Here is a 114,424-nt window from a genome sequence, read left to right as displayed (position 1 = left end):
ACACTCGCCGCCGCGAACAAGCTTCCCGAGCTCTTTGACACCGACGCCACCCCGTTCGCCCAGCAGCTGGCCAAACAGGGCAAGATGGTGGACGCCGAAAAACTCCTCAAAACCCTCAACGTCTACGACAACTACCGGCCCGCCGCTCTGGACTACCAGCGCTTCGACGACCGCTCGCTCTACATGATCCCGTTCCAGTTCGAGCTCGAATTCATCTGGTACAACAAGGCGTTGCTGCAGAAGGCAGGGGTGTCCGCTCCGAAGTCCCTGGATGACATCCCCGCCATGTGCACGTCGCTGCGCAAGGCCGGCATCACCCCGATCGCCATCGATGGGCAGGACCAGTGGCCGCTGGAACGCTACGTGGCCTACCAGCCCTTCCGCGAGGCGGGACCGGACTTCATCCAGAAGCTGAAGAAGGGCGAGGCCAAGTTCTCCGATCCGGCAGGCCAGAAGACCGTTGAATGGCTGGCCGCACTGGGCAAGGCCAAGTGCTTCCAGGACGGTTTCTCGTCGCAGGGCTACTCCGATGCGCAGAACCAGTTCACCTCCGGCAAGGCGGCCATGTACAACATCGGCACCTGGGAACTGCCCAGCCTGGCCACGGACAAGCTGAACCCGGCAGTGCGGAATGACATCGACTTCATCACCCTTCCGACGACCGAAGGCTCGGCCACCGCCGCCAACGAATTCGTATCCCCGTCCGGCATCGGCATGGCAGTGAACGCCAAGACGTATGACCCGCTGGTGAGTGACTTCCTCAAGTTCGCCCTGGAGAAGTACCCCGCCGAATACGCGGCCACCGGCGCCCTTTCCCCGACGACGAACGTCAAGACGGCCATCCCCGCCAACGCCACCCCGCTGTACACGAAGGCTGTCCAGAAGGCGGACGGTCTGGGGGACCAGCAGGCCATGCCGTGGGACACCCAGCTTGATCCCACCACCAACGGCAGGCTGCAGCAGGAGCTGGTGCTCCTGGTCCAGGGCGACATCACGCCCGAGCAGTTCACCAGCACGATGGACAGCACAGTCGCGCAGAATGCCCCGAAGTTCTTCAAGTAACCCCTAAGCGGCGGGGGACCCCCGGGTCCCCCGCCCGAAAGGCCCCGCCATGCTTCCCAACCGGTCCCGGCTTTCAGTCCTGGTCTTCCTGCTCCCGCCGCTGCTCCTCTACGGTGCAGCCGTGCTGTTCCCCATCCTCCAGTCCCTGTTCCTGAGCTTCTTCTCCTGGAACGGCATCAGCGATATGGAATTCGTGGGGCTGGCCAACTACGTCCGGATGTTCACCGCCGACGACGTCTTTTGGCGCTCGTTCTTCAACGCCCTCGGATACCTGGCCATCTGCCTGGTCCTGCAGCTGGGCGGCGCACTGCTGGTGGCCAGCCTGCTGACCTCGCTGCGGCGCGGCCGCGAACTCATCAAAACCCTTTACCTCCTGCCGGCCGTCATCTCCACGGTGGCGATCGCCTTCCTGTTCGTCCGCATCTACTCCATCGACCCCGTGGGCCTGCTCAACCAGCTCCTGAACTGGATAGGCCTCGGCAGCCTGGAACGCGCCTGGCTCTCCGACGTCAACACCGTCCTTGCCGCCGTCTCCGCCCCTGAGGGATGGCGGTTCACCGGACTGTACATGCTGATCATCTACGCGGCGCTGATCTCCGTCCCGAAGGAGCTGGAGGAGGCAGCCGTCCTCGACGGCGCCTCCCGCTGGACCCTGTTCACCAAGATCCGCTTCCCGCACATCCGCCCGGTCTGGATCACGACGACGATCATGGCCACCACCTATGGCCTCCGTGGCTTCGACATCCCCTACCTCATGACCAACGGCGGCCCCGGCCAGTCCTCGGAGCTCCTCACCACCTACATGTACAAGACAGCATTCACCAGTACCGACTTCGGGTACGCCAGCACCATCTCCGTGTTCATCGTGATCGAGTGCCTCGTCGCCGTCGGCCTCATCCTCTTCATGCTCAAGCGGAAGGCAGAGTCATGATCACCCAGACAGCCCCCGCCGCACCCAAAGCGCCGGCGCCGCTGGCCGCCCGAGCCGCGCGCCGCCGTCGGCCCCGTCCCAGCGTGTTCCGGACTTTCTCCCGGGTGCTGATTGCCCTCATCGTCATCGTCCAGGTCTACCCGCTGGCCTGGCTGTTCGTGACAAGCCTGCGCAGCGAACACGACTTCGCCACCGGGGACCCGTTCGCCCTCCCGAAGGCGCTCACCCTGGAGAACTACGCCCGGGCCTTTGAAACCGGGGACCTTGGGAAAAACATCCTGAACAGCTTCATCGTCACCATGGGCGCCAACGTCCTGATCGTGCTGCTGGGCATGATGGCCGCCTACGCCATCCAGGTCCTCGGCTTCCGCCTCAGCCGCCTGGTGCGCGGGCTGTTCCTGGTGGGCATCATCGTCCCCGTCCAGATCGCGCTGGTCCCGCTGTTCATCGACTACTCCACGGTGAACCTGCTCGACACCTACCAGTCGATGATCATTCCGCTGGCGGGGTTCTCCCTGCCCATGTCCGTCTACCTGTTCTCCTCGTTCTTCGAATACATCCCGCGCGAAACCTACGAGGCGGCGTCCCTGGACGGCGCCGGACCGTACCGGATCTTCGGGCTGATCACCCTCCCGCTGTCCCTGAACACCGTGGTGACCGTGGTGCTGGTCAACAGCATCTTCATCTGGAACGACTTCATTTTCGCCAACACCTTCGTCCTGTCGGAGGAACTGAAAACCATCCCGCTGGGCCTGCAGAACTACATCGGAGCGATGGGCAAGGTGGACTGGACCGCAACGTTCGCGGCCGTGTGCGTCACCATCACGCCGCTACTGCTGGTTTTCCTGGTCCTCAACAAGGCCATGATCCAGGGCCTGGAAAGCGGGGCGACCAAGGGATGACGGCAACGGCGGATGGATATACTCCTGAAGGAGGGCAGATGGTTTCAAAGGAGAAAAGTGCGGGCAGGCCGGCGTCTGCGGCCCGTGCACCCAGGACGCCCGGGCGTGCCCACCCCGTGACCCTCCGCGAAGTGGCCGAAGCAGCCGGGGTCTCCACTGCCACCGTGTCCCTGGTGATCAACAAGAAGAAGAACGCGCGCATCGCCGAGGAGACACGCCAGCGCGTCAACGATGCCATCCGGCAGCTCGGCTACCGCCCCAACGCCATGGCCCAGACCCTGGTCAGCGGCACCTCGAAGTTCATCGGGCTCGTCGCTGACGGCGTGGCCACCACCCCGTTCGCGGGGCAGATCATCCACGGGGCGCAGGACGAGGCCTGGAAGCACGGGTACGCGCTGCTGATCGCCAACACCGAGGGGAACCAGGACCTCGAAAAGGACGCGATCGCCATGATGCTGGAATACAAGGTGCGCGGCATCCTGTACTCCACGTGGTTCCACCGTTCCACTGCCGTCCCGGAAACACTGCGCGAGGCGGACTTCGTCCTGGTCAACTGCTTCTCCCCGGAGCCGGGCGCGGCCCGCGCCGTGGTACCCGACGAAGAGCAGGGCGGGCGGTCCGCGACGGAAATCCTGCTCCGCAGCGGCCACCGGCGCATTGCCTTCATCAACGCGACGACGCCGGCCCCGGCCCGGGACGGCCGGCTTTTCGGGTACACGGAAGCGCTGAAGGCAGCCGGCATTCCCTTCGACCCGCACCTGGTCATGGAGGCCTATCCGGACCAGGAGGGCGGATACGGGGCTACTGAAGAGCTGCTCAAGCGCGACGTCACGGCCGTGTACTGCTACAACGACCGGATGGCCATGGGGCTTTACGACGGACTGCGGGAAGCCGGGCTCTCCATCCCGGACGACATTGCCGTGGTGGGCTTCGACAACCAGGAGGTCATCGCCGCCCACCTCCGGCCTCCGCTCTCCACAGTGTCGCTGCCGCACTACGAGCTCGGGGCAGCCGGGGTGCGCATGCTGCTGGGCCTGGACGAAGCACCCGGCGACGCATCACTGAAGATCGCATGCCCCACCGTTGAGCGCGCGTCCGTGTCCGAGCACTGACCCGGACGGCGACGAACTCTACCTGGCTGAGGAACCCGCCGAAGCCTGAAACGACTTGTCGCGTCCTCATGGTGCCAGCGTCGTAGCCGGGCCCGGATGCACGGAAAGATGCCTGCCGGGCCCGGCAATCTGAAGCGAGAGGTTCGCGGCAACCTCTGCGGCTTCAGCGACATGACCAGAGTGCACCCCCGACGCTACGAAATGCGGGTGCTGGCGGGAGGGCCCCGGCTCAAATCGTCCCCCGCAAACGAGGGGGACAGCGGTGCGGCCTCAAGAACCCCACAAGCTCATCCGCCGCTCCGGCCGCTGCTTCTTCCCCCTTGCCACGCCGGCACGTCAGGGCAGGTGGAGGGCGATGATGGAGGCGATGAGGATCCGGGCCGCGTCTATCTGCAGCTGGCAACCGGGGCGTCACATGATCGCAGGTGGCCGCGCCGACGGACCCCGGCCGGCAGGACTGCTGGGTTTCTGCAGGGTTCCTCTAGGGCCATGAAAATACGCTCTTCCGGGAGCCGGGACGCAGCGGGCGTCCCCAAGGGACGGAGAATTTCATGAGCAGAATCATCAGATCCCCTTACGCCGTCGTCTTATTCATGGCCTTCATCCTGGCCAGTCTGCTTTACGACGGCGCGGTCGAACCGGCGTCGGCTGCCGGCGTCACCTACTTCCTCAGCGCTGCCGGCAGCGACACGAACTCCGGCACGTCCAGCGCAACGCCGTGGAAGACACTCAGCAAACTCAATACCGCTGTTCTCCAGCCCGGGGACACGGTCAGCCTCCGCAAGGGGGACACCTTCACCGGCGGCCTGATCACGGGCCAGAGCGGGACCACCACCGCGCCGATCACCGTGAACGGCTACGGCACAGGCGCCGCCCCCATCATCACCGGCGGCAAGTCCGGGAACTGCGTCCGGGTCAACGGCAACTTCACCGTCGTCGACGGCCTCCGCGCCGTCTCGTGCGGCTACGCGGGGTTCAGCATCACCGGTGACAGGAACACCGTGCAGAACTCGAGCGCGTCCAATAATGCCGCAGGCATCAAAATCGGCACGGGATCCGATTTCGGCAAATACGCCGGCAACACCCTGACGGACAACAACATCGAGAACGTGAACACGCAGGGAACCAACTGCGGAACCGCCCAGGCCGTCAATTGCAGCGACGATTCCGGCGCCTTCGGCATCCTCATCAACGGCAACGACAACGAGGTCACCGCCAACACCATCTCCGGCTCGGCTGCCGCATCGTTCGACTTCGTCGTGGACGGCGGGGCCATCGAAGTCTTCAACGGCAACCGGAACAGCGTCCACCACAACATCGCACTGGACAACAACAGCTTCTCCGAACTGGGACGCTCATCCGGCACGGCCGACGGGAACACCTACCGTTACAACCTCGTCCGTTCAACGTGCGGCACCCTCTGCGCCCAGGCCAAAGGCTTTATCGCCCGGGGGCCCAGCACCAGCTTCGGACCGACCAACAGCACCGTCTTCGAATTCAACACCGTCTATCTGACCGGTCCCAATTCGCAGGCCATCGTCTGCCACGCCCAATGCCCCTCCACGACCGTCATCAGGGGGAACATCCTGGCGGGCGTCAAGAACTCTCTCTGGATCAACGGCTCAGGCTGGACCGAGAAAGAAAATGTCTTCACGGGTCCGATCAACGTCACCCCGAGCACGACGTCGCGCCGGGTACCCACAGTGGGCTTCGTGACCACCGGAACCGATTTCCACCTCACAGCCACCAGCGCCGCCGTCGACCTCACCTCCTCCACCAGCTCCGCCGTTGACCTGGATGGCCGGCCCGTGCCGCAGGACGGCAACTGCAACGGAACGGCCACAGCGGATGCCGGGGCCTACGAATACGACTCACCGAACTGCTGAACCCGGCGCTTGGCGGCTAGGAGACCCAAAAACAGGTAATCGGTCCACCCTTCAACGAGCTCCCCGCCGGATGCGTGTGATTTCGCCCCAAAACCAAGTGGCGGGGATCAAGATTTCGGGTAGTAATTACTGGTGCCGTGGTCCGGTTCCGTTCCTTAGGGTGAATGGCACGAGGATGCTCTTCCGGGGAGGGTGAGCACCTCGGTAGTCCCTTCAACGCTGCCATCACATGGAACGGTCTCCCATGCCCACTTCGATGGACTCTGTCCTGTCCACGCTCGGTCCAATATTGTTCGTCGGTGTCTCGATCATCGGCGTCCGCATGGCCCTGTACTGGTGGAGTTTTCTGTTCCGCTGGGAGCGCTACCGGCGCCGCACCGCGGTCTCCAACAGGGATCTCCGCGCCGTTGACGTCCCGTTCGTAAAGATCCAGATCACCACGCGGGGGTCCGCGGGCAGCACGGAAGTCATCACCCGCGGAATCCGCAACGCCGTTGGCCTGGCCGGTGAGGATCCGGAGTTCTACAGCCGGTTTCTGTCCGTGGAGGTTGTGACCGAATCCGCGGAGCAGTCGAACGCTCTCCGGAATGCCTTCCGGAGCTCGCCCATCCCGGTGGACACGCTCGTGATCCCCGAGGACTACGAGACCCCGAACGGCACCAGGCTCAAGGCCCGCGGACTGCATTACATCGTCGAGCAGCGGCGAGAGGCGTGGAACAGCAAACCGGGACGCACCTTCATCGTGCATTACGACGAGGAAAGCGTCATGGTCCCGGGCGAGCTGCGCAAACTCATCCATTGCCTGGCCACAACCGACAAGAAGATCCTCGAAGGTCCCATCTACTACCCGCTCGAGTACCTGAATGCCAGCCCCCTCTGCCGGGGCATGGAAGCCAACCGCCCGATCGGCTGCTACGAATGCCGCCACGTCATGGAAACCGGGGTCCCGCTGCACCTGCACGGTTCCAACCTCGTCATCGACGAATCGCTGGAGAACGATATCGGCTGGGACATCGGATGCCTCGAGGGGCAGCCCTTCATCGCCGAGGACTACGTGTTCGGCATGAAGGCCCTCACCGCCTGCGGCAAGGAGGTGTTCGGATGGCACGGGTGCGTCATGCTCGAGCAGCCGCCCTTTTCCGTCCGGAGCGCGTTCAAACAGCGCTACCGCTGGATCTTCGGTGTCCTGCAGGGCATGAAGTCCATGACCGGGAATCCGCTGTTCCTCTCCCTGCCCTGGGTTACCAGGTTCAGCCTGGTCTGGGGCACCCGCTACCGGGTCGGCACCTTCGCCCTGGGGGCCGTCGTCGGACTTCTCTCCGCCATGGTCTTCCCCGCATTCATCATCCGGGCCCTGGAGTCGCTGCTATCGAACGGTGAGCCCCCGCTGCCGGCGCCGGGCAGTGCGTGGCTGGCCCTGGTCGGTGTCATGTGGATGGGGTCGGTCTTTATCGGAGCCTGGCACAACGTGGCCGATTCAGGCATGGACAGGTGGGCCCGTGCCGGCGAAATATCGCTGGCTGTCCTGCTGGCGCCTGTTGCCGGCCTCATCGAAAGCTCGGCGGCACTCTGGGCGGTCCTCCAATGGGCCGCGGGCAAACGGGGCGTCCACTGGGTACCCACCCCCAAGACCAAGAACGCGGACCTTCAGAGCATCAGGAGCGGTGAGTAACCCATGGAACAAGCCTCAGCAGCAGCGGTCCACGCCGGCCAGGCGATCGTGGAGGACGCCGGCAGCCACGTCCGGCCACCCCTGGTGGTCGCCAACCTGGTCATCCATGCGGCCCGGCGGCGGGCCCTCCGGATGGCCCAGGCCAGGTGTGCCGCCTTCATGTTCGCCGCCCTGGTCACAGTGACGGCGTACATTGTGGTCCCCCTTGCGCTGGCCCTGCATGCAGCGGTCCAGCCGGTCCCGGTGGTACTGGTGATCTCCGCTGCGGTCCTGGCCGAACTGGCCCTGGCAGTGGCGATCATCATTCTGAAAACCGAAGGAACCCGGGATGCGGCAACCGAGGATTTTTAGGAACCTGGCTTTCCTGATGGTGGCTGTTGCCCTGACGGCGGGTGGCATCACGGCGGCCCGTCTCACCGCAGACCCGCAGCGGTTCCCGGTGCCCTCTGACGGCAAAACATACTTCGGAGTCCAGCTTGACTCCGAATTCGATACGGTGGGCGGCTACGCCTCCCGCCTCGGTTCAACCCCGGCCGTGTACGGGCGCTATGTCGATTTTCCCTTGGGCGCAGCGGACGAAGGGCTGGTCAGCGAAGAGGTGCAGAAACTGGCTGACCACCATTCGTCCTTCATGCTCACCCTTGAACCGAGAAAGGGCCTTGCCGCCGTCTCGCCCGAGGCCCTGACGGCACTGACCCGCATGCTGACAGCGTGGAACCAGAAGGGCGTGCCGGTCATGGTCCGTTTCGGGCATGAAATGAACGGTGCGTGGTATTCATGGGGCCAGCAGCCTGCAGCCTACATTGCAAAGTTCCGTGAGGTTGCGGCCGCTGTCCACAAGGCCCCGTCGTCGGCGATGCTCTGGTCTCCCAACGAGGGCGCCGGCTATCCCTATGCAGGAGGGCCGTATGAGGCCCACCCCGGCAGCGCCGACTTCCAGGCACTGGACACCAACCACGACGGCGAACTCACCATGGAGGACGACCCGTACGCACCGTACTGGCCGGGAGATGATGCCGTGGACTGGGTTGGAATTACCCTTTACCACTTCGGCAAGGCCTACCCCTGGGGAGAGAACACCGTCCCGGAGCGGGGAAAACTGGCCGCCAAGATCACGGGAACCTTCCACAGCGCCTACACCGACGACACTGCCGTCCCCGACTTCTACAAAGAATATGCGGACGGGCACAACAAGCCGTTTGCGATCTCGGAAACGGGAGCCTTCTACAACACCTCCCGCAGCGATGGGGCCACGGAACTGGCGATCAAGGAGGCCTGGTGGAACCAGCTCTTTGACCCCGGGCTGCAGAAACAGTTCCCGAGGCTCAAAATGGCGCTCTGGTTCGAGTACTCCAAAACCGAGAACCAGCCCGGAAAGCCTGTTGTTGACTGGCGCACCACGGTGGCTCCCGGAATCAGGGAGCCTTTTACCCGTGCGATTCCGGACCGGTTCCTCATGGCACCGGTGGGATGAGGCGCCAATCGGTTCCGGGTCAGAAGTACGCGTCCCTCACAGCGTTGAAGACAGGGATGGCGACATCCACGATGACGAACCAAAAGGATGCGACGACGACGGCCAGGATGGCGACCATCAGGATCCAGAAGAACACGGCCGATTCCGGCCGCCTTAACTTTTCAAGCATGGCATTCCTGCCGGTTTCTCTCATACTGCTGCTTCGAGGGCTTGGGCCCCCATCCGTGGTGCTGTGCAGATCCGTGGACTCGCGGCATTACCCGGAAAAAGCCACAACGAGGATCCAGACGGCAAATGCAGCGAGGACGAGCGCTGATCCGTATTTGATATACGGCAACCAACGGCGCCCCGTCCCCGGGTTGACGATGTGTTTGCCCGACATGGTTCAGTCTTACTGCCGTGAACTGAAAGCAGTCTTGGAGCGGGCCATGAGATTGCCTTGAGCTACTAAATCTGCGCCCTGGCCGTTGCCGTCAAAACGCACGACGGCGGTGCCCGCCGCGGGCGGGCAGTGGAGGCCTTGGTGCTGTGGCTGGCTGGCCACTGGGAAGCTGTATCTACTTGAGGGCAAGCGCTTCGGACAGCACGGGCCTCAGTGACTTTGAATAGGCTGCCGTGAGGTGGACCCCGTCTGCGAACATGGGTGACGTTCCGGCGAAGGCGGGGCAGTGCCCGGCTACGCAGAACCATCCGGTGGTATTCACGTAGTGGACGTTCGCCTGCCCGGCGGGGTCAAGGGCCGCTCTGCCGGCGGCCGTCATGTCCAGTGAGAGCTGCTGCACCTTTGACGCACAGTCCGCAGGCGTGCTGATCTTCGTGGCGCATTCAGCGAACTTGCGGCCGCGCGGAGGCGGGTCAAGCACGAAAACCTGCTTGGCCGAGGCAGAGAGTTCTGTATACAGCTTCTTGGACGCCTCGGTCCACTCGCTGGCCGCGGCACGCCCCGATGCGCCACTGGAAAGGCGCACCAGCGTTCCCGCTGAGCTGGAACTGATCACCATGTCAGGCTTCATGGAGGCGATCTGCTGAAGGGCCCACGTCCGGAAAGGGGCGCACTTGGGGTGCGCGGATTTGGAAGCCTTGACCACATCAACCCCCGCAGCCGGGCACTGCTGCATGGCGTAAACATGGATCTTGTATCCCTGCGACTCGAGTGCGGCGCGTATGCCTGGAACGTAGCTGATGCCCACCGAGTCACCGAGAACCACTGCCGTCTTCTTGGCCGCCGGGTCACCGTAAACGCAGCGGGCTGCATTTTCTGCAGGGTCATCCAGTGCGCCCCGCTCGTCGGCCAGGCACCCGTCCTCCACCCATTCAGGCGCTTTCGCTTCGTCGCCGAGTGTGTCGATCGCAGGCGTAAGCTCTGGCCACTCAGTCGCCGAGAGGGCAAGGGTGAGTTCCTGGCTCAGCTTTCCTGAGGGGGTGTTTGCAGCAGCAGCGGAGGAAGCACCCGCCGGCACCGCCGGGCCCGCAACAGCCGCATCCGGGGCGGCCTTCGCCAGGGTGAAGCTCACGACGACGGCGGCAACCAGGGCAAGAGTGGTGAGCGCTCCGAAGGCCAGCCGGGTCGGGGCCACCTGCGGCGCCTTGACAGGTTTGGCTGCCCTGGCTGCCTTGGGTTCAAGCCACTGCGAGCGCCTGACCGGCTCTTCAACGAAGCGGTAGGACCATGCTGACAACGCCAGGGTGAGGCCTGCAGCACCGGCGTAGTCCACGATGCCATTCAACGGCCGGAGCGCCTCGAGAAGGATGATGACCGGGAAGTGCCACAGGTACAGGGAGTAGGAGATATCGCCCAGGTAGCGGGAGGCGCGGTTCGTCAGCGGGGCCAGCAGCCGTTGCTCCCCTCCGGTCCCTGCGGCGATGACGGCCATGGTTGCAAGGACCGGCACCGCTGCCCATGGACCCGGAAAGGTCAGTTCCGGCGTCATGGCGAAGGCGCCGGCCACGATTCCTGCGAGGCCGAGGTAGGCCAAGGCGGGCCTGACGCGGTCCGGGATGCGCAGCAGGACCGGCGCGAGGACGGCCAGCAGGCCGCCGCAGCCGAGCTCCCAGGCCCGGGAAAACGTGGAGAAGTATGCGACCGTGGGTGCAGCGGAGCTTTCCCACAGGGCGAAGGCAAACGATGCTCCGGCCACGGCAAACAACGCCAGGCCCAGTGAGCGCCGGGCCCCGGAAGACGAACGGCCCAGCCTGGAAGCTCCCCAGCCGAGCATGAGCACCATCAGCCATGGCCAAACAATGTAGAACTGTTCCTCGACGGCCAGGGACCAGAAGTGCTGCAGCGGGGACACCGCCCCTCCGGCCTGCATGTAGTCAGTGCCGGTCATGGCCAGACGCCAGTTGGCCGCAGACAGGAACGCCCACAGGCCGTCCTGGGCAATGCCCGCGAAGCGCGCGGTGGAGAACACGGCCCATGATCCGATGAGCGACAGGACGATGACCAGCGATGCCAGCGGCAGGATGCGCCGCGCCCGGCGCCGGTAGAAGTCCACGAGGGAGAGCCTGCCGGTCCTGCCGTGCTCCCGGATCAGGCTGGCAGTGATCACGAATCCGGAGATCACAAAGAAGACGTCGACGCCGATGAAGCCGCCGGTGGGGTAGGCCAGCAGGTGGTCCGCAATAACCAGGACAACTGCCAGTGCGCGGAGGCCCTGGATGTCATGGCGCTTTGTACCGGGGTGGTCCGTCCTCACCGCCGGGAAATTTGCTTTGCGTTGGGCGGCCCGGCCTGCTGGCATGCCGGCATGAGTCGTGGACAAGAGAATTCCCCCAAATGAGACCGGTGTTGGTCATATTTTACCGGCCAAGCACGGGCAACGCGCGCGTGCTCGCATCACATGGGGTCCGGCCAGTTGCCGATAGCGGTCATGGTCCGATGCTTTCGTTCCGTGTTTGTATCCCCTTTCCAGCCATCTTCCATCATGCGCCCGGGCTCCTGAGAGGAGACTGAGACCGTCACGGCTTCCATTGCTTCCATTGCGCCGTGACGGTCCAGCCTGAATCCTTGGATCATGGACCAAAAGGATCCGCCGTCCACTGCCGCGCTCCCGGTCCAGGCAACAGGGCAAACCCGGCAAGGGCGCTGGATGTCCCTGCGCCGTGGACTCCGCTGGCAGTCCACCTGGGCTGCTGTCGCCGTCGTCGCCGTCGCCCTCCTGACCGGCGGAATGCTGCTGCTGCAGACCCTGGAATCCGCGCTGGTTGCCGGCACGGACGGTTTCCTGCGGACCAAGGTCCAGGACGTTGCTGCCCTGATCAAGAGCCAGGACGCCGAGGAAGCCAGTCTCGCGGTCGCAGGAACCGCGAACAAGGACCCCCTGGTGCAGATCATCGACGCCGGCGGGAGGGTCATCGGGGCCTCCGAGCCCAGGCTTTTGCAGGCTCCGCTCACTTCGCAGAGGCCGGCTGCGGGTCAGGCCGGCACCGACAAGGTGCACGCGCCCGGCCTCCTGGGGGACGGCGACGAGCGCTATCTGGTGGTGCTCGGCGTCGATGATGAGGGCAGCGCGTACTGGGTTCTTGCCGGCCGGACCATTCAGCCGCAGTCGGACACGGTCCGGATCGTCACCTGGTACCTGCTGGTTGCCATGCCCTTGCTGCTGGGCCTGGTGGCGTGGTCGGTGCATTTCCTTGTCGGGCGGTCACTGCGGCTGGTGGACACCATCCGGACCCAGGTCAGCCATATCGGCGCCGGAAGGCTGAGTGAGCGTGTGGACGTCCCGGCCACGGGCGACGAGCTGCAGGCCCTGGCCGCCACCATGAATTCCATGCTTGACCGGATCGAGGCGGCCGATCAAAGACAGCGGCAGTTCGTCTCCGACGCGAGCCACGAACTGCGCGGCCCCATCACCACTCTCCGCACCGGCCTGGACATCTCCGCCGCCGACCCCACCGGCGAAACGTGGCAGGGGATGCAGCCCGTCCTTGCCGAAGAGACGCAGCGGCTGCAGGTTCTCGTGGAGGACCTCCTGACATTGTCCAAGGCCGACGACGAGGGGGCCGCCGTCCGCCGGGAGGATGTCGACCTCGACGATGTTCTGGCCACTGAATTGCGCAGGATCAAAGCCACGAGCACGCACCGGATCGTCGCTGACCTCGTGCCGGCCAGGGTGGTGGGGGACCCGGTCCGCCTGGGGCAGGCCTTCCGGAATGTGCTGGACAACGCCGACCGCCATGCGTCAGGGACCATTGCCGTGAAGCTGTCGGTGACGGTTCAGGCGGTGCTGGTAATCATCGACGACGACGGGCCACCGGTTCCGGTGGCCGACCGGGAAAGGATCTTCGGCCGTTTCGTCCGGCTGGATGAGAGCCGGTCACGCGGGCAGGGCGGAAGCGGCCTGGGTCTCGCGATCACCCGGGGCGTCATCGAGGCCCACGGCGGCCGCGTTACAGCCGCCGAAACGCCGCAGGGGTGGTGCCGATTTGAAATCAGTCTGCCGCCCAAGGCCCGGCAGCCGGCCGACCGCACCGCCGATATGCGCCACAAGCGCTAGTCGGTGCTGAGCCTGTATCCCATGCCCCGCACCGTCCTGAGGGTGTTGAGGCCAAACGGCTCGTCGATTTTCCTGCGCAGGTACCCGATGTACACCTCCACCACGTTGTCGCCGCCCCGGAAGTCCGGGTCCCAGACGTTGTCGAGGATCTGGGCCTTGGACAGGACCTCGTCCGGCCTGCGCATCAGGTAGTCCAGCAGGCCGAACTCCCGGGCGGTCAGGGTGATGGCCTGCCCGTTGCGTGTCACCTGCCGGGTTGCCGGGTCCAGCCGCAGTGAACCGACAGCCAGAATGACGGGCCGTTCCGGGGCGCCGCGGCGGATGAGTGCCCGCAGCCGCGCCACCAGCACCGGGAAGCTGAACGGCTTGGTCAGGTAGTCGTCCGCCCCCAGATCGAAGGCATCGGTCTGGTCGTATTCACCGTCCTTGGCCGTCAGCATGATCACCGGCACCCAATTGCGCCGCTCCCGCATCTGTTTAAGGACCGAGTAACCGTGCATGCCCGGGAGCATCACGTCCAGCACCACGACGTCGTACAGGTTCTCCGTGGCGGCCCACAGCCCATCAACACCGTTATGGGCAACGTCCACGACGAAACCCGCGGCTTTCAGCCCCTGCCGGATCGTCTCAGCCAGCAGGACCTCGTCTTCCACAAGCAGGACCCGCACAGTCGACATCGTCTCACGGGCGACAGGCAACAGCGCCGATCAGCCTGGAAAAGCCCCAGCAGCGCCAGCGGAACTGCCGCCGTTGCTTGACGCCCTTCGCCGCTTCCGCATATCCTGAACGAACGGTCGGTAAATAATCTTTCCGGTACAGACAGAGATCCAGTACGGACGTGAATGCATAGGAGCAACCATGGCAGCGCAGAACCTGCAGTCAGTGCCTGACCAGCCGGCAGCCCCCGGCGCGGCGGCGCAAAACACAGAAGGCGCTGACAACGGCCAGGCCCAGCTGGAGGCCGAGGGCCAGGCGTATTTTGACCGCGTGATCTCCCAGGACTCCCGGATCGAGCCGCGCGACTGGATGCCCGCCGCCTACCGCAAGACCCTCCTGCGCCAGATCTCGCAGCACGCGCACTCGGAGATCATCGGCATGCAGCCGGAGGCCAACTGGATCACCCGCGCCCCCAGCCTGAAGCGCAAGGCCATCCTCATGGCCAAGGTCCAGGACGAGGCCGGCCACGGGCTCTACCTCTACTCCGCCGCCGAAACCCTTGGCCAGTCACGGGACCAGATGATGGACGACCTCATCGCCGGCAAGGCCCGCTACTCCTCGATCTTCAACTACCCGGCCCTCACCTGGGCGGACATGGGTGCCATCGGCTGGCTCGTGGACGGCGCGGCCATCTGCAACCAGGTGCCGCTGTGCCGCGCGTCGTACGGCCCGTACGGCCGGGCCATGGTCCGCATCTGCAAGGAAGAATCATTCCACCAGCGCCAGGGCTTCGAGATCCTGCTGGAACTCTCCAACGGAACGCCCGCGCAGAAGCAGATGGCGCAGGACGCCGTGAACCGCTGGTACGCCCCGGCCCTGATGATGTTCGGCCCGCCGGACGACGATTCGCCCAACTCCAAGCAGTCCATGGCCTGGAACATCAAGCGCTTCAGCAACGACGAGCTGCGCTCGCGGTTCGTCGGCATGATGGTGGAGCAGGTGAGGGTCTTGGGCCTTACCCTCCCGGACAGCGAGGTCCGCTTCAACGAGGACACCAAGAAGTGGGAACACGGCCCGCTGGACTGGAACGAATTCAAGGAAGTTTTGGCCGGACGCGGCCCCTGTAACTCGCAGCGGCTTGAGCGCCGCCGGCAGGCGCACGACGACGGCGCCTGGGTCCGCGAGGCAGCCGCCGCCTACGCGTCCAAGCAGGTTAACAAGCAGAAGGAACACGCAGCATGAGCGACGCATCAAAGGTCCCGGCTTCGGCCCCAGAGACCGAAACTCCGCACCGCAGCGTCTGGCCCCTCTGGGAGGTCTTCGTCCGGTCCAGCCGCGGCCTGTCCCACGTGCACGCAGGCAGCCTGCACGCACCCGATGCGGCGATGGCCCTGCGCAATGCCCGCGACCTCTACACCCGCCGCAACGAGGGCGTGTCCATCTGGGTGGTCCCGGCCGACGCCATCGCCAGCAGCGACCCGGACGCCAAGGGCTCGTTCTTCGAGTCGCCGCAGGGCAAGGACTACCGGCATGCCACGTACTACACCAAGAGCGAAGGCGTGAAGCACCTGTGAACCCGGAGACACAAGAAACAACAGGCCACGGCGACATCTCCGTCGGCGTCGCCGGGGCAGGCGCCAGCGGCGATGGAAGCGCCAGCGCCACCCGCATCACCCCGGGCAACGCGCTCCGCCCGGAAGACATCGCGCTCGAGGTCCGCACAGGCCTGGCCAGGCCCACCGAGGACGTGGCCCAGTACGCGCTGCGCCTGGGTGACGACGCCCTGGTCCTCGCCCAGCGCCTGGGCCACTGGATCTCCCGCGCCCCCGAACTGGAGGAGGACGTGGCCCTGGGCAACATCGCCCTGGACCAGCTGGGCCACGCCCGGAGCTTCCTCAGCTACGCCGGGGGAGCCTGGGAGAAGTCCGAGGATGACCTCGCCTACTTCCGCCGCGAGCACGAGTTCCGCTCCGCGCACCTGTTTGAGCAGCCCAACGGGGACTTCGCCGTCACCATCGCCCGGCAGTTCGTGGTGAGCTACTACCAGTTCGAGCTCTACCGCCGGCTGACCGAATCCACCGACGCCACGCTGGCCGCCATCGCCGCCAAGGCCGTGAAGGAAGTGGACTACCACCGCGACCACAGCACCCAGTGGGTCCTCCGCCTGGCCGGGGGCACGGACGAGTCCCGCCGCCGCATGGTCCAGGGCCTGAAGCTGATCTGGCCGTACGTCGGCGAGCTCTTCGTGGACGATGAGCTGACGCACCGGCTCGCGGAGGCGGGTGCCGCCGTCGAGCCTTCCAGCCTGAAGGCGGACTTTGACCGCCTCACCGGCGAGGTCCTGAAGGAAGCCGAGCTGGACGTCCCCGACGTCCCGGCAGCGCCGGGCGGCGGCCGCCGCGGCCAGCACTCGGAACACCTGGGCTACGTGCTCGCCGAGATGCAGGTGCTGGCCCGCGAGCATCCCGGAGCAAGCTGGTGACTGCCGTGTACATGCAGGACTCCGAGACGAGGACCGCGGAAAGCGCAGAGCAGAAGGCCTGGGCCGTCGCCGCCACAGTGTGCGATCCGGAGATCCCGGTGCTCAACATCGAGGACCTCGGCATCCTGAGAAGCGTCAGGCTGTTCGACGACGGCGGGCCGGTGCCCGCTGTCCAGGTCACCATCACGCCCACGTACTCGGGCTGCCCGGCGATGGACGCCATCCGGGACGACCTGAAGGCCGCCTTCCACAAGGAGGGCTACCCCAGCGTGCACGTGGAGCTGGTGCTCGCCCCGGCATGGACCACGGACTGGATGACCGAGTCCGGCAAGGCCAAGCTGCGGGAGTATGGCATCGCCCCGCCCACCGGCCGCGCGGCCCTGGGCCACAACGGGCCGGTCAGGCTGAGCCTGGCCGTGAAGTGCCCGCAGTGCTCGTCGCTGAACACCAAGGAACTCACCCGCTTCGGTTCCACCTCCTGCAAGGCGCTGTACGTGTGCCAGGACTGCAAGGAACCGTTCGACTACTTCAAAGTCCTGTAAGGAAAAAGCCCATGCCCGTTGTCCGCCAGACCGCAGCCGAATCGGCGGAGGCCACCGGCCGCCGTCGTCCGTCCTTTCATTCCCTCACCGTCGCGGAGGTGCGCCGCCTGACGGAGGACGCCATCGAGGTGACCTTCGCGGTGCCGGCAGAACTGGCCGGGCAGTTCGACTATCTGCCGGGCCAGTACGTGGCCCTGCGCACCACGCTGCCGGACGAGTCCGGCGAGCCGAAGGAGATCCGCCGCAGCTACTCCATCTGCGCCGAGCCGCGCAGCTTCGCGGACGGCAGCAGCGAGATCCGGGTGGCCGTCAAGAAGGATCTGGGCGGGCTGTTCTCCACGTGGGCCAACGCCGCGCTGAAGGCCGGGGACACGCTGGACGTGATGAGCCCCATGGGTGCGTTCGTCTCCAAGCACGGCCGGGACGGCAACACCGTGGAGCAGAACGTCATGAACTCCATGAACCACCCGGAGGAGCTGGCGGGGGAGGCTGCTTCTAATGGGGCGGGCAACTTCGTGGCGATCGCCGCGGGCTCGGGCATCACCCCGGTGATCGCCATCGCGCGGACGCTGCTGGCCGCCAACCCGGACACCCGGTTCGACCTGATCTACGCCAACAAGGCCGCCATGGACGTGATGTTCCTGGAGGAGTTGGCGGACCTGAAGGACAAGTACCCGCAGCGGCTGGCGCTGCACCACGTGCTGTCCCGCGAGCAGCGGATCGCGCCGCTGCTGAGCGGCCGGATCGACGCCGAGAAGCTGCAGAAGCTGCTGGGCATGGCCATCCACGCGGACGACGTGGACGAGTGGTTCCTGTGCGGGCCTTTCGAGCTCGTCCAGCTGTGCCGTGACACCTTGGCCGAGCGCGGCGTGAAGCCGGAGCACGTCCGGTTCGAGCTGTTCACCTCCGGCAAACCGGACCGGCCGGAGGGCAACGCAGGCCGTCCCGTCATCGCGGACGAGTCCCAGGAGACCTACAAGATCACCTTCAAGCTGGACGGCCTGCAGGGCGACGTCGCCAGCCCCACGCACGCCCGCGAGTCCATCCTCAACGCCGCGCTGCGGGTGCGCCCGGACGTGCCGTTCGCGTGCGCCGGGGGAGTGTGCGGCACCTGCCGCGCCAAGGTGGTCACCGGCACCGTGACCATGGACGAAAACTACGCGCTGGAGCAGGATGAGCTGGACAAGGGCTACGTCCTGACCTGCCAGTCCCACCCAACCAGCAAAGAGGTAACCGTCGACTTCGACGTGTAGCTCCATCTGCATATCCGGTCTCAACCCTAGGAGCCCCCATGATCTCCCTCTCCATTGCCGACGGCGTCGCCGAAGTGGTCCTCAACGCCCCGCAGAAGCTGAACTCGCTGGACGAGCAGGCGCTGGCGGAGCTGTCTAAGGCGTACGACGACGCCGCTGCTGCCGCCTCGCGCGGTGAGGTGCGGGCGCTGCTGCTCAGGGGCGAGGGGCGTGCCTTCTGCGCGGGCCGGGACATTGCCGGCGTTACGCCGGAGAACGACGACGCCGAGGCGTACCTGGGCGGGCTGGTGCAGCCGCTGCTGCAGAAGATGAGCAGCTTCCCGGCGCCCACGTTCGCGGCCGCGCAGGGCGCGTGCCTGGGGGTGGGCCTCGGTCTGCTGCTGGCCACGGACGTGGTGTACGTGGCGGAGAACGCGAAGTTCGGCTCGCCGTTCGCTAAGCTCGGCGCCACGCTGGACTCGGGCGGGCACTGGTACTTCACGGAACGGCTGGGCATGCACCGGACGCTGGACCTGATCTACACGGCGGAGCTGATCTCCGGCGCTGAGGCAGTTGCGCAGGGGATGTTCAGCCGTGCTCTGCCGGATGAGGAACTGCTCGAGTCAACCCGTGCCATCGTGGCGAAAGTCGCCACCGGAGCGACCGGCGCATTCAAGGCCAGCAAGGAGCTCGTGGCGCATATCCGCGACCAGCGCCTGGGCCTGTGGAAGTCCATGCAGGAGGAGAACGCCGAGCAGGCGCGCCTCTGCAAGAGCGAGGACTACGCGGAAGGTTTCAGGGCGTTCCAGGAGAAGAGGGAGCCCAACTTCAGGGGCTAGCCGATCTTCGGAGGCCGGGCTGGTTTAGGCGGCAGCGCTGGCTGAGCTTGTCGAAACCACTCCTCCACCACGCCCAGCACCCAAACCGCCAGCATCGCCCCGGCCGTATTGGCCACGATGTCCATGGCGCTGGGAAACCGGTCGTGCAGGAACAGCTTCTGTCCCAGTTCAATGCAGCAAGACGCCAGGAATGCGCTCAGCACGATCCGTCCCCGGTGAAACGCCGGAAACGCGAGGGCGGTGAGCATGCCAATCGGTGTGAACATCAGGATGTTGGACGCGAATTCCACGAAGCTGTAGTTGATCAGCTCAGGTACCCCCGAGTGGTGGAGGGCGAAGAGTACCGCCTGCAGCCGTCCGGCTACAGGACGGTCAACCGGGGTCGGCCAGAACGCCACGAACGCAAGGGCTGCCAGATACAGACCCAGCAGGGTGCGCGCATAGCCAGTGACGTCGGCCCGGCTCCATTTCCCCATACGGAAAACGCTACGGGAGCCTCTTCCCATCCCGAAATCTGGCCCTGGAAATTTCTCTTTGCGCAAGTCAATTTGTAAGGTTCGATCATGACCATGGGGAAATCAGTACGTAAAGCAGTTATTCCGGCGGCCGGACTGGGCACACGCTTCCTGCCCGCCACCAAGGCGATGCCGAAGGAAATGCTGCCGGTGGTGGATGCGCCGGCCATCCAGTATGTGGTCGAGGAAGCTGTCAGCGCAGGCCTGAGTGACGTGCTGATGATTACCGGCCGCAGCAAGCGGGCGCTGGAGGACCACTTTGATAGTGCGCCGGCTTTGGAGCGCACACTCGAACTCAAGGGCGACCAGGCGCGCCTGGATTCAGTCCAGCACGCGTCGGGTCTGGGGCCCATCCACTACGTCCGGCAGGGCGAGCCCAAAGGCCTCGGCCATGCCGTGCTGTGCGGCCGTCAGCACGTCGGTGACGAGCCTTTTGCGGTCCTGCTGGGCGATGACCTCATCGATGAGCGGGACGAGCTTCTGACCACGATGATCGAGGTCCAGGCCAAGACCGGTGGTTCTGTGATCGCCCTCATTGAGGTGGAGCCTTCCCAGATCAGCGCTTACGGCTGCGCTGATATCTCGGCCGTCGATGGCGAAGGCTACGTTCGGGTGAACAGCCTGGTGGAGAAGCCGTCGGTGGACGAGGCACCGTCAAACCTTGCGGTCATCGGCCGGTACGTGCTGCACCCGGCGGTGTTCGATGTCCTTGAGAAGACTGAGCCCGGCCGCGGCGGCGAGATCCAGCTGACCGACGCACTTCAGACCCTCGCGGCCGCAGAAGGCGAGGGCTCCGGGGTTTACGGTGTCGTCTTCCGCGGCCGCCGTTACGATACAGGCGACAAGCTGAGCTACCTGAAGGCTGTGATCACACTGGCGTCGGAGCGCGCCGAGTTTGGCGAAGACCTGAAGGCCTGGATGAAGGAATTCATCGGATAGCCCCGCTGCAAGCCAAGACGTGGAAAGCCCCGACTTCGGTCGGGGCTTTTCCTATCTGCTCTTTTCCTTCCGAAAACAAGAAAGCGGGCCGGACCCGGAAACCGGATCTGGCCCGCTTCATTGAAGCGTTAGCTTGGTGCTTAGGCAGATGCCTCAGCGTTAGCACGGCGGCGAACGACGACCACTGATGCAGCACCGGCAGCCAGTGCACCGGCACCGACGAGGGACCACAGGACCAGGCTGGAGTCAGCACCGGTGTTGGCCAGACCAGCGCCGCTACCGCCAGTGTTGGCCAAGCCGCTGCCGGTTCCCGCGCCGGTTCCAGCAGCTGCGGCCACTGTGACGCTCTGAGATACGGACTTGCCGGAAGTGTTGCCCACAGCGGTCAGCGTGTAGGTGCCCGGCTCGCTGAGGCTGAGCGGGAACGCGAAGGATCCGTCAGCAGCTGCGGTTGTAGTGAAGGTCTGCGGAGCAGCCAGAACGTTGATCTTCGACGGAACCGACATAGCGGCACCGCCCGAGAAGCCGCCACCCAGCGCCTGCGGAGCGACGGTGAGAGTGACGGTGATGGTGATGGTTTCGCCAGCCAGGAATCCCGTTCCGGAGAAGGTGAACACCTCACCCGGCGTGACGGTGCCGTCGGAAACGGCGCCCGTTGCCGGCGTTGCCGGGTAGTTGGCAGCCATGGCCGGCACAGCTCCAGTCAGTGCAATGGTTCCTGCAAGCGCGAGCGCAGCAATAGACTTCTTCAATTTGTCCCCCCTGAGACCTTTTCAACACGGATGTCACATATTTGTGGAGATTCTCCATCCCCATGTGACCGTGGGGCGAATCTCGTGGTTAGCTCAAGGAGAGATTAGCATCCCAACCGCGGTCGCTCCAAAGTGAATCCAAACACTTTACATACTGTTAATGACTTGGCTACGCAGCCGGATCGCAAGCGGCGGTGCGTGTCGCCAAAACCACTTCGTTTTGACTTTGAATCGTGGGCGTAACCGACAACTGAGGCAGAGTGTGCTGAACGATCTTGCCAAATGTAAATTCGACGGTGCTGCTCTCGCCGGGTTCAAGCCTCACAGTCAGTGCGCCCACAGGTCGACCTCCATGGCCATAGGATGCAAAGCCAGTCTTCTTGCCATCCACCGATGCCGTCTCGATGTTTGACTGCACGGGTCCGTACGCTGTCACGTTCGTCTGGACGCTCCCCGCGGGTACTCCGAATACGCCCCCTCCAGTAACGTAATCCGGCAGTGACTCCGCCGCATCCTTGGGGGCCGCGTTTGTGCTGGTCACCAGTACTTTCACTTCGGAGTACCCATTCGCAGGACACTCCTCGACGAGTTGCACGGTCCTCTTGACGTAGTAATCCATCTTTGCGCCCGTGCCGTCGTTGAAGTACACACCGAACTGTGCCGGCGAGATGCTTGACCCGGTCACAGACCCGCCTAATGGATACTGGGAAATTACTGCCTGTTCATCGGCCCTGGTTGACCAAACTTGTATCCTATGTTCTGCCGCACCTCGAGTGATCCCCTCGATCAATTTTGCTGTGTCGCCGGTACCTGCGGACAGCTTCGCAAATACTTCCTTTGCGACGCCGGCGAAATACACGTCTTGCAGAGACGGCTCGCTGATTCTCTTGTAGACGTCCGAAAGCAGAGTTGGGACGACGTTTTTGGCTGTTAGTTCGAGTGGCAGGCCGCTGGGAGTGGCTTGGACGAGCAGCGGATCGGTGATTCGAACCGGACCGGTGCCTGCTAGGAGGTAGCCCAGAGCGACCGGGTCCATCGAAAGGACGCCGTCCAATTCCTCGCCTGTCCGCGTTTTCCACATCCGTTGTGCGGTTTGTGCGGCTGTGGGGAAGTCTGGGGTGAGATTGACATCCTGCATAAATTTCCCGAGGCGTGCGGAATAGATTGCTGTCTGATCTGGATCTACAGTCACTGCCGGACTGAACACTCCCATGGCGCTGGCACTAGTTTGCGAACCCAGGAAAAGTTTCCCCTTTTCGACGGTGAGGACTGCCAGTGCACCAGGAATCCCGCCGGTAGAACGAGATTCTGCATTGTTCTGGATTAGCAAAAGGTAACGTCGCGGGGAAGAGTCTCCGGACATGGCCGGCAATAGGTTTGCCGCGTCAGCCGCCGAGTTAAGTCCTTTCCGGAGTGAACTAAGTTCCTCTCGGACGCGAACGAGTGGGCCCGAAACTTGTGGTAACAGGTCTTCGGTGTTGATGCCGTTCAACCGGTCAGACGATTGGCTCACTGCATGAGCCGCGGTGACCAGCTTTGGCTCTGCGGCAGACAACGGTTTCAGATTGAGTCCTTGATCGCCCGTCACTAACGATTCCCAGTCAAGCGTCTGGAAGATGCTAACCAGTGGCGCCGCCCCAAGCTGAGCGACGTCGTCAGCGGAGGTAGCGACCTGGCTAACGGCTTGGAAGTTTGCGCCTAACCAAGGCATCGACGCCGACATCGTCCACAATGGGTCGCTGGCAGCGTCTCGCGCCCTTGACGTGTGTTCTTTCAAATTGGCAACGGTCACTGTAGCAGCTTGTGCATCATCCTTAAGAATGTCGTCCCTCAGTTGGGAAACCAAAGTGTTCGCGGCATTCAATTCCGTATTGATAGTGGAGGCCCTATAGCCAAGCCAGGCGACGCCCGCCAGTATCAGCACAAAAAAAGCGCCGCACCATGCACTGGTGAAGATGAGCCGTCGTCGTCGCCGCGTCTGGGAAATTGAGCGACCAGTCCTCTCGGCGCCAGGCACCTTACACGCGTCCTAACCCACGGTAGGTCCAACCCGCCGCTCGCCATTTTTCGGCGTCCAGGACGTTGCGCCCGTCAAGAATTCGGGCAGACTCCACACGACTCAGCAAGGCATATGGATCCATAGTCCTATACTTTTCCCATTCGGTCAGAAGAAGCAAAGCGTCAGCCCTTGAAATAGCATCATGCATGTCTGGCTCAAACTGCAGCTCAGGGAACCGCTTCGCCGCATTCTCCAGCGCCTTAGGGTCCGTTACGGTAACGACCGCTCCCTGAAGCTGAAGCTGGGCAGCGATACTGAGTGCTGGCGAATCCCGGACATCGTCGCTGTCAGGCTTGAAGGCCGCACCGAGGACTGTGATCCGCTTGCCGAGCAATGTGCCCCCACAAAGCTCACGGGTAAGTTCTACTACTCTCGTTCGGCGGCGCATGTTTATCGCGTCCACTTCCCGTAGGAAGGTCAGAGCTTGATCTGCCCCCAACTCACCAGCGCGTGCCATGAACGCCCGGATGTCTTTGGGAAGACATCCGCCTCCAAACCCGATTCCTGCGTGAAGGAACTTTCTCCCGATGCGGTCATCCATTCCGATCGCGTCGGCCAGTTGGGTGACGTCCGCTCCGGAGGCCTCGCATACTTCTGCCATTGCGTTTATGAAGGAGATCTTTGTGGCCAGAAAGGAGTTGGCCGCAGCCTTGACGAGTTCTGCGGTCGGGTGATCCGTGACCAGTCGCGGCGCGCCGGCGGCCAAAGGCGCTTCATAGACCTCATCGAGAATTGCAACGGCCGGGTGGTCCTCGGACCCGTTGGAGACACCGAAAACGAGCCGATCAGGGTGCAATGTGTCAGAGACTGCGTGCCCCTCGCGGAGGAACTCAGGATTCCAAACCACTTCTGCAGCCGGTTCGCTGCTCTTCACAAGTTGAGCCAAACGAGCAGCCGTGCCTACGGGGACTGTAGATTTCCCGACGACGAGGTCACCGGGCGCAAGGTGAGGCAACAGTGCAGTCGCCGCCGCGTCAACATACGTCATGTCGGCGCCGTTCTCACCCTTCTTTTGCGGTGTTCCTACACAAATGAAGTGAACGAGGCTCCCTGCCGCTGCCGATATATCGGTTGTGAAAGCTAGCCGGCCCGTAGCTTGAACCTCTTGAAGCAGTTCGACCAGCCCAGGCTCGAAAAATGGTGCCCGTGCCGACGAGAGTTCGGAGATCTTAACTTCGTCCACATCGATGCCAACGACGTCATGTCCGAGTTTTGCCATGCATGCAGCATGGACGGCACCGAGATATCCACAACCGATCACAGAAATGCGCATAATAGATTTCCTTCCCCCAGAGGGACTTTGTCCGATAGGAGCGCTAGTAGGCGCCTGTACTGTGAAACACAGCCCGGACAGTTCGGAGAATGATAATTAGGTCGCCCGCCAACGACCAATTTTCTACGTAGTAGAGGTCCAATCGGACTGAGTCCTGCCACGAAAGGTTTGAACGGCCGCTTACTTGCCACAACCCCGTCAAACCTGGCTTGACTAGGAGTCTTCGGCGCACGTCGTGTTCGTAAGCCTCAACCTCACTAGGTAGAGGGGGCCTGGGACCCACGAGGCTCATGGAACCGGCGATAACGTTGAACAGTTGCGGTAGCTCGTCCAAGCTGTACTTGCGGAGGAAGTGACCCACTCTAGTAACCCTCGGGTCGTCCCTCATCTTGAAAAGAACTCCGCTACCTTCATTCCGGGCGGTCAGGTCAGCGAGTTTTTGTTCGGCGTCGACCACCATTGAGCGAAACTTCAGCATCCGGAACTGGGAGCCCTCGATCCCCACTCGAACCTGCCTGAACAGGATTGGGCCGTGACTATCAGCCAGGACTAGAACCGCAATGAAAATCATCAACGGGGCAGTCAAAGCAACTAGAGTGGCAGACGCCGCAACGTCAAAAAGCCGCTTCGCCACTCGCTGGCCGCCTTCTAAACTTGGCGTGGTGACGTGGATGAGCGGAAGCCCTGCCACCTGTTGTGTGTGGATGCGAGGTCCTGCAATATCAGTCAACGCCGGCGCCATTATGAGGGCAATATTTCGCGAGGCGAGCTCCCAGCCAAGGTGGCGCAACGTTTGTGGGTGTAATTGGACGCCAGCCGAAACGGCGACCGCATCCGCGCCACACGCTTCAATGGCGCTGATTATTGAAGGAGCGTCGGGTCTGTACCCTAAAACGGGCAAGCCTGACTCCGGTTCGGTTGTGAGGCCCTCATGTGCGCTGGGAACGTAGGCTGCGATAGGAAGATAGCCGGCGTGCTTTACTCTCTCAAGTGAGGCTGCAAGATGCGCGACAGCGCTAGGTCCTCCTAGGAGCAATAGTCGGGACATGCTGTCCCCACGTCGCCGATTAATGTTGAGATGCTGCCTGATGAGCCAACGGCCCATCAGGAGCCCAAGCAGGCCAACGGGCAACGCAACTCCGACGTAGCCCCTTGCAGTGTCGACCCGAAGTACATAAGACACGATGGCGACGAGTCCGAACAACCACAGCGATGCAGCTGCGACGCGCTTATATTCATCCGGTCCCGCTCCGAGAATTCGGCTCTGTCTACTGTTCCAGGCGCCGAGCATGATCCACCAGACCGCAGCCAAAGCGATGGAGAGCCAGGCATAGGTAAACTCCTGACCTGCCACCATAAAGTCCGGCTCGATACCGAACCGGATTATGAAAGCTCCGACCACGGCCCAAACGACGACAAATGCGTCCACAAAGCCCAGTAGGCGGGAAGATTGTTTGCGCCAATCAGTGCCCGCTGGCATCAAGATCCCCCACTTCACGAATAACAGTTGTCAACTAAATCCTGCGCGCCTAGCTTCGCAGCGTTGCCAGATTCTCTCGATACCACTCGACTGTTGATCGAATACCATCTTCAATTCCGATGGACGCGGACCAGCCAGCCGCTCTGAGCTTGGACACGTCAAGAAGCTTGCGGGGCGTGCCGTCGGGCTTCGTAGCATCCCATGCAATTTGACCTCGATAACCGACCGCGCTTGCTATCACTGACGCCAATTCCTTGATGGTTACGTCGGTGCCAGTTCCTACGTTGACCTGGGAAGGGCCATCATAATTTTCTAACAAGTGGAGACATGCGGATGCCATGTCATCAACATGCAGGAATTCTCGTTTTGGAGAGCCCGTCCCCCAATTCGTTACGGACTCAACACCAGAACGGGCGGCCTCGTCGAAACGGCGGATCAGCGCTGGGAGGACATGTGAACCCTCGGGCGAGAAGTTGTCCCCTGGACCGTACAGGTTCGTGGGCATAGCAGAAATCCATGGAAGTCCGTACTGTCGACGAACAGCCTGGATTTGCGTGATGCCAGCGATCTTGGCGATGGCATATGCATCGTTTGTCGGTTCGAGGTGGCCGGTGAGCAGCGAATCCTCACGGATTGGTTGTTCCGCAAATTTCGGATAAATGCAGGACGAACCTAGGAACAGCAGCCGTTCGACGCCGTGCTCCCGGGCGGCGTCAAGAACGTTCACCTGAATGCGAAGGTTGTCGCTTAGAAAATCAACGGGATACGTATTGTTCGCAAGAATGCCGCCCACCTTAGCCGCGGCCAACACAACGTAGCGTGGTTTGTTTGTGGCAAAGAAGGAGAAAACGTCCGTACGATTTTTCAGATCTAGTTCTTCGGATGTGCGTCCCAAAAGATTGCTGAAACCGGCTCCCTGAAGGTTGCGCCATATGGCCGAACCAACAAGACCTCGGTGGCCGGCAACATAGAATGTGGCACTTCGATCAAGTGGCCCGGGGGCGAAATCCACCGCGGTCATTAGTTCTTCCAGCTGTCGAGCTGAACGGTGTCGATCCAGTGGTTGCCGGCGTGCTTCAAGGCTTCGATGTCGGCGTCGACCATGATTCGCGCAAGTTCGGGCGTATGAACAGATGCCTTCCAGCCCAGCTTCTCTTGGGCCTTAGACGCGTCGCCGACAAGAGCATCGACCTCAGTTGGCCGGAGGTATCGTTCGTCGAAGCGAACGTGGTTTTCCCAGTTCAGTCCAGCATGTTCGAACGAAATCTGGAGGAAATCACGTACGGTGTAGTTGCCACCAGTTGCCAGAACAAAGTCTTCAGGCTCGTCGGCCTGGAGCATTCGCCACATACCCTCTACATACTCCGCCGCGTAGCCCCAGTCACGAACGGCATCCAAATTGCCCATATACAAGAGCTCCTGCTTGCCCGCTTTGATCGCCGCGACTGCTCGCGTGATCTTGCGGGTCACGAAGGTCTCGCCACGGCGCGGTGACTCGTGGTTGAACAAGATGCCGTTAACGGCGAACATGCCGTACGCCTCACGGTAATTCTTGGTGATCCAGTAGCTGTAGACCTTGGCCGCTCCGTACGGTGAGCGCGGATAAAATGGAGTCTCTTCATTCTGCGGCGGCGGCGTGGCGCCGAACATTTCGGAGGAAGACGCCTGGTAAAACTTTGTCTCAATGCCCGACATACGCACAGCTTCCAACAAGCGAATGGTTCCGACACCCGTCGTGTCGCCAGTATGTTCCGGTTCGTCAAAGGAGACTCGAACGTGCGACTGCGCCGCAAGGTTATAGACCTCGTCAGGCTTGATTTCTGCGAGCAACGTCACGAGGCGGGCCCCGTCGCTCAGATCTCCGTAATGAAGGAAAAGCTTGGCTTTGGGATCGTGAGGGTCTACGTACAAGTGGTCCACACGGGCCGTATTGAATGTAGAAGCCCTGCGAATTAGACCGTGTACCTCGTAGCCTTTGCGCAGTAGCAGTTCCGCCAAGTAGGAACCATCTTGTCCGGTGATACCGGTGATTAAAGCGCGCTTAGTCATAGTGCCCCCATAGTGCAAGATTTCTGGAATGAATCCTTGGTTAGCTCGCGTCATCCAGCCTCAGCTGCGCGAAACTGCCAAGTGTGTCAGGAACTCATCATACTTCGTCAGTGCCGCTGCCTCAGACAATGTTTCATGCCTGAAACGAAGCCCATTGCGGCCAAGTGTCTTGGCCGCAACTGGGTCCATGCCGAGGGATTCCACCACCTCGAGCAGGCCCTGAGGATCACCTGCATCCACGCGCAGCCCCCCTCCGGAAGCTGCAATTTCCGAGGCCGTCACGCTGCCTGCGTCGGTCGCCGCGACAACCGGAATTCCCGAGTTGAAATACGATGTCAATTTGCTTGGTACAGCCATCTCCTTTACACCCGCCAACTCGTTTACGAGCAACACGTCAGCTGATGCCAAGGCCAACTGGAATTCTTGGTCCGGCAGCGGATCCAGGAACTGGATCCGCTCTACGCCAGCAGCTAGTTCTTCTAATCGGCTCCTTTGATTACCGTCTCCCATAAGAACGACGCGGACACGGCTTCCCTTCGTCTGGGCCAACCGCGCAGTCTCGACAGCGTTTTCGAGGCCCTGCTTTTTCCCCATATTGCCCGCGTGGAGCAGTACAATATCATCCGCGCTCCAGCCAAGTCGTTCCCGCAGTTCAGTAGAGGCAACCGCTTCTTTTTGCGAAAGGTGCGTCCAGTTTCGAATCACCGCGATGTTCCTAGGCAAGACTTTCAAATGCGTGCTCATGTGCTGTTTGAATCGGTCATGTATGGCCACCACGCCATGCGCTGAACGAAAAATTCCCGACTCTAAGTAGGACATAGCCCCAGCCAGATGACTGCTTCCGCTGCCGGTTTCGGCCACGCCCCGACCGTAGATGTCCTGAACCCATAACGCTATGGCCGGCCTTCGTAGACCTAAGCGGGCTCGCAATATTGCAACACCGGAGGAGAACAACGCGGGACTGACGGTCAACACGACGTCCGGCCTGTTCCAACGCGCGAACAGCAGTCTGGCGCCAAAACTAAACTCCATAAGCAAGCGCTGAAGGGCGTTAGGCCTCCGAGGCACATGGTGCCTCAACCGCGTCACTCCGACCTTGTTGATGGTTTCGTGCGTCGTCCACTGTTCGTACCCCTCGGCGATTTTCCATTCCGGATAATGGGGAACCCCCGTAACAACGTGCACTTCGTGGCCCGCTGCAGCAAGACCCTCAGCCAGGCTGGATGTGTAAGGGGCGTTGCCGGTGGGCTCGGGTGCGTAGTTGATACCCACAATGGTTATGCGCAATCTCGCTTGGTTCACAGATGCAACAATAGTGGTTGCCAGCATCAATCTCGTTCTATTGGGGGACACCTTGAACGCTCCGGTCGGAGACCAGCCAAATGTCGTTCCGGTCATTGACCTGTCGAAGGCACCCGGCGAGCGGGGCGCATGGGATCGGCCATCTGCAGTTGTCTACCTTTGGGCGGCCGTCGAGCTTGTTCTAGTGTCAAATCCCCTGCAAATTAGCTCTTCTTTAAGGGTGGCGGCCTTGCGGGTGTTCGGCGCAAAGATCGGACGGGGCGTGATCTTCCGGCCTCGTACTCGTGTCAAGTTCCCTTGGAAACTTGAGGTTGGCGATAGGTCTTGGATCGGCGAGGGTGTCTGGATACACAACCAAGATCACGTGACCATAGGCGCGGACGTCGTTCTGTCGCAGGACGTTTTTGTTACGACCGGGAGTCATGCTCACCGACGAGACATGGCTCTCATCACGAAGCCTGTTTCGATCCGCGACGGTGCTTGGGTGACTTCGCGCGCTATCGTTCTTGGGGGAACTACAATCGGCAGGTCATCCTTGGTCACTCCTGCGAGCGTGGTTTCCGGAACGGTTCCAGACAATGTTCTCGTTCGAGGAAATCCCGCCGTCGAGATCGGCCAGCGACATCCTAGGACAGGTCTAGCGTGAGAATTACACATGTTGTCGCCTACGTTTCAAAGGATGGCGCCTTCGGGGGACCCACAGCTGTTGCCGTAGCGCAATTGGAGGATCTGGCCGCACAAGGTGCAAATGTCCGGCTTGTGGCGGGGTCTGACGGTCGATCCGACCTCAGGACAAGTGTGCCCCGCCGGTTCTATCCGGTACTAAAGTTTGGCGGGGGGTTTCGAGCAATTTTCTCCCCCGGGCTGTATCGGCACATGATGGGGTCGTGGCACCAAGACGATATATTGCACATACATTTAGGCCGAGATTTTGTAACAATGGGAGTTGCGATGATCGCCAGGCTACGAAGGATTCCTTTCGTAGTTCAGACGCACGGAATGATAATGCCCAGACATTCGGTGACCTTTAGGGTATTCGATTTTCTAACCACCATACCTGTGCTATGCGCCGCTCGAAGAGTTTATGTGCTCACGAACCGCGAGAAAGACGCCATAGAGGAGATTTCAGGTGGCCGCGCAAATATCGAAATGCTTCCAAACGGCATCCCACAGAGTGTTCTCGGTGAGGGCGCACACCGAGAAGCCAACCTTGTTGTGTTCCTGGCAAGACTGCATCCACGCAAGCGCGTGCTGACATTCGTCAAAATGTGTGACATCTTGCGCCAGAGAGGTATCGACTTTAGGGCGGAGATCTTTGGTCCTGACGAAGGTGATCTGGCGCCCATGCTTGCCTCTATTGGTGAGAAAAGACTTGAGCAGTTGGTGTCCTATTCTGGGCCGGTAGAGCAGGGCGCAGGAATCGACGTCCTTTCTCGTGCAGCCGTCTACGTACTTCCGAGTGTTGGCGAGGTGTATCCGATGACCGTCCTGGAGGCGTTGACGTCGCGCACCGCCGTAGTAACTACTCGTGATTCGGGGCTGGCCAAGCTGCTCACAGAGTTGGATGCAGCACTTGTAACCGACGGAAGCCCGGAACAGCTAGCGAATGCTGTGGAGCTGGTTCTCGAAGACGAATCCAGGCGAGCGGACCTAATAAGGAACGGCTTTGCTGCCGTCAAGAATAATTTCAGCATCCGAGCGATCACCAGCAAGCTTTCTGAAGAATACAAGATCGCCGCTTCCTATAAATAGCTGTTGTCACTATTATCATTCGCGTTTGAAAAAGGGGAAAAATGAAGTCATTGATAACCGGTGTGGCGGGATTTATTGGCTCGAAGCTTGCGTCAAAGCTGCTAGAAGCTGGCCATGAAGTCATAGGGCTTGATAGCTTCAGCGACTACTACGACGAGCGTCTGAAAAGGCAAAACCTTGCTAATATTTCTGACTCTGACAAGTTCTCCTTTGTCTCCGGCGACCTGTTGAATGTCGACCTCAATGAACTGCTCCGGGACGTGGAATACATTTTCCACCAAGCCGGACAGCCTGGTGTTCGCAAGTCCTGGGGCGATGAGTTCCGGATTTACTCTGAGGCGAACATTCTTGCAACGCAACGGCTTCTTGAGGCAGCGAAGGCCTCAGGTGATCTAAAGAGATTTGTCTATGCTTCGTCGTCATCAATTTATGGAGATGCCGAAACTTTTCCCACTCTTGAATCTGCCTTGCCAAACCCAATTAGCCCCTATGGCGTTTCAAAGTTGGCAGCTGAGCATCTGGTTACACTTTACGGGAGAAACTTCGATGTTCCCACAACGTCGCTTCGGTACTTTACGGTATATGGACCGGGGCAGCGTCCTGATATGGCATTTACACGGTTTTTGACCGCCGCGCTTGCCGGCTCAGAAATTCGTGTGTTCGGTGATGGGAATCAAGTTCGCGATTTCACTTTTGTTGACGACATCGTGTCCGCAAATATCGCAGCCGCTTCGGCTGATTCTCAGTATGGCGCAATCTACAACGTCGCCGGAGGTAGCAGTGTCACGGTAAATGAGGTGCTCGGAACGATAGAGCGAATCCACGGGAATTCACTCAATGTTGTTCACCTGCCGGTCATAGCCGGTGATGTGTTTAGAACTGGGGGATCGACCGAATTGGCCGGCCAGGACCTGGGGTGGAAGAGCACCACAGATTTGGAAACAGGTCTCCGTCTTCAATATGAATGGGCCAAACTGAACCACGAAATTTTGACCGAGGCTACGGCGAAATAGGACCAACCGTCCGGAAAGGTCCTTAAATGCCGAGATATACGGTGGTGATGCCTGCGAAGAACTGTGCCCCAACAGTGGAGGTTGCCCTTCGGTCCGTTCTGCGAGGGTTACCTTCGGACGCAGAGGTCGTGGTGTGGGATGATGGGAGCACGGATGAGACGTCGGAGATCGTTCAAAGTGTAAGCGACTCACGAATCAAGCTCATGCAGTCAGATGAGAGCATCGGTGGGGGCTTAGCAAGACAGAAGGTCTTGGCTACCACTGACAGTGAGTTCGTTGTCAATATGGACGCCGACGATGTGAGCCTACCTTGGCGCTTCAGACTCCAGCTTGCTGAGATGGACAATTCAGACTTCTGTTTCGCAGCAACCCTAAGGTTCGGAGCCGGAAAGTTTGCGCGGCCAACACTTCCTCTCGGATATTCCGATGTGGAAACGCGGGCCTCGCTAGCCTTTCACAATGGACTGAGTCATCCGACGATGGTGGCGAGACGAGCGACGCTCGATCGCGTCGGTGGTTACAGTTCCTCGCCAGTGGCCCAAGACTACGAGCTATGGCTTCGTGCTGCCTCCCAGAAGGCAAGGTTTCGGCGGATCGGCGCGCCTTGCCTCGCATATCGGATAAGTCCCAACCAAGTTTCCAACCAGGCAAACTACATTCAACGAATTCTGGCGCGGCCGGAGATCTTCCAATCTTATTTGGCCCTCGTGGAGAGTCTACTTCCGGGCAACCCTCAGTCTATTCGTGAGGCTCGTGGCATAGCCGAACAACTCGATACGGTTAAAGCCAATTTGCCGCGCTTAATCAGCCTTTTTGGAAGTCGCCTTAGACCCTACTACAGGCAGATCCTGCGGAACGAGCCGACGGGTCCCTTTGCGCTGCTACGGGCTCACGGGGGGAGTTGATTTTGCGCCAATCACTTGTTTCTGCTTGGAGAGGCGTCGACCTCGATCAGCAGCTAATGAAGACGATCAATCCATCGGGATTCAAAGTAAATCCGAAGGTATTGGCACTTCTTGCTAACCCCTCCTTGCAGTTTACGTTTGTCATGCGAATAGCTCGGGGCGGCGGTCTAATAGGGAAGTTCGCGCGAAGCGTTCTCTTGAGTAGTTTCTCTAGTGATGTTACTCCCGGACCACTTTTTTCTCACGGCATCTATGCTCCGCATCCTATCGGTATTGTTATCGGCCAAGGAGCTGTTTTTGAGGGTGTGATTAGCATCTACCAAGGTGTGACCATTGGTTCAGATAAGCGGGGGGCCTATCCCACGCTAGGCCCAGGTTGCAAGCTCTTTCCACACTGCATTGTTGTCGGCGGAATTATCGTCGGCGCCGGATGTACTATCGGCGCCGGGGTTTTCGTGGACCGCTGCGTTGAATCGGGCGGCGTTGTCCGAAGAGCTAACTACTAGCGTGAACTTCGATTTCGCCAGATGACAGGTCTGATCCGTTCACTGTGGTCGCTTATGGAGCGACTCGTGCCCCGAGCCTCATCCTCACTGTTGATGCTATTGCTTGCCTGGCGCACTTCTCCTGAGATCGTCGGACTCTACGTTTGGGGCGTTCTCGCTTATACCTTTGTTGGTTCGCTGACGGATGCCACTATGCGCCAACTGGTAGTGTCCGCCTTGCGCTCGGATAAGGGTGTCGAACTGATCCGTGCGTACCGCCGGTTGGTTGTCGTTCTAGGACCACTAGTCCTTCTGCTCTTTTTTCTTGTCCTGTGGCTGGTGTCTGGTCCGGATCATAAGAGTGCGGTATTGACTCTCCTGCCGCTCGCGTTGGGACCGGCCTTCATGGCTGTGAACATATTCAACATTGGAAGGCTGCAAGGGCAACATGAATGGCGTGCCTTGGCGACCGGGCAATTGGTGGCATCCTTAGCCGCCATGACAGTCGGGGTACCCCTTGTCCTGCTTCTTACAAACCCTTCCGGCGCAGCCATTGGCACGGTCTTAGGGGAGCTTGTAATGATGCTGTGGTGCTGGAACGCGACCCGTCGACTAGAACCGTATACGCCAGTGAAGATAAGATCCCGTAGGCTGTTGAGAGAATACCGATCGATGGCCGCCTATTCGGGATTGGCGTGGGGCCAGGGGCAGACGGACCGCGTGTTCGTGGGGGCTGTGGCCGGCGGCCACACACTCGGCGTACTTTCCCTCGGTATCTCCCTCGCGAGAGCTTTGGGCGATGCAGTCGCTGCGTCGAGTGCGAACTTGCTTCGAGCTGAGCTTGCCTCCGCCGACACCGCTGAGAGGGCCGCGGTTGGGCGTGCCGTATTGCGTCGAGGAATGTTCTTGGCCGCCGCAACCGCCTTCTTGACTGCGGCAGTCGCGAAATGGATCCTGTCGCCGATACTAGGCGAAGAATGGTCGCCGGCTCTTGAGATCGTGCCGATTCTATCCTTATGCGTGATTCCCTCCGTCTTGTCCTGGAGCGCCGCAATTTATCACGTGGATGCTGCGACAGGGAAGAAAGCGCTCATTGGGCCGATTGCGAGCATATTCATTGCTCTGCCGGTCGCAACGTTGTCTTTTTGGTCGTTGCCCGCGCTTGCCGTCGGCGTCGTGCTAAGGGAATTCACGCTGGTGACCGTGGCCTATTTTGCACTTGGACCGACCGCTCCCTGGCGATCACTCGGCCAAGCTGTATTGCTGACTTCGGGCCTCTTCGTAGTTGTTTTAGTCGTGAGCGTCGCCGGGTAGAAAATGTTAGCAATTCCTTGTGGTTATTTGGTGTTTGCCAAGAGCGGGCCCAAGCGTTTTCCGTCTCGCTGCGTGAGTCGGAAAGGGCTTTTTGTAGGATTAGAGTTCAGCGCGGAGAATGATGAGTCTGGTGACTAGAGAAACCGTTCTAATGCCAATTTTTGCCCTTGCCTTGACGGGGATCGGGGGTGCATTTTTGGCCGTTTACATCGGCAAGAGATTGGGTCGCTTCCTAAACTTTCGATCACTCTTGATTTTGAACTACATCCTGGTCAGTAATGTTTCCGGTATCGTCCACCTTATGGAACCTGGCGGGGCATCGCGTGGATACTTCGACGTGCTATCGGCGAGAAGCAGTGACGTCGTGGAATCGGCGACCATCAGTTCCTTATTGGGTTTGGCCGCGGTTTGTGTAGGTTGCATGAGCGGTATTACAACAGTCTCGTCCCTCGTTCCGCAGTCGAGACCGGGCGAATGGCTGCTCTCGAGCGAGAGAAAGTCGTTGTGGCTTCTCGTAGCTGTGCTCTTGCCTTTGTCAGTTTTTTCCATAATCCAGATACAACAGTACGTTCAAAGTCTGGACGCCAGTCGCATAATCCAAGTCGCTGATGGATACGCCCGATACAGCTTTATGTCGGGATGGTTTGTATGGGCGGCGACGTTCACAGCTATTTGCCTTGTATCGGGAAGGCTTGGCACAAACCGGCTCTTTGTTCTATGTGTTTCGTCCGGCGCTTTGATCGCCATCGTCGCGTCCCTTGCTTGGAGCGGGGGCAGGTCCGTGATTGTTGTCATGACGTTCCCATTGGCCTTGGTACTGCTACCGAAGCTGCGCGGGGTGCGTTGGCTTGCGATTCCAGCTGCAACTGCGGCCGCGGCATCCTACATAATTGCCGTAACTGAGACACGTACGGTGGGTGCTGCCTCCCAACTGTGGACGTGGCTAGATTGGGAATGGGGGCGCTTTTCGATGCTTGGATTTGCAGATCAGTATGCCGAGGAGCACGGCTTCCTTTGGGGAGAAACGTTTGTGGCGGGGGTTACGAACATTCTTTTCGGGAGCTTGAGGCTCATAGGAATCGGTATTTCCAACCCTCCTTTGCGATCTTCCATGAATATTACGGGGGAAGAGCTTTTAAATTCGTCGACGGCCATATATATTGTCCCTGGGCTCGGCGCCGAACTTTTTATGAGCTTTGGTGTTCTTGGAGTTGTTCTAGGCTTTTACTTGCTGGGCCGATTGGTTTCCTTTGTTGACCGAAAGTATATTGAAACTAGTGGTGCCATACCGCGGATTCTTTGGGCGTACATCGGAACCCTGTTAGTGTTCCGAACGATTGCAGCCGATTCCGGCTCAATATATAGTTATGTATTATACACTGGCTTTCCGCTACTAATCATTGCGGTGTTCTCCTCTCGAATAAGATCTCGTGAATCAATACCACGGATAGTCTAAGTCTCAATATTTAGTTGTTAGCCTGCGGTATGGGATGTTTGCCGATTTCCCGCATATAGTCACGCTAATCGAAGAGGTTGAATGTGGGTAACTTAAAACAAGAGCGCCCTGAGAAGGTCGTCTTTTTCTATGAAAATGCCGGGGACGGAAACGATGCTGTAGCGGTAGCGATCAGGGAACTGTGTTCGGGGCTAGTGGCCGCAGGAGTTGATGCTGAGACGGCTTTTCCCACGTCGAGACGCCGAAACTCCGCTTCTGCCAAGGTCAAGCTTCTTTTCCAAGTGATTTATCTGCTTCGCGCTGCTCAGGTTCTCTTCCGGCGCAGTCGTCGCCAGCGGGTGGTGATCACGCTGGATGTCCCAACGGGGCTGCGATCTCTTGCGAACCTGGCTTCGTCCACGGGAATTTTCAGAATTACTCACGTCTCGTGGGTAATGGATCTCTATCGATTCACGGACGACGGCGACGCTTCTCATGCTGGACTGATTACGCGCCTTCAGAAAATGCTGGATCAAGTGGGCCTTGCGCATTCCCCGCATACTGTAGTGCTTGGCCAGTGTATGCGCGATTTCCTGAAGTCACTCGGAGGCGTAGAACCCGCAGTAATACCTATCTGGCAGGACCCCGAAAAGTTTCCCAAGATCCTAGACACTGATCTTGTGGCTCTTCGCCGGAGACTGTCGCTTGAAGGGAAGTTTGTTGTTCTGTACAGCGGATCTGCACGGACGATGCATCCTCTGCAAGGACTGGTTGATGCTGCGAGACTTCTAAGGGATGCAACGGATATCGTATTCTTGATAGTCGGCCGTGGAAGTGAAATTGATGGCGTTAGGCGACACGTCAAGGACCTCGGGCTCGAGAATACTCGGGTGATGGACTTTCGCCCTGCTGATGAGGTGCCTTTATTTGCAGCTTTAGCTGATCTCCACGTGGTCTCGCTGTCCCCAGATGCAACGGGCACCTGTGTCCCTTCGAAAGCGTATTCGGCAATGGCGGCTGAACGTCCTCTGTTGTATCTGGGATCTGATGACGCACAGGTGGCGCTCGACGTAATTGAAAGTCAGAGCGGTGTTGTGGTGCAACCCAACGATTCTGCCGCGATCGCTAAGTTCGTCGTTGGTTTAGCCAAGAACCCTCAAACAGGCAAGCTCATGGGGGCGAAGGCCCGGGCGTATTTTTTGCAGAACCGGGCGCTACAAAATGGAGTACTGTCTTGGCGGAACCTGATTCAAAGTCTCTAAATGTGCGGTTGCATAGGCTTGTGTTGACCGCTTCGGACGGGGTCCTAGCCTTTTCCGCTAGTATTTGCGCGTTTCGGGTGCGGGAATGCTGGCAGAAGCCCAGGGCAGCGACCCCCTAAACGAGCCGCAATCGCGGTTGACGTCGGTTGCACGAGCTGCCGGTGGTAGGAAGTCCGCTCGACTCCTTGGCTCTCGAGAGGGTGGAACCTTATCAGCGGTCATGGGGAATTGCCCGTCTACGGCCCAGATGATTGCCCGGCAATATCCGTGGTGGGCATGCCGGCATCGGTCAGCACGACCGCGTCGGCCAGGTTGGTCTGAAACTGCTGGATGTTGGGTCGATGGTGCCCACCAGGGATGCCGCCCCGTTACCAACACACGTCGCTGGTACGTCCTGCAGTCCCGGTCATAGCCCATCACCGGGTCGCCGGCGGCAGCATGAATCGGCGTACTCGCCGTGCTGCAGCTTCAGCGTCACCGCGCCCCGGGAACAGCCCGGGCACACACCTCGCCGTCCGAGCTGCCGGCGATGTCGTTCCAAACCACGCCGGCCGCGTCGGCAGCCTCCAGCACCGTCGTGATACTTTTCCGCGACGTTCCCGGCGATGCCGCGATCGCCGCCCGGACAGGCCCTCGGCGCGCAACTGCAACACGAGCTCCGCTCTGAACTTCCGCGCCGTTGACGATTACTCCTTCCGCGGTGCGCCCTATACATACGACGGAAGGAGCCTAAGTCGGGGTGGCCCGCAAGAACGCCGATACCGGCACCCACGACCGCTACTGCGCTTAGCCCTCCGGCCGCAAACACACGACGGATGGTCCCCAATAGCGGCCCGTACCCCGCGCTTCGTCAAGGCCGCCGGCGGCAACGCAGCCTCGACGAGGCATCACAGACACGCGGCCGGCAACTGGCCCGCCTGCAGTGCTACGTCACGAGTCTCCGTGCATCGGTCATGGCGGCAACGGAACGGAAATCATCGGCTCCTACCACGTCGAGCAGTCCTTCCGGATGAGCAACATAGATCTGCGGGCCGGACCCATGTTCCACGGCACCCGCGACGCCATGGAGGCACACCTGACGATCGTATTCACCGCGTTTGTTATCTCCCGCACCGTCCGGAACAGGACGGGGAGCGCGGTCACCAACGTCGTCAAACAAGAACTCCGACCATTTCGCACAGCGACGATCGCCATCAACGGCACGCCTCAAGGTTCGCCCCGACATCAGCGCCGAGCAGAAGGCCATCCTCGAGGCGATCCAAGACCCGAAACTTCACGCATCGAAGGAAATTAGCCAAGTCAGGTCAAACAGGCAGCCGCCCAGCAGGAACCAGCAGGCCTTTCACCGTAGGCGTGAGTTCGATACCGGGCTCGGGGACGCCCTGGGTTGGAGCGTCCGGCCCGGGCGCTGGGAGGAGTCCACTAGTTTGGCCTCCGTCGGCGCCGAGTCTAGCTGCTCCACATTTGGATAAGCGTAAGCCAGCGAAGCCTTCGAAGCGCCGTTAGCTTAGTTTGCTTTTACAGTAGCGACTCTGCGCCTTGGGAGCCTAGAACTCGGGGGGTCCTGTGGTGGTTCATTGCCGGTGCCGTAGTAGGTGTAGGCATAGGCGTCAGGACCTTTCGAAGGGAGTCTGTTGAGCACTACTCCAAGCACATTTGCACCGACCAAATTGAGAGCACTGAGTGACTTCTCAAGATCGTGGGCTCTAGCTGTATGTGATCCGACCACGACAACGATCCCGCCGACATGCTGGGACAGAACTGCGGCGTCTGTGACAGGCAAGAGAGGCGGAGCATCGATGATCACGATGTCGAAAGCCTGCTCCAAACGTGACAGCAGATTCTGCATACCCTCCGAGCCGAGAAGTTCACTGGGGTTTGGCGGGATCCGACCGGAAGTCAAGACGTAGAGGTTATCTTCGCCCCAGGGTTGCAGTAGGTCATTAACATCTGCCTGTCCCACGAGCGCCGTGGTCAACCCTGCGTTTCGATCCAAACCGAGATACTCGCTAATCATGGGCCTACGCAGGTCTGCATCCACTAGACAGACGGTCTGCCCGGCTTGAGCGAGCGCAATTGCCAAATTAGTTGCGGTAGTGCTTTTGCCTTCGCCTGGGAGGGACGACGTGAGAAGGACAGTGCTGGCGTTGCCTGTCACGTTAGCGAACTGAAGATTGGTGCGTAGCTGCCGGAAGGACTCCGCTCGTGGGCTCTGCGGAGCGGTTTGGGTCAAGAGCGGCTTACCTACTGCGCTTTGATCAAAGGTTATGCCTCCGAGGAGCGGTGCGTCCGTGACACGGCGAAGATCAGCTTCACCCCTCACCCTGTTGTCTAGAGTCGTTCGTAGAGTGGTGAATCCCACTCCCAGACCGAGGCCGATGATTAGTCCCAGCAGCAGGTTTAGACGTGTATTCGGCGCTGAGGGCAGTTCTGGAGCTTTGGCCGGTTTCGTGATGGATAGGCTGACGGGAGACGAGCCCCCGTTTTTGGGTCGTTCCAGTTTATCGACAGTGGCCACCAAGCTGTCGGCTATGCCTTGGGCGGTGCTGGCGGCTTGCACCGCGGACTGATCACTGACCGAAATATTGATGAGAACGGTGTTTGGGTCGGTACTGGCCCGAACCCGCGTCGCTAACTCTTCGGCGGAGGTCGTCAGGCCGAGGGAGTCAATGGCGGGTTGAAGCACGATTGGAGAAGTTACCGTCCGAACATAGGACTGCACTCGTGCCTGACTGAACGTATTGCCTTGCTGGAGTTCTTGAGCGGTGCCGGAGTTTGAGATCGCCACAAACAACTGGGTTTCGGCCGTAAAGGTTGGCTTTGTAAGTATTGTGACAGCTCCTCCAATGAGGAGCCCGCCTAATGTCGAAGCGACTATGAGAATCCAGTTGCGACGGAATATCCGAAGGTAGTCGCGTAAATGCAAGCCGGGTCCCCCTGTTTAGTTGCTTAGGCGTTCTGTATGCGCCGAGCGGATGGCATAGTCGTGTGTTTCCTGCAATTGTACCCGTCAACGAGTATCTACATCCTCAAACACCAAGAACGTCTGCGTATCCTGCACCCCCGGCATTGACTGCAGTTGATCGAAGATCACTCGCCTCAGGTGGACGTTGTCCATAGCTCTCACTAACAGGATGACATCGAAGTCGCCGCCCACGAGGGCGATGTGGTGCACCTCGGGAATCGCCCGAAGCTGCTCCCGTAGCTCCCGCCACGAATGCTGCTGCACCTTCAGCGTCACGTAGGCCGAGGACTTCAGGCCCGCCTTGATGGGATCCACTAGCGCTGTGAACTTGGTCAGCACACCTTGGCCCGTCAGCCGCGCAATCCGCGTGTAGGCGTGTGCCCTGGATATATGTACGTTTTCGGCCACTTGGGTCACTGACATCCGGCCGTCCCGCGTCAGCTCGGCGATGATATTGCGGTCCACATCGTCGAGCGGCACCGCTGCCTGGTCCTCGTCCGCCCCTGCCATTCGTCCAGAACTCCTGCCCGTTACGCAGATCACATTTGCAATCTGTCTTTCAGAATAGTGGTTCCCGGCGTACTTCTCCACGATTCGTGATGGCACTGGATACGAAACATCGTCCGGGACCATACTGAAGGTGAATAGTGGCTAAAGAAGGACGGACCAATGACGATCTCCGCAGACCACACCGCGCCCGGCGCGGCCCGGCAGGGCCAGCTTGCCCCGGAGCCGGCCGAGGACACCTACCTGCCCGGCGCAGCCGCCGAGGCCGTGCGCAAATTCGGCATCACCGCCGAGGACTACATGCTGCCGGCCCGCCATCAGATCCAGATGGTGGACCAAGATGGCAATCTGAAGCACCATTCAGAACAGGGCGCTGAACCGGGCCACGAGTATCCGCTCCCCGACGACGGCGAACTCCTGACTGCGTACGAACAGCTCGTCGTCGGCCGGCGGGTCAATGATCAGAACTCCGCGCTGGTCCGCCAGGGCCGCATGGCTGTCTACCCGTCCAGCCACGGCCAGGAGGCCTGTCAGGTAGCCGCGGCCCTCTGTTTGGCAGAAGGTGACTGGATGTTCCCCACCTACCGCGACGCTGTTGCCGTCATGGCCCGCGGTGTCGACCCGATCGAAGCCATGACCATCTTCCGGGGGGACTGGCACGGCGGCTATGACCCCTTGAAACACAAAGTCGGCATCCAGTGCACCCCCCTCACCACCCAGCTGCTCCACGCCGTAGGCGTCGCACACGCCGCCAAGCTGCGTGGAGAGAACATTGTGGTGCTGGCCATGTGCGGCGACGGCGCTACCAGCGAAGGCGACTTTCACGAGGCCCTGAACTTCGCCGCAGTCTTCCACCTGCCCGTGATCTTCTTCGTACAGAACAACCAGTACGCCATTTCCGTGCCCCTCGCGCACCAGTCGGTCGCCCCGTCGCTCGCCCACAAGGCCGTGGGCTACGGCATGGCCGGCGAGCGGGTGGACGGCAACGACGTCGTCGCCCTTCTCGCCGTGCTGGACCGCGCCGTCAAGCTCGCCCGCGAAGGCTCGGGTCCGCTCCTGGTCGAAGCCCACACCTACCGGATGCAGGCCCACACTAATGCGGACGATGCCACCCGCTACCGCCAGGACAGCGAGGTGGCCCAATGGGTTGCCAGGGATCCGCTCACACGCATGCGCAAGTACCTCACGGACAGGGGGTTGCTGGACGACGGCGGGGACGCCCGGATCACTGAGAAGGCGGAGGCGGTTGCCACCCAGCTCCGCGCCGGTCTCGGTGAAGAGGTGCCCGTCGATCCCCAGAACCTGTTCAAGTACGTCTTCGCAAACCAGACCACGCAGCTTAAAGAACAGTCTGCTCTCCTCGCCAACGAGCTCGCCCGCGACGCCGCCGGAGCTGCACCCGAAACGGAGGACACCAAGTGAGCCCCACCATCACCACTTCCTCCGAGGCCAACGGCAACGTCAGCTCAGCGACCGCACGTGCCGCTGCGTCGGCCGCCGCCACTGCCGAGGCCACGGGGCCCCAGCCGGTCACCATGGCCAAAGCGCTCAACACCGCCATGGCGCATGCGATGAGAGCAGACGACTCGGTGCTGGTCTTCGGTGAGGATGTCGGCAAACTCGGCGGCGTCTTCCGCATCACCGACGGTCTCATGGCCGCCTTCGGTGAGCAGCGCTGCTTTGACACACCCCTGGCCGAGTCCGGCATCGTCGGCATGGCAGTGGGCATGGCCATCAACGGCATGCGTCCCGTCATCGAGATGCAGTTCGACGCTTTCGCTTACCCGGCCTTCGAGCAGATCGTCAGCCACGTGGCCAAGATGCGCAACCGCACCAAGGGCCGGGTGAAGCTGCCCATGGTCATCCGGGTTCCCTACGCCGGCGGCATCGGGGGAGTGGAGCACCACTGCGATTCCTCCGAGTCCTACTACGCCCACACTGCTGGGCTCAAGGTCTACACCCCGGCCACGGTGGCCGACGCCTACCGCATGCTGCGGGAAGCCATCGACTCGGATGACCCCATCATGTTCATGGAACCCAAGAAGCTTTACTGGTCCAAGGATCTGGTGGACCTTGAGCTGCTTCGTGAGGAGTACGAAGGGAAGAACGACGGCGGGCGGATCATCGAGGGCAGCGCCGTCGTGGCCCGTTCCGGCACTGACGCCACGCTCATTGCCTACGGGCCGTCCGTTCCCACGGCGCTGGCGGCGGCCGCCGCGGCTGCCGAAGAGGGGCGTTCGCTCGAAGTCATCGACATCCGCACCATCGTGCCGTTTGACGACGAGACCGTCTCGGCCAGCGTCCGGAAGACCGGGCGGGCGGTGGTGATCGCCGAGGCGCACGGATTCGCCTCCGTGTCTTCGGAAATCGTTGCCCGGGTCCAGGAACGCTGCTTCCACCACCTTGCCGCTCCGATCCGACGCGTCACCGGCTTCGACGTTCCGTACCCCGCGCCGAAACTCGAGCACTACTACCTGCCCGGCGTTGACCGCATCCTCGACGCCGTAGACGACCTCCAGTGGGAAGACTGATCAGATGACCGAAACGAAAGTGTTCCTCCTGCCCGACCTCGGCGAAGGCCTGACCGAAGCCGAACTCCTGAACTGGCTCGTGGCGGTCGGTGACGAGATCCGAGTGGACCAGCCCATAGCGGAGGTGGAGACAGCAAAGTCAGTAGTAGAGGTTCCGTCCCCGTATGCCGGCACTGTCGCCGAGCTGCATGGCGAGCCCGGGCAGACCCTGGACGTCGGCAAACCCCTGATCTCGGTGACCCCGCTAGTTGAGCTCGTCGAATCCATGCCTGCCGAAACTCCAGTGGTCGAATCAGTGGAAACCAAGGAAACCGCAGCAGCCGAAACCTACCGCACAGAAGAACGAGCAGGTTCCGGCAACGTCCTCATCGGTTACGGAACACCAGGCGGCACCGCGACCGTCCGCAGAACGCGCCCGCCGCGCACTACTTCACTGGTCGAGCCTGCCGAGACCAAGCCAGAGGGAGCGGAAGCCAAACTCACGACGCCTGCCGACGATGCAATACTTCTGCGGACCCGCGTCCCCGGAAAATTAGGGGCCGTCATCTCACCGCTGGTCCGCCGCATGGCCAAGGAACATGGCGTAGACCTCGGCCACATGCAGGGCTCCGGGGAGAGCGGCCTGATCATGCGCCGGGATGTTGAAGCAGCAATTTCCAAGCCGCTGGTGGTGGAGCCGGAAAACAAGCAAGCGGAAACCCCGCTGGTTGAGCCTGTCGAAAACAAGGCGCTCGAAACCAGGCCCGTCGGAGCCAGCAGTCACCCTACTGATCCGCGGACCGGTCTCGGAATCGCCAGCCGCACCCCTGTTCGTGGCGTCCGCAAAGCCGTCGCCACAAACATGGCCCGCAGCCGCACCGAGATCCCTGAAGCAACCGTTTGGGTCGATGTTGACGCAACCGCCCTTGTGGAGCTGCGTGCAGGGCTCAAGAAAGGGAACCCTCACAATGCCCCCGGGCTGCTCGCCTTCATCGCCCGCTTCGTTACGGCAGGATTGAAGAAATATCCCGAGCTGAACACCCGTTTTGTGAGCGCAGAGGACACATCCGGCGGGGAGTCCCAGGAGATTCTGTCATTCGACGGCGTCAACCTCGGCTTTGCAGCACAAACCGAGCGCGGGCTGGTGGTCCCGTCGATCCGCAAAGCGGACAAGCTCACCGCCCGGGAACTGGACACAGAGATCAAGCGGCTGACCGCCGTTGCGCGGGATGGGAAGGCGACGCCGGCTGAACTCGGCAGCGGAACCTTCACGCTGAACAACTATGGCGTGTTCGGCGTTGATGGGTCAGCCGCGATCATCAACTACCCCGAAGTGGCGATTCTCGGCGTCGGACGGATCATTGACAAGCCGTGGGTGGTCGATGGCGAACTTGCCGTTCGCAAGATCACTGAACTGACACTTACTTTCGACCACCGCGTGTGTGACGGCGGAACAGCCGCCGGGTTCCTGCGTTACGTCGCGGATGCTATCGAGAACCCCGGGGCTGCGCTCGCCGACCTGTGAGGCGCTGCCGGTACCTACGCGGCAACGTCCGAATGTTCGGAGCAGCTGACGGTGGCCACCAAGCTGGTTCCGTCAGTTCGGTACGACGTGACGTGGTTGGTGATTTCCTTGCACTCCTCGCAGAAGTGCCTGTGTTGTTTAGTCCCCATAGGCAGATCTTACCCAGAGGTTCATTTCGCCTGAGTAAAACATGGTCCCGTGCAGTTGTCTTGGCGGGAGGACGGCCGCTGCTTCCCGGATAATCCCCAGCTTGATGGGTAGAATCTAGGCCAGACCAACGGTAACGCTCCCGAACGTACGGAGAAGAAATGTCACGATGGCTCGACGTCGGTGCGGACAACTATGTCTTGGTAACAGAAGGCTCCAAGCTCAACACCGGGCTGATTGTGGGAACCGAGCGGGCCATGGTGATCGACACCGGATGCGGTCCACGCCAGGGCAAGGAAATCCTGGATGCCGTCCGGGAGAAAACCCCGCTGCCCCTGGTTGTCGTAAACACTCATGCCCACTACGACCACTTCTTCGGGAACGCCATCTTTGCCGACGCCGGAGTCGAGGAATTCTGGGCTCACGAAAACTGTGCCGAGGAGATCGGCGAAAACGGCGATGCGCAGCGCAGCGAGGTCACGGAGTCCGAGCCGGAGATGGCTGCGGGGGAGGGCCAGGACGTGGAGTTGGTGGTTCCCAACGCCATCGTCCGTGACCAGCCTGTGCTTGTGGACCTTGGCGGGCAAACAGTCACCCTGTTCTATCTGGGCCGCGGGCATACGGACGGTGACCTTCTGGTGGGAACCACCACCACCTTGTTCGCTGGAGACCTTGTGGAGCAGGGCGCCCATCCGTCCTTCGAGGACTCCTACCCGGAAGAGTGGGCAGATGCCCTGCGGCATCTCTCTGCCCTCCGCCATCGCTACGAGTTCCTTGTGCCCGGGCATGGCGAGCCGTGCAGCGACCGGTTCGTCAAGACCATGGCTGACACCATGACCACGGCCGTCCGGCAGGCGCGGCAGTCCATCCGTGACACGCCTGCGGACGCCACTAAGGCCATACCCGTGCTGCCGTATGGGCCAGAGCAATCTCGCTGGTTCATCAAGCGGTTGCAGGAAACCCGCTCCCAGCACTGAAGCGCGTACTCTGTTCACTCCGAGTAGCCAGCATCCGCAAAGACAGGTAATGACTACGCTGGGGACCCCTGGCAAACGTCCCTAGGTTTGGGACATGAAGACCGGAATCAGCGTAGCCATCCGCCGCTTCATCGAGCAGCACATTGTCGCCGATGACCCGTTGCCTCAGCGGTCCTGGCTTGACCAGCAGGACATGCCTCGCGTCCAGGCTGTCGCCAGGGCAGCCATTGCCGGACTTCCCGTGGATCCGTTGCCTCCGCTTCCCGGCCGCCGTGCCGGGCACGGTCGGCACCCGCAGCGCCTCCGCCGGATGGTTCGCGGTCACAGCCGCGCCGACGGCAGCTAGTTTGCGTGAAGCCAATCGCCCGTTCCTCTTGAGCATTTCTTGAGGAACTCCTGAGCTTTCCTTGAGTTTGCATGCATAGCATCTCCCGCGTGAGGACTTATGGGGGAGCCCGCTATGGCCGCGCTAGTCGGCGGGAGATGCGCATTCGACATGTCCGTGTCCTTTCTTACTTGGGGCTCGCTGCACTGGCAGTGACGACCGCAGTGATAGTGGTTCTGGCTCTTCGACGGTAGAGCTGCGTGCAGCGCAACAACTGAACATTTGAGTGGCTTGTTATCTGGGCGTGTCCAATTGGACAGCGCCCTTAACTGCTAAGTAGGCTGGCCACTGATCCAGATTATGGGGGATCCCACTTCCAGCCACTGATCGCGCCCGGAGCAATGCTGCTTTCGGGCGTCGAAGGTGCTGCCGCTTCCGGAGGTCTCGACCGTGGCTTTCACCGATTATGTTCTTGCACTGTCTGGCCTCCTTGGCAGCCTGCTGCTTCCCTTTGCCGGGCTGTACTGGATGTTGAGGCTCAAGCGCCGCGCTGTCGCCCCCGTGGCGGCTTCGGGCCGGGTGAAGTAGGCGTGCCGTACGTCGACATCAACCCACACCGAAACCGGCCTAAATGGTGGGGCTACGTGGCACTTGGCATCCTTCTGGTGGTGACAATCGCTGTCGTAGCCACAGCCCTCACACACCATTGATAAGGCAGGCTCCGGGTTCCTCGAATTGCGATAGCAAGGCTGCTGGCCATTCTGTGATCCGGCAGCACCTAGAATGGCTATTTGAACCACACTGATTGACAACCACAGCGGGACGCCGCTGCAAGTCCCGGGGGGACCGAACATGCCCGAGCCAGCGGATAACCGATTAGCCGACGCCGTGACCGAGGAGGAGCAGCCTGAGCTGCGCCGCCGCCGCTACCGCCGCCGCAACGACGACGGCTCCGACGCCTGGACAGGAACCTTCCCCGCCGTGACACCTGAACCCACCGCACCGCCCCTTCCCGTCCGAAGTTCGTCCTGGGCGGAGGCTGCGGCCGTCGCCGACGCACTTTCCGATGCTCCGCCGTCGCCGGCAAGCCCGCCCGCCGCGCCGACCCGGAGACCTGCGGCATCGCCGCCGTCTGGCATTCCCGAAAGTCTCCCGGAACCCGAGGCGCCGGAGGCAGACGCCACCGCGCTGCCGACGTCCTTTGTACGTGAGCAGAAGCCGCGCCCGAAGAAGGGCTTCCGGGGCTTCCTGTACCGGGCAACCGGCGGCGCCTGGAACCTGGGTCCCAGCGCGCAGGAGCGCGAGGAGGACGAACTGGCCCGCCGTATATCGCGCCAGCTCCAGGGCAGCTTCAACACCGCCGTCCTCAGCCTCAAGGGCGGCATCGGCAAGACCTCCACGACCGTTGGCGTCGGGCTCACCCTGGCCGAGTTCCGCGGCGACCCGCCGTGCGCCATCGACGCAAACCCGGACTCGGGTGACCTCGTGGAGCGTGCCCTCGGCGAGGGCATCTACCAGAAAGCCTCCCCGCGGACGATCACCGACCTGCTCAGGAACATCGACTCGATCGATTCATTGACCGAGCTGTCGCGCTACATGCACCACTCGGGCAGGCTGCACCTCATTGCCGGTGAGCAGGACCCCGAGGTGTCGGACTCGCTCACGGCCGAGGAGTACCTGCGGATCCGTAAGCTCATCAGCAGCTACTACTCCGTGGCGCTGACGGACTGCGGCACCGGTGTCACGCACAATGCGATGAGCGGGATTCTGCAGTCTGCGGACAATCTGATCATCGCCGCCGGCTACGCGGTCAGCGGTGCCAAACGCGCCCGCAGCACACTCCAGTGGCTGGCCGGGCACGGCTACGAGGAGCTGGCCCGCAACGCGATCGTCGTGATTACGGACAAGGACGAGGTGTCCAACCGCGTGGACAAGGATGCCATCGAGGAACATTTGGCAGGGATGTGCCGGGAACTGATCGCAGTACCGCACGACAGGGGTGTGGCGGACGGCGACCTGGTTACGCTCGATCACCTGAAGCCCGAGACGCGTAGGGCGTACAAGGAGATCGCAGCTGCCATTGTTGACGGCTACCGGTAGGCTTAGCTAGCGATTGCTTGATTGGACGCCGGACAGGGGCTGGGCGGGACGGTGCGCAGCAAGCCCCGATCTCCCACGGTGGAAGGTTGGACTAGTGCAGCGTTGGCGACGGCGGCCAGGAGGTCCTTGCTTCCCAGTTCGAAGCGATCCGCAAGCGGAGCCTGAACCCTCCTGCCTGGAAGAAGGCTTCGGCTTTCAGCGGTTAGACAGGCCTGAACGCCGTGGTGCCGTCCGCAAAGAGCCACGGTGACGTCGCCGTGGTGCCGTTCGTCCAGACCGGCCGAGCGATCGTAGTGCAGTAAACCTGCCGCCCCTGGTACTTACCAGTCGTGTTTATCGAGTTCGTGGCGCTCAAGAGCGCCGTCTTTGAAGCGGTCGTCGCGCCACCGCCGACAACGTTTCCGTCTGTCTCGGACGATGGCGTGCCTTTCTTGCGCCGCAGTAGACCTGCCGAGTCCATCCAGAACTTATATGAGCCAAGGTTCAGCAGGTTCGGGTCACTGTATGTGCCGCCGAGTGCCAGATTGGCTGCCATGATGACTTCGCGGTAGCTTGTCGCCGGGTTGAGCCCCCGCGATCGAAAGGTCATAAAGTTCTGAGCGCCGTTACGGATGAACCAGTCGTAATTGGTGCCGTCCGTTGACGGGTTACCAAGCACCCAGTCGGGCAGGCCGGACTTGGCGAACACGTACTGGCACGTGCTCGTCCCGCCTGTCACTAACTGACGGACATTGGAGTAGGGCAGCAATTTGATCTTGTTGGTGTTGCCGTTGATCAGCGGTTCACGGGCGCTGATGTTCAAATCGATGGTCCGGTCGTTGGTATCCGCGAGGGTAACGATGTTCGCGCCCGTCGGCTGAGGCTCCGGGACGATCACGTCGAGCTTGACATAGTTCGTCGTCGATGGAATGTTGATCAGCGCAGTCGGTGTCACTGCATCGGTCGAAACGATGTAGTGGAACGTCAGGTCACCGTAAATGGCTCGCGCGCTGGCAAAATCAACGATAGGGCCCGCTGTCTTCTCGAATGTTATGTAAGTGTTCGCAAAGCTGATGTTGTTGGCGGTCAACACCATGTGGGGGCCCGTCGTGACGCGGGACTCCATTTTGCAGTTCGCGAACAGGAGCATCCCTGTCTTGGTGTCGGTGTAGCCGGCCGGGCGTGCGGCCTCGATAGCGGGTCCGTAATAAGACTCCCACCAGCAGTCGGTGAAGAAGTTCTCCTTCGTCTGCCTGTAGCCGCCATAACCTGAGAGCATTCTCACTGCGCCGGTTCCAGTAGTAGAGCCGCCGCCGTGGAAGCGGCAGTCCCGATACTTGGAGTCCCACACCTGGTGCTGTTCCAGCAGTGGTGCACCGCTGGAGTACGACTCGAACTGGACGCGCTCAAACGTGCACGCTGATGCGCCCTTTTGGAGCACCAGAGGAGAAGTTGACCCCGCCGCCGAATTGTAGACATCCAGGTCCAGCACGGTAACGCCGTAGATGCTGGGCATGTAAGCTCCCGTGCCGCTGTAGCCGGGGCCGACCATTCTCAGGATGGGCACATCTACGATGCGCCTGAACCTGGTGTTCTTGCTGCCGTCACCGCTGATCTTCATCCCCGTTGGAATGTTTAGTGTGCCCGTGACGTAGTCGCCGCCAGGAACGAACAAACCCTTGCTCTGCGTGCTCGCATAATCGATGGCCGCTTGAATCGCAACTGTGTCGTCGGTGATGCCATCGCCCTTCGCCCCAAACTGGGGGTCCTTGACATTGGTCGTCGTGCTTTTCCAAGGAATGAACTTCGCGCCCATCGTCTGGGAATCGGGGCCATAAGAGGCAGAAAAGTCAGGAAGCTGGGTAAGTGGGACCTTCGCGTTGACGTCGAGTGCTGCTACGCCCCAGGCGGCGCCTTTCTCGGTAATCGGAACGTATGTCTGAAGGGTCGTGGCGTCTGTCGCGCCGGCCTGCGCGCTGGTCGCCCCGAAAGTTGATACTGCGGAAGCGCAAGTAAATGCCGTTGCCAGAGTTCCGATCCTGAGGAACCCGCGGCGCATAACTCCGCTTTCGCTTCGGGACTCAGCACGCTCCCTTTTGTCATTCTCGCTAGCCATGTCTAGAAGGTATTTCCCCGCTTGGTGGTAGACCACCGTGGAGGATACGCAACTTATTGGGACGGAGTACCCGCGTGGAACAAGTAGTTACTCAGTCAGATCAGTTTCCTCGTAGCGCTGTTTCTCACAGGATGACCCTTTTGGCACGACGGGGGCCGACGACGGTGACCACGTGAACCTCCCTCATCTGAGCCCGAGACACTCGGAAGGCGGACAGGCGAAACGGGAAGTGGTGCTGTCGTTGAACGTCGAAAGAACGCCGAGGCTATCTGGAGGATGGTGGCGATAGTAGGTTCATGTGCCCCCATGCTGTGGGATCAGTACGATGTCTGCATGAGAGCCTCCGAAGAGCACCACCGACATGACGAACAGACACATGAGTTGTTGCGCGTGCTTGAGCAGAAGTCTCAAGAGATGAGCGACATCACGGCTTCGGAGCTAGACGGGGCGGAAACCATGCTTAAGGATCGAAACGAGGCCCTGGTCGCTGCCCAAGAAGAGGTCGTGGCGGTCCGGGCAGAGCTGGACAGACATGTCGGGAGCTCCACAAATTTCGTTCGAAATTACAGAGTGCTTGACCTCCAAAACGGTGAGGAGCTCGAGCGCTTCACGACCGACTATGAGGTCGCCCCCTGGACGGCCGCTAAGCGCATGGCGGGTAGGAAGATTCAACACTATGACCTGCAGGAGCAGCAGCCAGACGGTGCTTGGCTGCCATACAACTCGGACTAGTTCAGCACCTTACACACCAGACGCCTTCTTAGTAGCAGTCCCCTGGGGACCAGAGAGTTGACTACTTCTGATGTCGCCGTCTTTGAGCAGGCAGTCTACTGAGTCTGGCGGTATGGGATCCACTATCGCCAGTTTTTTCAGGTGTGCCGGCCCAAGTGAGGGCTCGTCGGCATGGCAAAAGGAGATCTGTTCAAAGCCTAGCGAGCAGTGCCACACGGGTTTCTCGGCTCAGGAAGAGGGGCGCAGTGGCCGCGCGGCGGACAGGCGGACACTTGGCAACCCGGGGGCGGACCTTCTGTCCAAATCCTGATTCAACATAATGGCCTCCTTCTCAGCCCGCGCCGAATCGTGCCGGTAGTGGCGCCGTGTCACACCTGGAAGGTGTGGCCGCGATGACTACCTCTGAATGGGCATCGGCACGGGCGGGAATGCTTGGATCTTTGGTCGCGGCGGGCGGTCTCTCTACCGCGATTATCCGGGCCGGGTCAAGACACTCGGAAGGCCTTCCGCAAGCACGTCTTCCCACAAGCTCGTCGCCGCTCGCGGGAATCAGTATATTTCCTCCGGGTGGACTAGTCCGTTCATTGCCGTCGGGCAGGGCGTATAGGCCAAACGTTTCGCGCACCCGGCTGGATTCGCTGACAGGAATGACTGCGGTTCATAGCCGCCATCCTCGTGGTTATGTACGTCGCGTCCACGACGCTAGTGCCCGAGATGTATTCGCTCGTGTCCATGGGGCAGACGGGCGTGACGTTGTTCTTCCTGCTGTCCGGGTTCGTGCTCGCATGCTCCATGAACCCCAGCCGTCCAAGCCGCAGTTCTACTGGCGGTGCTTCTCCCGGATCTGGCCGCCGCACGCGCTCACGGCGCTCGCCGCCGTCGTTCCTGTTTTCGCCACGCAAGGTGACAAGCCCGTTCCCCGGCTCCTAGCTTCGCTTATCCTTGGCCTTGGCCTTAGCCGAGCGGGCCGTGTTTGCCGTCGCGGAATTGCCGTGTCCATCCCGCTTGCCGGCGCCTACTCTCGGAGCGTCCCGTTGAGGCCCCGCTCAGGAACAGGAACTCGCGCGGTGGCCCAGTGGCGGACACGCCGCAGCCTGGTAGGAGCCTGGTTGGCAACTAGGAGCTTTTCGGTGTCGATTTTCTGCGGATGGCGCTGCCGAACCCACAACGTTGCAGGACCGCACGCTTCACATGTGTCACTATCTTCTCTCTGTCCCAGGTGATCCATTGGAGGAAATCTTATTGGGCGAGCAACCCCGGTATCATAGGCGGGTTATTGAAACGTAAGTGGGGGACTCTGTGGCAAGCAAACCGTCGCGCATGAAGAATCTTCAAATCGCCGTGCTGGGCTTTTTGGCCGTGGCGGCTCTTGCCGTCACGGGGATGGCTCTGTCGTATCATCCTGCCCAGCCTGAGCCTGTTCCGGCCGCCGCGACCTACACGCCACCGCCCATCCACATCACCGATGATCGTCCCCTCGCGATGTTCATCGGTGACTCATGGGTTGGCGGCTCCGCCATGGGCGGCAATGGCTGGAATAACTTCTCCTATATCGTCGCCGGCCGGATGGACTGGCGGTTCGCGGAGGCGTCTAGGGGCGGCAGTGGCTACATCCGCCCCGTCCAGCCATTAGGCACATTCTCCGGTGAAGCGCGGATGGCCAGAGTCAAAGAGGCCCAGCCCACGTACACGTTCGTGGTCAATGGAATCAACGACTGGCAGGAACATATCACCAAGGAAGAACTCGCTGCCGCTGCGACCAAGACCTACGATGCGATTCTGGCCGCAGCGCCGAAGACGAAGCTCATCGTGATCGGCATGATGGCGCCCGGCGCTCCCACAGCGAACACCCTGGCCGCCCGCGATGTTCTGAAACCCTTGGTCGAGGCCCGCCATGGGCTCTTCATCGATCCAGTCACCGACCCATGGTGGGACGGCGAGGACGAGAAGTACGTCGGGACCGACAAGTATCACCTCACTGATGCCGGCCACGAGTTCTTGGCTAAGAAGCTTGAAGCCATTCTGAGGAAGGCTTTGGTTTAGGCGGTCCTCCGCCAGGCGAAGTGTCCCAGCATGGACGCGACAAGGGACTCGACGCGCTAACCGAATCCGCGCTGTGGTGGACGCCTCTCGCAACCATCAGCCGTCGGTTTGACCGTCACGCCACAGGCGAACCTGCCCACACTGATGACGGACTGCACCGTCGGGAGCGGAGTTCGGTGACCGTCAGTTGCCTGTCCGACAAGCTAACTACATGCGCGGTGGTCTCCGCCGCGTCGAGCGACGGTGTCCACGCATTCCATCCGGCGGAATGTTGGCGATGGTCCGCCCCGTTTGCACATCTATGAGGACCAGCCCGACAGGCAGTCTCGATGTGGCGACGTAGGGGATGGTCTCGGCCGAGTCGAAAACGATCTGCGACGGCCCCGAGGGGGCGTCCAGGGTCCGGACAACGGTGGATTGAGGCCATTGAGCCGGCGCCATTGAGAATGACTTCACAGGGCTGTTTCCGACGTTGCTGCCGGGTGCAGACCTCGTTTCCAAATTTTGATCCAACACGCTGCATTCCTTGGGGGAGGTGCCCGGTTCGTGCGGGTAGTGTCGCCGCAACACAACTGGAAGGTGGCCACGATGACTATCTTTGAATACGCATCAGCACTAGCAGTAATGCTCGGATCCCTGGCCGCGGCAAGTGGTCTTTCTGCCGTGATTATCCGGGCCAGGTCCCGACACTAACTGCCGCACCCCGGGCAGATGGTGAATCCTCGCTCCGGGGAAGTCTCTGAGCTGCCCGTGATATTGAAAACGATGCTGGGAATCGCTGTCCAGGAAGGCCTATGCTGGTGCCAGCCGTCGGGGCCTCTGAACTCCGAAGATTCCCGATGCGGTGTTTGCCGACGACTGCCGGACGGGTCCGTGAGAGAAGGACACGATGGGCTGGAACGTCAGGCGGAGGCCGCGCGGAGATGCCCGCCGCGGTGCCCAGTGGCTCGCACTTGCCGTCGCCGTATTGGTGTCAAGCGGGACCGGCCCGCCGCCGCCCCCGCAGAACGCGCCACCTCCCGCCAGCACGTCCGCTTTGGCCGCCCCGGCCGCGGTGCCGGATGCAGCTGCGGTGACCCGGGCAGCGAGGCCTGGCCACGTGTTTGTGATCAACCTCGAGAACAGGGGCTATGGCACCATCTGGGGTCCGGCGTCGAAAGCCCCGTATCTGTCCAAATTTCTGCGGGCCCGGGGTGTCCTGCTGTCCCAGTACTACGCGACCGCCCACCACTCGCTGCCGAACTATCTGGCGCAGATTTCCGGGCAGCCATCGAACGCCAAGACGCGTGCGGACTGCGGGACCTATGCGCGGTTCAAGCCCTCCGGTCCTCCGTACCGCGGCGTCTTCAGGGGCACCGGCTGCCTCTACCCGCGCTCCGTTCCCACAGTTGCCGGGCAGCTGACCGCGGCCAGGAAGAGCTGGAAGGGGTACATGGAGGACATGCGCATCCCGTGCCGGCATCCTCGGCCCGGCGCCAAAGACGGGAGCCAGGGGGCCAGGCGCGGTGACCAGTACGCCACGAGGCATAACCCGTTCGTGTATTTCGAAGCGATCACTGCCTCGCCGGACTGCCGGCGGCGGGTGGTTGATTTCAGGGCGCTCGCCGTCGATCTGAGGTCAGTGGCGACGACGCCAAATCTCTCCTACATCACGCCCAACCTGTGCAACGACGGCCACGACAGCCCGTGCGTCGACCGGCGGCCCGGCGGCCTGGCGACCGCGGACGCCTGGCTCCGGCGGCAGGTGCCGGCCATTCTGCGTTCCCCGGCGTTTCGGCACGACGGGGTCCTGATTATCACGTTCGACGAAGCCGAAGGGCGGTCGGCTGGCCCTCCCGGCAGACCCGGCGGGACCGCGGGCGGACGGGTGGGTGCCCTGGTGCTTTCGCCGTTCGTCAGGGGCGGCACAACCTCCAACCGTTTCTACAACCACTACAGCCTGCTGGCCAGCATCGAGGACATCTTCCGGGTGCCCCGCCTCGGTATTGCCCGCGGCGCAGGCGTGAACAGCTTCGGACCCGACGTCTTCAACGCCCGGCGCTGACGTCGCTTCCGGAGCTGAACCGCGTCCGTGCAGCCGGGTAGAATGAACCGTTCATTGCCGTCTCGCCTGTAGGAGGACTGAACATTTCACGCACCCGCCTGGATTCACTGACAGGACTGCGGTTCATCGCCGCCATGCTCGTGGTTCTGTACCACGCGGCAGTGACGCTGGTGCCAGAGATGTACCCGCTCGTGTCCATGGGACAGACCGGCGTGACGTTCTTCTTCATGCTCTCCGGGTTCGTGCTCGCCTGGTCCATGAAGCCCAGCACTTCCAAGCGGCAGTTCTATTGGCGCCGGTTCGCCCGGATCTGGCCCCTGCATGCACTCACGGCGATTGCCGCCGTCGTTCTTGCCTTCGCCACCCAGGGCGACCAGTCCCTGCCAAAGTTTCTGGCCTCACTTTTCCTCGTGCAGGCCTGGCTTGGCGAGCAGCACTGGGTCTACGCCTACAACGGGGTGTCCTGGTCGCTCTCCTGTGAAGCGTTCTTCTATGCCGTGTTCCCGTTCCTGGCGCTACGGCTTTCGCGCCTCGAGCCGGGGAAGCTCTTCCGCGTCGGCGCGGCCGTCTTCGCCGCCGCCGTCTCCCTCGTAGCCGTCCTGCTCGCGCTGGTCCCCGGCTTCGACTGGGGAGCGTTGTTCTACACGTTCCCGGCGTTCCGGATCGCAGAGTTCATTGTGGGGGTCTGCCTGGCCATCGCCATGACGAAGGGCTGGAAGCCCAGGTTCGGAGTGGGCACCGGCGCGGCCGCGGCCATCGGTTCCTTCCTCATTCTCGAAGTGGTCGACGGCATCGCGCCCTGGCATACCGCCGGGCCGCTCGCCGGCGCGCTCTGCATTCCCGGCTTCGCCCTGCTGATTGCGGCTTATGCGGACCGTGACCGCTGCGGAGGCCGGCCCACCTTCGCCAGTGCGCCTGCCATGGTGAAGCTGGGCGAGTGGTCCTTCGCGCTCTACCTGGTCCACGAGCTCGTGCTGCGGACAGCATTGGAACTCGGCCCGGAGAGCCTTGCCGAGCGGGCAGCGTTTGCCGCCGTCGGCGTCGTCATTGCCATCCCGCTGGCCGGCGCCCTGTACACATTTGTTGAGCGTCCCGTCGAGGCCCGGCTCAGGAACCGGGGCTCGCGCGGCGGGCCGGTGGCGGACACTGCCGCCCCCAAGCAGACCGAACCCGAGAAAACCCTTGTAGGCAGCTAGGCCACGCAGCTGAACCCGACCTCCCACATAGGGGAGAGGCGGCCAAGATATCCCCAAGGTGCCGACGCTAACGTCTGTTCATGGAGAACCCTCTTTCATTTCTGATGCCGCCCTAGCCAGCCGGATATCCCTGCGCCGGGGAGACCCTGGTAACCAAGTCGCGCCTGCATAACTATTTCGGGAAGGCCGGTTCCCTGATACCGTGCCCGAGGTCACTGCCGCTAGACTCGTCCTGAACGCGGCGGGGGCCGCGCCCTCATAACTGCGTCCCGGCACCAGCGGCTGAGCGGCGCCGCACAGGATGGTCTCGATGTCTCTTAAGCGCCGAACACGTTTCTCTGCTGCCATCATGTCCGCCGGCATCGCCGGCCTGGTGGCATCGGCCCTCGTGGTGCCTTCCGCTTCAGCGGCCGACGGCGACCCCCACCTGCCGTCCATCCCGCGCCGGCCGTCCGTGTCCACCCCGCCCACCGACCAGTTCATCGTCAAGTTCAAGGACCCGGCCCGCTCCGGCTCCGCGCTCCGCGCGCAGTCCTTCGGCCGTGCAGCGGCCAAGCTCGGCGCCACCGCGAAGGACGTGCGAGCCACGGCCAGCGGTGCCCGCGTGGTGCGCACCAGCAAGGAACTGGGGGAGGGCGACGCCGACAAGCTGCTCGCGTCGCTGCGCGCCGATCCCGCCGTGGCCTACGCCGAGCCGGACGTGAAGCTGCAGGCCAAGTTCGCGGACCCGAACGACCAGTTCTTCCCCTGGCAGTGGAACCTGTCCGCCGAAACCGGCGGCATCAAGGCCACCCGCGCCTGGGACGTCACCCAGGGCGCCGGCCAGGTGGTGGCCGTGATCGACACCGGCAAGACCAGCCACGTGGACCTGAACGCGAACTGGCTGCCCGGCTACGACATGATCACCGACGCCGGCGACGCCCGCGACGGCGACGGCCGCGACCCCGACGCGACGGACGAGGGCGACTGGTCCGCCGCCGGACAGTGCGCCAGCGGCTCGGCGGAAATGTCGTCCTCCTGGCACGGAACGCACGTGGCCGGCATCATCGCCGCCGCCGCCAACAACGGCGAAGGCATCGCCGGCATCGCGCCGAAGGCCAAGATCCTGCCCGTCCGCGTCCTGGGTCCCTGCGGCGGCCAGCTTTCCGACATCGCCGACGCCATCGTCTGGGCCTCCGGCGGCGCGGTGGACGGCGTCCCGGCCAACCCCAACCCCGCGCGCGTGATCAACCTGAGCCTCGGCGGCACGGAAGCCTGCTCGCAGACCTTCCAGAGCGCCATCGACACCGCCACCGCCCGCGGCTCCGTGGTGGTGGCAGCAGCCGGCAACGAGATGGCGCAGGCCTCCACCTCCAGCCCCGCCAACTGCCGGAACGTCATCGCCGTCGCCGCCAGCGGCCGCACCGGCGCCCTGGCGCCGTACTCCAACTTTGGACCCGCCGTCGACATCACCGCCCCCGGCGGCGACATGACGCCCACCGACGTTAACCAGGCGGACAGCGGTGTGCCCAACGGCATCCTCTCCACCCTGAACGACGGCGCGCAGACCTTCGGCACCGAAGCGTACTTCTTCGCTGAGGGCACGTCCGCCGCGGCACCGCACGTCTCGGCCACAGCTGCCCTGCTCATGGCCCAGATGGGCCCGACGGCGACACCCGCCGCCGTCGAAGCCCGCCTTAAGCGCACCGCACGGCCCATGACCGGCGGCTGCCCGCAGGGCTGCGGCGCCGGCCGGCTCGATGCCGCCAGTGCGGTGCTGCACTTCACCACGGTCCTCGCCGCGGGCGACTTCACCGGCGACGGCAAGGCTGACGTCCTGGCCCGGGAGAACTCCGGCTTCATGTGGCTGTACCCCGGCAACGGCCGCGGCGGCTGGCTGGCCCGCAAGCAGGTGGGCTCCGGCTGGAACGGCTTCACGTCCCTGGTTGCCCCCGGCGACTTCAACGGCGACCGGCGCGCTGACGTCTTGGCCCGCGACGCCTCGGGCGGCCTCTGGCTGTACCCGGGCAACGGTGCGGGCGGCTGGCTCGCCCGGACCAAGGTGGGCTCGGGCTGGAACGGGTTCACCGTCATCGCCGGCGCAGGCGACATCAACGGCGACGGCCGCGCGGATGTGCTGGCCCGCGACACCACCGGCGCCCTCTGGCTGTACCCCGGCAACGGCCGCGGCGGCTGGCTCGCCCGGACCAAGGTGGGCTCGGGCTGGAACCCGATGACGGCCATCCTGAGTCCCGGCGACATCACCGGTGACCGCAAGGCCGACCTGCTGGCCCGCGACGCCGCCGGCGTCCTGTATCGCTACCCCGGCAACGGCCGCGGTGGCTTCGGCGCCAAGGTCCCGGTGGGCTCCGGCTGGAACTCCATGGGCACCATCACCGGCCGCGGCGACTACAGCGGCGACGCCAAGACGGACGTCCTGGCCGTGGACACCAACGGCGCGCTCTGGCTCTACCCGGGCAACGGCGTGGGCGGCTTCTCCGGCCGCACCGGCGCCGGCAGCGGCTGGAACTAACCACCAGCGCCCTCACCCACCGAGCGCGAACGTACAGTTGTGGCCCCGCCGCGACGCCCCCTGCTGTGACTTTCCAGCCGCGCCGGACAGCAGATTTTTCCGCGTGAATTGTCCGGAAATCGCACGCTCGGAGGTGTCCGTCGATTCCAAAACGGATTCGGGATTGGACTGAAATGCCCTGGCCGGATGCGCGAGGACAAAGTTCTGCCAGCAAGTGCCTTTAGTGACGGGGCATACTATGGCCGTGTCGGATGGGATCTCAACTTTGTCATCGGTGTTCACAGAGTCGATTGGCGCGTTGACGGGCAACAGGCTGGTGCTCATCTTCGCCCGTGACCACGCTTAGCAGCCGAGGATGCGGGGCTGTCCCGCTTTAGTTCTCTGTTGCTGCGAAATCTCTCATAAACGTCTAATGGATGAGAAGCCACTCATAAAGAAAGCGGTGCTGGCTGAATTGACAATTGCATCTTTTCAGCTCCTGCATTTGCGAGTATCGTGATTCTACCCAGCTTTCATTGACCACACTGAAAGGGGCGGGGTAATGGTTAACCCCACGAGCTCAGGTCATTATTGATGGCTCGCTGCTATTGATCAGATCCAATAAAAGGAAGCGGTCTCCGCGCATCTGCGGAAACCGCCTCGGTCGATCATCGCAGGAAAGGGTGCCAACATGGGTTGGTTCTCTGAGAACCGCCAGCACGAGGGTTGGATCGAGCTCGTCGCAGCGGGCAACCGCTCGTCCTCCTCAGCCGGCGCTGGAGGAATGCTGGCGGCCTATATATCCGATCAGGATGGGGAGCCAGAGAAGGAAATAACAGGCTGGCGCGGGGCATGCAGCTGTGGGTGGCGCGGCAGGCTTTGCGAGCAAGATGCTAACCCGGCGGATGACGATGTCCGCGGGAGCCAGGACAAGATTTCCAATAACAACATCCCGTATGCCTCCCGAGGGATTGAGTATGCGGTCCACCATGACTGGAAGGCCCACCTCCCGCCGCGGGATCCAATTGCAGCCGCTGCGCTTGCCGCGGTGAAGGAGGCCGCAAACGAATGCGACCAAGCGAGTGAACGATTGGACTCAATGGTGGCGTACGCCAGAGCTGCTGGTGCATCCTGGGCCACCATAGGCCGAGCCGCCGGATTCAGCCGCCAGAGCGCATACAAGCGGTGGGCCGAAGCGAATCCGACACCACCTTGCTGACCTCGGCAGCGGCCGCGGATGACCACCGAGCGCGAACGTACAGCTGTGGCCCCGCCGCCGTCAGCCGCTACTTTCTTAGGGAAGCAGCCCGTCGACCGTGATGCCCGAGAGGACGTCAGGCAGGTGGATGTGCGTGCCGGGCGCGATGTCGAGAGCCTTCGTGTCTGATTCTTCCGGGGATGCCGACTGAACGGGTGCAGGTGCCTGTTTGGGAGCAACAGGGACGGGCGTGACGTGCCTCATGCCGTCGCCTGCCGGCGGTGTCTTGGCCGGGACCGGGGCCGGGCTCTTCTTGGCGGCGGCCTTTGCTGCCTTCTCGGCGGCGGCGGCCTCTGCGGCCTTCCTGGCCGCGGCAGCTTTGCCTGCTTTCTCGGCTGTGGCTTCTTTGGCCGCCGCGGTCTGAGCCGCCGCAGCCTTGGCGGCTGCCTGGGAGTCCGCCGCGGCTGACTTGGCTGACTTGTCCTCCGCTGCTGCACCCACCTTGGTCTTGGCTGCTGCAGTCGCCACGGCCTTTGCCGCATGGGACTTGGCGGACTTGGCGGCCGCGGCCGCATTCCACTGGGAGATCCCGATTTCCGGCCCCTTTTCGGAGCCAGCGCCGGCACGGGAGCTGCCCCCGGTGGCGCCTGCACCGGCGAGGGTCGCGTCCGCGGAGCCTGCGGGCTGCGGGGATGACACCTGGGCGGGGGTACCTGCCGTACACGCCGATGTGGCAAGCAGAATCGAGAGCATGGCAACAGACAGCAGACATTTCCTGCGCATGAGAACAAAATCCTCTTCGGGGGTGCGAAACGGGCAGGCCGTTCGGAAACATCCTGCCCGAAAGTGGGGCACGGCCTGAGGCAAAGCCAAGGCCACTGCCCCCGCGGGACTTACCACACGAAGCGGCATCCAAGATGCTCTCGCCGGCGTGTGCGCCAACCGGTGATACAAACGTTACATTGGCCCGCAGTGGCAGGCCAATTCTGTGACCGCCGCTGTGAACGGAAGCCGCCGGGCTGTTCCAGTGCCCCACAAACCCGCACACCTTTATCTTCCAGTTCGCAGGCGCGACACTGAGCTCGTGAATATGTCGGACTGGTGGCCACAGGTCAGCGCAGAAACCCGGGACTGGCTCATGGCGCACAACGGGGAACCGCTGGCGCCACCGGTCGCATCCGACATCCTGTCGGTCACCGGCGGCGCCACCGGGCCCGGGTGGTGGGCCGGCGAGTCAGCGGCCGGACCCCGGCTCACCGACGAAGCCGTGGACTGGATCGAAGCGGTTGCCAATGGCGAGAATCCGGCACCGACGCTATAGGCCACTGCCTGGGAAATCGGAGTAGATTAGCAGTGCCGGCTGCGCTGCTGCACAGCTGCAGAAGATTCAGACTCTAAATTTCACAACGCGGAAGTTGGGAAGTGAAGATTCGATGTCTCACACAATTCCCCCCGGTGCCAGCACACGCCTGTACAACGAGGACCTCGCACCGGCCGAACATCGCACCTGGGGTTTCTACTCGCTGTTCGCGATGTGGATGTCGGATATCCACTCGCTCGGCGGATACACGTTCGCCGCCGGACTCTTCGCCCTGGGCCTCGGGGCCTGGCAGGTTTTCCTCGCCCTGGTGGTGGGGATCATTCTTGTTTATTTCCTGATGAATTTCTCCGGCTACGCAGGGCAGAAGACCGGCGTCCCCTACCCGGTACTCGCGCGGATCTCGTTCGGAACATTCGGAGCCAACCTGCCGGCCCTGATCCGTGCACTCGTGGCCATCGCCTGGTACGGCATCCAGACCTGGCTGGCCTCGCGCGCCGTCATCATCATCGCCCTGAAGATCTGGCCCGACCTGAAGGGACTGACGGAAAACAACTTCCTGGGTGAATCCACCCTGGGCTGGCTTGCCTTCCTGCTGATGTGGTCGCTTCAGCTGCTGCTGCTTCGAAACGGCATGGAGACCATCCGGCGGTTCCAGGACTGGGCCGGCCCGGCCGTGTGGGTGGTGATGGGCCTCCTGGTCATCTACATCCTGGTCAACGCGGGCTGGAACGTGTCCCTGGACCTGCCGGGAGGGGTTGCGCAGTGGGGCACCACGCACGCCTTCTTTGCCGCCGTCGCCCTGACCGTCACCTACTTCTCCACCCTGATGCTCAACTTCTGCGACTTCTCCCGCTTCGCACCATCCCGCAAGGCGGTGCGCACGGCGAACCTGTGGGGGCTGCCGGTGAACTTCATAGCCTTCTCGGTGGTGTCCGTCGTCGTTACTGCCGGAACCTTCAAGGTCTACGGCGAGCACATCTACGACCCCGTGGAGATTGTGGGACGGATCGACAGCATCTGGGCCCTTCTGCTCGGCGCGGTCACCTTCGCCGTCGCGACGCTGGGAATCAACGTCGTGGCGAACTTCGTCTCCCCGGCCTACGACCTGGCGAACGTCTGGCCCTCCAAGATCGACTTCCGGCGCGGCGGCCTGATCGCCGCAATGATCGCCCTGGTCATCACGCCCTGGAACCTGTTCAACAGCCCGGTGGTGATCAACCTCTTCCTGGGCGGGCTCGGTGCGCTGCTCGGTCCTCTGTTCGGAATCATCATGGTGGACTACTACGTGCTCCGCAGACAGCATGTGCTGGTGCCGGACCTCTTCACTGAGCAGGGCTATTACACCTACACGGGCGGCTGGAACCGCAAGGCCGACATTTCATTCCTCGTCTCGGCCGTCCCTGCGGTGATCTTTGCGCTTGTCCCTGTCTTTGGCGCCCTGTCGGCCTTCTCCTGGTTCATCGGAGCCGCGCTCGCTGCCGCGGTGCACTACCTGATCTCGCGCCACGACACGACCCTGGCCGCCTCGGTCGCGGCCGCAACCGAGGCCGAAATCGAAGCGGATGCCGCCCTGCAGGTCCAGCCGGGGCGGAAACTCTGACCTCCGTGGGCTGTTTGGGGGCCGTTGCCGGTCCTACCGCAGGATGTTGTAGCTGCTCCAGCCGGCGCCGACGATGGCCCGCGGGCCCCAGACGCCCTTCCTGAAGGGGTAATGCGCCAGCCGGCCGTCGGTGAGCCGGCTCATCAGCCCTGAGCTTCCGGTGGTGAATCCGGCGACGGCGGTGATGCTGTTGATGCTGTTCCACCCGGCACCCACCGTGCGCCTAGCTTCAGAAACGAAACCGCCGGCGCCCGTTGACCGGTAGAGCACGAGGGTGCCGTCACTGCGCTTGGCCAGGAGGTCCTGCGCCCCGTCCTGGTCGAAGTCGGTCATGGTGAGGTAGAGGCCTCGCCAGCCGGCGCCGGTCCTGGTCCGGGCTGACAGTGACGACCCGGCGGTGTTGCCGTAGTACCAGAGGGTCCCGGCGGCGTCGTAAGCGAGAATTCCGGGGTACTGGTCGGTCTTGCGCCAGTGGCCGACCGTGATGTGGTAACCGCCCCAGCCGGTGCCGATGGCCCGTGCCGGGGTGAATCCGCCGCCGGCCCGTCCGGGGTAGAAGCTCAGCCGGCCGTCCTTCCACTGCGCGATGATGTCGAAGACGCCGTCGCTGTTCCAGTCCGTCACGAACCCCTTGGCCAGTGCGGACCAACCGACGCCGATCCGCTGCCGGGCCGAGAACCCGCCCCCGCCGGTGGCCGGGTAGTCCCACAGCACGCCGCCGGAATCGGCCGCCACGACGTCCGCGGCGCTGCGGATGGATGAGGTGGTGCTGGGCGGATTGGGGACGGGCGGGGTGGGGGTGGACTCGGTGCCGGACTTGATGACGAGGTCGTCAATATAGGTGTCGCCCATCTGCCTGAGGTGTTCTGCACCGATTTGGACCGCGCTCAGCGTGGTGGCCGTGCTGGCTACCTGGTTGCTGGAGAACACGGAAGTCCCGTCGAACCACACCTGCACGTCGGTGCCCAGACCGTTCGCGGTGACCCGCATGGCCACGTGGTGCCAGGTGCTGAGCGGGATGGATGAAGAGACCAGCCGGTTATAGACAAACGCGCCGGTGGGGGAGGTGACGCGGAGCCAGAGCTGCCCGTTGGAGTTGTAGCGGTAGATGTCGGCCACGCGCAGGCTGCCGGAGAAGAACCGGAAGTACGGGACGTCGTTGCCCGCAACGCCGGCCTGGGTGATGTTGAACCAGCCATCGGCGAAGGCCGTCGCCGTGGCCGCCGGCAGGGCCGCGGACAGGTTGGCGATCGAACCCGCATCAGCCGTGGCATGGAGGAAGGCGGAGCAGGTCCCTGAATGGGCCCGGTCCGAGGAGACGGCAGCGGTTCCGGTGCCTCCCGTTGTGGACGTGAATCCGGCCAGCGTGCCGGATTCGAAATTGTTGGCCATCACCACCGTTCCCGGCTGGCTGTTGACCGGGGCGGGGGTTCCTGGCTGGCAGGTTGCCGCCTGGGCCGGGGCGGCTCCCAGCGCCAGCGCGCAAACCAGGGACGCCGTGGTGGCGCCCACGGCGCCAAGCCTGCAGAGCTGCTTCATCATTGCGCACTCCAAGGTCGGCTGAACACAGGGTCCAGGCACGTGGAGGCCTCGAAGACAGGTGGGGTCCGCGAGGACCATTACACGGCAACCTAGTCGCGGAACTGTTGGCCGAACAAGCGTGGCCGGTACCCGACTTTTCTGTCCCGTTCCTGGCACTACTTGGGCCAGGGTCCGGTCCGCATGCTGAAACGCCGGTCTCGAAATGCAAGATGCGGGCCTAGGCTGTGCTGATGGAAGAGAACCGCCTGATCCCTCCGTTCGTCAATCTCGACTGGTGCGCCGGGCAGCACCGGCGGATCGTGCTGGCGGACACGCGCTGGTACCTCGACGGCGCCTCCGGCCGGGACGCGTACAGCAGGGGCCACCTGCCCGGCGCCGTGTTCGTGGACCTGGACCGGTGGCTGTCCGGGCCGGCCTCGCCGGACGAGGGACGGAACCCGCTGCCGGATCCCGCGGTGTTTGCCGAGGGCATGCGGGAGTGCGGCATCGGGGACTCTGATCTTGTGGTGGCGTACGACGACGCCGGCGGCGTCATCGCTGCCCGGCTGGTGTGGATGCTCCGGGCCACCGGCCGCCACGCCGCCGTCCTGGACGGCGGCATCGCATCCTACGCCGGCCCGCTGGAAACGGAGGCCCCGGCCACCGTCCGCTCCACCTTCACGGACCGGCCCTGGCCGGAGCACCTGCTGGCTGACATCGGCGACGCCACCAGCCCCGCGTTCCAGGTGGTGGACGCCCGCAACCGCGACCGGTACCTTGGCCAGCACGATCCGGTGGACCCTCGGCCCGGCCACATCCCCGGGGCGCGGAACGTGCCGTGCCGCAGGAACCTCGACCCGGCCGGCCAGCTGCTGTCCGAGGCGCAGCTGCTGGGGAACTTCCAGCGGGCGGGCATCGACTCGGCGCACCAAATAGTGAGCTACTGCGGCTCCGGTGTGACGGCCTGCCACAACCTGCTGGTGCTCGAGCATCTGGGCCTGGGCCGCGGCAGGCTATTTGTGGGTGGCTGGTCACAGTACTCGCACGCCGTCGACCTCCCGGTGGCGACCGTCTGAGGACTCACAGGATATTCGGAGGTACAGAAGCGACAGTGGAGTGAGGCGACAGTGAGGTCGCAGCCCCTCCCAACTGGCTGGCAGTTGTTGTCGTTTTGAACCCTCAAAACGACAACAACTGCGAGTTACTTGGGTGCCTTTTCCCAGGAAGCCACCACCATGCTCACACTGCACGCCCTTGCCCTCGCCCCTGCCGCTGCGTCCACGCCCGGGATCACGTCCCTGCTGGATCCGGCCGCCCTGCTCCAGGGCCTGGGGCCGGCAACCCTTTCCGTGATCGCCCTGATGATCTTCATCGAATCGGGTGTCCTTTTCCCGTTCCTGCCCGGCGACTCCCTGCTCTTCACGGCGGGGCTGCTGCACCAGCAGCTGAATCTGGCGCTGCCGGTGCTCATCGGCGTCATCGCCGCGGCCGCCGTCGGCGGGGACCAGGTGGGCTACATGCTGGGGCGGAAGTTCGGCCGCCGCTGGTTCAAGGACGACGCAAGAATCCTGAAAACCTCCCATCTGGACAAAACCGAGGACTTTTTCCGGCGCCACGGCGGGCCGGCGATCGTGCTGGCCCGGTTCGTTCCCATCATCAGGACCTACGCACCGCTGACCGCAGGCATCGCCCGCTACGAGTACAAATCGTTCACGCTCTGGAACATCGTCGGCGCCGTGGCGTGGGCGACCTCCGTGACGCTGCTCGGCACGTGGCTGGGACACTTTGAGATCGTGGCCAAGAACATCGACGTCATCGCCGTCGTCATGGTGCTGGTGTCCGTGCTGCCGTGGGGCGTCGAGTACCTCAAACACCGCCGCAACAAGAAGGCTGAGGCCCGCTGACCTGCCGGCCTGCGGTCTACTTGGCGGGCGTCTTCCGCTCTCACAGCCGCAGCACAGCATCGGGACAGAAGCGCCAAAGCCGCGGTGGACAGGATTAGGGGGAAAGCTCCGGAACGGTCGGAGCGGTACCGCCTGAGGAGCCAGCCATGCACACGGAGACCCGCCCCACCCCTGTTGCCCACACCGATGTTCAGGCCTCCCGCCGCCGGGACAGGAAGCGGGTTGGTCCGGCGGTGTTCGTCACCTGCCTGGTGGCGGCGGGACTCCTGGGAGGCGGGGTGGCCACCGGCACCTCGGCGGTGCTGCACAGCGCCCCGGCCAAGACCACCAGCACGGCCGGGGCAGCGATCAGCCCGGTGATCGTCAACAACACGCAGAGCGTCAACGCCGTCACGGCCGCCGCGCAAAAGGCCTCGCCCAGCGTGGTGACCATCAGCGTCAGCTCGGGCAGTTCCGGAGGCACCGGCTCGGGCATCATCCTGGACACGGAGGGCCACATCCTCACCAACACGCACGTGGTGACCCTTGACGGGGCGGCCGCGGATGCCGCCGTCGAGGTCCGCACCAACGACGGGAAGGTCTACAAAGCCTCCGTCGTGGGCACCGACCCGCTCTCCGACCTGGCCGTCATCAAAATTGACGCCGACGGGCTGACCCCCGCGACCCTCGGCGACTCCGGCGCGGTCAACGTCGGCGACAAGGCCATCGCCATCGGCGCGCCCCTGGGTCTCAGCGGCACCGTCACGGACGGGATCGTCTCCGCCGTGAACCGCACCATCGAGACGGCGTCCTCCGCCACGTCCGACGGCGGTTCCTCCTCCCAGGGCGGGACCTCACCGTTCGGTTCGTCCCAGTCCGGAGTTTCGGCCTCCGCGCAGGACTCCATCAGCATCAACGTCATCCAGACGGACGCGGCCATCAACCCCGGCAACTCCGGCGGCGCCCTGGTGAACGCGCAGGGCGAGATCATCGGCGTCAACGTGGCGATCGCGTCCGCGGGATCGTCGTCGTCCTCGTCGACGCAGAGCGGCAACATCGGCGTCGGCTTCTCCATCCCGATCAACCAGGCGAAGCGGGTGGCGGAGGAGATCATCTCCACGGGGAAGGCGACCCATGGCCAGCTGGGACTGTCCGTCCAGGACAAAACGTCGGGGTCGTCGTCGGACTTCACCGACGGCGCCGAGGTGGCCTCGGTGACCTCCGGGTCAGCGGCGGACAAGGCCGGGCTGCAGGCCGGCGACGTGGTGACCGGCCTGGCCGGCCGGACCGTCACCGACGCCTCCGAGCTGACGGCGGCCGCCCGCGAGCAGGCGGCCGGGTCCACCGTGAAGATCACCTTCCGGCGCGGCGGCCAGGAGCAGTCCGCGGACATCACGCTGGACGCGGCGTCGTAAACGGACCCCGGCCAGCCTGTGCACACAGACCGGGCGCCGCTCCATGGGGGAGCGGCGCCCTTGGCCTTTGCCGGTTCTACCGCAGGATGTTGTAGGTGCTCCAGCCGGCGCCGACGATGGTCCGCGCTCCCCAGAGTCCCTTGCTGAAGGGGTAGTGGGCGAGCCGGCCGTCGGTGAGCCGGGTCATGAGTCCCGAGCTTCCGGTGGTGAATCCGGCCACGGGGGTGATGCTGTTGATGCTGTTCCACCCGCTGCCCACCGTGCGCCTGGCCTCGGAGACGAAGCCGCCGGCTCCGGTGGAGCGGTAAAGAGCGAGCGTGCCGTCGCTGCGTTTGGCCAGGATGTCCTGCGCCCCGTCCTGGTCGAAGTCGGTCATGGTGAGGTACAGGCCGCCCCAGCCGGCGCCTGTCTTGACACGGGTGGAGAGCGATGACCCGGCGCTGTTGCCGTAGTACCAGAGGGTGCCGGCGGCGTCGTAGGCGAGGATGCCGGGGAACTGGTCGGTCTTGCGCCAGCGGCCGACCGTGACGTGGTAGCTGCCCCAGCCGGTGCCGATGGCCTTGGCCGCGACGAATCCGCCGGCGGGCCGTCCGGCGTAGAAGCTCAGCCGGCCGTCCTTCCACTGCGCGACGATGTCCTGGACGCCGTCGCTGTTCCAGTCCGTCACGAACCCCTTGGCCAGCCCGGCCCAGCCGATGCCGATCTTCTGCCGGGCCTGCAGCGTGCCCTGGCCCGAGGCCGGGTAGTCCCACAGGGTGCCGTCAGGACCCACCGCCAGGACGTCCGCGGCACTGCGGATGGACGGGGTGGCGGCGGCCTGCGCGGAGGCCTTGATGACGATGTCGTCGACGTAGCTGTCGCCCATCTGGCGGTTGTGTTCGGCACCGAGCTGGACCTTGTCCAGGGTGGTGGCCCCGGTGGCTACGTGGCTGTTGGAGTACTCCAGTGCGCCGTCAAACCACACCTCCACGGTTGACCCGGTGCCGTTCGCGGTGGTCCGCATGGCCACGTGGTGCCACGTGCCGAGCGGGATGCTGGCGGCGACCAGGCGGGTAAAGACGGAGGTCCCGTCAGGTGCGGTTACGCGGAGCCAGAGCTCCCCGTTGTTGTTGTACCGGTAGACGTCGGCCACCCGGATGCCGCCGGAGAAAAACCGGAGATACGGGACATCGTTGCCCAGCTCGCCGGCCTGGGTGATGTTGAACCAGCCATCCCCATAGGCCGTCGTGGTACCCGCCGGCAGGGGTGCCGACAGGTTGGCGACGGAGCCCGGATCAAGGGTGGCATGCAGGAAGGCGGCGCAGGTCCCCGAGTGGGCCTGGACCGAGGAGATTTCCGTTGTTCCCGTACCGCCGGTGGTGGACGTGAAACCGTCCAGCGTCCCGGACTCGAAGTTGTTGGCCATCACCGTTGTTCCCGGAAGGGTGCTGACCGGGGCAGGGGTTCCTGGCGTGCACGACGCCGCCTGGGCCGGGACGGCCCCCACCGCCAGCGCCGCAATCAGAGACGCCGCGGCACCCCCCACCACACCAAATCTGAACAGTTGTTTCATTATTCCGCGCTCCAGTGTCATTGAACCGGGTGGGTTCAATCCGATAGAGCTGCTCGGCGACAGTGGCCAGTTTTCGACGACCAGTACACGGCAAGTTACCCGGGGCGCGGAATGCCGGACAACCGTGGCAGGTACTCGAGTTTCCTGCGCCGTGCACCCGGTTGCGTGGGCCGGGTACTTGGGCGGGCGGCTTAAGTGGTTGCTGCCACTCGGATGTGGTGCCTCAGCGGCTCAGGGGCTTCTGCCTCCCTTGGCCAGTTCGAACTGTCCGTTCAGGACAAAACGTCCGGGTCGTCGTCGGACTTCACCGCCGGGGCCGCGGCGGCCTGTGTGACCTCCGGGTTCGCAGCGGACAAGGCCGGACTTGCTCAGTGGTTCCAGTAGTGGAACCATTGATTCATGGGGGACGATCTCGGAAAGCTTGAGTCTAAAGCAAAAAAAGCATCACTTGTGGCGCACTATCGCTACTCTGTTGCCTGGTCGCCGGAAGACGAAGAGTACGTAGCTACAGTTACTGAATTCCCATCCCTTTCCTGGCTGGATACTGACAAGGAAGAGGCGCTTCGCGGACTTGAACGCCTGCTGCAAGAAGTGGTGGCAGACATGGCGGAGAATGGCGAAGAGATCCCTTTGCCTTTCGCTGAGCGCAAGTACAGCGGAAACCTCAAGGTCCGTGTGTCGCCCGAAAAACATAGGCAGTTGGCTATCTCTGCTCAGGAGCAGGGCGTTTCGTTGAACAGGTATCTCACTGAACGATTGATCGCCGGTTAAGTGCAAGGGATACGAAGAGAGCCGGGACAGTTATGTCCCGGCTCTCTTCTGGTCGGTCGCGGCTAATTCTCCTGCCTCATCACAGGCGCCCGGTCCGTCACTCGGCTGCTTCGAGCACGGCTTCGGCTTCGTCGGCCACCGTGGGCAGCTTCTTCTGGCCGCCCATGGCGAAGAAGTAGCTCAGCCCGGCGGTGACCAGTCCCACGGGCCAGGCAAAGGCTGCCACGGCGCCCAAAGCGGGAACGAGCGCCATCACGGCGGCGAGGGCCGCCGTCGGGATGAACACTGCGATGGCTTTCGGGTTGACGCCCTTCCGGAAGAAGAACTCCGCGTTCTCGTCCGAGCGGTAAAGCTCCTTGATGTTCACGATGCCGCGGTTGATGAGGAAGTAGTCGGCGGCCATGATGCCGAACAGCGGTCCGAGGAAGGCTCCCAGGCCGCCCAGGAAGTAGTTGACGACGACGGGGTTGGAGTACAGGTTCCACGGCATGACCAGGAGGGCCAGCACTGCGCTGATGATGCCGCCGCGCTTGAAGTTGATGCGCTTGGGCCAGACGTTGGCCAGGTCGTAGGCGGGGGAGACGAAGTTCAGGACCACGTTCACGCCGATCGTGGCCACGATGAACATCGAGGCGCCGAGGACCAGGACGAACGTGTCGGGCACCTTGGCGAGGATCAGTGCCGGATCGGTGATGGCTTCACCGAAGGCGACGACGGTGCCGATGGTCATGGTGATGCTGATGGCCGCGAATGCCGCGAAGTTCACCGGAATGCCCCAGAAGTTGCCGCGGACCACCGACTTCGCCGACTTGGCGAAGCGGGTGAAGTCGCAGTAGTTCAGGAGCATGGTGGCGTACGTTGCGACGAGCAGGAAGGCTCCGGTCAGCACGCCGCGGGTTGCATCCCCGCCGGCCAGCGGGTTGATGGACAGGTCCATCGGGATGTTCCAGCCTGCCAGGCTGAAGAGCCAGACGGCCATGCCCAGCATGACGGCCCAGACAATCGGACCGGCCCAGTCCTGGAAGCGGCGCACGGCTTCCATGCCCCGGGTGATGACCACGAGCTGAAGGATCCAGAGGAGGATGAAGCAGGCCCAGCCCAGGAGCGAGAGGCCAAGGAAGCTCTGGTTCTGCCACTGCTGCAGGTCAGGGTCGATCCGCAAAAGAAGGACGACGACGGCCATGGAGGCCAGGTAGGTCTGGATCCCGTACCAGCAGATGGCGATGACGGCCCGGATGAGTGCCGGGATGTTGGCGCCCCAGATTCCGAAGCTGATGCGCGCCATGACCGGGAAGGGGACGCCTGTCTGCTGGCCCATTTTCCCGGCCCAGTTCATGCCGAAAAAGAGGATCGCGGTTCCGATCAGGATTGCCGCCAGGACCTGCCAGCCGGTGAGGCCGATGACGAACAGGCCCGCGACGAAGGTGTAGGTGCCGATGTTGTGGATCGCCGACATCCAGACGGCGAAGAAACTGTATGAGGTCCATTTCCGCTCCGTGGCGGGGGCGAGGTCCTCGTTGTACAGCCGGCCCGATGGATCGAGCGCGGCCAGCGACTCGTGGCTGCTTTCCATGATGACTCCTTTGTCAAACACTGTGTGTGGGTGGGTTTTGGGGGTTGGGTTTTGGGTTAAAGGGACGCGGCCTGCAGTTCCGCCGGCGCTTCGAGGGATTCCCGGAATCCGTCCCGTTTGAGGAAGCGGCCCACGGGGCCGGGATCGTGGAATCCGTTGTCATCCAGGACGATCCGTCCGGCGGAAACCACCAGCTGGGGCCAGCCCCGCAGGGACTTTCCTTCAAACGGCGAAAAGTCGGTGCCCATGTGCAGGGCGGCACCTGACACGGTCCTCGCTTCGGCGGGATCGACGAGGACCAGATCGGCGTCGAAACCCGGCGCTATGACCCCTTTGCCGCGGAGCGCGTTGATGCGGGCCGGTCCGGCGGAGAACACCTCCACGAAGCGTTCAATGCCGTGCCCCTCCGGCGACACCATGGTGGTGAAGGTGACGGGCATCCTGGTTTCGACGCCGGGGAGTCCATGGGGCATCTGCCGGATGTCGTCGCTGCGTTCGAGTTTCTGCGAGAGGTCGTAGCAGGAATGGTCGGAGGCAACGGTGTGGATGGCGCCGGCCAGCACCCGTTCCTTGAGCGCCGCGACGGTTTCCGGGCTGCGCATGGGAGGGCAGCAGGCGTACCATTCCGGAAAGTTTTCGCCGTACACGTTCTCGTCCAGGGTCAGGTAGTGCGGACAGGTCTCGGAATAGGCGGCGAGCCCGTCCATCCGGGCCCCGGTCACCAGGTCGACAGCCCCCGGTGTGGACTGGTGGACGAAGTACACAGGCGCTCCGGTGTATTCCGCCATGGCCAGGGTTTCCTTCACGGAGATTTCCTCGGCGAGTTCCGGGCGGGTCTGGTGCAGGTGGCGGATGCCGATCTCGCCCCGGCCGGCGTGCTCGGCGGTGCAGTCGGTGATGATGGCGTCGTGCTCGGCGTGGATATAGGTGAGACCGTCGAGCCGGACCATTTCCTTCATGACGCGCAGGATGGTGTCGTTGTCCGCCATCGTGGACCCGCGGTTCGTCGTGTACATCTTGACGGAGCGGATCCCCAGCGCGGCGAGCTCTTCCAGCTGGGCGGGAACGGTCTCGTCCCACGCGACCACGGAGGCGTGCAGGCCAACGTCGCAGCGCGATTCACTGGCCAGGGATATCTTGTTGCGCGCCGCCTCCAGCGGGGTTTCCGCGGCGTCCCGCGGGATGCCGAAGTCGATGATGGTGGTGGTCCCGCCCCAGAGCGCGGCCGACGACGTCACGGCGTAATCGTCCAGCGTGCGGTACCTGCCGGTCACCTGGGCGACGTGGCAGTGGCCGTCCACTCCGCCAGGGATCAGCAGGCGCCCGTTGGCGTCGACAGTGACGGATGCCGGCGGCACCGGATGAGCGGCGTCAATGAGCTCCGCAACCTTTCCGCCCGTGACCACCACATGCGCGCCCGTGCGGCCGTCGGCGTTGACCACTGTGGCATTTGAGATGACGAGATCTGGCAAATCTTGCATGGAATGTCCTTGTGATGAGTTGTAACTGTCCGCCGGCGGCGGTTTTTGGGTGCACTGGTTTTTGGGTGCACTGATCGGAGGGCCGGTCGCTTGATGGCAGCGGACCGTCCCGAATATCCGGGGCTTTTAGTGGTGCAGGTAGTAGTCCTTGCGGTACTTCTGGATGTGTTCCCTGGAGGCGATGCCTGCGCGGGCGGGGTCGCCGCTGGCGATGGCTTCGTAGAGTCTTCGGTGCTCGCGGATCAGCTCAGGCAGGTCGGTCGCGAACCGGAACAGCCAGTGCATCCGCCCTTGAAGGGGCTCCAACGCGCCCCGCAGAAACTCGTTGCGGGCCATGTCGGTGATGGCGTCGTGGAATTGGTTGTTTGCGGCGTGGGCTTCGCGGATTGACCCTGCCGCCAGGCACTCCTGGGCCGTGTCCAGGAGTGAATTCAGGTGCGCGAGTTCTTCGCGCGTGGCCCGTGCGGCCGCCAGTTCGCTCGCCAGCACCTCAAGTGCCAGCCTCACGTCGAACAGGTCCGCGACCTGCTCGGGTGTCAGGCTGCTGACAACCATTCCCCGCGAGTTCGCCCGCTCCGTGACGATCCCTTCCTGCCGGAGCATGCGCAGGGCCTCCCTGACGGGCAGCCGGGAGACGTTGAACTCGTCGGCGAGATCGCGCTCAACAAGCCTCGTGCCCGGGGCATAGTGCCCCTCAAAGATCCGGTTGCGGATGGTGTCACGGACGCTTTCCCGCAACGGCCGGTCATCGATTTCAGCTGAAGTACCCATGGTGTCTACCTCTGAGTGAGCTTTTTGGGATACCGCTTTGGGATACCGTTTTGGGATCCCAAAACCAGTGTCGGGGATCACATGCTGGACGTCAATAGATTTCTTTTGTGACTGAAGAGGGTGCTTTCAGGGATAATCCTCACCATGACCCTCGCCTCGCTCGCGGCCTTTGCCGGACTGTGCCTGATTCTGTCCATCACGCCCGGACCGGACACGTTCCTGGTGCTTCGCATCGCCTTGAACCGGCCCAGCGCGGGGATTGCGGCTGCGGCGGGCTCGGCGGTTGCCGCCATCGCGTGGGCCGCCCTTGTCGGCGTCGGACTCGCGGCAATCCTGGAGCAGTCCGCGGAGGTGTTCCGCTGGGTCAAGATCGCAGGCGGCCTCTACCTGCTCTACCTCGGCATATCCTCGTTCCTGAAGACGCGGAAGGCAGCGAGGGCGGGCCTCGAGGGCGGCAAGGAAGGAAACGCGCTTCGCTACAGCAACCTCGCCGGCTTCGGCGCCGGGGCGCTGTCCACGCTGCTCAACCCCAAGGTTGGCCTCTTCTACCTGGCGGTCGTTCCGCAGTTCATTCCGCAGGGCGGCGACACCATGGGCACGGCTTTGATCCTGGGTGCGGTGGAAGCGGTCATCGGGTTCGCCTACCTCGCCGTCGTCGCGCTCATCGCCTACAAGGCGATGGGGTGGTTGCGGCGCCCCAAGGTGAATACCGGCGTCGAACGCGTCAGCAGCGGCATCATCGCCGCCCTCGGTGCCGGCGTCGTCGCCTCCGGCGCGAGCAGCTAGCCGCTTTTACTTCCCGGACGCGGCCCCGAACCATACCGGCAGGTGGCGGAGCAGGCTGTCCTGGTCGTCACCGATCCAGGCGACGTGGCCGTCCGGCCGGAGCAGGACCGCGGGCGCATCCAGTTCCCCGCTGGCGTCCGTGACGTGGTCGATCCGGTCCGTCCACCCTGCCACGGACAGTCCGCCGGTCTGGTCCAGCAGCAGTCCGCGGCCGTCGCGCGTGAGCTCGTAGAGCCGGCCGCGTGACAGCGGAATGTCGCGCAGCCGTTTGCCGAGCAGCTCGGGCCCGCCGCCGAAGTCGTAGCGGATCCCGGTGGAGCTGATCCTCTCCGCCAGGAACCGGCTGACATTCTCGAAGTCCATCAGCTCTGCCAGCAGGCGGCGCACGGCCTGGGGTCCGGGCTGGGGGGAGATCAGTTCGCTCTGGGCGCGGGTGATGGTCAGGACGTCTCTGGCAACCGGGTGGCGCTCGGCGTGGTAGGTGTCCAGCAGCCCCTGCGGCGCCCAGCCGTTGACCTCGGCGGCGAGCTTCCAGCCGAGGTTGAACGAGTCCTGGATGCCGAGGTTCAGGCCCTGGCCTCCCAGCGGCGGGTGGACGTGCGCCGCGTCGCCGGCGAGGAACACCCGGCCGGCGCGGTACTGCTCGGCCAGCCGGGTGGCGTCGCTGAAGCGGGTCAGCCAGCGCGGTGAATGGACGCCGAAGTCGGTGCCGGCGTAGGCCCGCAGCCGGGTCTTCAGCTCCTCCAGCGTGGGCGGGACCGTGCGGTCCTCCGCCACGGTGGCCGCCGGCACCACGGCGCGGTACAGCCCGTTCCCGGCCGGGCCGACGCCGAACCCCCGGTGGGTCTTGCGCACCTCTTCCACGACGGCGGCCAGCTCGTCGGGCGGTGTTGTCACCTCTATCTCGCTGTGGATCCACTCGGTGGTGGCGGGGTCGCCGGGGAAACCGATGCCGAGCGCCCGGCGCACCAGGCTGCGCCCGCCGTCGCATCCCACCACCCACTTGGCCCGCACCTGGGTGCCGTCGGCAATCCCGACGCTCACGCCGTCGTCGTCCTGCTCAACTCCCGTCACCTCGCAGCCGCGGCGGATCTGCGCCCCGAGCTCGGCGGCACGCTCGGCCAGCAGCCTGTCGGTGACCGGCTGCGGGATGCCGAGGATGTAGCCGTGTGCGGTGTCCAGGTTTTCCGGCAGGGGTTTCTCGATCCCTGCGAAACGGCCGACGCCGGGATACTGCTTCCCCTGCGCGAGGAACCGGTCCAGCAGCCCGCGCTGGTCCATGATCTCGATGCTGCGCGGGTGCAGGCCCAGCGAGCGGACGGCCTGGCTTGGTTCAGCGTCCTTCTCCAGCACCAGCACGTCCACGCCGTGCAGCCGCAGCTCGCTGGCCAGCATCATCCCCGTCGGCCCGCCGCCGCTGATGATCACGTCGAACATGTGAAACCCCCATTCAGAAAACTATGCGCGGCCAACCATTCTGGCCGACGGTGGGGGCCTTGCGGCAAGCCCCCTGGCGGGCGATATCCTGAAAATGCGAGCCCTAGAAAGAACGGTCGGTCTTGTTCCCAACCTGCTCGTGTAATATCCGGATTGTGCAGACCTCAGACGGGACCGAAGAGCCAGTGCGTCCTGCGGCGAGCAGTCCGTCGGAGAAAATCGTTGCCGCCGCCTACGATCTGTTTGCCCGGCGGGGGATCCGTGATGTCGGGGTGGACGAGCTGATCCGTGCCTCAGGGGTGGCCAAGGCAACCTTCTACAGGCATTTCCCTTCCAAGGACGACGTCGTCCTGGCCTTCCTCGAACAGTGGTACCAGGAACGCACTGCTGCGATCGAGGACGCCATCGCCCGGCGCGGGACCCGCGGCGGGGCAGCCATGCTGACCATCTTCGACGTCTTCGACGACTGGTTCCGCCAGGGCGCGGTCCAGGTCAGCTCCTTCCTGCACGTGATGATGGAGATGGGCCCGGACCACCCTCTCGGCAAAGCGAGCATCCGGTACCTGGAGAGGACGCGGGAGCAGATCGCCGACCTCGCGAAAGCCGCTGGCCTCGACAATCCGAACGACTTCGCCTGGTCCATCCACATCCTTATCAAGGGGGCGATGGTCGCTGCGGCCGAAGGGGACGCCCATGCCGCTGCCCGCGCCAAGGCCATGGCCGGCCTGCTCATGGAAGACCACCGGCCGTAGCCGGGGCTCCGCCTGCAGCTTCGCCTAAGCCCCGCGGGGCACCCTGTCCGGGTGCACGATGTCGCCGAAGTGGTGCACCATCCACCGGCCGTGGTCCGGCCGCCACACGAGCGTGATCAGCAGCGGGTCATCCAGCGCTGCGGCCGGTGTGTGCTCCCTGGCTTCGCGGACAACACGCATGTAGCAGACGTCCAGGTCCCCGTGGGCGTAGACGGCCTCCTGGAGCATGCCGGGGTCTTCGATGCAGTCCAGCAGGGCAGCCGCGATCTCGAACGATCCCCACATCGGCCGGGACTCCGGGGTCACGATCATGTGCAAGTCGTCCAGGTTCCTTGCCCTGTCGTGCAGCGCCCTGAAAAACCAGTACCCAATCCGGCGCGGATCATCCGCGATTTCCTGCGACTCTTCCGACTCCAGGTCAAAGTCCCTAGTCATGGCTCAAAGGTACTCGCGGGGCCGGCGGCTGACGAGAGCTTGCAAGTGAACAGTTCGGGAAACGGGGTGGGCCGGGGGTTGCCTAAGACATAGATGAGTGTGAATATTTACATGTGTCTATGTCTTTGGAGTTGACCCCGGTCCAGACGGTCGCCTGCTGCTCGCCCCTGGCGCGGGAGCCCCTGTCCGAGAACGAGGCGGTGCAGATCGCCCCGTTGCTGAAGGCGCTGGCCGACCCGGTCAGGCTGCGGCTGGTGTCCCTGGTCGCCTCGCACGAGGGCGGCGAGGCCTGCGTCTGCGACCTGAACGACGCCTTCGAACTGTCGCAGCCGACCATCAGCCACCACTTGAAACTCCTGCACGAGGTCGGGTTGCTGGACCGTGAGAAGCGCGGTGTCTGGGTGTACTACCGTGCCCGGACCGAGGCGCTGCAGAACCTCGCGGCACTGATCGGGGGACAGGCCCAGTGAGCGTCTTGGCACGCCGGGCCTTGGCCGAGTTCATCGGCACGGCCTTCCTGGTGATGGCCGTCGTCGGGTCCGGCGTCATGGCCTCCCGGCTGTCCCCGGACGACGTCGGGCTGCAGCTTCTGCAGAACAGCCTCGCCACCGGCGCCGCTCTGGTGGCGCTGATCGTCGCCCTGCAGCCGGTCTCGGCGTCGTTCAACCCGGTGGTGACCCTGGTTGAGCGGGCACTGGGCATGCTCGACACACGAACCGCGGCGGTCCTGATCGGCGCGCAGATCCTGGGCGGGCTGGCCGGCACCGTTGTGGCGAATGTGATGTTCGGCCTCGATGCGGTCACGTTCTCCACCCATGAACGGACCGGTGAGGGGCTGTGGCTGGGGGAGGTCATCGCCACGGTGGGGCTGCTGCTGGTGGTCTTCGGCACGGTCAGGTCCGGCAGGGCTGACCGGGTGGCGTTCGCCGTCGGCGGCTACATCACCGCCGCGTACTGGTTCACCAGCTCCACCAGCTTCGCCAACCCCGCGGTGACAATAGCCAGAACCGTCACTGACAGCTTTGCCGGCATCGCGCCGTCGTCGGCCCCGGCATTCATCCTCGCGCAACTGGCCGGCGGCGCCGTCGGATACGTCCTGGTCCGCTTCCTCTACCCCACCCTCGCAACCTCCGCCGTCGCCGCGGCTGACCGAAAGGTGCTCTCATGAGCCAGAAGCCCTCAGTCCTGTTCGTGTGCGTCCACAACGCCGGACGCTCCCAGATGGCCGCGGCGTTCCTCACCACCCTCTCGCAGGGCGCGATCGAGGTCCGCTCCGCCGGCTCCCAGCCCGCGGAGAAGGTCAATCCGTCAGCGGTCGAAGCCATGGCCGAGGTGGGGATCGACATGTCCGCAGAGATCCCCAAGGTTCTCACCACTGAGGCAGTGCAGGACTCCGACGTCGTGATCACCATGGGCTGCGGCGACGAGTGCCCCTACTTCCCGGGCAAACGCTACGAGGACTGGGTCCTGGAGGACCCGGCCGGCAAGGGCGTCGAGTCCGTGCGTCCCATCCGCGACGAGATCAAGACCCGCGTCGAGGCGCTGATCGCCTCCCTGGCCCCGGCCTGAACAAACCCGCCAGGGGAGGGGGTGACACGCATGAGCACCGGTTGCTGTGACGACAACTGCTGTGACGACGGACAGGACTGCTGCTAAGTCCCGGCCGCCCGGACCGCCCGAATTGACCTGCCATATGTACACACGGAAGAGGACAGCATGGATTCGACGACGAACCTTCCCGTCGCGGTGATCGGCGCCGGACCCGTCGGCCTGGCCGCGGCCGCCCACCTTCTCGAGCGGGGTCTGGAGCCGCTGGTCCTCGAAGCCGGTGATACCGTTGGCGCCGCGATGCGCGAATGGGGCCACATCCGGGTGTTCTCCACCTGGCAGTACAACCTCGACGCGGCCGCAGTGCGCCTCCTGGAACGCTCGGGCTGGGAGGCGCCCCGCCCCACCGCGCTGCCCTACGGCGCCCAGATCGTCGGGGACTACCTCGAGCCGCTGGCCGCGACACCTGAACTCAGCGGCAGGATCCGCACCGGCTCCCGCGTCGTGGCGGTCACCCGGCAGGGGATGGACAAGGGCCGCGGCCTCGGCCGCGAGCAGGCCCCGTTCCTCCTGCAGATCCGGCACGCCGGCGGCGACGTCACCGAAGTCCTTGCCCGGGCCGTCATCGACACGTCCGGAACCTGGACCACGCCGGCGCCCCTCGGTTCCTCTGGGCTGCCCGCCCCCGGAGAGGTTGAGGCCAGGGCCGCCGGGCTGGTCACCGGCCCGCTGCCCGACGTGTCCGGGGACGGGTTCGCAGGCCGCCGCACCCTGGTCATCGGGTCCGGGCATTCGGCCGCGAACATGGTCCTTGACCTGGCGCGCCTGGCCCGCGCCAACCCCGGAACCGAAGTGCTGTGGGCCATCCGCGCCGCGACGCCGGCACGCGCCTACGGCGGCGGGGACGCCGACCAGCTGCCCGCTCGCGGTCAGCTCGGCGCCCGGCTCCGCGCCGCCGTCGACACCGGCGCCGTCCGGCTCCTGACAGGCTTCCAGACCAGCCGCCTCGAATCCACCGACGGCGGAACGGTGACGGTCCACGCCGCCGACGGCCGGAGCGTCGCCGTCGACAGGATCATCCCGGCCACAGGGTTCCGGCCGGACCTGGCCATCCTCTCCGAGCTGCGGCTGGACCTTGACCCCGCGGTTGACGCGCCCAAGGCGCTGGGCCCGCTCATCGATCCGGACTTCCACAGCTGCGGCACCGTCCCGGCCCACGGCGCCGGGATCCTCGCCCAGCCGGAGAAGGACTTCTACCTGGCCGGGATGAAATCCTACGGCCGCGCACCCACCTTCCTCATGGCCACCGGCTACGAGCAGGTCCGCTCCGTCGCCGCCGCCCTGGCCGGGGACGCCGCCGCCGCGGACGCCGTCGAACTTGAACTCCCCGAAACCGGTGTCTGCTCCACGAACATCCCCGACACCACTGACGGAGCCGGGGAATCCTGCTGCGCCGCACCGGAACCGGTGCTGGTCGGGTTCCCCACCGGTCTGACCCACGGCCGCTCCGGCATAAGCTGACCCAGGCCCCTTCCGCCCACCTGATCGAATAACCCGCAAAGGAACCAATAATCTAATGGCCCAGGAAACACCCGGCACCCGGAAGACCCCGTCCGTGCTCTTCGTCTGCAGCAAGAACGGCGGCAAATCCCAGCTCGCCGCCGGGCTGATGAACCAGCTCGCCGGCGGGGACGTCACCGTCTACTCGGCAGGCACCAAGCCCGGCACGTCCCTTAACCCGCAGGCCGTGGAGTGCCTGACCGAGCTCGGCGTCGACATCTCCGGCGAGCACCCCAAGCCCGTCACCGACGAGGTGCTGGACGCCGTCGACGTGGTGGTGGTGCTGGGAACGGAAGCCAAGCTGGAGCCCCACGCGGGCACCCGCTTCGAGGTCTGGGAAACGGACGAGCCCTCCGAGCGCGGCATCGAAGGCATGGAGCGCATGCGCCTGCTCCGGGACGACATCAGGGCCCGCGTCCAGAAGCTCCATGCGGAGCTCAACGGGAACTGACGCTCCATGTGAATGTCGGTGAATCCGGTGAATCTTGTGAATCTCGGCAGCGTGGCCTGCCCGCCCAGGACGGCGGACAGGCCACGTTCCGGCCTAAGGCAACCTCCTACGTGAAGATGTCCGCCACGTACCGGCCGTGGGTGCGCTCCACCTCGTCCATCCAGGCATCGGCGTCAGCCTCGGAAGCGCCGGTGGCCTCCTGGTAGATGCGCTCGCAGGTCTCGCGGACCTCCGGCGCCATGTGCTTCCCGTCGCCGCAGACGAACACCGTGGCCCCCTGCTGCACCAGTTCCTTGACGTCTGCCCGGTCCGCCCAGAGCCGGTGCTGGACATACTTCTGCCCGTCGGTCGGCACCTTGGAGAAGACCGGCCGCAGGTCCAGGTTGGCCTGCTCCGCCCAGGATTCGAGCTCCGTCCGGTAGAGGTAGTCGGTGTCCGGTGCCCGGCAGCCGAAGAACAGCAGGGACTTTGCCGGCTGGATGTCCTCGGCCTGGGCCCGCAGCGCCCGGTCCTGCACGAAGCCGCGGAACGGCGCTAGCCCGGTCCCGGCGCACACCATGATGACCGGCATGGCCAGGGACTCCGGCGGGTGGAATGCCGCGTTCGACGGCCGCACCGTCACCGCCACCCGCGATCCCGGCCGCGCCTGGGCCAGGTACGTGGACGCCGCGCCCTCGAAGGTGCCGCGCCCGGACCAGGCCGGGGCCTGGATGACGGCGAACGTCAGGGTCGCGTGGTCAGGGCTCCAGAGCGGGGACGACGAGATGGAGTACCGCCGCGGGGTCAGCTGCGTGAGCAGCTGCAGGAACGTCGTGAACGGCACCTGGCACGACGGGTACATCTCCAGCAGGTCCAGCAGCGAGACGCGCTTGTCCACGATCTCCGCCGCGTGCCGGTCGCGGTCCTGCGCCAGCGCCTCCAGCTCCGCGCGCTCCGCCGGGTCCGCCGCCACCTCGGCCAGCTGCTCCACCTGCGGACGGGTGGCCGGAACGGCGAGTTCCACGTAGCTGCTCAGCAGCTCGCCCACGGCCACGGGCGTGCCGGTGGGCAGGAAGGTGTCCCCGTGCTCCATGGCCAGCACCACGTGGGAGTCGTAGTCCAGGCTGAGGCGCGTCAGGGCCCGCTGCACCAGGTCGGCCGGGTTCAGCGGCAGCACGGCCAGGTAGTCGCCGGCCCGGTAGCTCATGCCCTCCGGCAGTGCGATCTCCACGTGCCGCTTGGACCGGGCGTTGGGTTTGGTCAGGTCCACCAGTTCCCGGTTGACGACGACGGTGCCCACCGACAGATCGTTTTGCCGCAGGAACGTGTCCCGGACGTTGCCCACGAACTGGACCTCCAGCTGCGGCTGGCCTTTGGGCGCACTGGTCTTCTGGCCGAGGGCGCCGTCCACCGCCGGCCAGAATCCCGCGTACCATTCCTCGAAATCGCCGAAGAAGTCGCCGCGGGCGTTGGCCTCGCCGCGCTCGTAGACCCGCTCGGCGCCGGCCGCCTCGAGCCGCGCGTCGATGGCCTTGGGCACCTCCTGGTACGTCCGTGCCCAGTCCCGGTTGCCGTTGCCGAACACCGTGTACCGCACCCCGGCGAGGCTGCCCGGCTGCAGGCTTTCGGTCCAGGTCATGAACTTCTTGGCGTTGTCCGGCGGCATCCCCTCATAGGAGGAGGCGACGACGGCGACAAGCCCCACGGTGGGCAGCCCGCCGGCCGCCTCGTCCAGCGAGGCGATGGTGGGGCTGTAGCCCCGCCGCCCGGCGTCGTTCGCTATCCGCTGCGCAAAGTCACGGGACGTGCCCGCGTTCGAGCCGTACAGCACGCGCACGGGAACGCCGTTGGCGGCGGCAACCGCCAGCGCTTCCGCCGTCCTTGGGTGCCTGCCGCTTTCCCGTTCCCTGTCCAACTGCCCGACGGCGGCACTGGCCGCTGCGTCGATCCGGACGTCCCGCCGTCGGACGTGGATGAAAAGCCCTTCCGGCTTCATGGTGAGCGTGTGCTTGATGTGCAGCTCATAGTTCGGATCCGCGGCGGTGATGTCGAAGCGCTGCAGGGCCTTGGCCAGGAACAGCTGGGCCTCCTGCAGGGCGAACCCGCGCCCGATGCAAGAGCGCTGGCCGTTGCCGAACGGCTTCCACGCGTTGGCCGGAATGGACTCGACGCGCTCGGGGGAGAACCGGTCCGGGTTGAAGAGCTCGGCGTCCTCGCCCCACGCGGCCTTGTCCCGGTGCAGCTGCGGGATCAGGACCATGAGGGTCTGGCCCTTGGCGATCTCGTACTTGCCGCCGATCACGGTGTCCTCGTAGGGCGCCACGTTGAACGCCGGGGCAGTGGGCCACAGCCGGAGCGTCTCCTTGAGGATCTGGTCCAGGTACCCCAGCCTGGGCAGGTGCTCGAACCGGGCTGCCTGGGTGCCCAGCACCTCGTCGACGACGGCACGGGCCTTCTTCATGACCTCCGGGTGCCGCAGCAGCTCGTACATCATGAAGGTGATCAGCCCGCTGGTTGTCTCATGCCCGGCCACCAGGAAGGTGACCATCTGGTTGCGGACGTTGCTCTCCGGCAGGCGCTCGCCGGTCACCGGGTCCGCCGCGTTGAGCATGGTGTCCAGGATGTCCTCGCTGCCTTCCGGACTGGGGTTGCGGCGGCGGTCGCTGATGAGCTGTTCGGCCACCTCGAGCATCAGCGCGTTGTCCTCCTCCAGCTGGTGCCGCTTGCGGATCATGAGCTTGTTCTGCACCGGCAGCCTGGTGGACCTGTCCCGGGACTCACTCAGGGCACGGACCATGGCGCCGATGAAGGGATGCATCTCCTCGCGGTAGAGGCTGTTGAACCGGTAGCTGAACGAGCACAGGGCAATGGTGTCCAGGGTCAGCCGGGTGGCGTTGTCCGCAACGTCGATCCTCGCCGCCGGGCCCAGCCGCTCCCACTTGAGCAGCAACTGCTCCAGGATGTCGTCCATGCCGGCGAACATCTTGGTCAGGGCTTTCGGTCCGAAGGCGGGCATCAGGATGCGGTGCGCCTTCTGCCAGTTCGGCTCCTCGGTTTCGGCGGTGAACAGGCCGTCGCCGATGAAGTCCCGCACCTGGCGCAGGGAGACGCCGAGCACCTTGCCGAAGCGGGTCTCGTCGCAGATCTCGTTGACGAGCTCCTGGGAGGAAACGGCGATCATGCTGCGGTTGAAAACCTGGATGCGGACGATCGGGCCGTACTCCTCGGCCACGTCCACGATGCCCAGGATTCCCTTGCTGGAGTCGATGTCGGGCAGGTTGCCTACCAGGGGTTTGGTGGGCGGTTGGGGGATGGGGGTGGTGTTCGATGAAGGCATGATGGGGCCCTCCTAAGCGGTCTTCATTGACACTTGCCTGTTTTTGGTTCCTTGGTTCTTTGTTGGATCTTTGGTGGATCTGCTTGCCGGGAGGGGCGCCGCTTTTGCTCTTTTTTGGCGGGCTGGCCGGGCGTCACGGGCCGGGCGCAACACACGATACTCCCGTCCGGTGCCGGGGACCACGGCTTTTTTCTTGCGGCGGCTGCGTGCTTGTGGCTAAGGGCCGGTCCTGCGTTTGCGGGCGCGCCGAGGCACCAGGATTCCTCAACGTCACGCGAGGTTTTCCGCAGTTCGGTCTGGTCCCGGTCAAGATTTTCCGAGCTTATCCACATAGGCGGCCGTATCGGTTTCGCTGGCCTGCCCGGCATGCTCCCATGGGATGAGCAGCCGCCGTCCGCCAGCTCGGGCGGCCTTCATGGGGGAGAACCAATTGGCAAAGCATCTGGCACCTAACGATGTCCGGCCCACGCCTGCCGGAGCCCGGCACACGGCGCAGAACCCGCGTCCCGCCGTCCTGAGCCGGGCCGTCGTAAGCCGCGCCGTTCGGGTGGGCGCTGGCACGGCATTCCTGGCCGTTTATGCTGTGGGATTCCAGGGAATGAGTCCAGTTCTTTCGTCCGGGCAGGTGCCCGCGGATGTGGCCGCCGACGTCTCCATCAACGCGCCCCTCGGAGCCGGTGCCGTTGCCTCGGCCGCGGTTGTCCCGGGCTCAGCCGGGTCGGTCTCCGGTGCCGGAGTTTCAGGCGCCCTCGTTTCAAACCCGCTTGCTTCAGACCCGGGTGCCGTCTCGGCCTCCGCGGACGCGTTCGTGTCCTACAGCCGTACTGCGGTCTTCACCTCGGCGAAGCCGGCAGGCCAAAAACTCGCTGGTGCTTCAGCCAAAGTACGGCGCCCTGCGGCGGGAACCCTGATGGCGCCGTTGGACGTCCTCGTTCCCACCTCGCACTTTGGCCTGCGGACCAGTCCGATCTCAGGCTCGGCAGGTGAGTTCCACTGGGGCCAGGACTTTGCAGCTGCCTGCGGAACGAACGTCTACGCAGCCGATGCTGGTGTGGTTCGGGCTGTGGGATGGCATCCCTGGGGCGGCGGCAATCGCGTGGAGATCGATCACGGCAACGGCCTGATCACCACTTACAACCACCTCGAGGGCATCGGTGTGAAGAAGGGCCAGACGGTGCAGGTGGGTGAACTCATCGCCAAGGTCGGCACCACCGGGTCATCGACCGGATGCCACCTCCATTTCGAAACCATCCTGAACGGCAAGCACACGGATCCGGACAACTGGACCCTGGTGCGGCTGCGTCACTCCGGACCCGTTGCCGGTGTGAAGATGACCGACTACCGCAAGGCCGGCACCGCTACTGAAACGCCGAATTGGGCCGTTCCGGTGGGTGCCAGCGCTCAGCAAAGTGCGGTGAACGATCAGCATGAAGCGTCCGCCCAGGGCGTTGCCACCGTCAAGTCTTCATCACCTGCCAAGGCGTCTGTTTCCGCAGCGAAGCCGTCCGGCAGGCGGGCCAAGGTGGCGACGCCGAAGGTGACAGTGACCAAGCCGGCCACTCCGGCTCCGGCACACAGGGCGGCGCCCAAACCGACGGTCCCAGCTCCCGCGCCGAAGGTGACAGCGCCTAAGCCGGCAACTCCGGCTCCTGCCCCGAAGCCCGCCCCTGCCCCTGCGCCTAAACCGGTGACTCCTGCTCCGGCTCCCGCGGCGACGCCCGCTCCGGCTCCTTCGGTCACGCCCGCTCCCGCGGTTACGCCCGCTCCCGCGGTTACGCCCGCTCCGGCGGTTACGCCCGCTCCGGCCCCTTCACCGAGCGCCTCGGCGGCACCGGCTGTGGCCGCGCCTGCTCCCGTCCCGGCACCGGCTCCCGTGGTTGCGCCTGCTCCGAGCTCTTCAGCCATTGCCGCACCAAGTTCCACTCAGGTTCCTGCTCAGTCAGCAACCCAGGAAGCCCAGAAGGATTCGGAAACGGCAACAACCGCTGTGCCCGTTGCCTCTGAAGCAGCAGCAACGGCGGCAGGTTCCTAACCCGGGCCGCCTAGTAAGTTCCTAGACGGGGCGCCATGTAACCTGGGCCGCCTATGCGCTGCGGCGCTGTTTCGGTGCCGCGCCGCCCAGGCGCTGGGTGACCAGCCGGGCGGCGCTGGCGCAGGCTTCGCCGAGGCTTTGCAGGGTGTCGGGGGAAACCCGGAACTTGGGTGCGGGGATGAGGACGGAGGCCGCGATGTCGCCGCGGTGGTCGTAGACGGGCGCGGCGATGCCGACTTCCTCGATGGACGTCTCGCCGTAGTTGATGGCCCAGCCGCGCTCGCTGACTTCCTTCAGCCGCTGCAGGTACGCCTCGACGGAGTGGTCGTCCAGACCGGGGAGGGTGATGGTGCCGCTGCGCAGCAGGGCGCTCACGCGCTCGGGCTGTTCGGCGGCGAGGAAGACCTGGACCGAGGCGCTGAGGGCGTCGTTGTAGCGGGCACCCAGCGGGGTGGTGTGCTTGACCTGCTGGCGGCTGGCGATCTGCTCCACGCACATCGACTCGCTGCCGTTCCACACCATGAGCGCGCTCGTTTCGCCGGTGCGTTCTGTGAGTTCCCGCAGCACGGGGTAGGCCACGCGGCGTTCCTCGAGTTCCGCAAGCAGCGGGCCCGCCACCGCGATCAGGCCCAGCCCCAGCCGGAAGCGCCGCGTGTCCGGGTCCCGCTCCACCAGGTGTTCCTGTTCGAACGTGGCCAGGATCCTGGACACGGTGCTCTTGTGCAGGCCCACCCGGCTGGCGATCTCGGTGACGCCGAGCATGGGTTCGTCGGCCGTGAAGCTGCGCAGCACGGCGATGGCGTTGACGATCACCGACGCACCGCGGGCGTCGCCCGTGTCTTTTCCGGTCTCGGCGGCGGCGTCGCTGGCTGCCGTGTCTCGGGTCGCTTTAGAAGCCGGGGGAGTCATGGTGTTCACTCTATGTCTTTGCTGTATTGGTTCGCCGAAACGGCGGCGGGCATGCCCTCCCAGCCGCCCGCCGCCGTCGTACTTAACCCAAGGAGGTTAATTCGCGACTGTTGGCTAACGGCCTCGCGGGGCCGGGCGGCGGGGGAGGGCATGCCCTGTTGTTGGCTACTCAGGCGTCAGGCGCTGATGATGTTGTGCTCGGGGCCGAACGGGAACTTGGTGATGTTCTCGGCGCCGTCCTCGCCCACCACCAGGATGTCGTGCTCGCGGTAGCCGCCGGCGCCGGGCTGGCCGTCCAGCACGGTGATCATCGGTTCCATGGAGACCACCATGCCCGGCTCGAGCACCGTGTCGATGTCCTCGCGCAGCTCGAGTCCTGCTTCGCGTCCGTAGTAGTGGCTGAGGACGCCAAAGGAGTGGCCGTAGCCGAAGGTGCGGTTGGCGAGCAGGCCGTGCGAAATGTAGATCTCGTTGAGCTCGGCGGCGATGTCCTTGCAGACCGCGCCGGGCTTGATGAGTTCCAGGCCGCGCCGGTGCACGTCGACGTTGATGTTCCACAGCTCGAGCGAGCGGGCATCCGGTTCGCCGTAGAACAGCGTCCGCTCCAGCGCCGTGTAGTAGCCGGAGGTCATGGGGAAGCAGTTCAGGCTCAGGATGTCGTGCTCCTGGATCTTCCGGGTGGTGGCCCAGTTGTGCGCGCCGTCGGTGTTGATGCCGGACTGGAACCAGACCCAGGTGTCGCGGATCTCGGAGTTGGGGAAGGTGCGGGCGATCTCGTGCACCATGGCCTCGGTGCCGATCAGGGCCACCTCGTACTCGGTGATGCCGGCGGTGATGGCGTTGCGGATGGCCTCGCCGCCCAGGTCGCCGATCCGGGCCCCGTGCTTGATGACCTCGATTTCCTCGGCGGACTTGATCATGCGCTGGCGCATCGCGGCCTGGGCCACGTCCACCAGGGTGGCGGACTCGAACGCGGCCTGGATCTTGTTGCGGTTGTCCAGCGGCAGGGAGTCGTCCTCGACGCCGAGCCGGCGGACCTTGATGCCGCGGGTGCGCAGCACCTCCTGGATGCCAAAGATGAAGTTGTCGCGGCGCCAGTCCGTGTACACCAGGTTTTCGCCGTAGCTGCGGCGCCAGGGCATCCCGGCGTCGATATTTGCGGTGACGGTGACCGTGTCCTCCTTGGTGACCACCATGGCGTACGAGCGGCCGAAGTAGGTGAACAGGAAGTCGGAGTAGTACTTGATCGAGTGGTAGCTGGTCAGGACGACGGCGTCCAGGTCCTTCTCGGCCATGATGCTGCGGAGGCCGGCGAGGCGGCGCTCGAACTCGGCGTCGGAGAAGGTCAGCGACACTTTCTCGCCGTTGTTGAGGACCTTCAGGCGGTCGAGCTTGGCGACGTCGTTGACTGCGTCGCCGTCACGGGTGAGGTTCTCGGTGATGGTCATGCGGTTCATTCCTTTTCTTTCTTGGGTGGGTGTTGTCAGTGCTGCTGCAGGGGCTTCTTGGAAGTCTCCACGGCGAACAGGACTGCGATGAGGGAAACCAGTGAGGCGGCCACGAGATACCAGCCGGGGGCCAGCTTGCTGTGCGTGAGGCCGATCAGGAGGGTGGCCATGAACGGGGCGGTGCCGCCGAACAGGGCGTTGGAGAGGTTGAAACTGACGGCGAAGCCGCTGTACCGGGTCTTCGTGGGGAAGAGTTCGGCCAGGAAGCTCGGCAGCGTGCCGTCGTTGAGGGTGAGCATGCCGCCCAGGAGGATCTGGACCAGGACGATCACCAGGAAGTTTCCGGAGTCCAGAAGCATGAACGCCGGCACCGTCACCAGCATGAACAGCACGGACGCGGTGATCAGCATCTTCTTGCGGCCGAACCTGTCCGAGGCGATGCCGGTAAGGAAGATGAAGCCGATGTAGCTGGCCAGCGCGATGGTGGTGGCCAGGAACGATTCGCCCGCCCCGAAGCCCAGTTCCTCGGCGAGGTAGGTGGGCATGTAGCTGAGGATGACGTAGAAACCGACCGCGTTCAGCAGCACCGCACCTGTGGCGATGATGAGCTGCCTCCTGTTGTTCCGGAACATGTCCCTGGCGGGTGCCTTCGTTCCTTCCTTGTCCTCGGCGAGGGCGCGGAACGCGGGGGTGTCCTCGAGCTTGGTGCGGATGTACCGGCCGATCAGGCCCATGGGCGCGGCAAGCAGGAACGGCAGGCGCCATCCCCAGTCGTGCAGCTGGCTTTCGCTGAGAGTTGCGGTCAGCAGCGCTGCCAGCAGGCTGCCCAGCAGAAGTCCGGCCGCGGTGCTTGCAGGTACGACGGCGGCATAGAGTCCGCGGCGATGTGCCGGTGCGTACTCCACCAGGAAGGCGGAGGCCCCGGCGTATTCGCCGGAGGCGGAGAAGCCCTGGACGACGCGGACCAGCAGGAGCAGGACCGGCGCCAGGATGCCGATAGTGCCGTAGCCGGGGATCAGGGCGATGCAGAACGTGGCCACGGACATGATGACGATCGACAGTGACAGCGCCTTCCGCCGTCCGAGCCGGTCGCCGATGTGGCCCCAGAAGAAGCCGCCCAGGGGACGGACGAAGAACGATATGGCGAAGACGCCGAAGGTTGCCAGGAGTGCCGTCTGCCGGTCCGCCTCCGGGAAGAAGACCGTGGAGATGATGCCGGCCAGGTAGCCGTAGACGGCGTAGTCGAACCATTCGACGAAGTTGCCGATGAAGCTGGCGGTGATGACCCGGCGCCGGGTGTCCTTGCTGACCTCGTCGCCGGTGTGGGGTGCCTGGTTTGGCTGGCCGCTCAGCTGCGCTGCTGCTCCGGCCGTTTCGGAAGATTGCGATGTCGGGGGTTTCATGTGTCCACCAATGAAATCTCGGGTTGCTTGTGTTGCAACGCTGTTGCACCAGATTAGGCGTGACCCAGTTCACCCGTCAATGGGTATTTTGAACTTCTATGCAAGACTTATCTGCGATCATCGGCGAGCGCCAGCAGGGCGAAGCTGCAAAGAGAGTTGCCTGAACCACAACTCCGTTGCACCGAAAGCTCCGATCCGGGCGCGCCCAGATGAAACGCTCCCTCACTTTTCGTCGCCTTTTCCCCGACGCGTCCTCACCTGGCCCCGGCAAGGTGAGGACGCGTTTGGTAAGAGATGGATGGAGGTGAGGAGGCGTTTGGGTGAAGCGGCCTACCCCCGGGACTAACGGCGCGGCCGGCAGCGTTTTACCAATGAGTCACCTCGACGAACGGGAGCGTGAAGCATGGTCAAGATAGCGGTGGTCGTCGGCAGTACCCGTCCCCAGCGCCGTAGCCGGCAGGTTGCAGACTGGGTGCACTCCCGGGCCGCTGCCAGGGGCGGCGCGGACTTCGAGCTACTCGATCTGGCCGACTACAGCCTTCCGCTGCTGGACGAGCCCATGCCGCCGTCGATGGGCCAGTACTCGCACGAGCACACGAAGGTCTGGGCCGGGGCTATTGCGCGCTTCGACGGCTTCATCTTCGTGACCGCCGAATACAACCATTCGCTTCCCGGGGCCCTGAAGAACGCGCTGGATTACGTCTACGCGGAGTGGAACAACAAGGCCGCCGGATTTGTCAGCTACGGAAGCGCCGGGGGAGTCCGGGCCGTGGAGAACCTCCGATTGATCGCGGCCGAACTGCAGATGGCCACCGTCCGCGCCCAGGTGGCCCTTCCCTTCGCGTCGGAATTCGAAAACTACACCGTCTTCACGCCGACCGATGACGCCGAGGAGGCCTTGAAGCCGCTGCTGGACCAGCTCATCTCCTGGTCCACCGCCCTCAAAACGCTCCGGACCTGACAGGCCCTCCAGCACCGAGTCACGGGGTGATCTCCCAGGCGAACATCATGGCGTGATCTTCGTGGCTCAGGTTGTGGCAATGCCCCACGTAGGGCCCCGTGAAGTCCCTGAAACCGCGGTAGACGATCACCGATTCGCCGGGGTCCAAGGCCACTGTGTCTTCCCCGGAGATGTCATCGGGATGCCCGGGATCCGCTGTCCGCGTGACGTCCTTGCCGTTGCGCATGACCACCTGGTGTTCCTCTTCATGGAGGTGGACCGGATGCACCCAGCCGCCGCCGCCGTTGCGGAGCTCCCAGAGGTTGAAGCTTCCCTTCTTCTGCTGGGCCAGGGGTGAGCGGCCGGCAGGGTTTTTCAGGCTTGCCAGCACGTGCTGCGGGTCAAAGGGTTTGCCGTTGATGAGCCACTCCGTTTCCCCGCCGGCGCTGCCTCGCTGCACCTCGAAGATCAGCCGGTTGTCCAGCATGCTCTGCCAGTTGCTCGGCAGCGGCGGAAGCGCGCGGAGGGTAGCGGGGATCCGGCTGTTGTCCGGAGCCGTGTCGCCGATGACGATCTTGAGGAGCGGTATCTTGTATTTGGGATCAGGCGAGAAGCGCGTTGATGCGGCCCACTTCCGGCCGTTGGGCATTTTCATCACATTGGTGAGGTAGACGACGTCGCCCTTGGTGGTGGGCGTGCCGTCCTGGTACCGGGTGAAATCAACGATCACTTCGCGCCGCTTGGCCGGCCACAGCTCAAAGGAGTTGCGTTTGATCGGGATCGGCAACAGGCCGCCGTCGACCGCGATCTCGTTGAACTGCATGCACTGCTGCCCGTCCTCGATACGGTACTGGCCCTGGAGTTCGTCGCCGTTGTAGCCGAGGGATACGGACGACTTCGGCCCTCTGGTGGAGGTCATCAGCTTGAATTCGTAGATTCGGGCGACCGAGGCGTCCAGGAACCTGAAGCGGTACTTGCGCCGCTTGACCTCCAGGACCGGGAAGGCCGTCCCGTTGACCGTGCATATGTCGCCGACGAAGCCGTGGTTGGGGAAGTGCTTGTAGAAGGTCTTGCCCCACCATTCGGGGTGGGTCGCCGGGTTCTTGGCGGCCGGGAACTCACCCAGCCCGTCGTGGAAGTCCTTATGGATGGTCACGCCGTCGTCGAACCGGAAATCAGTGAAGGCCAGCGGGATGTCGAAGGCGACGTCGAACGAGCCGTCGGGGTTGTTGGTGCGGACCCCCGGCAGCCGCAATCCCCGCCGCTCGTCGCCCATGTCCAGGCCGTTCTTCGGATCGTAAATCGGGTACAGGCCCACCATGCCCTTGTACACATTCGCGCCGGTATGGTCCATCGTGTGGTCGTGGAACCAGAAGAAGCTTTGCTTCGCACTGTCATCGTTACCGGCCGCCCTGTTCAGATACAGGTTGTCAACGAACATCCCGGGCCTGTAGCCGCGGTGCCTGGGCCCGGCAATCATCGAGTAGTGCGGGTTGCCGTCGCTCTCGGGCGCGGTGTGGGAGTTGTGCAGGTGCGTCAGGAATGAGAAGTCCGGGGAACCGAAGTCCTGCCGGTCCAGTTTCAGCGGATTCTCGTCCAGATGGTTCTCGAGCCGCACCAGCACGGGTTTGCCGTACTCCGCGTTAATCCTCGGCCCGGGGAAGGTCCCGTTGTAGCCGTAGATGGTGCTGGGAGGTAATGTCCGCCTGGTGCCCGCCGGGTACGTCTTGCGGTTCGCATCGAAGGAAACCGTCGGGCGGCCATTCGCATTGATCGGCAGCACCTGCGACGTGCTGAATGAGTGGGCCCGCACCAGCAGGTTGATCTTGTAGATGATCGGGTCCGGAAGACCGACGTCGCTCGTCCAGACCTGGTGCCGCTCGTTGCGCAGCGAGTTCTGCTGGCCCGGCCCCGGTCCCGGCGGATTCTTCCAGGCGTTGACCACGGATTTCGGCACGGGGGCCAGCGCTTTCGGTACCACCAGCCTGTCGGTGAAGGGCGAGAGGATCAGGGGGCTCGTGGGAAGCGCCTCAATGTAAAACAGCCCGTCGCCAAGTGCCATGGATGTGGCCGCAAATGCACCATCGGGCGACATCAGGCCCCGTTCTGCCAGGAGCGGACCTGCCCAGGACCGTGCGGCTGCCACTGCTGCCGCGGTACCTCCCGCCGCTCCTAAACGAAGCAGTGTGCGCCGTGCGAGTCCGGTTTTGTTGGCGGATTCTTCAGTCATGGTCTGGCCTCCCTGGCATCGGGCACAAGCCAGTTCAGGCGGCGCCCCTGTCAACCCCAATACGGATTCCGAGACCGCACGCAAACCACGGGAACCTCCTTGTCCCGTGGAATTCCACATTGATTCCCCAAGGCAATTACTTTGCATAACCAACCTTGGAAAAAGGCTGGATCACGGTCCGGGGTACCCGCGCCTGTCCTATGCTGGGGCGAGGTATCGCCGTCGAAATCCCAGGGGGCATTCATGACGCACCGGGCCGCCTCGGGTCTGGCCCTGACGGGCGTGCTTTTGCTTGCGGCATGTTCGACGCCGAAGGGAGAGCCCGTGGTCACCTCGCCTGCGTCTTCGGTCCAGCAGGGAATGCCGACGGCGGTGGTCCAAAGTGCCGGGGGCAAGAAAGCCGTGGTGCACGCCGGAGTGTCGTCCGTCGACGAGGAAAGCGGCCAGCTGCTGGGCAGCCTGGCGGCAGACGGCGGCGGCTGCATTGTGGTCCGGACCCAGAATGGAGATGCAACAACACTGGTCTTCCCGCAGGGCACTACCTTCAAGGGCGAATCACTTGCCCTGCCGGACGGTTCGTCCCTGTCCGAGGGCGCCAAAGTGGTCCTGGACGGTGCGCGCGTCCCGGCCGACGAGAAACTGAGCGTGTGCCCGAACTACGCCAGGCTTTTCTCGGTGGTGACAGCCACCGTCACCCCATAGCGGCAGGATCTGAGGGAGGGGTGGGGGTAAGGCGGCATGGACCCGGAAGAGGGCCCATGCCGCCGTCGTGCCTAACCCCCGGGCTTCAGGGAGGCCAGAATCAGCGAGGCAACGCGTTCGGCTTCAGTGTAGGCCCCGTGAGTACCGGCAGTCTCCGACGTGTAGTCGCCGGCGAAGTGCAGCGATCCAATCGAGCGCTGCAGCTCGGGAAGGGCCTCTGCCCGCTCCGGGCTCAGCAAGGCAAAGCAGTGCTCCCAGGTCTGGGCGTGCACGCCGAGGATCCGGCCGCGGAGCTGGGGTGCCACCGTGTACACGTCCTCCATCCACTGCGCGACCCTTTGCTCGTCGTCGGCAAACCCCGGCAGATAGCCCGAGGAATTGCCGTAGCAGGTCAGCTGGAGGATGTTTGCCTTTGAGGTCTCTTCGGTGCCGCCGGGGACAGGGTTGATGATGGCGTCGAAGGGCATCCCGACGGTCACGATGAAGGCCCAGTCCTTGAACTCCGGGAGCCCGTCAATGTCCGCGACGATGTTCAGCGTTGTGCTGCCGGGGGAGGCGACCCTGTTGAGCGCCGACGTCTTCCAACCGGGAAGGTCCTTGACGACGCCGGGAACCACCGGGGCGGGAACGGCCAGGACCACGTGTTGGGCCGTCAGCTTCGCCTCACGGCCGTCGCCCGTCACCGAAACCTCGTAGCCGCCCTCCTTTTCGAGCAGGGTCACGTCTGTCACCTGGGTGTTGTAGCGGACAGTGCGCTCAGGCAGACGCTTCAGGATGGCCCGCGGAATGGCCTGCATTCCCTCCAGCGCGAAGAGGCGGTTGTTCTTCTCCCGCGCCAGGTAGCTCGCGAAATAGCGGAGCGCATACTTGGCGGAAAGATTGGCGGGGTCGCCCACTGCGCCGCCACGGATCGCCGTCGCAATAATGTCCCGGACTGCCGGCTGCAGGTCAGCGATCCGGTCGGCCACCGTCTCACCCGAAAGCTTGTCTATTTCGCCGGCTGGCGTCCTGTCGTTGACATAGTCCAGGTACTCGGTGAGGGACGTATCGATGAACTTGTTGAGCTCGGTCTTCTCGGACTCGGTGAGATTCAGGCCGGCCACAACATCCTCGTTGGCTTCGGCCACCACGGTCTTGCCGTTGACGTGGATTCCGTACGTCTCCGGGAGGAAGGGCGCGGTCCGGATCCCCAGCTCATTCACGAGCTCTTCTGACTTCGTTCCCTTGTAAACGAACATCGCGCCGGAATTGGCCGACGTTCCGGCAAGCTGCACCGTGTGCGACCGGCCGCCGATGTCCTGGCCGGACTCCAGAATCAGGACATCCAGCCCTGAATCCCGCAGATAGTATGCGGTGCCAAGTCCCGCGGCACCGCCACCAACAATTATCACGTCGTGCAATTTGGCTCCTCTTGGAAAATCAGTTGTAGGTGTCTAGTCGTCGTAGGTGTTGGCGATGTAGACGTCGCAGGGCGCGCTGTGAGCAACGCTGTTGGCCACGCTGCCCAGGACGCGGCCAATGCCCCGCATCCTGCGGTTGCCCACCACAATGAGCCGGGCCTCTTTGCTCAGCGCTTCCCTGATCAGGGCATCCGCCGGCCTGCCGGAGGCGGCAGCGTAGGTGATCCTGATGTCCCCACCCAGCGTGTCAGCCACGGCCCTGGCAACGTGTTCCGCCTTGTCGGCGTCCGAGACCAGCCATTTGCTGCTGCCGGTGCCGAAGACGTCAGAGCGGTCACCGTCGAAGGCTGACACCACGTGGAGGGTCGCGCCCAATGCTGTGGCGAGGTCTCTTGCGGCCTCCGCAGCCTTTCTGGCCGTATCACTGCCATCGACCCCTACAACAACGATTCCGCTCATATGCATGCTCCTTTGCTTGCTTGAATAATCTAGAAGTTAGGGCGCGCCGGCGGCGCCCATAGACCGCCTGCAGGGCGGCGCCGGATGGGACACCCGACGCCGCCCTGTGCAGAACGCGGCTGGCGTCAGAGTTCGCTGGGTGCGCCCGGCTCGCCCACGGCTGCGTCAATCCCGTACTTCTCAAGCAGCTTCTTGATGGTGCCGTTTTCGCGGAGTGTCTTGATGTCCTCGTCCAGGGCCTTGCCGAGCGCGCTGTTCTCGAGGCTGGACGGCAGCATCACCTGACCCACCGCAGCGAACTGGGGGACGTGCGGGTTCGGTTTGACGTCGATCACCTTGGCACCCTCGATGGGGGCGTCCTTGAACCGGTAGTTGGCGGAGGCAGAGGATGCCACCAGCGCATCGATGCGGCCTGCTTTGAGGTCTGAGTAGATCGATTCGTCATCCTGGTAGATCTTGAAGTTGTCTCCGAGCCACTTTTGCATGCTGTCGTTCCAGAGGTTGCCGGCGACCGAGCCAACCTTTTTGCCCTCGAGGTCATTGCTGGTCAGGCCCTTGGTGGAGACGATCGCCTGGGGATCGTTCCACAGAGGCGTGCTCATGTAGACGATCTTGGTGCGCTCCTTCGTGCGGAGCCAGTTTCCCGAGCCGATGTCGACGCGCTTGGACTGCACGGACGGGATGACTGCCCCCGCGCCGCCGGAAGTGCTCACGGTGACTTTGAGGCATTCGAGCTTGGCGATCTCGTTGATCAGGTCACCTTCCATGCCGGTGACATTGTCGCCGTTGAGGATCGTGGCGGGTGCGTAGTCGTAGCTGGCGACGGTGAGCTCGCCTTGGGCCAGGGTTTTGAGGCCGGCATGGGCCGGCTTGCAGTCGGAGGCGACGCTGCTGGTGTCGCTGCCGCCGCAGGCGCTGAGGGAGATGGCGAGCAGGCCGGCGGCGCTGCCGGCGGAAAGTGCGCGCACGAGGGTACGGGGAGTTCGTGACATGGTCGTTCTTTCTTTGTTGTGGTGTGGGCGGAGTGCCCGGGATAAGTGGGAGAGGTTCAGTTGCGTTGGAGGTGGCGGCCGAGGCGCTGTTCCAGTGCCCGGACGAGGCCGAGGAAGACGAGGGTGAGGGAGCCGTAGATCACTGCGGTGAGCAGGTAGACGCTGAGGTATTCGAAGGTGATGGATCCGATTTCGAAGGCCTTGGACATCAGTTCTGGCACGGCGATCACGAACGCCAGGGCGCTGCCTTGGAAGACCAGGACGGCGAGTCCGGCCAGGGGCGGGGTGGAGATCCGGAGCGCTTGGGGCAGGATGATGAGCCGGAATCCGGTCCAGCCGCGCAGGCCTGAGGTGAGGGCGGCTTCTTTTTGCCCCAGCGGGACGGAGGCGATCCCGGCGCGGAAGTATTCGGAGGCGTAGGCGCCGGTGTTCCAGGTCAGCGCGATGATCGCGGTGGTGAGCGAGGTCAGGGTGATCCCGGCGTCGGGGAGGCTGAAGTAGAGCAGGTAGAGCAGCACCAGGGCAGGCAGGCCGCGCCCGATTTCCACGAACAGGAACGAGATCCACTGCAGCGGTGCAACCTTGGCAGCTGCCATCACGGCGAAGAGCAGGCCGAGGGGGAAGCCGAAGAGCAGAGAGAGGCCGGTGAGTTGGAGGCTGACGACGAGTCCCGGGGCGAGGTTGGGCAGCCAGTTGAGCCATTGGTTGAGCAGGTCCATCACGCGACTCCGATCTTCCGGCGCAGGGTGAGGTCGACCCGGCGTGAGACGAGGGCGACGGCGAGGCTGATGACGATGTAGAGCGCCCCGGCGACGATGAACGAGAGCAGACCTTCATGGGTCTGTTTCGCGCTTTGCTGGGCGTAGTAGGTGATTTCGCGGACGCCGATGGTGGAGGCGAGTGCGGAGTCCTTCAAAAGCCCGATACCGTACGTGGCGATGGCGGGCAGCGCGACCCGGAAGGCCTGCGGGGTGATGATGTGCCCGACGGTGGTGATGGTGCTGAGTCCGAGGGCGTGGGCGGCTTCGCGTTGTCCGTCGGGGATGGACAGCAGGCCGGAGCGGTAGATCTCGGCCATGAAGGCGGAGGCGATGATGGAGAAGCCGATGATGGCTGCCTGGATGGTGGTGAGCCGCAGCGAGTACTGGGGCAGGCCGAAGTAGATCAGGAACAGCCAGGTGATGGGCGGGATGACCCGGACGACGTTGATGTAGAGGGTGGCAACGCCGCGGATGACCGGGATGGGGGAGCGGGCGGCGCCGACGAGGACCAGGCCGATGAGCCCGCCGATCAGGAGCGACGCGCCGGTGACGTAGAGGGTGAGTCCGACGCCCTGGGCGATCGAGGACAGCAGTTGCGTAATCACGGTGTCACCGGTCCAGGACGGCTTTGAGGAACTGCCGGGTGCGCTCGTTTTGCGGGTCCGACATCACCTGTTCGCTCGGGCCGATCTCCAGGACGCCGCCGTTGCCCATGACCATGATGCGGTCCGAGACGTCACGGGCGAAGTGCATCTCGTGGGTGACCACGAGCATGGTCATGCCCTCGTCGGCGAGGTCGCGCATGACGGCGAGAACCTCAAGGCCGATCTCGGGATCGAGGGCGGACGTTGGCTCGTCGAAGAGCATGACCTTCGGTGAGAGGGCCAAGGCCCGGGCGATCGCGATGCGCTGCTGTTGGCCTCCGGAGAGGCGGGCGGGATAGGCCTTGGCCTTGTCCGGAAGGCCGACGCGCTTGAGCAGCTTTTCCGCGGTGTCCTGGGCCTGGTCCTTGCTGGCGCCCAGGACCTTGCGCTGGGGAAGGGTGATGTTTTCCATCACGGTCAGGTGCGGGAACAGGTTGAAGCTCTGGAAGACCATTCCGGTCACGCGCCGGAGGTGGTCCAGGCTCGCCTTGTCCGGGAGTTTCCCGCCGGCCACCACGCGGGCTCCGCCGATCTCGATCGTGCCCTCGGTCGGTGTTTCCAGGTAGTTCAGGCAGCGTAGGAACGTGCTCTTGCCCGCCCCCGAAGGCCCGATGATCGAGACCACCTCGCCTTCGTTCATCGCCAGATTCACATCCGACAGCACCCGGGCTGCCCCGTAACTCTTGCCGAGCCCGGAAACCACGACCTCACCAGAGAGCTCGATCCGGGGAGCCTTAGTGCCAAAACTGAAGCTCATTTCATTTCCTTTGAATAGCGGGACTTCCTTGTCCCGGAGGCCGTTCCATTGCGGATGCCGAGCCCTGCAGCAGCGGCTCCCTCGGGCCACGGCTCCAGTCGCACCTCGCTTGCGATGTATGAAGTAGATCACAGCGTCCGACATATAAGCAATACTTTAGGAATATATGTTTTATGTTCCACGACGCCTTAGTTAACGGCAGGCGGGCCATAAACCTTTAAAACTAAAATCTATTGCCCAGTGGTGTGGGTTCGCTTACAGTGGAAGACATCGCCGGGCGTGACCCGCATCACGCCGGCCCATCAGACCCCCACGCAGAACTCCCACGGAGGTAAAAAATGACCGCTCTGACCCTGTCCGGCCAGGTGGCCCTGGTGACCGGAGCCGGCCACGGAATCGGCCGCGCCAGCGCCTTGGCGCTGGCCGAGGCCGGTGCCCTGGTGGTGGCATCCGACATGGACTTTGCGCGCGCCGGCGAAACCGAGCAGCTCATCAAAGACGCGGGCCACAAGGGTGTGGCAGCAGTTGCCGACGTCACCGACGAAAAGGCGATGGCCGCCGTCGTCGATGACATTGTCCGGGCGCACGGCCGGCTGGACGTTGTCCACGCAAACGCCGGCGTGCTCATGGCGGGAACCGCCCTGACCCAGACCCTCGACGAGTGGGACAAGACCTTCCGCGTCAACGTGCGCGGCACGTTCCTCACGGTGCGCGCGGTGCTTCCGCAGATGATCAAGCAGAAGTCGGGCGCGATCATCATCACCGCATCCGTCTCCGGCCTGATCGGGGAGCCGGACCTCGTTGCCTACAACGCCTCCAAGGGCGCGCTGGTGAACCTCACCCGGCAGCTCGCGATTGAGTACGCCAAGGACGGAATCCGCGTCAACGGCGTATGCCCCGGATGGATTGAAACCGGCTTCAACGATCCCGTGCTCGGCCACCTCGACACCGAAGAACTCGATCAGCTCGTCGGGACGCAGGTACCCCTGGGACGCCAGGGGACGCCGGAGGATATCGCCCCGTCCGTGGTGTTCCTCGCGTCGGACTGGGCCCGGTACATCACCGGGCAGCTCCTCCCCATCGACGGCGGCCTGACGTCAATGTAGACGCCGGCCCTTCCGCCCCAACCATCGGCTCAAGACCCAAGGACTTACTGCCATGTCTGTCACCCAACCACAACGGTCCGACGACGAACTCCTCGCCAATCTGGGCTACAAGCCCGAACTGAAGCGCTCCTGGTCCGGATTCTCCAACTTCGCCATCTCCTTCTCCGTCATCTCGATCCTCAGCGGGCCGTTCATCAGCTTCTTCATCGGCTGGAACAACGGCGGCCCCGCTGCCATCAGCTGGGGCTGGCCCATCGTCTGCGCCCTCATCCTGGTGGTGGGTCTGTGCATGGGTGAACTCGTCTCGGCGATGCCCACCTCCGGCGGCATGTACTACTGGGCGGCCAAGCTCGGCAGCCTCCGCTCCAGCTACTTCACCGGCTGGCTGGACTTCCTGGGCCTGCTCGCCATCGTGGCCGCCGTCTCCTACGGCTGCGCCACCTTCATCGACGTGACCCTCTCGTCGTTCAGCTCGGTGTGGGCCGAGGGGTACTCGCTGACCCGCGTGTTCCTGATCTTCATCGGCGTGCTGGTGGTGGTCACCCTGCTTTCGATCTTCTCCAGCCACCTGCTGGCGATCTTCAACAACATCTCGGTCTGGTGGCACGTCATCGGCACCGTGGCGATCATCGCCATCATCATCTTCGTGCCGGAACGCCACGCCAGCATGGCTGATGTGTTCAGCCAGCGGATCAACAACTCAGGATGGTTCGACGGCGCCACCACCGGCATGGGATTCATCTTCCTGGTGCTGCCGCTCGCCGTGATCCTTCCGCAGTTCACCGTCACCGGCTACGACGCCTCCTGCCACATGTCCGAGGAGACCAAGGGCGCCTCCAACTCCGCCGCCAACGGCATCTGGCAGGCCATCCTCTACTCGGCCATCGGTGGCTGGATCCTGCTGCTGGGCATCCTCTTCGCCGTGCAGGACGCCGACGCCGTCACCGCCAGCGGCGGCAGCGTGGTCACCGTGCTCAACCAGGCACTGAGCGGCCCGTGGGTCAGCACCGTGCTGGTGATCTCCACCGTGGGACAGTGCTTCTGCGCCATGGCCTGCATGACCTCCACCACCCGCATGCTGTTCGCCTTCAGCCGCGACGGCGCTGTTCCCGGCGCCCGCCTCTGGACCCGCCTGAACAAGAGCGGCGTTCCGCTGTACAGCGTGGCCCTGGTTGCCGGCCTGGCGATCCTCCTCACCCTGCCTGCCCTGGTTGAAGTGGACATCAACGGCGCACCCGTCCCGGTGGCCTTCAACGCGGTGGTCTCCATCGGCGTCGTCGGCCTGTACCTGGCCTTCGCCATCCCGATCTACCAGCGCCTGCGCAAGGGCTCGTCCTTCCAGCGCGGATCCTGGCACCTGGGCCGCAACTACAAGTGGCTGGGCACCATCGCGGTGGTGGAGATTGCCATCACCACGGTGATCGCCCTCCTGCCGAGCTCCCCGGGCGGCGTCCCGTGGAACCCCGAGTTCGACTGGAAGTTCGTGAACTACACGCCGCTGGTGGTGGGCGGAACCCTGCTGGTGCTGTGGCTGGCTTGGGAGCTCCGGGTCAAGAACACCTACACCGGCCCCCGCCACACGGTGGACCTGCCCAACGGACTCACCTCCGCCGACGAGCTGGAGATCGAGTACGAGGAGCACCACCCGGGCCACCACCACGCAGTCCATGGCGGCGAGCACGAGAAGTCCGACGCCAACCACTAAATCCTGGAATCCGATCACGGGCCCGGCCGCGCGAGAGCGCGGCCGGGCCCTTCGACGCTCTCCCACTTCCTGCCTATTTTTCCCGACGCGTCCTCACCTTTCGTCGGGTTTTTCCCGACGCGTCCTCACGTCCCGCCGTCGTACGTCAAACGCTTCCGCAATTGCCTCTTGCGCATCATCTACTTAGCGTTACTATGTACTGGTAGCTAGTAGTACTAAGTAGCTGGAGGAGGTGTCCGGTGGGCAAGCAGATGACGGAGATGCTCAAGGGGACGCTGGAGGGCATCGTTCTTGCCCTCCTGACCGGGAAGCCGGCGTACGGATACGAAATCACGACGCTGCTCAGGGAAAAGGGCTTTTCCGATATCGCCGAGGGCACGGTTTACGCGCTGCTGGTGAGGATCGAGCAAAAGGGTCTGGTCGACGTCGAGAAGCGTCCGTCAGAGAAAGGCCCCCCGCGCAAGGTGTACACGCTCAACGCCCAGGGCGATGAGTACCTGGAGGAGTTCTGGAAAACATGGAGCTTTCTGGCCCAGCGGCTCGAACAGCTCCGAGGAGGGAATTAGGCATGGCCATGGGATGGATCGAGCAGGTTACGGGCTCGCTCGAACAGAAGAAGCAGTACCGGCAGTACAAAACGCGCGCCAAGCAGCTGCCCGCGAACTACCGCACAGCGATCGATGCTTTGGAGCGGTACCTGACCTACTTCGGGGCCATCACCAAAGGGGAGACCCTGGTGAAGATGCTGGAGGATCTGGCGGACCTGTTCGAGCAGAGCGCGGCGAGCCGAACCCCGATTCGGGAAGTCGTCGGCGACGACCCCGTGGAGTTCGCGGAAACGTTCCTCCAGAACTACTCGGAGGGGCAGTGGATCAACAAGGAACGGAAGCGGCTCAGCGAGACGATCCAGGGGATCATGAAGGAGGAGGAAGTCCCATGAGCATCGGGGCGTCCCGGGACCGCGACCCTGCGATCCGCGTCCAGAGCATGGAGAAGTCCTACAAGGACCTGCAGGTGCTGCGCGGCGTGGACTTCGAGGTGGCACCGGGCAGCATCTTCGCCCTGCTCGGCTCGAACGGCGCAGGAAAGACGACGATGGTGCGGATCCTGTCCACGCTTTCAAGGCCCGACGCCGGCACGGCCACCGTGAACGGATTCGACGTCACCGCGGACCCGCTCCGGGTCCGGGAGTCAGTCAGCCTGACCGGGCAGTTCGCAGCGGTGGACGAGATCCTCTCCGGCCGGGAGAACCTGGTGCTGGTTGCCAGGCTGCGGCATCTGAAGGATCCCGGCAAGGTGGCGGATGACCTGCTGGCACGCTTCGGTCTTGCCGACGCCGGACCGCGGAAGGTGTCCACGTACTCCGGAGGCATGCGCCGCCGTCTTGATATCGCCATGAGCCTCATCGGGCAGCCGAAGGTGATCTTCCTCGACGAGCCGACGACGGGACTCGACCCTGAAGCGCGCCTCGAAGTCTGGCAGGTGGTGCAGGACCTCGCCAAGCAGGGCGCCACCGTGCTGCTCACCACGCAGTACCTCGACGAGGCCGAGCAACTGGCAGACCGGATCGCCATTCTTCACGCGGGGCGGATCATCGCGAACGGCACGCTCGCCGACCTGAAGCAGCTCCTCCCGCCGGTGGAAGTGGAGTACGTCGAAAAGCAGCCGACCCTGGAGGACATCTTCCTGGCGCTGGTGGGGGCCGGCAGCCGCGGCGGGTCAGGCGTCGAACTGAATAGGGGCCGGTCATGAGCAGACACTTCTTCGGGGACACGGCCGTCTTGCTGGGCCGTTCCATGCATCACATCTTCCGCAGCGCGGACACCATCATCACGACGGCGGTCACCCCCATCGCGCTCATGCTGCTGTTCGTCTACGTGTTCGGCGGCGCCATCAGGACGGGCAGCAACAACTATGTTAACTATTTGCTGCCCGGCATCATGCTGATTGCGATCGCCTCGGGCATCGCGTACACCGCAGTCCGGTTGTTCACCGACATGAAGAGCGGCATTTTCGAGCGGTTCCAGTCCATGCCGATCGCACGGTCGTCCGTGCTGTGGGCGCACGTCCTGACGTCGCTGGTTGCGAACGGGCTCTCGCTCGTGATCATTGTGCTGGTGGCGCTGCTGATGGGGTTCCGGACGTCCGCCGGCCCGCTGGAGTGGCTCGCCGTCGTCGGAATCCTCACGCTGTTCACCTTGGCGCTCACCTGGATCGCGGTCATCGCCGGCCTGTCGGCGAAGTCCGTGGACGGCGCCGGCGGCTTCTCCTACCCGCTGATCTTCCTGCCGTTCATCAGTTCGGCTTTCGTCCCCACGGCCACCATGCCGGGTCCCGTCCGGGCCTTTGCCGAGAACCAGCCGGTCACTTCGATCGTCAACACGATCCATGACCTGTTCGCGCAACGGCCGGTCGGCGTCGACATTTGGATCGCCCTGGCATGGTGCCTCGGGATCCTGGTCCTCGCCTACGTCTTCGCGATGGCGGCCTACCGGCGGAAGATCCGCTGAGATTGCTGACCTACAAGGAGCCCCTGCCGCGCCGGCCGTTCCGCGTGGTGGTTGCCGGCGTATCCGGAACCGGCAAGACGACGCTGGCCGGCCGCATCGCCGTCATCATCGGTGCACCCCACATTGAAATCGACGCCCTGTATCACGGCCCGAATTGGGTGCCGCGCGAGTCCTTCCTCGACGACGTTCGCTCGATGGTCGCACAGGACTCGTGGACAACGGAGTGGCAGTACAGGGCCGCCCGTCCACTCGTGACCGAGCGCGCCGACCTGGTTGTGTGGCTCGATCTGCCATTCTGGACAACGACGCTCCCGCGCCTCGTGCGTCGAACGCTGCGCCGCCGTCTTAGGCGGGAAATCCTCTGGAACGGTAACACCGAGCCGCCACTCCGCACATTCTTCACCGACCCTGACAACATTGTCCGGTGGGCGATCTCCACACACTTCAAGTACCGCGCCAAGATCCTGGCCCTCGAGACGGCAGCGCCGCACGTGACAGTAGTCAGGCTGCGTTCTCAGCGGGAAGTGGAGCGGTGGCTTGCAGGGCCACTCCGGTGCGCGTTGGACGGCAACGCCCTGTAGGGCACGTCCGCCTTTGAAGCCTGCGGCATGACAACCGCGCCAGGCTTTAGAAGGGCGGCGCTGCATTCAAGGTGAGAGCGGACCGCGGATGACACGCAGCGCGAGGTCGATGTCGCCGTCGAGCACTGCCGTGTCAGCAAGGCTGCAGCGGCCCCAGAGGCCCAGGTACATCTCCCGCGGCGCCGCGGTGACCGACGCCGCGGCGTCGCCAGTGCCGAAAGTCCAGGCCGTTCCGCCGGGCACGTGGAAGGTAACCCCCCTTCCCGGGTCGGCAATCCGCTGCAGCCGGACCTGCCGCGGGGCGAACATCGCCAGGGCCTCGTCGACGCCGTCGAGCATGAAGTCCTCGGCGAACTCCGGGTTCGGCAGGCCGGACGCCTGGTGGGCATCGACAAGGTGGATGGCGTGTTCGTGGGCCTGCCGGCGAAGCCAGAAACCGGCCGTGCGCGGGGGAGGGCCGAAGTTCCAGCACGGCGCCGCGGGGTCCAGGGAATTCATGGCGGCCAGGAAATCCTGAGCCCCGTCGAGGAACCAGGCTGCTGCGTTCTCTGCGGGCGGCGCCTGTTCCTCGACGTACTTGCCGGCCCGGACAACAGCAGCTGCCCACCGTTCGATCGAGCCGAGATGGCCGAAAAGGGCATCCAGAGTCCAGCCCGGGCAGGCCGGAACCGAACGGCCCAAAGTGTTCTCAGGCTGCCGGGCAAGCGCTTTGAGGGCGTCAACGTTGCGGGAGAGTTCAGAGAGGTGGCGTTGGGGCAGCATGGGTCGAGCATATCCAGACCGGAGGTGAGGACGCGTTGGGGTTTGGGCGGCGGGAGGTGAGGAAGGGTTGGGTTTGAGGCGGCGGGAGGTGAGGAAGGGTTGGGTTTGAGGCGGCGGGAGGTGAGGGAGGGTCTGCAGTACTAGGGGAGCCGGGCCAGGCGGGTTGCCAGGTGCAGGCCTACGAGGCGGCCGGTTCCCCGAGGGTCGCCGCCGCAGAGGTCGAAGATGCGCTGCAGCCGGTGGTACATCGACTGCCGTTCCAGGTGCAGCTCGCGTGCCGCCTGCGCCGTATTGCAGCCGGAATCCAGCCACACCGTCAGCGTGTGCAGCAGCTGCGAGTTGCGCTGCTCGTCGTGCTCGAGGATCGGCCCCAACGTCCGCCGGACAAAGTCGTGGCGGGCACCGGCGTCGATGCTCTCGGCAGCCAGGCGCTCGGCCCCAAACGCATCCGCGTCCCGCACCTGCCGGGGACCGCCGGCCGAGCGGCCCGCCCGCGGGGCCAGGTCCAGCGTCCGCCGAGCCTCCGCCATGGACCAGGCAGCCTCACCGATGCCCTGACCCAGCGGTCCGACGGCGACCGCCGAACCTTCCGGGACCTCAAGGTTCCCCAGCGCCTCGACCAGGGACACGCGTGCGCACCGGGTTCCCTTGCGGGGGAGACCGGCCAGCGCGATGAGCTCCAGCTTGTCGGCGTAGCTCGCGGCGTGCGGAACCGACCCCGCGAGCACAGAGTCCAGCGCCGGGCGCAGCCGGCCGGAGGCAGCGGAACGGATCATGACGGCGGCCACCGGACCGTCGATGGCGAATCCCGCCGCCGCTCCCAGCTGCTCGAGCCGCCACGGCTGGGCGCCGGAATGGACGGCACGCATCAGCTCCGCGCCCGCCAGTTCCTTCAGCCCCGGCGGCATCCGCTGCAGCAGTGCCAGTCCCAGAATGTCGACGGACCGTTCGCCCGCCACCCGGATGAACGTCGGGTCGATGCCTTCGGGCAGCTCCAGCTCGAGCCGGGCAGCCAGCACGCCGCGGACCGGAACGTCGACCGCCGTCGTACTGAGCGCCGTCGTACTCACCGTTCCGGAACCAACTGTCCCCAAACCGCCGGCGCCAATAACGCCGTCGGAATCCCCGCCGTCGGGCCCGCCACCACCACCGCCCGCGCCGCCGCCAACGCCGGCACTCCCCAGCGTCAGCCCCGCCGGCGACACCAGGCGGACGCCGGTTCCGGTCTGCCCGGCGAGCACGGCGAGCACCTCGTCCAGCCCGCCGCCGTGGGCGAGTTCGGCGGCCATGGCGTGGCTGATCTCGTCGCCGCGCTGCAGCAGCTCCACGGACTGGCCCACCAGGATCGAGTTGATTTCCTGCATGATGCCCACGAAAGGCGCCACCTTGCGGAGCTCGAACAGCGGCAGACCGTTCGACTCGGCCGCCACCAGCATCGACTCGGGAATCTCGGGCAGCACCGGGCCGGTCTCGATCGCCACGGCAGCGACGCCGCGCCCGGCGAGCTCGCGCACGTAGTCCACACGCCGCTGGTCGCTTGCCGTGGCCAGGGCCTGCCCGCCGCTGAGGAGGAGCTCGCCGCCGCGCAGCAGGGGAGCGATGTCCAGGACCTCGCTGGAGTGCACCCACCGCACCTGCCGGCCGGCCACTGCGGACGGGGCGGCGCGCAGGAGCGGGTCAGCCGCCTGGACGCTCCGGTGCTTCAGGACGTCTTCGAGGAACACTGATCTTACACTCCGTCATAGGCAAGGGAATTCTGCTAGACAGATCGTACCTTGTTGCTGTGATGGAGCGCACATACGCTTAATTCACCCCTTCTTCACGGAGGCTCTTCTTCCTCACACGGAGGCTTTTCCGATGCACAATCCCTCAACACCGCAGTCCGGGCCCGCAATGGAGCAGGCCGAGGACTTCGAAGCCTGGCTCCAGCCGATTCCGGAAACCGCGCGCACCCGCAAGGTGTCCGGCCAGTTCTGGATCTGGGCCGGCGCAAACCTCGCCCCGATCAACTGGGTTCTCGGCGCCCTCGGCATCAACCTGGGCCTTGGCTTCGCCGACACCGTCACCGTCCTGGTCCTGGGCAACCTGATCGGCATGCTGCTGTTCGGCTGCTTCGTCCTGCTGGGCCAGAAGACCGGCGCCACCGGCATGGTCCTGGCCCGCGCCGCTTTCGGCCGCCGCGGCAACTACCTCCCGGCCGCCATCCAGGCGCTGCTGGTGGTGGGCTGGTGCGCCGTCAACACCTGGATCATCCTGGACCTGGTCATGGCGCTCTTCGGCACCCTCGGTTGGGTGGATCCGGCCGCCCACAACTACGCCTGGAAGATCGGCGTCGCCACCTTCATCATGGCCGCCCAGGTTGCCATCGCGTGGTTCGGCTACAAGGCCATCGCCGCCTTCGAAAAATGGACGGTGCCGCCCACCATCATCATCCTGGTGGTCATGTCCGCCGTCGCCTGGTTCGGACTCAAGATCGACTGGACCTACGCCGGCCCCGCGGGCCACATCCTGGAAGGCTCGGAACGGATCGCCGCGATGAGTGCCGTGATGACGGCCATCGGCATCGGCTGGGGCATCACCTGGTTCACCTACGCCGCCGACTACTCCCGCTTCGTCAGCAAGACTGTCCCCAAAAAGAAGGTCTACCTCGCCTCCGTCCTGGGCCAGTTCATCCCGGTCGTCTGGCTCGGCGTCCTCGGCGCCAGCCTCGCCACCAACAGCGGCGAAGTGGACCCCGGCAAGCTCATCGTGCAGAACTTCGGCGCCATGGCGCTGCCCGTGCTCCTGATGGTGCTGCACGGCCCCATCGCCACCAACATCCTCAACATCTACACCTTCTCCGTGGCCACGCAGGCGCTCGACATCACCGTCAGCCGCCGCAAGCTCAACCTGTTCGTCGGCGCTTTCTCGCTCATCGCCGTCGTCTTCTTCATCTTCCAGGAGGACTTCGCCTCCGTGCTGGATGCGTGGCTGATCGGCCTGGTGGCCTGGGTGGCCGCCTGGGGCGGAGTGATGCTGGTGCACTTCTTCTGGCTGGAGCGGCGCTGGCCCGGCAACGTGGAACGGCTGTTCGACGCCGTCGGAACGCGCCGCCTGCCCGTGGTCAACTGGGCCGGCGTGACGTCGCTGCTCGCCGGCATCGTGGCCACGTGGCTGTTCATGTACGGACTCATCCCGATCATGCAGGGCCCGATCGCCGTGGCCCTGGGCGGCTGGGACCTCTCCTGGCTGGCCGGCGGACTCACCAGCGCGGCTGTGTACGCGGTACTCGGCCCCCGGCTGCACCGGCCGTACGTGACGGTGACGTCCGACGGCGGCTCCACCGCCGCTGCTGTCAGCGCACCTGACGCTGGGGCACCCCAGCCCGTTCCCGCCGTCGAGCTCTAACCACACTTACTACCAACACGAAAGGAACCCGGCATGAGCCCCAGCGCCGTCGCGGATTCCCAGCACCCCATCACCTGGCCTGCCGGCTTCACCGCGGCCGCGTCCTTCACCTTCGATGTCGACGCCGAATCCTGCGTCATTGCGCACGACCCCGCCAGCACGCGGCGGATGTCCCTCATGAGCCACCAGTCGTACGGGCCCAAGGTTGCGGTGCCGAGGCTGCTGCAGATCCTGGCCCGGCAGGAGGTCCGCGGGACGTTCTTCATCCCCGGATTCACGGCCGAAAGCTACCCGGACGTGGTGCGGCAGATCGTCGACGGCGGACATGAGGTGGCGCACCACGGCTACCTGCACGAGCCGATGCAGGGGATCGACGCCGCGACGGAGGCTTCGTATCTGGACCGCGGGCTCGAGGCGCTCGAGAAGGTCGCCGGGATCCGGCCGGTGGGGTACCGGGCGCCGTGGTGGGAACTGAACTGGCACTCGCCGGCGCTCCTGGCGGACCGCGGCTTCCTTTACGATTCCAGCCTGCTCGACGGCGACGCACCGTACCGGATGTCTGTTGGTTCGGGTTCTCCCTCTGGTTCCGGGGACAGCCGCGACATTGTGGAGATCCCCGTGGACTGGACGCTGGACGACTGGGAGCAGTACGCGTTCTACCCGGGGGTGACCGGCAGCGGCGTGATCGAAAGCCCGGCCAAGGTGCTGGAGATGTGGACGCTTGAGGCGCAGGCGCACCATTCGCAGGGGAGCTGCTTCGTGCTCACCAACCACCCGTTCATATCGGGCCGGCCGTCCAAGGCGGTGGCCCTGGAACAGCTCATCGAACGGGTCAAGGGCATGGACGGCATGTGGGTGACAACGCTCGAGCAGATCGCGGAGCACACCAAGGCCACTGTTGCCGAGGTCCACACCCACGCCCGGATCGACGTGCCTGTTGCTCCCGGTTTCGGAGCCCGCTTCAAGCCCGGCCAGGTGCAGGTGCCCGCGCTGAGTTAGCCCTGCTTGGGTAGGCGCGAACGGACACTTGTGGCCCCTCAGATGAGGGGCGCGAAGTGTCCGTTCGCGCTTCGTGGTTTTCTGCACGCGCGTCGCAGCGGAGCTGGGATGACCGAACTGCAATGATCGGACCATGAGCACAGTTGGCGGCACGGGGCACCAGGCATCGAATTTCAACCGGCCGGCGCATCATTCGCGGCTCCGGTTGCTGGTGATGGCCGTCGTCGGCCTGGCGACGGCCATGGCCGTGGGGCTCCTGCAGTCGTGGATCTATGCGCCGGCCATGGGCTGGGCGGCCGCGTCCGCCACGTACCTGGTCTGGGTCTGGGCCATCATCGCGCGCCTGCAGTCAGCGGCGACGGCGGCCCATGCCCGGCGCGATGATCCCGGCCGGGCCGCCTCCGACGCCCTGGTGCTGGCCGCCACGGTGGCCAGCTTCGGCGGCGTTGCCCTGATCCTCGTGGACGCCTCGAACAGCGAAGGCGGCGCCAAAGCGGGCATCATCGCCCTCGCGCTGGGGAGCGTGGCGCTGTCCTGGTTCCTCGTGCACACGCTCTACACCCTGCGCTATGCCTCCATCTACTACCGCGACAAGACCGGGGTCGATTTCAACGAGGACAAGCCGCCGCGCTACATGGACTTCGCCTACCTGGCCTTCACCGTGGGCATGGCCTACCAGGTCTCGGACACCGACCTGAAAACCGACGCAGTCCGCAGCACGGTGCTCCGGCATGCGTTGCTGTCCTATCTGCTGGGCGCGATCGTGCTGGCGACGCTCATCAACCTGGTCTCCGGCCTGGTTCACTGAGGGCACGGTTCACCGATTGCCAAAAAGGGCCGCTCCGGAGCCGTTCAAGCGGCCCTTTTGGCAAACAGAGTCCCACGCTTCGGCCGCACCTCGCCGGCAGCCCGTTTACTTCCCGGCCTTCACCGTGAGCACCTTCAGGGCGGCGGCGTTGACCTCGGCGGCGAACGCGGGATTGTGCTGGGCGAGCTGCAGCACGGCGGTGTACATGGTTGGAATGGCGCGGGGGTTCGCGCACAGCAGCATGGTCCCGCCGGCATTGATGAAGCTCGTAGCCCGCGTGCCGAGGGACCAAGGCGCCAACTGCGCCGCGTTGCACAGGTCATCGGACAGGACGACGCCGGTGAAGTGCAGATCCGAGCGCAGCATCGTGCGCATGATCGCCGGGGAGAACGGCGCGATGCGGCCGGGGTCGATGCGCGTGTAATAGGCGCTGGAGACCATGACCCACCGTGCGCCGGCGTTGATGGCAGTGCGGAACGGCAGCAGGTAGGGATCGGTCCGCGTGGTGACGGTGTCCTTGACGTTGCGGCTGGTGTCCGTATTCAGAACCACCCGGCCCAGTCCCGGAAAATGCTTGACCACAGGCGCGATGCCTGCCTGGCGCATTCCTGCCGCGAAGGCACCACCGTGGGCAGAGACCGTCTGCGGCGTGAACCCGTATTCGCGGGCAAAGAATCCGATAGGCGCGTTGTACGGCGCGAACTGTCTGCTCGGCACGGTGTCCAGTACCGGCGCCAGGTTCACGGTGAGTCCGGCCGCGCGCAGCTGTCTGCCCCAGACGCGGGCGTTTGCCTGGAGGACCGCCGTCGTCTGTGTTCCCTGGGACAGCGCTGTGGGGATCGCGGAGAATCCCGGGCCGCTGAGGACTTGGACCAGGCCGCCCTCCTGGTCGGTCGCCACGGCAAGCCGGATGCCGCCCGTGGTAGCTGCCGACACGGTGGCGGTCATTCGTCGGACAACGGCTGCCGTCGCTGCAGTGCCCGCACGGCTGCGCCCCGCAAGATACACACTGCCGACGTGGAATCCGGTCAGGGCGGAGATGGTGTTGGCGTCCGCGCCGGTGGCCGCGGCCGCGACCATGAACAGCTGGCCGACCCGCTGCGCCAGAGTGAGCCGCGCGAGCTGCTGCGCCGGGGTGGGTGCGGCTGTCACGGCGGCGGCATGGCGGACGACGGCGGTCCGGGCAGTGCGGGGGACAGCTGCGGGCCGGCTTGCCTCGGGTTGACTTTGTGCGGGCCGGCTTGCGGCCGGCGCGGGCCGGCTTGCCTCGCGAACCAACTCGGCCCCGGCTGCCCGCAGGGATGGTGCCGCGGACTGGGACCCGCTTGCCGTGGACCGGGCCGGGCCCCCCGCCGCAGACAGAGCAAGCAAAAGTGCGGCTCCCAGGACTGCCAATTTACTCAGATGACGCATGTTCACACGGCCTTGCAGGGAATCTCATATATCAACGAGAGTACGCTGTTTCCGCCGCGCCGGAGCTGCCGGCAGTGCGCATCGATTTGCCAGGAACGGCCGCCTGGAAGCGCTCCGGGCGGCCATTTTTGGCTAACCGGCAAAACGGCGAACGAAACGGGCAAACCCGGCGAAGCCCAGGCAAAAGGAGGTCAGCCGGCCGACTTGGCTTTCAGCTTGGCGTACACCACGTAGTTGTCGTTGAAGAGTCCGGTCGCCGGATCGTACCCGTCGCAGGTGATGAGCCGCAGCTCCGGGCCCTTGGTGTTGCCGTAGACCTCGAATGTGGGGAAGTTGTTCTTGCCGTAGGCCGCGGCCCTGGTCACGGTGAAGACGGCGGTGCTGCGGTCCGCGCGGTGCACCGTGATTTCCGCGCCGGGCCTGAGGCCGCGGAGGTTGGCGAAGACGCCCGGCCCGCCGTCGGTGGCGTTGACATGGCCCAGCATCACAGCCGGTCCGGTTTCCCCTGGCGACGGCGACCCCGAGTACCAGCCGGCGGGTGCGCCCGGACCGTCCGGCGGCACCTGCAGGGATCGGTTCTGTCGCAGCCCCAGCTTCACCAGTGGCGACTGGACTCCGATGGCAGGAACCGTGACACTCACCGGGGCGGGGGCCGGCCGGGCAGGGGAGGGGACCTTCGCCGCGGGGGCGACGGCCGCCGTCGTACTTTTGGAAGGTGACGGCGACGTCGATGGCGGAACCGCGGCGGACTGCATAGCCGACGGTGTATCCCCGGCAGGTGCCGACGACGGCGCCGCCGTTCCGCAGCCGCCCAGGATGAGACTGCCCAGCAGCAGGGCAGCAGCGGAAGTCATGCGGCGGCGCGCGGCAGGCTTGGCGCTGGGGGAATTCATGCTCAATGGTGCTCTTTCCAGCAGGCCAGGATGGTGGTGGCCACCTGGTAGGCGAAGTCTGTGCGCGTCACCTTCTGGGGGCCGACGGCGGCGGGCAGTCCGGTGGCGTCGACGTGCAGGGTGCTGCTGTCCTTGAGGAAGAGGACGGACCCGTCGTCGGTCTGCGCCGCCGGGAAGCCGAGGTTGGCCAGGCCCGTGAGGGGTGCCGCTTGAAGCTTTTCCTGAAGGGCGTCGAAAGATTTGCGTGCCGAGGCGGGGGCGGGGGATTCCTTCACGGAGATCACGAGCGGGCCGTCGGCCAGGTGGTAAGTGCAGGTGTAGGTGGCGTCCGCCCAGCTGTCCACAGTGTGCGGGGCCTGCTGCAGGGCGAGGATGGTGGAAATGTCGTCCTTGGTTTCCTGCGAGCAGATCATCTTGGATGCCTCGGAAGGGCCGGCTGCTGCGCGTGCTGCGTGCTGCTCGCCCGGGTGCTTGGCCGCTGCGCTCGACGGCGGCGGTGCCGCCGCGGTTGCGGCCGCCGACTCGGACGGACTGGTGCTTCCTGCGGCCGCGGCGCAGCCGGACAGCAGCAGCGAAGCCAGGGCCATAGAGACCACGGTATGGGTGCGTGATTTCAATGCTGTGTTCATTCTCGCGTCCTGTTCTGGTACGGCCATCGGCAGGGAGGTGCAGTGCCGCGGACCCTGCAACGGGGACGGGCAGGATGCCGGCGGCCGCGGACGCCCCCACGGCG

General features: G+C 64.0%; 101 protein-coding genes (1 of these 101 cut by a window edge). 62 read left to right on the top strand and 39 right to left on the bottom strand.

The features are described 5' to 3' along the window. The 8 genes from ACFRAH_RS12955 to ACFRAH_RS12920 form a co-directional block, all read left to right on the top strand. Nucleotides 1-1,062: the 3' portion of an ABC transporter substrate-binding protein gene (locus ACFRAH_RS12955; RefSeq protein ID WP_377991284.1), read on the top strand. The gene continues 273 nt to the left of window position 1, outside the view; 1,062 of the gene's 1,335 nt are visible here — the last part of the coding sequence; the start codon falls outside the window, past its left edge; it ends in the stop codon at nt 1,060-1,062. A 49-nt stretch (nt 1,063-1,111) separates the two neighbouring features. Next, a complete protein-coding gene (locus ACFRAH_RS12950; protein WP_377991283.1) occupies nt 1,112-1,993 on the top strand; it encodes a carbohydrate ABC transporter permease in 882 nt (293 codons plus the stop codon). Then, entirely contained in the window at nt 1,990-2,895 is a 906-nt protein-coding gene (locus tag ACFRAH_RS12945) for a carbohydrate ABC transporter permease (RefSeq protein ID WP_377991282.1), read from the top strand. The genes ACFRAH_RS12950 and ACFRAH_RS12945 overlap by 4 nt, the downstream gene beginning before the upstream one ends. 38 nt (nt 2,896-2,933) lie before the next feature. Then, nucleotides 2,934-4,007 (top strand): LacI family DNA-binding transcriptional regulator, encoded by a 1,074-nt coding sequence (locus ACFRAH_RS12940; RefSeq protein ID WP_377991281.1) that lies wholly within the window; start codon nt 2,934-2,936, stop codon nt 4,005-4,007. Nucleotides 4,008-4,558: 551 nt separating this feature from the next. Beyond that, nucleotides 4,559-5,893 (top strand): hypothetical protein, encoded by a 1,335-nt coding sequence (locus tag ACFRAH_RS12935; RefSeq protein WP_377991280.1) that lies wholly within the window; start codon nt 4,559-4,561, stop codon nt 5,891-5,893. 244 nt (nt 5,894-6,137) lie between these two features. Then, on the top strand, nt 6,138-7,565 hold the full coding sequence (locus tag ACFRAH_RS12930; RefSeq protein WP_377991279.1) for a glycosyltransferase family 2 protein: 1,428 nt from the start codon (nt 6,138-6,140) through the stop codon (nt 7,563-7,565). 3 nt (nt 7,566-7,568) lie between these two features. Then, on the top strand, nt 7,569-7,916 hold the full coding sequence (locus tag ACFRAH_RS12925; protein ID WP_377991278.1) for a hypothetical protein: 348 nt from the start codon (nt 7,569-7,571) through the stop codon (nt 7,914-7,916). Nucleotides 7,917-7,932: 16 nt separating this feature from the next. Beyond that, entirely contained in the window at nt 7,933-9,039 is a 1,107-nt protein-coding gene (locus ACFRAH_RS12920) for a glycoside hydrolase family 26 protein (RefSeq protein WP_377991277.1), read from the top strand. Nucleotides 9,040-9,058: 19 nt separating this feature from the next. Here ACFRAH_RS12920 and ACFRAH_RS12915 read toward each other — a convergent pair whose 3' ends face one another. Both ACFRAH_RS12915 and ACFRAH_RS12910 read right to left on the bottom strand, forming a co-directional pair. Further along, nucleotides 9,059-9,208, bottom strand: a complete 150-nt coding sequence (locus ACFRAH_RS12915) for a hypothetical protein (RefSeq protein ID WP_377991276.1) — start codon at nt 9,206-9,208, stop codon at nt 9,059-9,061. A 388-nt stretch (nt 9,209-9,596) separates the two neighbouring features. Beyond that, a complete protein-coding gene (locus ACFRAH_RS12910) occupies nt 9,597-11,735 on the bottom strand; it encodes an acyltransferase family protein (RefSeq protein ID WP_377991275.1) in 2,139 nt (712 codons plus the stop codon). A 318-nt stretch (nt 11,736-12,053) separates the two neighbouring features. Between ACFRAH_RS12910 and ACFRAH_RS12905 the strand changes: the two genes are divergently transcribed. Next, complete coding sequence (locus ACFRAH_RS12905; RefSeq protein ID WP_377991274.1) at nt 12,054-13,535, top strand: sensor histidine kinase; 1,482 nt, start codon at nt 12,054-12,056, stop codon at nt 13,533-13,535. Here the strand turns inward: ACFRAH_RS12905 and ACFRAH_RS12900 are convergent. Beyond that, nucleotides 13,532-14,203, bottom strand: a complete 672-nt coding sequence (locus tag ACFRAH_RS12900) for a response regulator transcription factor (RefSeq protein WP_377991339.1) — start codon at nt 14,201-14,203, stop codon at nt 13,532-13,534. The two genes, ACFRAH_RS12905 and ACFRAH_RS12900, sit on opposite strands and share 4 nt — an antisense overlap. A 190-nt stretch (nt 14,204-14,393) precedes the next feature. On the opposite strand from ACFRAH_RS12900, the gene paaA reads away from it, so the two are divergent. From paaA to ACFRAH_RS12870, 6 genes are read left to right on the top strand one after another with little or no spacing between them, the layout of a single operon-like run. Further along, a complete protein-coding gene (gene paaA / locus ACFRAH_RS12895; RefSeq protein WP_377991273.1) occupies nt 14,394-15,434 on the top strand; it encodes a 1,2-phenylacetyl-CoA epoxidase subunit PaaA in 1,041 nt (346 codons plus the stop codon). Then, nucleotides 15,431-15,766: a 1,2-phenylacetyl-CoA epoxidase subunit PaaB gene (gene paaB, locus ACFRAH_RS12890; RefSeq protein WP_377991272.1), complete on the top strand. Its 336-nt coding sequence runs from the start codon at nt 15,431-15,433 to the stop codon at nt 15,764-15,766. The genes paaA and paaB overlap by 4 nt, the downstream gene beginning before the upstream one ends. Next, entirely contained in the window at nt 15,763-16,674 is a 912-nt protein-coding gene (gene paaC / locus ACFRAH_RS12885) for a 1,2-phenylacetyl-CoA epoxidase subunit PaaC (RefSeq protein ID WP_377991271.1), read from the top strand. Before paaB ends, paaC begins: the two co-directional genes overlap by 4 nt. Before the next feature lie 11 nt (nt 16,675-16,685). Further along, nucleotides 16,686-17,216: a 1,2-phenylacetyl-CoA epoxidase subunit PaaD gene (gene paaD, locus ACFRAH_RS12880; RefSeq protein WP_377991338.1), complete on the top strand. Its 531-nt coding sequence runs from the start codon at nt 16,686-16,688 to the stop codon at nt 17,214-17,216. An 11-nt stretch (nt 17,217-17,227) separates the two neighbouring features. Then, nucleotides 17,228-18,469, top strand: coding sequence for a 1,2-phenylacetyl-CoA epoxidase subunit PaaE (paaE, locus tag ACFRAH_RS12875; protein WP_377991270.1), 1,242 nt, complete (start codon nt 17,228-17,230; stop codon nt 18,467-18,469). 38 nt (nt 18,470-18,507) lie between these two features. Further along, nucleotides 18,508-19,287: an enoyl-CoA hydratase/isomerase family protein gene (locus ACFRAH_RS12870; protein WP_377991269.1), complete on the top strand. Its 780-nt coding sequence runs from the start codon at nt 18,508-18,510 to the stop codon at nt 19,285-19,287. Here ACFRAH_RS12870 and ACFRAH_RS12865 read toward each other — a convergent pair. Further along, nucleotides 19,284-19,763 carry a VanZ family protein gene (locus ACFRAH_RS12865; protein WP_377991268.1) on the bottom strand — a complete coding sequence of 160 codons (480 nt, stop codon included), beginning with the start codon at nt 19,761-19,763 and terminating at the stop codon, nt 19,284-19,286. The two genes, ACFRAH_RS12870 and ACFRAH_RS12865, sit on opposite strands and share 4 nt — an antisense overlap. Before the next feature lie 87 nt (nt 19,764-19,850). Between ACFRAH_RS12865 and galU the strand changes: the two genes are divergently transcribed. After that, nucleotides 19,851-20,741 (top strand): UTP--glucose-1-phosphate uridylyltransferase GalU, encoded by an 891-nt coding sequence (gene galU / locus ACFRAH_RS12860; RefSeq protein ID WP_377991267.1) that lies wholly within the window; start codon nt 19,851-19,853, stop codon nt 20,739-20,741. Nucleotides 20,742-20,881: 140 nt separating this feature from the next. Here the strand turns inward: galU and ACFRAH_RS12855 are convergent, their stop codons facing one another. From ACFRAH_RS12855 to ACFRAH_RS12825, 7 genes are all read right to left on the bottom strand, one after another. Next, nucleotides 20,882-21,493 carry an LPXTG cell wall anchor domain-containing protein gene (locus tag ACFRAH_RS12855; RefSeq protein ID WP_377991266.1) on the bottom strand — a complete coding sequence of 204 codons (612 nt, stop codon included), beginning with the start codon at nt 21,491-21,493 and terminating at the stop codon, nt 20,882-20,884. Between the two features lie 169 nt (nt 21,494-21,662). Then, on the bottom strand, nt 21,663-23,510 hold the full coding sequence (locus tag ACFRAH_RS12850) for a DUF4012 domain-containing protein (protein ID WP_377991265.1): 1,848 nt from the start codon (nt 23,508-23,510) through the stop codon (nt 21,663-21,665). Between the two features lies 1 nt (nt 23,511). After that, nucleotides 23,512-24,825, bottom strand: coding sequence for a UDP-glucose dehydrogenase family protein (locus tag ACFRAH_RS12845; RefSeq protein WP_377991264.1), 1,314 nt, complete (start codon nt 24,823-24,825; stop codon nt 23,512-23,514). A 43-nt stretch (nt 24,826-24,868) separates the two neighbouring features. Further along, nucleotides 24,869-26,305, bottom strand: coding sequence for a sugar transferase (locus ACFRAH_RS12840; RefSeq protein WP_377991337.1), 1,437 nt, complete (start codon nt 26,303-26,305; stop codon nt 24,869-24,871). Nucleotides 26,306-26,354: 49 nt separating this feature from the next. Then, entirely contained in the window at nt 26,355-27,326 is a 972-nt protein-coding gene (locus ACFRAH_RS12835; RefSeq protein ID WP_377991263.1) for a GDP-L-fucose synthase family protein, read from the bottom strand. Next, complete coding sequence (gene gmd, locus ACFRAH_RS12830; protein WP_377991262.1) at nt 27,326-28,354, bottom strand: GDP-mannose 4,6-dehydratase; 1,029 nt, start codon at nt 28,352-28,354, stop codon at nt 27,326-27,328. Before gmd ends, ACFRAH_RS12835 begins: the two co-directional genes overlap by 1 nt. Before the next feature lie 60 nt (nt 28,355-28,414). Beyond that, the gene (locus ACFRAH_RS12825) at nt 28,415-29,683 is read right to left on the bottom strand and encodes a glycosyltransferase (protein ID WP_377991261.1); all 1,269 of its coding nucleotides are present in this window, start codon (nt 29,681-29,683) and stop codon (nt 28,415-28,417) included. Between the two features lie 615 nt (nt 29,684-30,298). On the opposite strand from ACFRAH_RS12825, the gene ACFRAH_RS12820 reads away from it, so the two are divergent. From ACFRAH_RS12820 to ACFRAH_RS12790, 7 genes are all read left to right on the top strand, one after another. Further along, a complete protein-coding gene (locus ACFRAH_RS12820; RefSeq protein ID WP_377991260.1) occupies nt 30,299-31,408 on the top strand; it encodes a glycosyltransferase in 1,110 nt (369 codons plus the stop codon). Nucleotides 31,409-31,449: 41 nt separating this feature from the next. Then, the gene (locus tag ACFRAH_RS12815; RefSeq protein WP_377991259.1) at nt 31,450-32,421 is read left to right on the top strand and encodes an NAD-dependent epimerase/dehydratase family protein; all 972 of its coding nucleotides are present in this window, start codon (nt 31,450-31,452) and stop codon (nt 32,419-32,421) included. A gap of 26 nt (nt 32,422-32,447) precedes the next feature. Further along, a complete protein-coding gene (locus ACFRAH_RS12810; protein WP_377991258.1) occupies nt 32,448-33,326 on the top strand; it encodes a glycosyltransferase family 2 protein in 879 nt (292 codons plus the stop codon). A 56-nt stretch (nt 33,327-33,382) separates the two neighbouring features. Further along, nucleotides 33,383-33,832, top strand: a complete 450-nt coding sequence (locus tag ACFRAH_RS12805; protein WP_377991257.1) for a hypothetical protein — start codon at nt 33,383-33,385, stop codon at nt 33,830-33,832. Nucleotides 33,833-33,853: 21 nt separating this feature from the next. Next, on the top strand, nt 33,854-35,125 hold the full coding sequence (locus tag ACFRAH_RS12800) for a lipopolysaccharide biosynthesis protein (protein WP_377991256.1): 1,272 nt from the start codon (nt 33,854-33,856) through the stop codon (nt 35,123-35,125). Between the two features lie 130 nt (nt 35,126-35,255). Next, the gene (locus tag ACFRAH_RS12795) at nt 35,256-36,581 is read left to right on the top strand and encodes a hypothetical protein (RefSeq protein ID WP_377991255.1); all 1,326 of its coding nucleotides are present in this window, start codon (nt 35,256-35,258) and stop codon (nt 36,579-36,581) included. A gap of 83 nt (nt 36,582-36,664) precedes the next feature. After that, nucleotides 36,665-37,822, top strand: coding sequence for a glycosyltransferase family 4 protein (locus tag ACFRAH_RS12790; RefSeq protein ID WP_377991254.1), 1,158 nt, complete (start codon nt 36,665-36,667; stop codon nt 37,820-37,822). 1,507 nt (nt 37,823-39,329) lie between these two features. Here ACFRAH_RS12790 and ACFRAH_RS12785 read toward each other — a convergent pair. Both ACFRAH_RS12785 and ACFRAH_RS12780 read right to left on the bottom strand, forming a co-directional pair. Further along, nucleotides 39,330-40,748 carry a polysaccharide biosynthesis tyrosine autokinase gene (locus tag ACFRAH_RS12785; protein ID WP_377991253.1) on the bottom strand — a complete coding sequence of 473 codons (1,419 nt, stop codon included), beginning with the start codon at nt 40,746-40,748 and terminating at the stop codon, nt 39,330-39,332. Nucleotides 40,749-40,832: 84 nt separating this feature from the next. Then, nucleotides 40,833-41,297 carry an Lrp/AsnC family transcriptional regulator gene (locus ACFRAH_RS12780; RefSeq protein WP_377991252.1) on the bottom strand — a complete coding sequence of 155 codons (465 nt, stop codon included), beginning with the start codon at nt 41,295-41,297 and terminating at the stop codon, nt 40,833-40,835. A gap of 159 nt (nt 41,298-41,456) precedes the next feature. On the opposite strand from ACFRAH_RS12780, the gene pdhA reads away from it, so the two are divergent. The 7 genes from pdhA (at nt 41,457) to ACFRAH_RS12745 (ending at nt 48,878) form a co-directional block, all read left to right on the top strand. Then, the gene (gene pdhA / locus ACFRAH_RS12775; RefSeq protein WP_377991251.1) at nt 41,457-42,716 is read left to right on the top strand and encodes a pyruvate dehydrogenase (acetyl-transferring) E1 component subunit alpha; all 1,260 of its coding nucleotides are present in this window, start codon (nt 41,457-41,459) and stop codon (nt 42,714-42,716) included. Continuing rightward, nucleotides 42,713-43,825, top strand: coding sequence for an alpha-ketoacid dehydrogenase subunit beta (locus ACFRAH_RS12770; RefSeq protein ID WP_377991250.1), 1,113 nt, complete (start codon nt 42,713-42,715; stop codon nt 43,823-43,825). The genes pdhA and ACFRAH_RS12770 overlap by 4 nt, the downstream gene beginning before the upstream one ends. Before the next feature lie 4 nt (nt 43,826-43,829). Continuing rightward, nucleotides 43,830-45,329, top strand: coding sequence for a dihydrolipoamide acetyltransferase family protein (locus ACFRAH_RS12765; RefSeq protein ID WP_377991249.1), 1,500 nt, complete (start codon nt 43,830-43,832; stop codon nt 45,327-45,329). Nucleotides 45,330-45,637: 308 nt separating this feature from the next. Beyond that, nucleotides 45,638-46,453, top strand: coding sequence for an MBL fold metallo-hydrolase (locus tag ACFRAH_RS12760; RefSeq protein ID WP_377991248.1), 816 nt, complete (start codon nt 45,638-45,640; stop codon nt 46,451-46,453). A gap of 94 nt (nt 46,454-46,547) precedes the next feature. Beyond that, nucleotides 46,548-46,799, top strand: a complete 252-nt coding sequence (locus ACFRAH_RS12755; protein ID WP_377991247.1) for a hypothetical protein — start codon at nt 46,548-46,550, stop codon at nt 46,797-46,799. 429 nt (nt 46,800-47,228) lie between these two features. Then, on the top strand, nt 47,229-47,366 hold the full coding sequence (locus ACFRAH_RS12750; RefSeq protein ID WP_377991246.1) for a hypothetical protein: 138 nt from the start codon (nt 47,229-47,231) through the stop codon (nt 47,364-47,366). A gap of 264 nt (nt 47,367-47,630) precedes the next feature. Next, a complete protein-coding gene (locus ACFRAH_RS12745) occupies nt 47,631-48,878 on the top strand; it encodes a MinD/ParA family protein (protein WP_377991245.1) in 1,248 nt (415 codons plus the stop codon). A 202-nt stretch (nt 48,879-49,080) separates the two neighbouring features. On the opposite strand, the gene ACFRAH_RS12740 is transcribed toward ACFRAH_RS12745, so the two are convergent. Beyond that, nucleotides 49,081-50,973, bottom strand: a complete 1,893-nt coding sequence (locus tag ACFRAH_RS12740) for a glycosyl hydrolase family 28-related protein (protein ID WP_377991244.1) — start codon at nt 50,971-50,973, stop codon at nt 49,081-49,083. Nucleotides 50,974-51,306: 333 nt separating this feature from the next. On the opposite strand from ACFRAH_RS12740, the gene ACFRAH_RS12735 reads away from it, so the two are divergent. From ACFRAH_RS12735 to ACFRAH_RS12715, 5 genes are all read left to right on the top strand, one after another. Next, complete coding sequence (locus tag ACFRAH_RS12735) at nt 51,307-51,705, top strand: hypothetical protein (protein WP_377991243.1); 399 nt, start codon at nt 51,307-51,309, stop codon at nt 51,703-51,705. Between the two features lie 1,320 nt (nt 51,706-53,025). Continuing rightward, nucleotides 53,026-53,748, top strand: coding sequence for an SGNH/GDSL hydrolase family protein (locus ACFRAH_RS12730; protein WP_377991242.1), 723 nt, complete (start codon nt 53,026-53,028; stop codon nt 53,746-53,748). A 1,099-nt stretch (nt 53,749-54,847) separates the two neighbouring features. Further along, nucleotides 54,848-55,792 carry an alkaline phosphatase family protein gene (locus ACFRAH_RS12725; protein WP_377991241.1) on the top strand — a complete coding sequence of 315 codons (945 nt, stop codon included), beginning with the start codon at nt 54,848-54,850 and terminating at the stop codon, nt 55,790-55,792. Between the two features lie 53 nt (nt 55,793-55,845). Then, nucleotides 55,846-56,988, top strand: a complete 1,143-nt coding sequence (locus ACFRAH_RS12720; protein ID WP_377991336.1) for an acyltransferase family protein — start codon at nt 55,846-55,848, stop codon at nt 56,986-56,988. A 310-nt stretch (nt 56,989-57,298) separates the two neighbouring features. Further along, nucleotides 57,299-59,500 (top strand): S8 family serine peptidase, encoded by a 2,202-nt coding sequence (locus tag ACFRAH_RS12715; protein ID WP_377991240.1) that lies wholly within the window; start codon nt 57,299-57,301, stop codon nt 59,498-59,500. A gap of 12 nt (nt 59,501-59,512) precedes the next feature. On the opposite strand, the gene ACFRAH_RS12710 is transcribed toward ACFRAH_RS12715, so the two are convergent. Beyond that, nucleotides 59,513-59,824, bottom strand: a complete 312-nt coding sequence (locus ACFRAH_RS12710) for a hypothetical protein (protein ID WP_377991239.1) — start codon at nt 59,822-59,824, stop codon at nt 59,513-59,515. A gap of 949 nt (nt 59,825-60,773) precedes the next feature. Continuing rightward, the gene (locus tag ACFRAH_RS12705) at nt 60,774-61,460 is read right to left on the bottom strand and encodes a hypothetical protein (RefSeq protein WP_377991238.1); all 687 of its coding nucleotides are present in this window, start codon (nt 61,458-61,460) and stop codon (nt 60,774-60,776) included. Nucleotides 61,461-61,767: 307 nt separating this feature from the next. On the opposite strand from ACFRAH_RS12705, the gene ACFRAH_RS12700 reads away from it, so the two are divergent. Together ACFRAH_RS12700 and ACFRAH_RS12695 are read left to right on the top strand one after the other, a co-directional pair. Continuing rightward, nucleotides 61,768-61,998: a hypothetical protein gene (locus ACFRAH_RS12700; protein WP_377991335.1), complete on the top strand. Its 231-nt coding sequence runs from the start codon at nt 61,768-61,770 to the stop codon at nt 61,996-61,998. A gap of 112 nt (nt 61,999-62,110) precedes the next feature. After that, a complete protein-coding gene (locus ACFRAH_RS12695; RefSeq protein WP_377991237.1) occupies nt 62,111-63,598 on the top strand; it encodes an NCS1 family nucleobase:cation symporter-1 in 1,488 nt (495 codons plus the stop codon). 33 nt (nt 63,599-63,631) lie between these two features. On the opposite strand, the gene ACFRAH_RS12690 is transcribed toward ACFRAH_RS12695, so the two are convergent. Continuing rightward, on the bottom strand, nt 63,632-65,140 hold the full coding sequence (locus tag ACFRAH_RS12690; protein WP_377991236.1) for a hypothetical protein: 1,509 nt from the start codon (nt 65,138-65,140) through the stop codon (nt 63,632-63,634). A gap of 230 nt (nt 65,141-65,370) precedes the next feature. Between ACFRAH_RS12690 and ACFRAH_RS12685 the strand changes: the two genes are divergently transcribed. The 3 genes from ACFRAH_RS12685 to ACFRAH_RS12675 all read left to right on the top strand — a co-directional run bounded on the left by ACFRAH_RS12685 (nt 65,371) and on the right by ACFRAH_RS12675 (nt 68,417). Beyond that, on the top strand, nt 65,371-66,195 hold the full coding sequence (locus tag ACFRAH_RS12685) for a sulfurtransferase (RefSeq protein ID WP_377991235.1): 825 nt from the start codon (nt 65,371-65,373) through the stop codon (nt 66,193-66,195). A gap of 159 nt (nt 66,196-66,354) precedes the next feature. Next, nucleotides 66,355-67,023 (top strand): DedA family protein, encoded by a 669-nt coding sequence (locus tag ACFRAH_RS12680; RefSeq protein WP_377991234.1) that lies wholly within the window; start codon nt 66,355-66,357, stop codon nt 67,021-67,023. 146 nt (nt 67,024-67,169) lie between these two features. Beyond that, nucleotides 67,170-68,417, top strand: a complete 1,248-nt coding sequence (locus ACFRAH_RS12675; RefSeq protein ID WP_377991233.1) for a S1C family serine protease — start codon at nt 67,170-67,172, stop codon at nt 68,415-68,417. Between the two features lie 76 nt (nt 68,418-68,493). Here the strand turns inward: ACFRAH_RS12675 and ACFRAH_RS12670 are convergent, their stop codons facing one another. Then, nucleotides 68,494-69,969: a hypothetical protein gene (locus ACFRAH_RS12670; RefSeq protein WP_377991232.1), complete on the bottom strand. Its 1,476-nt coding sequence runs from the start codon at nt 69,967-69,969 to the stop codon at nt 68,494-68,496. 195 nt (nt 69,970-70,164) lie between these two features. On the opposite strand from ACFRAH_RS12670, the gene ACFRAH_RS12665 reads away from it, so the two are divergent. Further along, complete coding sequence (locus ACFRAH_RS12665; RefSeq protein ID WP_377991231.1) at nt 70,165-70,353, top strand: hypothetical protein; 189 nt, start codon at nt 70,165-70,167, stop codon at nt 70,351-70,353. Nucleotides 70,354-70,368: 15 nt separating this feature from the next. After that, nucleotides 70,369-70,740 carry a type II toxin-antitoxin system HicB family antitoxin gene (locus tag ACFRAH_RS12660; RefSeq protein ID WP_377991230.1) on the top strand — a complete coding sequence of 124 codons (372 nt, stop codon included), beginning with the start codon at nt 70,369-70,371 and terminating at the stop codon, nt 70,738-70,740. A 97-nt stretch (nt 70,741-70,837) separates the two neighbouring features. Here ACFRAH_RS12660 and ACFRAH_RS12655 read toward each other — a convergent pair whose 3' ends face one another. The 3 genes from ACFRAH_RS12655 to ACFRAH_RS12645 form a co-directional block, all read right to left on the bottom strand. Next, the gene (locus tag ACFRAH_RS12655; RefSeq protein WP_377991229.1) at nt 70,838-72,313 is read right to left on the bottom strand and encodes an NCS1 family nucleobase:cation symporter-1; all 1,476 of its coding nucleotides are present in this window, start codon (nt 72,311-72,313) and stop codon (nt 70,838-70,840) included. A 56-nt stretch (nt 72,314-72,369) separates the two neighbouring features. Next, complete coding sequence (locus ACFRAH_RS12650; RefSeq protein ID WP_377991228.1) at nt 72,370-73,794, bottom strand: dihydroorotase family protein; 1,425 nt, start codon at nt 73,792-73,794, stop codon at nt 72,370-72,372. Nucleotides 73,795-73,920: 126 nt separating this feature from the next. Continuing rightward, the gene (locus tag ACFRAH_RS12645; RefSeq protein WP_377991227.1) at nt 73,921-74,565 is read right to left on the bottom strand and encodes a GntR family transcriptional regulator; all 645 of its coding nucleotides are present in this window, start codon (nt 74,563-74,565) and stop codon (nt 73,921-73,923) included. Between the two features lie 144 nt (nt 74,566-74,709). On the opposite strand from ACFRAH_RS12645, the gene ACFRAH_RS12640 reads away from it, so the two are divergent. After that, nucleotides 74,710-75,351 carry a LysE family translocator gene (locus ACFRAH_RS12640; RefSeq protein WP_377991226.1) on the top strand — a complete coding sequence of 214 codons (642 nt, stop codon included), beginning with the start codon at nt 74,710-74,712 and terminating at the stop codon, nt 75,349-75,351. Nucleotides 75,352-75,357: 6 nt separating this feature from the next. Here the strand turns inward: ACFRAH_RS12640 and rox are convergent, their stop codons facing one another. Next, on the bottom strand, nt 75,358-76,788 hold the full coding sequence (gene rox, locus ACFRAH_RS12635) for a rifampin monooxygenase (protein WP_377991225.1): 1,431 nt from the start codon (nt 76,786-76,788) through the stop codon (nt 75,358-75,360). A gap of 155 nt (nt 76,789-76,943) precedes the next feature. Here rox and ACFRAH_RS12630 point away from each other — a divergent pair, with 155 nt between their 5' ends. After that, nucleotides 76,944-77,540, top strand: a complete 597-nt coding sequence (locus ACFRAH_RS12630; RefSeq protein WP_377991224.1) for a TetR/AcrR family transcriptional regulator — start codon at nt 76,944-76,946, stop codon at nt 77,538-77,540. 24 nt (nt 77,541-77,564) lie between these two features. On the opposite strand, the gene ACFRAH_RS12625 is transcribed toward ACFRAH_RS12630, so the two are convergent. Beyond that, complete coding sequence (locus tag ACFRAH_RS12625; protein WP_377991223.1) at nt 77,565-77,975, bottom strand: hypothetical protein; 411 nt, start codon at nt 77,973-77,975, stop codon at nt 77,565-77,567. A 119-nt stretch (nt 77,976-78,094) separates the two neighbouring features. Here ACFRAH_RS12625 and ACFRAH_RS12620 point away from each other — a divergent pair, with 119 nt between their 5' ends. From ACFRAH_RS12620 to ACFRAH_RS12600, 5 genes are all read left to right on the top strand, one after another. Then, nucleotides 78,095-78,445: a metalloregulator ArsR/SmtB family transcription factor gene (locus ACFRAH_RS12620; RefSeq protein WP_377991222.1), complete on the top strand. Its 351-nt coding sequence runs from the start codon at nt 78,095-78,097 to the stop codon at nt 78,443-78,445. Continuing rightward, nucleotides 78,442-79,143: an aquaporin gene (locus ACFRAH_RS12615; protein ID WP_377991221.1), complete on the top strand. Its 702-nt coding sequence runs from the start codon at nt 78,442-78,444 to the stop codon at nt 79,141-79,143. The genes ACFRAH_RS12620 and ACFRAH_RS12615 overlap by 4 nt, the downstream gene beginning before the upstream one ends. Continuing rightward, nucleotides 79,140-79,544 (top strand): arsenate reductase ArsC, encoded by a 405-nt coding sequence (locus tag ACFRAH_RS12610; protein WP_377991220.1) that lies wholly within the window; start codon nt 79,140-79,142, stop codon nt 79,542-79,544. Before ACFRAH_RS12615 ends, ACFRAH_RS12610 begins: the two co-directional genes overlap by 4 nt. Nucleotides 79,545-79,691: 147 nt before the next feature. Beyond that, on the top strand, nt 79,692-81,044 hold the full coding sequence (locus ACFRAH_RS12605; protein WP_377991219.1) for an FAD-dependent oxidoreductase: 1,353 nt from the start codon (nt 79,692-79,694) through the stop codon (nt 81,042-81,044). A 55-nt stretch (nt 81,045-81,099) separates the two neighbouring features. Continuing rightward, nucleotides 81,100-81,534, top strand: coding sequence for a low molecular weight phosphatase family protein (locus ACFRAH_RS12600; protein ID WP_377991218.1), 435 nt, complete (start codon nt 81,100-81,102; stop codon nt 81,532-81,534). A 106-nt stretch (nt 81,535-81,640) separates the two neighbouring features. Here ACFRAH_RS12600 and ACFRAH_RS12595 read toward each other — a convergent pair whose 3' ends face one another. Next, nucleotides 81,641-84,850 carry a bifunctional cytochrome P450/NADPH--P450 reductase gene (locus ACFRAH_RS12595; protein ID WP_377991217.1) on the bottom strand — a complete coding sequence of 1,070 codons (3,210 nt, stop codon included), beginning with the start codon at nt 84,848-84,850 and terminating at the stop codon, nt 81,641-81,643. A gap of 598 nt (nt 84,851-85,448) precedes the next feature. On the opposite strand from ACFRAH_RS12595, the gene ACFRAH_RS12590 reads away from it, so the two are divergent. Then, nucleotides 85,449-86,882: a peptidoglycan DD-metalloendopeptidase family protein gene (locus ACFRAH_RS12590; RefSeq protein ID WP_377991216.1), complete on the top strand. Its 1,434-nt coding sequence runs from the start codon at nt 85,449-85,451 to the stop codon at nt 86,880-86,882. A 51-nt stretch (nt 86,883-86,933) separates the two neighbouring features. Here the strand turns inward: ACFRAH_RS12590 and ACFRAH_RS12585 are convergent, their stop codons facing one another. From ACFRAH_RS12585 to ACFRAH_RS12575, 3 genes are all read right to left on the bottom strand, one after another. Continuing rightward, on the bottom strand, nt 86,934-87,791 hold the full coding sequence (locus ACFRAH_RS12585; protein WP_377991215.1) for an IclR family transcriptional regulator: 858 nt from the start codon (nt 87,789-87,791) through the stop codon (nt 86,934-86,936). Between the two features lie 176 nt (nt 87,792-87,967). Beyond that, on the bottom strand, nt 87,968-89,239 hold the full coding sequence (locus tag ACFRAH_RS12580; protein WP_377991214.1) for an aminopeptidase P family protein: 1,272 nt from the start codon (nt 89,237-89,239) through the stop codon (nt 87,968-87,970). A gap of 35 nt (nt 89,240-89,274) precedes the next feature. Continuing rightward, nucleotides 89,275-90,642: an MFS transporter gene (locus ACFRAH_RS12575; RefSeq protein WP_377991213.1), complete on the bottom strand. Its 1,368-nt coding sequence runs from the start codon at nt 90,640-90,642 to the stop codon at nt 89,275-89,277. 403 nt (nt 90,643-91,045) lie between these two features. On the opposite strand from ACFRAH_RS12575, the gene ACFRAH_RS12570 reads away from it, so the two are divergent. Then, nucleotides 91,046-91,603 (top strand): NADPH-dependent FMN reductase, encoded by a 558-nt coding sequence (locus ACFRAH_RS12570; protein ID WP_377991212.1) that lies wholly within the window; start codon nt 91,046-91,048, stop codon nt 91,601-91,603. Between the two features lie 19 nt (nt 91,604-91,622). Here ACFRAH_RS12570 and ACFRAH_RS12565 read toward each other — a convergent pair whose 3' ends face one another. Beyond that, complete coding sequence (locus ACFRAH_RS12565) at nt 91,623-93,812, bottom strand: multicopper oxidase family protein (protein ID WP_377991211.1); 2,190 nt, start codon at nt 93,810-93,812, stop codon at nt 91,623-91,625. Nucleotides 93,813-94,055: 243 nt separating this feature from the next. On the opposite strand from ACFRAH_RS12565, the gene ACFRAH_RS12560 reads away from it, so the two are divergent. Further along, nucleotides 94,056-94,514, top strand: coding sequence for a hypothetical protein (locus tag ACFRAH_RS12560; protein WP_377991210.1), 459 nt, complete (start codon nt 94,056-94,058; stop codon nt 94,512-94,514). A gap of 71 nt (nt 94,515-94,585) precedes the next feature. On the opposite strand, the gene ACFRAH_RS12555 is transcribed toward ACFRAH_RS12560, so the two are convergent. From ACFRAH_RS12555 to ACFRAH_RS12530, 6 genes are all read right to left on the bottom strand, one after another. Then, nucleotides 94,586-95,905: a flavin monoamine oxidase family protein gene (locus ACFRAH_RS12555; RefSeq protein WP_377991334.1), complete on the bottom strand. Its 1,320-nt coding sequence runs from the start codon at nt 95,903-95,905 to the stop codon at nt 94,586-94,588. A gap of 42 nt (nt 95,906-95,947) precedes the next feature. Beyond that, nucleotides 95,948-96,373, bottom strand: a complete 426-nt coding sequence (locus ACFRAH_RS12550; RefSeq protein ID WP_377991209.1) for a universal stress protein — start codon at nt 96,371-96,373, stop codon at nt 95,948-95,950. Nucleotides 96,374-96,498: 125 nt separating this feature from the next. Then, the gene (locus ACFRAH_RS12545) at nt 96,499-97,365 is read right to left on the bottom strand and encodes a substrate-binding periplasmic protein (protein WP_377991208.1); all 867 of its coding nucleotides are present in this window, start codon (nt 97,363-97,365) and stop codon (nt 96,499-96,501) included. Nucleotides 97,366-97,421: 56 nt separating this feature from the next. Beyond that, nucleotides 97,422-98,084, bottom strand: coding sequence for an amino acid ABC transporter permease (locus ACFRAH_RS12540; RefSeq protein ID WP_377991207.1), 663 nt, complete (start codon nt 98,082-98,084; stop codon nt 97,422-97,424). After that, nucleotides 98,084-98,731 (bottom strand): amino acid ABC transporter permease, encoded by a 648-nt coding sequence (locus ACFRAH_RS12535; RefSeq protein WP_377991206.1) that lies wholly within the window; start codon nt 98,729-98,731, stop codon nt 98,084-98,086. The genes ACFRAH_RS12540 and ACFRAH_RS12535 overlap by 1 nt, the downstream gene beginning before the upstream one ends. Nucleotides 98,732-98,735: 4 nt before the next feature. Further along, nucleotides 98,736-99,527, bottom strand: coding sequence for an amino acid ABC transporter ATP-binding protein (locus tag ACFRAH_RS12530; RefSeq protein WP_377991205.1), 792 nt, complete (start codon nt 99,525-99,527; stop codon nt 98,736-98,738). A 338-nt stretch (nt 99,528-99,865) separates the two neighbouring features. Here ACFRAH_RS12530 and ACFRAH_RS12525 point away from each other — a divergent pair, with 338 nt between their 5' ends. From ACFRAH_RS12525 to ACFRAH_RS12495, 7 genes are all read left to right on the top strand, one after another. Continuing rightward, entirely contained in the window at nt 99,866-100,633 is a 768-nt protein-coding gene (locus ACFRAH_RS12525) for an SDR family NAD(P)-dependent oxidoreductase (protein WP_377991204.1), read from the top strand. Nucleotides 100,634-100,685: 52 nt separating this feature from the next. Further along, a complete protein-coding gene (locus ACFRAH_RS12520) occupies nt 100,686-102,338 on the top strand; it encodes an amino acid permease (protein ID WP_377991203.1) in 1,653 nt (550 codons plus the stop codon). Nucleotides 102,339-102,577: 239 nt separating this feature from the next. Beyond that, nucleotides 102,578-102,904: a PadR family transcriptional regulator gene (locus ACFRAH_RS12515; protein ID WP_377991202.1), complete on the top strand. Its 327-nt coding sequence runs from the start codon at nt 102,578-102,580 to the stop codon at nt 102,902-102,904. A gap of 2 nt (nt 102,905-102,906) precedes the next feature. Beyond that, nucleotides 102,907-103,278: a DUF1048 domain-containing protein gene (locus ACFRAH_RS12510; protein WP_377991201.1), complete on the top strand. Its 372-nt coding sequence runs from the start codon at nt 102,907-102,909 to the stop codon at nt 103,276-103,278. Then, nucleotides 103,275-104,090, top strand: a complete 816-nt coding sequence (locus ACFRAH_RS12505) for an ABC transporter ATP-binding protein (protein ID WP_377991200.1) — start codon at nt 103,275-103,277, stop codon at nt 104,088-104,090. The genes ACFRAH_RS12510 and ACFRAH_RS12505 overlap by 4 nt, the downstream gene beginning before the upstream one ends. Next, the gene (locus tag ACFRAH_RS12500) at nt 104,087-104,848 is read left to right on the top strand and encodes an ABC transporter permease (protein WP_377991199.1); all 762 of its coding nucleotides are present in this window, start codon (nt 104,087-104,089) and stop codon (nt 104,846-104,848) included. Before ACFRAH_RS12505 ends, ACFRAH_RS12500 begins: the two co-directional genes overlap by 4 nt. Nucleotides 104,849-104,850: 2 nt before the next feature. Beyond that, entirely contained in the window at nt 104,851-105,429 is a 579-nt protein-coding gene (locus ACFRAH_RS12495; protein ID WP_377991198.1) for an AAA family ATPase, read from the top strand. 66 nt (nt 105,430-105,495) lie between these two features. Here ACFRAH_RS12495 and ACFRAH_RS12490 read toward each other — a convergent pair whose 3' ends face one another. Together ACFRAH_RS12490 and ACFRAH_RS12485 are read right to left on the bottom strand one after the other, a co-directional pair. Next, nucleotides 105,496-106,191, bottom strand: coding sequence for a maleylpyruvate isomerase family mycothiol-dependent enzyme (locus tag ACFRAH_RS12490; protein WP_377991197.1), 696 nt, complete (start codon nt 106,189-106,191; stop codon nt 105,496-105,498). Nucleotides 106,192-106,331: 140 nt separating this feature from the next. Further along, nucleotides 106,332-107,915: a PucR family transcriptional regulator gene (locus ACFRAH_RS12485; RefSeq protein WP_377991196.1), complete on the bottom strand. Its 1,584-nt coding sequence runs from the start codon at nt 107,913-107,915 to the stop codon at nt 106,332-106,334. A 133-nt stretch (nt 107,916-108,048) separates the two neighbouring features. On the opposite strand from ACFRAH_RS12485, the gene ACFRAH_RS12480 reads away from it, so the two are divergent. The 3 genes from ACFRAH_RS12480 to ACFRAH_RS12470 all read left to right on the top strand — a co-directional run bounded on the left by ACFRAH_RS12480 (nt 108,049) and on the right by ACFRAH_RS12470 (nt 111,385). Next, nucleotides 108,049-109,578, top strand: coding sequence for a purine-cytosine permease family protein (locus ACFRAH_RS12480; RefSeq protein ID WP_377991195.1), 1,530 nt, complete (start codon nt 108,049-108,051; stop codon nt 109,576-109,578). Nucleotides 109,579-109,611: 33 nt separating this feature from the next. Next, nucleotides 109,612-110,577 (top strand): polysaccharide deacetylase, encoded by a 966-nt coding sequence (locus ACFRAH_RS12475; protein WP_377991194.1) that lies wholly within the window; start codon nt 109,612-109,614, stop codon nt 110,575-110,577. Between the two features lie 133 nt (nt 110,578-110,710). Next, on the top strand, nt 110,711-111,385 hold the full coding sequence (locus tag ACFRAH_RS12470) for a DUF1345 domain-containing protein (protein ID WP_377991193.1): 675 nt from the start codon (nt 110,711-110,713) through the stop codon (nt 111,383-111,385). 105 nt (nt 111,386-111,490) lie between these two features. Here ACFRAH_RS12470 and ACFRAH_RS12465 read toward each other — a convergent pair whose 3' ends face one another. The 3 genes from ACFRAH_RS12465 to ACFRAH_RS12455 all read right to left on the bottom strand — a co-directional run bounded on the left by ACFRAH_RS12465 (nt 111,491) and on the right by ACFRAH_RS12455 (nt 114,320). Next, a complete protein-coding gene (locus ACFRAH_RS12465; protein WP_377991192.1) occupies nt 111,491-112,537 on the bottom strand; it encodes a glycoside hydrolase family 3 N-terminal domain-containing protein in 1,047 nt (348 codons plus the stop codon). Nucleotides 112,538-112,989: 452 nt separating this feature from the next. After that, complete coding sequence (locus ACFRAH_RS12460) at nt 112,990-113,691, bottom strand: class F sortase (protein ID WP_377991191.1); 702 nt, start codon at nt 113,689-113,691, stop codon at nt 112,990-112,992. 2 nt (nt 113,692-113,693) lie between these two features. Continuing rightward, on the bottom strand, nt 113,694-114,320 hold the full coding sequence (locus tag ACFRAH_RS12455; protein WP_377991190.1) for a hypothetical protein: 627 nt from the start codon (nt 114,318-114,320) through the stop codon (nt 113,694-113,696). Between the last annotated feature and the right edge of the window lie 104 nt (nt 114,321-114,424).

Source organism: Arthrobacter sp. NPDC056727, assembly GCF_042790555.1.
GTDB lineage: Bacteria > Actinomycetota > Actinomycetes > Actinomycetales > Micrococcaceae > Arthrobacter.
Note: the sequence above shows the minus strand (reverse complement) of the source record. Positions and strands in the feature narration are given on the sequence as shown.

Excerpts from the sequence above, each read along its gene's own strand:
- ACFRAH_RS12805 (WP_377991257.1), top strand. The coding sequence starts at position 33,383 with ATGAAGACGATCAATCCATCGGGATTCAAAGTAAATCCGAAGGTATTG.
- ACFRAH_RS12810 (WP_377991258.1), top strand. The coding sequence starts at position 32,448 with ATGCCGAGATATACGGTGGTGATGCCTGCGAAGAACTGTGCCCCAACA.
- ACFRAH_RS12840 (WP_377991337.1), bottom strand. The coding sequence starts at position 26,305 with ATGCCAGCGGGCACTGATTGGCGCAAACAATCTTCCCGCCTACTGGGC.
- rox (WP_377991225.1), bottom strand. The coding sequence starts at position 76,788 with ATGTTCGACGTGATCATCAGCGGCGGCGGGCCGACGGGGATGATGCTG.
- ACFRAH_RS12595 (WP_377991217.1), bottom strand. The coding sequence starts at position 84,850 with ATGCCTTCATCGAACACCACCCCCATCCCCCAACCGCCCACCAAACCC.
- ACFRAH_RS12500 (WP_377991199.1), top strand. The coding sequence starts at position 104,087 with ATGAGCAGACACTTCTTCGGGGACACGGCCGTCTTGCTGGGCCGTTCC.
- ACFRAH_RS12730 (WP_377991242.1), top strand. The coding sequence starts at position 53,026 with ATGAAGAATCTTCAAATCGCCGTGCTGGGCTTTTTGGCCGTGGCGGCT.
- ACFRAH_RS12915 (WP_377991276.1), bottom strand. The coding sequence starts at position 9,208 with ATGCTTGAAAAGTTAAGGCGGCCGGAATCGGCCGTGTTCTTCTGGATC.
- paaE (WP_377991270.1), top strand. The coding sequence starts at position 17,228 with ATGCCCGTTGTCCGCCAGACCGCAGCCGAATCGGCGGAGGCCACCGGC.
- ACFRAH_RS12670 (WP_377991232.1), bottom strand. The coding sequence starts at position 69,969 with ATGAAACAACTGTTCAGATTTGGTGTGGTGGGGGGTGCCGCGGCGTCT.
- ACFRAH_RS12480 (WP_377991195.1), top strand. The coding sequence starts at position 108,049 with ATGCACAATCCCTCAACACCGCAGTCCGGGCCCGCAATGGAGCAGGCC.
- ACFRAH_RS12600 (WP_377991218.1), top strand. The coding sequence starts at position 81,100 with ATGGCCCAGGAAACACCCGGCACCCGGAAGACCCCGTCCGTGCTCTTC.
- ACFRAH_RS12560 (WP_377991210.1), top strand. The coding sequence starts at position 94,056 with ATGACGCACCGGGCCGCCTCGGGTCTGGCCCTGACGGGCGTGCTTTTG.
- paaA (WP_377991273.1), top strand. The coding sequence starts at position 14,394 with ATGGCAGCGCAGAACCTGCAGTCAGTGCCTGACCAGCCGGCAGCCCCC.
- pdhA (WP_377991251.1), top strand. The coding sequence starts at position 41,457 with ATGACGATCTCCGCAGACCACACCGCGCCCGGCGCGGCCCGGCAGGGC.
- ACFRAH_RS12675 (WP_377991233.1), top strand. The coding sequence starts at position 67,170 with ATGCACACGGAGACCCGCCCCACCCCTGTTGCCCACACCGATGTTCAG.
- ACFRAH_RS12745 (WP_377991245.1), top strand. The coding sequence starts at position 47,631 with ATGCCCGAGCCAGCGGATAACCGATTAGCCGACGCCGTGACCGAGGAG.
- ACFRAH_RS12565 (WP_377991211.1), bottom strand. The coding sequence starts at position 93,812 with ATGACTGAAGAATCCGCCAACAAAACCGGACTCGCACGGCGCACACTG.
- ACFRAH_RS12870 (WP_377991269.1), top strand. The coding sequence starts at position 18,508 with ATGATCTCCCTCTCCATTGCCGACGGCGTCGCCGAAGTGGTCCTCAAC.
- ACFRAH_RS12925 (WP_377991278.1), top strand. The coding sequence starts at position 7,569 with ATGGAACAAGCCTCAGCAGCAGCGGTCCACGCCGGCCAGGCGATCGTG.
- ACFRAH_RS12940 (WP_377991281.1), top strand. The coding sequence starts at position 2,934 with ATGGTTTCAAAGGAGAAAAGTGCGGGCAGGCCGGCGTCTGCGGCCCGT.
- ACFRAH_RS12700 (WP_377991335.1), top strand. The coding sequence starts at position 61,768 with ATGTCGGACTGGTGGCCACAGGTCAGCGCAGAAACCCGGGACTGGCTC.
- ACFRAH_RS12530 (WP_377991205.1), bottom strand. The coding sequence starts at position 99,527 with ATGAGCTTCAGTTTTGGCACTAAGGCTCCCCGGATCGAGCTCTCTGGT.
- ACFRAH_RS12470 (WP_377991193.1), top strand. The coding sequence starts at position 110,711 with ATGAGCACAGTTGGCGGCACGGGGCACCAGGCATCGAATTTCAACCGG.
- paaD (WP_377991338.1), top strand. The coding sequence starts at position 16,686 with ATGCAGGACTCCGAGACGAGGACCGCGGAAAGCGCAGAGCAGAAGGCC.
- ACFRAH_RS12525 (WP_377991204.1), top strand. The coding sequence starts at position 99,866 with ATGACCGCTCTGACCCTGTCCGGCCAGGTGGCCCTGGTGACCGGAGCC.
- ACFRAH_RS12580 (WP_377991214.1), bottom strand. The coding sequence starts at position 89,239 with ATGACCATCACCGAGAACCTCACCCGTGACGGCGACGCAGTCAACGAC.
- ACFRAH_RS12690 (WP_377991236.1), bottom strand. The coding sequence starts at position 65,140 with ATGATGAAGCAGCTCTGCAGGCTTGGCGCCGTGGGCGCCACCACGGCG.
- ACFRAH_RS12540 (WP_377991207.1), bottom strand. The coding sequence starts at position 98,084 with ATGGACCTGCTCAACCAATGGCTCAACTGGCTGCCCAACCTCGCCCCG.
- ACFRAH_RS12640 (WP_377991226.1), top strand. The coding sequence starts at position 74,710 with ATGACCCTCGCCTCGCTCGCGGCCTTTGCCGGACTGTGCCTGATTCTG.
- ACFRAH_RS12520 (WP_377991203.1), top strand. The coding sequence starts at position 100,686 with ATGTCTGTCACCCAACCACAACGGTCCGACGACGAACTCCTCGCCAAT.
- ACFRAH_RS12865 (WP_377991268.1), bottom strand. The coding sequence starts at position 19,763 with ATGGGGAAATGGAGCCGGGCCGACGTCACTGGCTATGCGCGCACCCTG.
- ACFRAH_RS12460 (WP_377991191.1), bottom strand. The coding sequence starts at position 113,691 with ATGAATTCCCCCAGCGCCAAGCCTGCCGCGCGCCGCCGCATGACTTCC.
- ACFRAH_RS12920 (WP_377991277.1), top strand. The coding sequence starts at position 7,933 with ATGGTGGCTGTTGCCCTGACGGCGGGTGGCATCACGGCGGCCCGTCTC.
- paaB (WP_377991272.1), top strand. The coding sequence starts at position 15,431 with ATGAGCGACGCATCAAAGGTCCCGGCTTCGGCCCCAGAGACCGAAACT.
- ACFRAH_RS12490 (WP_377991197.1), bottom strand. The coding sequence starts at position 106,191 with ATGCTGCCCCAACGCCACCTCTCTGAACTCTCCCGCAACGTTGACGCC.
- ACFRAH_RS12740 (WP_377991244.1), bottom strand. The coding sequence starts at position 50,973 with ATGGCTAGCGAGAATGACAAAAGGGAGCGTGCTGAGTCCCGAAGCGAA.
- ACFRAH_RS12650 (WP_377991228.1), bottom strand. The coding sequence starts at position 73,794 with ATGCAAGATTTGCCAGATCTCGTCATCTCAAATGCCACAGTGGTCAAC.
- ACFRAH_RS12935 (WP_377991280.1), top strand. The coding sequence starts at position 4,559 with ATGAGCAGAATCATCAGATCCCCTTACGCCGTCGTCTTATTCATGGCC.
- ACFRAH_RS12585 (WP_377991215.1), bottom strand. The coding sequence starts at position 87,791 with ATGACTCCCCCGGCTTCTAAAGCGACCCGAGACACGGCAGCCAGCGAC.
- ACFRAH_RS12610 (WP_377991220.1), top strand. The coding sequence starts at position 79,140 with ATGAGCCAGAAGCCCTCAGTCCTGTTCGTGTGCGTCCACAACGCCGGA.
- ACFRAH_RS12755 (WP_377991247.1), top strand. The coding sequence starts at position 46,548 with ATGAAGACCGGAATCAGCGTAGCCATCCGCCGCTTCATCGAGCAGCAC.
- gmd (WP_377991262.1), bottom strand. The coding sequence starts at position 28,354 with ATGACTAAGCGCGCTTTAATCACCGGTATCACCGGACAAGATGGTTCC.
- ACFRAH_RS12735 (WP_377991243.1), top strand. The coding sequence starts at position 51,307 with ATGAGAGCCTCCGAAGAGCACCACCGACATGACGAACAGACACATGAG.
- ACFRAH_RS12780 (WP_377991252.1), bottom strand. The coding sequence starts at position 41,297 with ATGGCAGGGGCGGACGAGGACCAGGCAGCGGTGCCGCTCGACGATGTG.
- ACFRAH_RS12845 (WP_377991264.1), bottom strand. The coding sequence starts at position 24,825 with ATGCGCATTTCTGTGATCGGTTGTGGATATCTCGGTGCCGTCCATGCT.
- ACFRAH_RS12505 (WP_377991200.1), top strand. The coding sequence starts at position 103,275 with ATGAGCATCGGGGCGTCCCGGGACCGCGACCCTGCGATCCGCGTCCAG.
- ACFRAH_RS12710 (WP_377991239.1), bottom strand. The coding sequence starts at position 59,824 with ATGAGCACCAGCCTGTTGCCCGTCAACGCGCCAATCGACTCTGTGAAC.
- ACFRAH_RS12545 (WP_377991208.1), bottom strand. The coding sequence starts at position 97,365 with ATGTCACGAACTCCCCGTACCCTCGTGCGCGCACTTTCCGCCGGCAGC.
- ACFRAH_RS12625 (WP_377991223.1), bottom strand. The coding sequence starts at position 77,975 with ATGACTAGGGACTTTGACCTGGAGTCGGAAGAGTCGCAGGAAATCGCG.
- ACFRAH_RS12945 (WP_377991282.1), top strand. The coding sequence starts at position 1,990 with ATGATCACCCAGACAGCCCCCGCCGCACCCAAAGCGCCGGCGCCGCTG.
- ACFRAH_RS12950 (WP_377991283.1), top strand. The coding sequence starts at position 1,112 with ATGCTTCCCAACCGGTCCCGGCTTTCAGTCCTGGTCTTCCTGCTCCCG.
- ACFRAH_RS12825 (WP_377991261.1), bottom strand. The coding sequence starts at position 29,683 with ATGCTGGCAACCACTATTGTTGCATCTGTGAACCAAGCGAGATTGCGC.
- ACFRAH_RS12570 (WP_377991212.1), top strand. The coding sequence starts at position 91,046 with ATGGTCAAGATAGCGGTGGTCGTCGGCAGTACCCGTCCCCAGCGCCGT.
- ACFRAH_RS12680 (WP_377991234.1), top strand. The coding sequence starts at position 66,355 with ATGCTCACACTGCACGCCCTTGCCCTCGCCCCTGCCGCTGCGTCCACG.
- ACFRAH_RS12655 (WP_377991229.1), bottom strand. The coding sequence starts at position 72,313 with ATGGAAAGCAGCCACGAGTCGCTGGCCGCGCTCGATCCATCGGGCCGG.
- ACFRAH_RS12455 (WP_377991190.1), bottom strand. The coding sequence starts at position 114,320 with ATGAACACAGCATTGAAATCACGCACCCATACCGTGGTCTCTATGGCC.
- ACFRAH_RS12605 (WP_377991219.1), top strand. The coding sequence starts at position 79,692 with ATGGATTCGACGACGAACCTTCCCGTCGCGGTGATCGGCGCCGGACCC.
- ACFRAH_RS12760 (WP_377991248.1), top strand. The coding sequence starts at position 45,638 with ATGTCACGATGGCTCGACGTCGGTGCGGACAACTATGTCTTGGTAACA.
- ACFRAH_RS12550 (WP_377991209.1), bottom strand. The coding sequence starts at position 96,373 with ATGAGCGGAATCGTTGTTGTAGGGGTCGATGGCAGTGATACGGCCAGA.
- ACFRAH_RS12620 (WP_377991222.1), top strand. The coding sequence starts at position 78,095 with ATGTCTTTGGAGTTGACCCCGGTCCAGACGGTCGCCTGCTGCTCGCCC.
- ACFRAH_RS12590 (WP_377991216.1), top strand. The coding sequence starts at position 85,449 with ATGAGTCCAGTTCTTTCGTCCGGGCAGGTGCCCGCGGATGTGGCCGCC.
- galU (WP_377991267.1), top strand. The coding sequence starts at position 19,851 with ATGACCATGGGGAAATCAGTACGTAAAGCAGTTATTCCGGCGGCCGGA.
- ACFRAH_RS12695 (WP_377991237.1), top strand. The coding sequence starts at position 62,111 with ATGTCTCACACAATTCCCCCCGGTGCCAGCACACGCCTGTACAACGAG.
- ACFRAH_RS12800 (WP_377991256.1), top strand. The coding sequence starts at position 33,854 with ATGACAGGTCTGATCCGTTCACTGTGGTCGCTTATGGAGCGACTCGTG.
- ACFRAH_RS12645 (WP_377991227.1), bottom strand. The coding sequence starts at position 74,565 with ATGGGTACTTCAGCTGAAATCGATGACCGGCCGTTGCGGGAAAGCGTC.
- ACFRAH_RS12765 (WP_377991249.1), top strand. The coding sequence starts at position 43,830 with ATGACCGAAACGAAAGTGTTCCTCCTGCCCGACCTCGGCGAAGGCCTG.
- ACFRAH_RS12905 (WP_377991274.1), top strand. The coding sequence starts at position 12,054 with ATGGACCAAAAGGATCCGCCGTCCACTGCCGCGCTCCCGGTCCAGGCA.
- ACFRAH_RS12815 (WP_377991259.1), top strand. The coding sequence starts at position 31,450 with ATGAAGTCATTGATAACCGGTGTGGCGGGATTTATTGGCTCGAAGCTT.
- ACFRAH_RS12510 (WP_377991201.1), top strand. The coding sequence starts at position 102,907 with ATGGCCATGGGATGGATCGAGCAGGTTACGGGCTCGCTCGAACAGAAG.
- ACFRAH_RS12475 (WP_377991194.1), top strand. The coding sequence starts at position 109,612 with ATGAGCCCCAGCGCCGTCGCGGATTCCCAGCACCCCATCACCTGGCCT.
- ACFRAH_RS12835 (WP_377991263.1), bottom strand. The coding sequence starts at position 27,326 with ATGACCGCGGTGGATTTCGCCCCCGGGCCACTTGATCGAAGTGCCACA.
- ACFRAH_RS12685 (WP_377991235.1), top strand. The coding sequence starts at position 65,371 with ATGGAAGAGAACCGCCTGATCCCTCCGTTCGTCAATCTCGACTGGTGC.
- ACFRAH_RS12575 (WP_377991213.1), bottom strand. The coding sequence starts at position 90,642 with ATGAAACCCCCGACATCGCAATCTTCCGAAACGGCCGGAGCAGCAGCG.
- ACFRAH_RS12705 (WP_377991238.1), bottom strand. The coding sequence starts at position 61,460 with ATGCGCAGGAAATGTCTGCTGTCTGTTGCCATGCTCTCGATTCTGCTT.
- ACFRAH_RS12660 (WP_377991230.1), top strand. The coding sequence starts at position 70,369 with ATGGGGGACGATCTCGGAAAGCTTGAGTCTAAAGCAAAAAAAGCATCA.
- ACFRAH_RS12930 (WP_377991279.1), top strand. The coding sequence starts at position 6,138 with ATGCCCACTTCGATGGACTCTGTCCTGTCCACGCTCGGTCCAATATTG.
- ACFRAH_RS12715 (WP_377991240.1), top strand. The coding sequence starts at position 57,299 with ATGTCTCTTAAGCGCCGAACACGTTTCTCTGCTGCCATCATGTCCGCC.